This window comes from Aeromicrobium sp. (genome assembly GCF_037719875.1).
GTDB lineage: Bacteria > Actinomycetota > Actinomycetes > Propionibacteriales > Nocardioidaceae > Aeromicrobium.
This window is the reverse complement of sequence record NZ_JBBJMJ010000010.1, coordinates 1-112,661: the sequence shown is the minus strand read 5'-3', so window position 1 is coordinate 112,661 and position 112,661 is coordinate 1. Positions and strand designations below refer to the sequence as shown.

Annotated in this window: 102 protein-coding genes and 1 pseudogene; 72 read left to right on the top strand and 31 right to left on the bottom strand. The window is 67.7% G+C overall.

All coding sequences use genetic code 11. From position 1 onward, the window contains the following. The 15 genes and pseudogenes from WKF39_RS11125 to WKF39_RS11055 form a co-directional block, all read left to right on the top strand. Positions 1 to 1,313 (top strand): annotated as a pseudogene (locus tag WKF39_RS11125) (hypothetical protein); the annotation flags it as partial. Beyond that, positions 1,255 to 2,949: a hypothetical protein gene (locus tag WKF39_RS11120; protein WP_340388342.1), complete on the top strand. Its 1,695-nt coding sequence runs from the start codon at positions 1,255 to 1,257 to the stop codon at positions 2,947 to 2,949. The pseudogene WKF39_RS11125 and the gene WKF39_RS11120, both read left to right, overlap by 59 nt. Positions 2,950 to 3,137: 188 nt before the next feature. Next, positions 3,138 to 3,917: an electron transfer flavoprotein subunit beta/FixA family protein gene (locus WKF39_RS11115; protein WP_340388340.1), complete on the top strand. Its 780-nt coding sequence runs from the start codon at positions 3,138 to 3,140 to the stop codon at positions 3,915 to 3,917. A 15-nt stretch (positions 3,918 to 3,932) separates the two neighbouring features. Continuing rightward, positions 3,933 to 4,880, top strand: coding sequence for an electron transfer flavoprotein subunit alpha/FixB family protein (locus WKF39_RS11110; protein ID WP_340388337.1), 948 nt, complete (start codon positions 3,933 to 3,935; stop codon positions 4,878 to 4,880). 267 nt (positions 4,881 to 5,147) lie between these two features. After that, positions 5,148 to 7,856, top strand: a complete 2,709-nt coding sequence (locus WKF39_RS11105) for an ABC transporter substrate-binding protein (RefSeq protein ID WP_340388335.1) — start codon at positions 5,148 to 5,150, stop codon at positions 7,854 to 7,856. Continuing rightward, positions 7,849 to 8,817, top strand: coding sequence for an ABC transporter permease (locus WKF39_RS11100; RefSeq protein ID WP_340388334.1), 969 nt, complete (start codon positions 7,849 to 7,851; stop codon positions 8,815 to 8,817). Before WKF39_RS11105 ends, WKF39_RS11100 begins: the two co-directional genes overlap by 8 nt. Continuing rightward, positions 8,817 to 10,529, top strand: coding sequence for an ABC transporter ATP-binding protein (locus WKF39_RS11095; protein ID WP_340388332.1), 1,713 nt, complete (start codon positions 8,817 to 8,819; stop codon positions 10,527 to 10,529). The genes WKF39_RS11100 and WKF39_RS11095 overlap by 1 nt, the downstream gene beginning before the upstream one ends. An 83-nt stretch (positions 10,530 to 10,612) precedes the next feature. Continuing rightward, positions 10,613 to 11,263, top strand: a complete 651-nt coding sequence (locus WKF39_RS11090; RefSeq protein ID WP_340388330.1) for a hypothetical protein — start codon at positions 10,613 to 10,615, stop codon at positions 11,261 to 11,263. Further along, positions 11,264 to 12,802: a DNA polymerase Y family protein gene (locus WKF39_RS11085; RefSeq protein ID WP_340388328.1), complete on the top strand. Its 1,539-nt coding sequence runs from the start codon at positions 11,264 to 11,266 to the stop codon at positions 12,800 to 12,802. An 88-nt stretch (positions 12,803 to 12,890) separates the two neighbouring features. Next, positions 12,891 to 16,334: an error-prone DNA polymerase gene (locus WKF39_RS11080; RefSeq protein WP_340388326.1), complete on the top strand. Its 3,444-nt coding sequence runs from the start codon at positions 12,891 to 12,893 to the stop codon at positions 16,332 to 16,334. A 139-nt stretch (positions 16,335 to 16,473) separates the two neighbouring features. Beyond that, positions 16,474 to 17,199, top strand: coding sequence for an NUDIX domain-containing protein (locus tag WKF39_RS11075; RefSeq protein ID WP_340388324.1), 726 nt, complete (start codon positions 16,474 to 16,476; stop codon positions 17,197 to 17,199). Then, positions 17,196 to 18,467 (top strand): quinolinate synthase NadA, encoded by a 1,272-nt coding sequence (gene nadA, locus WKF39_RS11070; protein WP_340388322.1) that lies wholly within the window; start codon positions 17,196 to 17,198, stop codon positions 18,465 to 18,467. The genes WKF39_RS11075 and nadA overlap by 4 nt, the downstream gene beginning before the upstream one ends. 12 nt (positions 18,468 to 18,479) lie before the next feature. Then, entirely contained in the window at positions 18,480 to 20,030 is a 1,551-nt protein-coding gene (gene nadB / locus WKF39_RS11065; protein ID WP_340388320.1) for an L-aspartate oxidase, read from the top strand. Next, positions 20,023 to 20,865: a carboxylating nicotinate-nucleotide diphosphorylase gene (gene nadC / locus WKF39_RS11060; RefSeq protein ID WP_340388319.1), complete on the top strand. Its 843-nt coding sequence runs from the start codon at positions 20,023 to 20,025 to the stop codon at positions 20,863 to 20,865. The genes nadB and nadC overlap by 8 nt, the downstream gene beginning before the upstream one ends. Positions 20,866 to 20,872: 7 nt before the next feature. Further along, positions 20,873 to 22,009 (top strand): cysteine desulfurase family protein, encoded by a 1,137-nt coding sequence (locus tag WKF39_RS11055; protein ID WP_340388317.1) that lies wholly within the window; start codon positions 20,873 to 20,875, stop codon positions 22,007 to 22,009. Between the two features lie 85 nt (positions 22,010 to 22,094). On the opposite strand, the gene WKF39_RS11050 is transcribed toward WKF39_RS11055, so the two are convergent. The 3 genes from WKF39_RS11050 to WKF39_RS11040 all read right to left on the bottom strand — a co-directional run bounded on the left by WKF39_RS11050 (position 22,095) and on the right by WKF39_RS11040 (position 25,516). After that, entirely contained in the window at positions 22,095 to 22,586 is a 492-nt protein-coding gene (locus tag WKF39_RS11050) for a DUF3995 domain-containing protein (RefSeq protein WP_340388315.1), read from the bottom strand. Continuing rightward, a complete protein-coding gene (locus WKF39_RS11045; RefSeq protein WP_340388313.1) occupies positions 22,570 to 23,889 on the bottom strand; it encodes an aspartate aminotransferase family protein in 1,320 nt (439 codons plus the stop codon). The genes WKF39_RS11050 and WKF39_RS11045 overlap by 17 nt, the downstream gene beginning before the upstream one ends. 106 nt (positions 23,890 to 23,995) lie before the next feature. Beyond that, complete coding sequence (locus WKF39_RS11040) at positions 23,996 to 25,516, bottom strand: CoA-acylating methylmalonate-semialdehyde dehydrogenase (protein WP_340388312.1); 1,521 nt, start codon at positions 25,514 to 25,516, stop codon at positions 23,996 to 23,998. Positions 25,517 to 25,611: 95 nt separating this feature from the next. Here WKF39_RS11040 and WKF39_RS11035 point away from each other — a divergent pair, with 95 nt between their 5' ends. The 10 genes from WKF39_RS11035 (at position 25,612) to WKF39_RS10990 (ending at position 37,370) form a co-directional block, all read left to right on the top strand. Further along, positions 25,612 to 27,210 (top strand): PucR family transcriptional regulator ligand-binding domain-containing protein, encoded by a 1,599-nt coding sequence (locus tag WKF39_RS11035; RefSeq protein WP_340388310.1) that lies wholly within the window; start codon positions 25,612 to 25,614, stop codon positions 27,208 to 27,210. Positions 27,211 to 27,302: 92 nt separating this feature from the next. Beyond that, a complete protein-coding gene (locus WKF39_RS11030) occupies positions 27,303 to 28,151 on the top strand; it encodes a nitrilase-related carbon-nitrogen hydrolase (RefSeq protein WP_340388308.1) in 849 nt (282 codons plus the stop codon). Positions 28,152 to 28,160: 9 nt separating this feature from the next. After that, the gene (hydA, locus tag WKF39_RS11025) at positions 28,161 to 29,582 is read left to right on the top strand and encodes a dihydropyrimidinase (RefSeq protein WP_340388306.1); all 1,422 of its coding nucleotides are present in this window, start codon (positions 28,161 to 28,163) and stop codon (positions 29,580 to 29,582) included. A gap of 13 nt (positions 29,583 to 29,595) precedes the next feature. Beyond that, positions 29,596 to 30,630, top strand: a complete 1,035-nt coding sequence (locus WKF39_RS11020; protein WP_340388304.1) for a TIGR03842 family LLM class F420-dependent oxidoreductase — start codon at positions 29,596 to 29,598, stop codon at positions 30,628 to 30,630. 56 nt (positions 30,631 to 30,686) lie between these two features. After that, a complete protein-coding gene (locus tag WKF39_RS11015; RefSeq protein WP_340388302.1) occupies positions 30,687 to 31,892 on the top strand; it encodes a cysteine desulfurase family protein in 1,206 nt (401 codons plus the stop codon). Positions 31,893 to 31,914: 22 nt separating this feature from the next. Then, on the top strand, positions 31,915 to 33,003 hold the full coding sequence (mnmA, locus tag WKF39_RS11010; protein WP_340388300.1) for a tRNA 2-thiouridine(34) synthase MnmA: 1,089 nt from the start codon (positions 31,915 to 31,917) through the stop codon (positions 33,001 to 33,003). A 94-nt stretch (positions 33,004 to 33,097) separates the two neighbouring features. Beyond that, the gene (locus WKF39_RS11005; protein ID WP_340388298.1) at positions 33,098 to 34,066 is read left to right on the top strand and encodes a methionine synthase; all 969 of its coding nucleotides are present in this window, start codon (positions 33,098 to 33,100) and stop codon (positions 34,064 to 34,066) included. Positions 34,067 to 34,075: 9 nt separating this feature from the next. Beyond that, entirely contained in the window at positions 34,076 to 36,178 is a 2,103-nt protein-coding gene (gene ligA, locus WKF39_RS11000) for an NAD-dependent DNA ligase LigA (RefSeq protein WP_340388296.1), read from the top strand. A 4-nt stretch (positions 36,179 to 36,182) separates the two neighbouring features. Next, positions 36,183 to 36,431 (top strand): DUF1272 domain-containing protein, encoded by a 249-nt coding sequence (locus tag WKF39_RS10995; RefSeq protein WP_340388294.1) that lies wholly within the window; start codon positions 36,183 to 36,185, stop codon positions 36,429 to 36,431. Between the two features lie 108 nt (positions 36,432 to 36,539). After that, complete coding sequence (locus tag WKF39_RS10990) at positions 36,540 to 37,370, top strand: pseudouridine synthase (protein WP_340388348.1); 831 nt, start codon at positions 36,540 to 36,542, stop codon at positions 37,368 to 37,370. Between the two features lie 15 nt (positions 37,371 to 37,385). Here the strand turns inward: WKF39_RS10990 and WKF39_RS10985 are convergent, their stop codons facing one another. Further along, entirely contained in the window at positions 37,386 to 37,733 is a 348-nt protein-coding gene (locus WKF39_RS10985; RefSeq protein WP_340388292.1) for a YrdB family protein, read from the bottom strand. 9 nt (positions 37,734 to 37,742) lie between these two features. After that, positions 37,743 to 38,579 carry an alpha/beta fold hydrolase gene (locus tag WKF39_RS10980; protein ID WP_340388290.1) on the bottom strand — a complete coding sequence of 279 codons (837 nt, stop codon included), beginning with the start codon at positions 38,577 to 38,579 and terminating at the stop codon, positions 37,743 to 37,745. Positions 38,580 to 38,717: 138 nt separating this feature from the next. On the opposite strand from WKF39_RS10980, the gene gatC reads away from it, so the two are divergent. The 4 genes from gatC to WKF39_RS10960 all read left to right on the top strand — a co-directional run bounded on the left by gatC (position 38,718) and on the right by WKF39_RS10960 (position 42,457). Continuing rightward, entirely contained in the window at positions 38,718 to 39,026 is a 309-nt protein-coding gene (gene gatC / locus WKF39_RS10975) for an Asp-tRNA(Asn)/Glu-tRNA(Gln) amidotransferase subunit GatC (RefSeq protein ID WP_340388288.1), read from the top strand. A gap of 76 nt (positions 39,027 to 39,102) precedes the next feature. Continuing rightward, the gene (gatA, locus tag WKF39_RS10970) at positions 39,103 to 40,620 is read left to right on the top strand and encodes an Asp-tRNA(Asn)/Glu-tRNA(Gln) amidotransferase subunit GatA (protein WP_340388286.1); all 1,518 of its coding nucleotides are present in this window, start codon (positions 39,103 to 39,105) and stop codon (positions 40,618 to 40,620) included. Then, positions 40,617 to 42,116, top strand: a complete 1,500-nt coding sequence (gene gatB, locus WKF39_RS10965; protein WP_340388284.1) for an Asp-tRNA(Asn)/Glu-tRNA(Gln) amidotransferase subunit GatB — start codon at positions 40,617 to 40,619, stop codon at positions 42,114 to 42,116. The genes gatA and gatB overlap by 4 nt, the downstream gene beginning before the upstream one ends. A gap of 2 nt (positions 42,117 to 42,118) precedes the next feature. Then, a complete protein-coding gene (locus tag WKF39_RS10960) occupies positions 42,119 to 42,457 on the top strand; it encodes an MmcQ/YjbR family DNA-binding protein (RefSeq protein WP_340388282.1) in 339 nt (112 codons plus the stop codon). Between the two features lies 1 nt (position 42,458). On the opposite strand, the gene WKF39_RS10955 is transcribed toward WKF39_RS10960, so the two are convergent. Beyond that, positions 42,459 to 43,343, bottom strand: a complete 885-nt coding sequence (locus WKF39_RS10955) for an alpha/beta hydrolase (protein WP_340388280.1) — start codon at positions 43,341 to 43,343, stop codon at positions 42,459 to 42,461. 159 nt (positions 43,344 to 43,502) lie between these two features. Beyond that, the gene (locus WKF39_RS10950; protein WP_340388279.1) at positions 43,503 to 44,333 is read right to left on the bottom strand and encodes a hypothetical protein; all 831 of its coding nucleotides are present in this window, start codon (positions 44,331 to 44,333) and stop codon (positions 43,503 to 43,505) included. A 90-nt stretch (positions 44,334 to 44,423) separates the two neighbouring features. Between WKF39_RS10950 and WKF39_RS10945 the strand changes: the two genes are divergently transcribed. The 7 genes from WKF39_RS10945 (at position 44,424) to ilvC (ending at position 52,806) form a co-directional block, all read left to right on the top strand. Then, entirely contained in the window at positions 44,424 to 45,068 is a 645-nt protein-coding gene (locus WKF39_RS10945; protein WP_340388277.1) for a SatD family protein, read from the top strand. Beyond that, positions 45,065 to 45,766, top strand: coding sequence for a hypothetical protein (locus tag WKF39_RS10940; RefSeq protein ID WP_340388275.1), 702 nt, complete (start codon positions 45,065 to 45,067; stop codon positions 45,764 to 45,766). Before WKF39_RS10945 ends, WKF39_RS10940 begins: the two co-directional genes overlap by 4 nt. 95 nt (positions 45,767 to 45,861) lie before the next feature. Then, positions 45,862 to 47,547, top strand: coding sequence for a dihydroxy-acid dehydratase (gene ilvD / locus WKF39_RS10935; protein ID WP_340388274.1), 1,686 nt, complete (start codon positions 45,862 to 45,864; stop codon positions 47,545 to 47,547). Between the two features lie 4 nt (positions 47,548 to 47,551). Then, on the top strand, positions 47,552 to 48,982 hold the full coding sequence (locus tag WKF39_RS10930) for an SDR family NAD(P)-dependent oxidoreductase (RefSeq protein ID WP_340388272.1): 1,431 nt from the start codon (positions 47,552 to 47,554) through the stop codon (positions 48,980 to 48,982). A 139-nt stretch (positions 48,983 to 49,121) separates the two neighbouring features. Continuing rightward, positions 49,122 to 50,996: an acetolactate synthase large subunit gene (locus tag WKF39_RS10925; RefSeq protein WP_340388346.1), complete on the top strand. Its 1,875-nt coding sequence runs from the start codon at positions 49,122 to 49,124 to the stop codon at positions 50,994 to 50,996. Between the two features lie 228 nt (positions 50,997 to 51,224). Further along, a complete protein-coding gene (ilvN, locus tag WKF39_RS10920; protein WP_340388270.1) occupies positions 51,225 to 51,755 on the top strand; it encodes an acetolactate synthase small subunit in 531 nt (176 codons plus the stop codon). A gap of 22 nt (positions 51,756 to 51,777) precedes the next feature. Beyond that, a complete protein-coding gene (gene ilvC, locus WKF39_RS10915; protein WP_340388268.1) occupies positions 51,778 to 52,806 on the top strand; it encodes a ketol-acid reductoisomerase in 1,029 nt (342 codons plus the stop codon). 88 nt (positions 52,807 to 52,894) lie between these two features. Here the strand turns inward: ilvC and WKF39_RS10910 are convergent, their stop codons facing one another. Continuing rightward, positions 52,895 to 54,343, bottom strand: coding sequence for a PLP-dependent aminotransferase family protein (locus WKF39_RS10910; RefSeq protein ID WP_340388266.1), 1,449 nt, complete (start codon positions 54,341 to 54,343; stop codon positions 52,895 to 52,897). A 60-nt stretch (positions 54,344 to 54,403) separates the two neighbouring features. On the opposite strand from WKF39_RS10910, the gene WKF39_RS10905 reads away from it, so the two are divergent. Together WKF39_RS10905 and WKF39_RS10900 are read left to right on the top strand one after the other, a co-directional pair. After that, positions 54,404 to 54,553 (top strand): hypothetical protein, encoded by a 150-nt coding sequence (locus WKF39_RS10905; protein WP_340388264.1) that lies wholly within the window; start codon positions 54,404 to 54,406, stop codon positions 54,551 to 54,553. Then, on the top strand, positions 54,526 to 55,251 hold the full coding sequence (locus WKF39_RS10900) for a hypothetical protein (protein WP_340388262.1): 726 nt from the start codon (positions 54,526 to 54,528) through the stop codon (positions 55,249 to 55,251). Before WKF39_RS10905 ends, WKF39_RS10900 begins: the two co-directional genes overlap by 28 nt. Here WKF39_RS10900 and WKF39_RS10895 read toward each other — a convergent pair. Further along, positions 55,155 to 57,425, bottom strand: coding sequence for an EAL domain-containing protein (locus WKF39_RS10895; protein ID WP_340388260.1), 2,271 nt, complete (start codon positions 57,423 to 57,425; stop codon positions 55,155 to 55,157). The genes WKF39_RS10900 and WKF39_RS10895 overlap by 97 nt on opposite strands. A gap of 105 nt (positions 57,426 to 57,530) precedes the next feature. Next, on the bottom strand, positions 57,531 to 58,094 hold the full coding sequence (locus tag WKF39_RS10890; protein ID WP_340388258.1) for a class I SAM-dependent methyltransferase: 564 nt from the start codon (positions 58,092 to 58,094) through the stop codon (positions 57,531 to 57,533). Between the two features lie 491 nt (positions 58,095 to 58,585). Here WKF39_RS10890 and WKF39_RS10885 point away from each other — a divergent pair, with 491 nt between their 5' ends. From WKF39_RS10885 to WKF39_RS10875, 3 genes are all read left to right on the top strand, one after another. After that, positions 58,586 to 59,647 carry a 3-isopropylmalate dehydrogenase gene (locus tag WKF39_RS10885; protein ID WP_340388257.1) on the top strand — a complete coding sequence of 354 codons (1,062 nt, stop codon included), beginning with the start codon at positions 58,586 to 58,588 and terminating at the stop codon, positions 59,645 to 59,647. A gap of 40 nt (positions 59,648 to 59,687) precedes the next feature. Further along, entirely contained in the window at positions 59,688 to 60,794 is a 1,107-nt protein-coding gene (locus WKF39_RS10880; RefSeq protein ID WP_340388255.1) for a branched-chain amino acid aminotransferase, read from the top strand. A gap of 211 nt (positions 60,795 to 61,005) precedes the next feature. Then, positions 61,006 to 62,412 carry an aspartate ammonia-lyase gene (locus tag WKF39_RS10875; protein WP_340388253.1) on the top strand — a complete coding sequence of 469 codons (1,407 nt, stop codon included), beginning with the start codon at positions 61,006 to 61,008 and terminating at the stop codon, positions 62,410 to 62,412. Between the two features lie 56 nt (positions 62,413 to 62,468). On the opposite strand, the gene WKF39_RS10870 is transcribed toward WKF39_RS10875, so the two are convergent. Further along, positions 62,469 to 63,164 carry a hypothetical protein gene (locus WKF39_RS10870; protein WP_340388251.1) on the bottom strand — a complete coding sequence of 232 codons (696 nt, stop codon included), beginning with the start codon at positions 63,162 to 63,164 and terminating at the stop codon, positions 62,469 to 62,471. A gap of 194 nt (positions 63,165 to 63,358) precedes the next feature. On the opposite strand from WKF39_RS10870, the gene cimA reads away from it, so the two are divergent. After that, entirely contained in the window at positions 63,359 to 64,945 is a 1,587-nt protein-coding gene (gene cimA, locus WKF39_RS10865; protein WP_340388249.1) for a citramalate synthase, read from the top strand. Positions 64,946 to 64,996: 51 nt separating this feature from the next. Continuing rightward, positions 64,997 to 65,749, top strand: coding sequence for a hypothetical protein (locus WKF39_RS10860; RefSeq protein ID WP_340388247.1), 753 nt, complete (start codon positions 64,997 to 64,999; stop codon positions 65,747 to 65,749). An 18-nt stretch (positions 65,750 to 65,767) separates the two neighbouring features. Here the strand turns inward: WKF39_RS10860 and WKF39_RS10855 are convergent, their stop codons facing one another. From WKF39_RS10855 to WKF39_RS10835, 5 genes are read right to left on the bottom strand one after another with little or no spacing between them, the layout of a single operon-like run. Then, positions 65,768 to 66,202 carry a GNAT family N-acetyltransferase gene (locus WKF39_RS10855; RefSeq protein ID WP_340388245.1) on the bottom strand — a complete coding sequence of 145 codons (435 nt, stop codon included), beginning with the start codon at positions 66,200 to 66,202 and terminating at the stop codon, positions 65,768 to 65,770. Further along, positions 66,199 to 66,591, bottom strand: coding sequence for a Fur family transcriptional regulator (locus WKF39_RS10850; RefSeq protein ID WP_340388243.1), 393 nt, complete (start codon positions 66,589 to 66,591; stop codon positions 66,199 to 66,201). The genes WKF39_RS10855 and WKF39_RS10850 overlap by 4 nt, the downstream gene beginning before the upstream one ends. 9 nt (positions 66,592 to 66,600) lie before the next feature. Further along, entirely contained in the window at positions 66,601 to 67,449 is an 849-nt protein-coding gene (locus WKF39_RS10845) for a metal ABC transporter permease (RefSeq protein ID WP_340388241.1), read from the bottom strand. Further along, positions 67,433 to 68,182, bottom strand: a complete 750-nt coding sequence (locus tag WKF39_RS10840; RefSeq protein WP_340388239.1) for a metal ABC transporter ATP-binding protein — start codon at positions 68,180 to 68,182, stop codon at positions 67,433 to 67,435. The genes WKF39_RS10845 and WKF39_RS10840 overlap by 17 nt, the downstream gene beginning before the upstream one ends. 26 nt (positions 68,183 to 68,208) lie before the next feature. Next, positions 68,209 to 69,132: a metal ABC transporter substrate-binding protein gene (locus tag WKF39_RS10835; RefSeq protein ID WP_340388237.1), complete on the bottom strand. Its 924-nt coding sequence runs from the start codon at positions 69,130 to 69,132 to the stop codon at positions 68,209 to 68,211. Positions 69,133 to 69,277: 145 nt separating this feature from the next. Between WKF39_RS10835 and ugpC the strand changes: the two genes are divergently transcribed. Beyond that, the gene (ugpC, locus tag WKF39_RS10830) at positions 69,278 to 70,351 is read left to right on the top strand and encodes a sn-glycerol-3-phosphate ABC transporter ATP-binding protein UgpC (protein ID WP_340388235.1); all 1,074 of its coding nucleotides are present in this window, start codon (positions 69,278 to 69,280) and stop codon (positions 70,349 to 70,351) included. Positions 70,352 to 70,439: 88 nt separating this feature from the next. Here the strand turns inward: ugpC and nagB are convergent, their stop codons facing one another. From nagB to WKF39_RS10795, 7 genes are all read right to left on the bottom strand, one after another. After that, positions 70,440 to 71,210: a glucosamine-6-phosphate deaminase gene (nagB, locus tag WKF39_RS10825; RefSeq protein ID WP_340388233.1), complete on the bottom strand. Its 771-nt coding sequence runs from the start codon at positions 71,208 to 71,210 to the stop codon at positions 70,440 to 70,442. Next, entirely contained in the window at positions 71,198 to 72,130 is a 933-nt protein-coding gene (locus WKF39_RS10820) for an ROK family protein (RefSeq protein ID WP_340388231.1), read from the bottom strand. The genes nagB and WKF39_RS10820 overlap by 13 nt, the downstream gene beginning before the upstream one ends. Beyond that, a complete protein-coding gene (locus tag WKF39_RS10815) occupies positions 72,127 to 73,554 on the bottom strand; it encodes a glycoside hydrolase family 3 N-terminal domain-containing protein (protein ID WP_340388229.1) in 1,428 nt (475 codons plus the stop codon). Before WKF39_RS10815 ends, WKF39_RS10820 begins: the two co-directional genes overlap by 4 nt. Before the next feature lie 29 nt (positions 73,555 to 73,583). After that, the gene (locus WKF39_RS10810) at positions 73,584 to 74,402 is read right to left on the bottom strand and encodes a carbohydrate ABC transporter permease (protein WP_340388228.1); all 819 of its coding nucleotides are present in this window, start codon (positions 74,400 to 74,402) and stop codon (positions 73,584 to 73,586) included. Next, entirely contained in the window at positions 74,399 to 75,301 is a 903-nt protein-coding gene (locus tag WKF39_RS10805) for a sugar ABC transporter permease (protein WP_340388226.1), read from the bottom strand. The genes WKF39_RS10810 and WKF39_RS10805 overlap by 4 nt, the downstream gene beginning before the upstream one ends. A 91-nt stretch (positions 75,302 to 75,392) precedes the next feature. Next, positions 75,393 to 76,643 (bottom strand): extracellular solute-binding protein, encoded by a 1,251-nt coding sequence (locus tag WKF39_RS10800; RefSeq protein ID WP_340388224.1) that lies wholly within the window; start codon positions 76,641 to 76,643, stop codon positions 75,393 to 75,395. A gap of 71 nt (positions 76,644 to 76,714) precedes the next feature. Further along, a complete protein-coding gene (locus WKF39_RS10795; protein WP_340388222.1) occupies positions 76,715 to 77,833 on the bottom strand; it encodes an ROK family transcriptional regulator in 1,119 nt (372 codons plus the stop codon). A 161-nt stretch (positions 77,834 to 77,994) separates the two neighbouring features. Here WKF39_RS10795 and WKF39_RS10790 point away from each other — a divergent pair, with 161 nt between their 5' ends. The 3 genes from WKF39_RS10790 (at position 77,995) to dusB (ending at position 81,220) form a co-directional block, all read left to right on the top strand. After that, the gene (locus WKF39_RS10790) at positions 77,995 to 79,395 is read left to right on the top strand and encodes a glycine--tRNA ligase (protein WP_340388220.1); all 1,401 of its coding nucleotides are present in this window, start codon (positions 77,995 to 77,997) and stop codon (positions 79,393 to 79,395) included. A 25-nt stretch (positions 79,396 to 79,420) separates the two neighbouring features. Then, positions 79,421 to 80,008, top strand: a complete 588-nt coding sequence (locus WKF39_RS10785) for a hypothetical protein (protein WP_340388218.1) — start codon at positions 79,421 to 79,423, stop codon at positions 80,006 to 80,008. A 69-nt stretch (positions 80,009 to 80,077) separates the two neighbouring features. Further along, a complete protein-coding gene (gene dusB / locus WKF39_RS10780; RefSeq protein WP_340388216.1) occupies positions 80,078 to 81,220 on the top strand; it encodes a tRNA dihydrouridine synthase DusB in 1,143 nt (380 codons plus the stop codon). 21 nt (positions 81,221 to 81,241) lie between these two features. On the opposite strand, the gene WKF39_RS10775 is transcribed toward dusB, so the two are convergent. The 4 genes from WKF39_RS10775 to WKF39_RS10760 all read right to left on the bottom strand — a co-directional run bounded on the left by WKF39_RS10775 (position 81,242) and on the right by WKF39_RS10760 (position 85,161). Next, on the bottom strand, positions 81,242 to 82,558 hold the full coding sequence (locus WKF39_RS10775) for a PH domain-containing protein (RefSeq protein ID WP_340388214.1): 1,317 nt from the start codon (positions 82,556 to 82,558) through the stop codon (positions 81,242 to 81,244). Then, positions 82,542 to 83,033: a PH domain-containing protein gene (locus WKF39_RS10770; protein ID WP_340388212.1), complete on the bottom strand. Its 492-nt coding sequence runs from the start codon at positions 83,031 to 83,033 to the stop codon at positions 82,542 to 82,544. Before WKF39_RS10770 ends, WKF39_RS10775 begins: the two co-directional genes overlap by 17 nt. A 63-nt stretch (positions 83,034 to 83,096) precedes the next feature. Continuing rightward, positions 83,097 to 84,401, bottom strand: a complete 1,305-nt coding sequence (locus tag WKF39_RS10765) for a PTS transporter subunit EIIC (RefSeq protein ID WP_340388210.1) — start codon at positions 84,399 to 84,401, stop codon at positions 83,097 to 83,099. A 34-nt stretch (positions 84,402 to 84,435) separates the two neighbouring features. Further along, positions 84,436 to 85,161, bottom strand: a complete 726-nt coding sequence (locus WKF39_RS10760) for a GntR family transcriptional regulator (RefSeq protein ID WP_340388208.1) — start codon at positions 85,159 to 85,161, stop codon at positions 84,436 to 84,438. 114 nt (positions 85,162 to 85,275) lie between these two features. Here WKF39_RS10760 and nagA point away from each other — a divergent pair, with 114 nt between their 5' ends. From nagA to WKF39_RS10695, 13 genes are all read left to right on the top strand, one after another. Next, entirely contained in the window at positions 85,276 to 86,481 is a 1,206-nt protein-coding gene (gene nagA / locus WKF39_RS10755; RefSeq protein WP_340388206.1) for an N-acetylglucosamine-6-phosphate deacetylase, read from the top strand. A 12-nt stretch (positions 86,482 to 86,493) separates the two neighbouring features. Beyond that, on the top strand, positions 86,494 to 86,724 hold the full coding sequence (locus WKF39_RS10750) for a glucose PTS transporter subunit EIIB (protein ID WP_340388204.1): 231 nt from the start codon (positions 86,494 to 86,496) through the stop codon (positions 86,722 to 86,724). Continuing rightward, a complete protein-coding gene (locus WKF39_RS10745; protein ID WP_340388202.1) occupies positions 86,721 to 87,173 on the top strand; it encodes a PTS glucose transporter subunit IIA in 453 nt (150 codons plus the stop codon). Before WKF39_RS10750 ends, WKF39_RS10745 begins: the two co-directional genes overlap by 4 nt. A 115-nt stretch (positions 87,174 to 87,288) precedes the next feature. Beyond that, the gene (locus WKF39_RS10740; RefSeq protein WP_340388200.1) at positions 87,289 to 87,489 is read left to right on the top strand and encodes a hypothetical protein; all 201 of its coding nucleotides are present in this window, start codon (positions 87,289 to 87,291) and stop codon (positions 87,487 to 87,489) included. Between the two features lie 53 nt (positions 87,490 to 87,542). Next, on the top strand, positions 87,543 to 91,088 hold the full coding sequence (gene smc, locus WKF39_RS10735) for a chromosome segregation protein SMC (protein WP_340388198.1): 3,546 nt from the start codon (positions 87,543 to 87,545) through the stop codon (positions 91,086 to 91,088). Between the two features lie 3 nt (positions 91,089 to 91,091). Then, positions 91,092 to 91,568 carry a thioesterase family protein gene (locus WKF39_RS10730; RefSeq protein ID WP_340388196.1) on the top strand — a complete coding sequence of 159 codons (477 nt, stop codon included), beginning with the start codon at positions 91,092 to 91,094 and terminating at the stop codon, positions 91,566 to 91,568. A 36-nt stretch (positions 91,569 to 91,604) separates the two neighbouring features. Next, positions 91,605 to 92,753: a signal recognition particle-docking protein FtsY gene (gene ftsY / locus WKF39_RS10725; protein ID WP_340388194.1), complete on the top strand. Its 1,149-nt coding sequence runs from the start codon at positions 91,605 to 91,607 to the stop codon at positions 92,751 to 92,753. 158 nt (positions 92,754 to 92,911) lie between these two features. Beyond that, entirely contained in the window at positions 92,912 to 94,159 is a 1,248-nt protein-coding gene (locus WKF39_RS10720; protein WP_340388192.1) for an ammonium transporter, read from the top strand. Positions 94,160 to 94,161: 2 nt separating this feature from the next. Next, positions 94,162 to 94,500 carry a P-II family nitrogen regulator gene (locus tag WKF39_RS10715; protein WP_340388190.1) on the top strand — a complete coding sequence of 113 codons (339 nt, stop codon included), beginning with the start codon at positions 94,162 to 94,164 and terminating at the stop codon, positions 94,498 to 94,500. Positions 94,501 to 94,662: 162 nt separating this feature from the next. Then, positions 94,663 to 95,919: an ammonium transporter gene (locus tag WKF39_RS10710; protein WP_340388188.1), complete on the top strand. Its 1,257-nt coding sequence runs from the start codon at positions 94,663 to 94,665 to the stop codon at positions 95,917 to 95,919. 13 nt (positions 95,920 to 95,932) lie between these two features. Next, complete coding sequence (locus tag WKF39_RS10705; RefSeq protein ID WP_340388186.1) at positions 95,933 to 98,251, top strand: [protein-PII] uridylyltransferase; 2,319 nt, start codon at positions 95,933 to 95,935, stop codon at positions 98,249 to 98,251. 113 nt (positions 98,252 to 98,364) lie between these two features. Continuing rightward, positions 98,365 to 99,909 (top strand): signal recognition particle protein, encoded by a 1,545-nt coding sequence (gene ffh / locus WKF39_RS10700; protein ID WP_340388185.1) that lies wholly within the window; start codon positions 98,365 to 98,367, stop codon positions 99,907 to 99,909. A gap of 45 nt (positions 99,910 to 99,954) precedes the next feature. Then, complete coding sequence (locus WKF39_RS10695; RefSeq protein ID WP_340388183.1) at positions 99,955 to 100,470, top strand: gluconokinase; 516 nt, start codon at positions 99,955 to 99,957, stop codon at positions 100,468 to 100,470. Between the two features lie 58 nt (positions 100,471 to 100,528). On the opposite strand, the gene WKF39_RS10690 is transcribed toward WKF39_RS10695, so the two are convergent. Further along, the gene (locus WKF39_RS10690; RefSeq protein ID WP_340388181.1) at positions 100,529 to 101,392 is read right to left on the bottom strand and encodes an alpha/beta hydrolase; all 864 of its coding nucleotides are present in this window, start codon (positions 101,390 to 101,392) and stop codon (positions 100,529 to 100,531) included. A gap of 443 nt (positions 101,393 to 101,835) precedes the next feature. Here WKF39_RS10690 and rpsP point away from each other — a divergent pair, with 443 nt between their 5' ends. From rpsP to trmD, 4 genes are read left to right on the top strand one after another with little or no spacing between them, the layout of a single operon-like run. Next, entirely contained in the window at positions 101,836 to 102,360 is a 525-nt protein-coding gene (rpsP, locus tag WKF39_RS10685) for a 30S ribosomal protein S16 (protein ID WP_340388178.1), read from the top strand. Between the two features lie 2 nt (positions 102,361 to 102,362). Next, the gene (locus WKF39_RS10680; protein ID WP_340388176.1) at positions 102,363 to 102,614 is read left to right on the top strand and encodes an RNA-binding protein; all 252 of its coding nucleotides are present in this window, start codon (positions 102,363 to 102,365) and stop codon (positions 102,612 to 102,614) included. Positions 102,615 to 102,616: 2 nt separating this feature from the next. Next, the gene (rimM, locus tag WKF39_RS10675) at positions 102,617 to 103,132 is read left to right on the top strand and encodes a ribosome maturation factor RimM (RefSeq protein WP_340388175.1); all 516 of its coding nucleotides are present in this window, start codon (positions 102,617 to 102,619) and stop codon (positions 103,130 to 103,132) included. Position 103,133: 1 nt separating this feature from the next. Beyond that, positions 103,134 to 103,814 (top strand): tRNA (guanosine(37)-N1)-methyltransferase TrmD, encoded by a 681-nt coding sequence (gene trmD, locus WKF39_RS10670; RefSeq protein ID WP_340388173.1) that lies wholly within the window; start codon positions 103,134 to 103,136, stop codon positions 103,812 to 103,814. Here the strand turns inward: trmD and WKF39_RS10665 are convergent. Further along, positions 103,811 to 104,251 carry a nuclear transport factor 2 family protein gene (locus WKF39_RS10665; protein WP_340388171.1) on the bottom strand — a complete coding sequence of 147 codons (441 nt, stop codon included), beginning with the start codon at positions 104,249 to 104,251 and terminating at the stop codon, positions 103,811 to 103,813. The genes trmD and WKF39_RS10665 overlap by 4 nt on opposite strands. Positions 104,252 to 104,464: 213 nt before the next feature. Here WKF39_RS10665 and rplS point away from each other — a divergent pair, with 213 nt between their 5' ends. From rplS to WKF39_RS10650, 3 genes are read left to right on the top strand one after another with little or no spacing between them, the layout of a single operon-like run. Continuing rightward, entirely contained in the window at positions 104,465 to 104,815 is a 351-nt protein-coding gene (gene rplS, locus WKF39_RS10660) for a 50S ribosomal protein L19 (protein WP_340388169.1), read from the top strand. Between the two features lie 52 nt (positions 104,816 to 104,867). Beyond that, positions 104,868 to 105,515 (top strand): ribonuclease HII, encoded by a 648-nt coding sequence (locus WKF39_RS10655; protein WP_340388168.1) that lies wholly within the window; start codon positions 104,868 to 104,870, stop codon positions 105,513 to 105,515. A 21-nt stretch (positions 105,516 to 105,536) separates the two neighbouring features. Beyond that, positions 105,537 to 105,848 carry a DUF2469 domain-containing protein gene (locus WKF39_RS10650; protein WP_340388166.1) on the top strand — a complete coding sequence of 104 codons (312 nt, stop codon included), beginning with the start codon at positions 105,537 to 105,539 and terminating at the stop codon, positions 105,846 to 105,848. 91 nt (positions 105,849 to 105,939) lie between these two features. Here the strand turns inward: WKF39_RS10650 and WKF39_RS10645 are convergent, their stop codons facing one another. Next, positions 105,940 to 106,773: a hypothetical protein gene (locus tag WKF39_RS10645; protein ID WP_340388164.1), complete on the bottom strand. Its 834-nt coding sequence runs from the start codon at positions 106,771 to 106,773 to the stop codon at positions 105,940 to 105,942. 521 nt (positions 106,774 to 107,294) lie between these two features. Here WKF39_RS10645 and WKF39_RS10640 point away from each other — a divergent pair. Genes WKF39_RS10640 through WKF39_RS10625 form a run of 4 tightly spaced genes read left to right on the top strand, consistent with a single transcriptional unit; the run spans position 107,295 to position 111,333 of the window. Then, entirely contained in the window at positions 107,295 to 107,657 is a 363-nt protein-coding gene (locus WKF39_RS10640) for a YraN family protein (protein WP_340388162.1), read from the top strand. Further along, the gene (locus tag WKF39_RS10635; protein WP_340388160.1) at positions 107,657 to 109,237 is read left to right on the top strand and encodes a YifB family Mg chelatase-like AAA ATPase; all 1,581 of its coding nucleotides are present in this window, start codon (positions 107,657 to 107,659) and stop codon (positions 109,235 to 109,237) included. Before WKF39_RS10640 ends, WKF39_RS10635 begins: the two co-directional genes overlap by 1 nt. Next, a complete protein-coding gene (locus tag WKF39_RS10630; RefSeq protein WP_340388158.1) occupies positions 109,234 to 110,373 on the top strand; it encodes a DNA-processing protein DprA in 1,140 nt (379 codons plus the stop codon). Before WKF39_RS10635 ends, WKF39_RS10630 begins: the two co-directional genes overlap by 4 nt. 27 nt (positions 110,374 to 110,400) lie before the next feature. Continuing rightward, positions 110,401 to 111,333 (top strand): tyrosine recombinase XerC, encoded by a 933-nt coding sequence (locus WKF39_RS10625; RefSeq protein ID WP_340388156.1) that lies wholly within the window; start codon positions 110,401 to 110,403, stop codon positions 111,331 to 111,333. Positions 111,334 to 111,343: 10 nt separating this feature from the next. On the opposite strand, the gene WKF39_RS10620 is transcribed toward WKF39_RS10625, so the two are convergent. Continuing rightward, entirely contained in the window at positions 111,344 to 112,231 is an 888-nt protein-coding gene (locus tag WKF39_RS10620; protein ID WP_340388154.1) for a M23 family metallopeptidase, read from the bottom strand. Positions 112,232 to 112,531: 300 nt separating this feature from the next. Between WKF39_RS10620 and WKF39_RS10615 the strand changes: the two genes are divergently transcribed. Next, on the top strand, positions 112,532 to 112,661 hold a 130-nt coding region (locus tag WKF39_RS10615), incomplete at its 3' end, for a 30S ribosomal protein S2 (RefSeq protein ID WP_340388344.1).

Here is a 112,661-nt window from a genome sequence, read left to right as displayed (position 1 = left end):
CTGATCGTGAGGCTGCGTTGGCGCAGCTCGCCAAGGAGCGTGAGGAGGCTGATGCACGGCTTCTTGATGTGAAGGCTGAGGCTGAGCGCATCGTTGCCGATGCTGACAGGACGTCCGCGAGTCATGTCGCCGCTGCTCGTGCGGAGGCGGACAGGGTCGCTGAGCAGGCTGCCGCTGATCGTGAGGCTGCGTTGGCGCAGCTCGCCAAGGAGCGTGAGGAGGCTGATGCGCGGCTTCTTGATGTGAAGGCTGAGGCCGAACGCACCGTCCGTGAGGCAGAGACCACCGCCGGCAGCCATGTGGCTGCCGCGAAGGCTGAGGCCGAGAAGTATGCACAGGAGACCGCGGCAGAGCGTGTCGCGATTGCCGTACGCGTGGCCGATGCCGAGCGCACTGCCGAGGACAAGCTCGTCGCGGCGAGGGTCGAGGCTGATCGACTCGCTGCAGAAGCGGCCGAGCGTCACGCGGAGGCAGCTGCCGAGCTCGCCCGCGAGCGCGACGAGGCCAAGGCCAGGGTCGAGCGAGCCAACCAGGAAGCCGACAAGTTGGCCAAGGAGGCAGAGGCCGAGCGCGCCGAGGCAGCAGCCAAGCTGGTCGAGGCCGAAAGCATGGCAGCGGAGAAGATCCGGGTCGCCCAGGCCGAAGCCGAGCGCGTCGCAGCAGAAGCCACCGAAGCTGCACGACTTGCAGGTGAGGCACGTGAGGAGGCCGAGCGCAAGCTCGCCTCCGATGTCGAGGCCGCGCGGCTCGATGCCGAGCGCAAGGTCGCCGAGGCTGAGAAGGACGCCGCCGAGCGGGTCGCTCAGGCCCAGGCCGAGGCCCGCCGGGTTGCGGACAAGTCCGAGACGGATGCTCGCGAGCGTGTCGCCGCGGCACAGGCCGAAGCGGAGCGTGTCACTGTCCAGTCCAAGCGCGATGCGCAGGAGCGGCTCAGCCAAGCCGTCGCCGCAGCGCGCGCCGCTGCGGAGGAAAAGCTGCAGGAGGCCGAGCGTACGGCCCTGGAGTGGGTCGCCGCGGCCGAGGCCGAAGCCGAGCGGGTCGCACAGGAACACATCGTGATGGCCAATCACTCGTCTGTATCGACCCCCCTGACGACGCCTGAACCCTTGGTCGATGAATATGTCGACGAGGCGCCAGACGACGACGAGGCGCCGGCCGACGCGACACCAGCCGACAAGGCGCCGAGCGAACCGGCACCAGCCGACAAGGCGCCAGACATCGAAGAAGCCAAGGATGCATCGCCCGAGGAGGTGAATGACGACTCTGGGGCAGCCGCCCCCACAATCAAAAAAAGAGTCGTCCGCCGCACGTAGCGTCCTGACCGCGGGTTCGATCGTCGCTGATCTCGATCAGTCCAGCCACGATGACGACGAGACGACCCCAGATCACACGGATTCCGAGGCAGTCGAGGCTCCTGAGGGAGTCCCGGTAGTCGAGTCGGAGCCCGATCACCGGGCCGCCAAGGCCGATGCCAAGGCGGCGGTGCGACGCGAGCGCGACGAGGCCAAGGCCGCGAAGGGTCAGCAGCGCGCTGATGCCAGGCAGGCCTCTCGGCTCGAGCAGCAGTCCGCCCGTCAGGCCAAGCTGGATGCCAAGAAGCAGGCCCGCGAGGAGCGGGCTGCGAACAAGGCTGCCGCCAAGTCACCGGTGCCCGAGCCGAAAAAGACCGAGACGCCGGCCGGACCCAGCAAGACGGCAGGCATTGCGGCCATGGCGACACCTGCCGCCGTTGCCGAACCTCGGACCGAGCCCGACGCGGCTCCCAAGGTCCAGCCGTCAACCGGGCTGGGCGAGCGGTTGGACGCCGAGCGGGAAAAGCTTGCCGCTGAGCGGGAGAAGTCGGACGCTGAGAAGCGTGACCGTCTCGCCAAGGAACAGGCCAAGGCCGCTGCGGCTGAGGCCAAGGCCACGGCTCGTCGTGAGCGTGGGGCTGCCAAGGCGGCGGCGCGTCAGGAGCGCTCTGATGCCAAACAGGCGTCTCGTCTTGCGCGTAAGGACGCGGCCAAGGGCCGGGTCGAGGCCAAGCACGTGGCCCGTGGTCAGCGCGATGAGGCCAAGGTTCGGGCCGCGACTGGCCGGGTCCAGAAGCGGGCCGATGCTGCTGCGGCCAAGGACGCCGCACGGGTCGACACACGTACACCTGAGCCGCCGGTACTCGAAGAGCCGGCGGTTCCCGAAGAGCCGGCGACAGCTGAGGTCGTCGGGCAGGTCGCGTCGGAGCAACCAGTCGAGACTCCTGTCGTCGAGGAGGCCAAGCCCGAGCCCGAGCCCGAGGTGGCCAAGCCCGAGCCCGAGGTGGCCGAGCCCGAGCCCGAGCGACGCGAGCACGATGCGAAGCACGAGAAGGAGGGCGCCAGGGCTGCCGCTAGGGAGGCCAAGCAAGCGGCCCGCAGCGAGCGCCGCGATTCAAAGCAGGCTTCGCGGCAGGAGCAGGTCGACGCCAAGAAGGTCGCCCGCAAGGAGCGCGAGGACGTCAAGTCCGAAGCGCGCACCGCCAAGGCTGCCGACAAGGAGGGCAAGAAGCGCGACCGCATCGTCGAGCCCCCGCGTGGCCCCAAGGTTTCTCTTCTCGAGCGACGCCGGCACAAGGCTGGAGAAGCCGACGAGGGTGGATCGCCGGATGCCTCCACCTCAGGTTCGACCGGCAGGGGGCGCAGACTGGTCGCCGTCGCTGCGGTCGTGCTCGGGGTGCTCGGACTCGTCTGCTCGCTCGTCCTGGCCCTGGGCGCGTTCCTCGCAGCCCTCGGGACCGGCCAGAGCAGCGGGACGTACGAGGTGGTGTCGAGCGTGTGCGATGTCCTCGTCGGCCCACTGCGCGACGTCTTCACCTTCGGGGGCCAGAACGGCGACGTCAAGGAAGCCGTCGTGGCCTGGGGCATGGGGTCCATGGCGTATGTGATCCTCGGGCTGGCCGCCCAGTTCGTCTTGCGTTCACGGATCGAGGACTAGCCGCGGAGGTGTGACCTAGCCCATGCCCTCGATGTGTCGCCCGCGTTGCTACCTCTAGGTAACATTCAGATGACGAAGGGCCGCCCTGTTTCGGCGCCGCATGGCGTGGAATGGTGGCTCTCGCACAGTCCAGAGACTGCCGTGACGGCCGCTTGGTCGTCGCGCCCCAGATTCACAGGAGGGTCCTCGTGACCAAAATCGTTGTCGCTGTGAAGTACGTACCGGATGCCACCGCAGACCGGAACTTCAGCGCCGATAACACCGTCGATCGCGTCGGTGTGGATGGGCTGCTGTCCGAGCTCGATGAGTATGCCGTGGAGCAGGCGCTGCAGGTCGTCGAGGCCGGCGAAGGGGAGGTGACGGTCCTGACCGTCGGCCCCGAGCAGGCCTCCGACGCGGTGCGCAAGGCCCTGCAGATGGGTGCGCACGCCGGTGTCCACGTGCAGGACGACGCGATCCACGGTTCGGACGCCTTCGCGACGTCGCTGGTGCTCGCGAAGGCGATCGAGAAGCTCGACTACGACCTGGTGTTCTTCGGCATGGCCTCGACCGACGGCGGTCTGGGTGTTGTCCCGACCCTGGTCGCGGAGCGCCTCGGCCTCCCGGCGGTCACGTATGCCTCGGAGGTCACGGTCGACGGTGACACGGTCAAGATCCGCCGCGACGGCGATGTCGCGACTCAGGAGATCGAGGCGACGGGCAAGCTCGTCGTGAGCGTCACGGACCAGACCGGCGAGGCGCGTTACCCGTCGTTCAAGGGCATCATGGCCGCCAAGAAGAAGGACGTCCAGGCGTGGGCGCTGTCGGACCTGGGCATCGAGGCCGGCGCCGTCGGTCTGGACAACGCCTGGACCAAGGTCGAGTCGTTCGAGCCCCGTCCGCCGCGGACCGCCGGTGAGATCGTCACGGATGAGGGAGACGGCGGCGTCAAGCTGGTCGAGTTCCTCACCTCCAAGAAGTTCGTCTGAGAAGGGCACTGACACATGACTGAAGTACTCGTTCTTATCGATGCCCCTGATGGCAAGGTCACCAAGCCTTCCCTCGAGCTGCTCACGATCGCCCGCCGCATCGGTGAGCCGTCCGCAGTGGTCTTCGGCTCCGCAGACAACGCGGTCCTCGCTGAGTACGGCGCAGAGAAGATCTACACCTACGAAGACGCTGCTTATGAGGAGTTCCTGGTCGGTCCCAAGGCCGAGGCGCTCGCGCAGCTCGTCGCCGACAAGTCCCCGGCGGCGGTCCTCGCGGGCGCCAGCACCGAGGGCAAGGAGATCAGTGCCCGGGTCGCGCTCAAGACCGAGTCGGGCTGGATCAGCGACGCGGTCGACGTTCAGGCCGACGGTGACACCATCACCACGACGCAGTCGGTCTTCGCCGGCAACTTCACGGTCAAGTCCTCGATCACCAAGGGCGCTCCCGTCATCACGGTCAAGCCCAACTCGACGACCCCCGAGGCCACATCCGGCGCGGGTGCGGTCGAGGCCGTCACGGCCGACATCTCCGATGCTGCCAAGACCGCCAAGATCACCTCGACCAAGGTCAAGGAAGCCTCGGGTCGTCCCGAGCTGACCGAGGCCGCGATCGTCGTGTCGGGTGGACGTGGCACGGGGGGCGACTTCACCGAGGTCGAGGCCTTTGCCGACTCGCTCGGCGCTGCTGTCGGCGCGAGCCGTGCGGCAGTCGACTCCGGCTGGTACCCGCACTCGTTCCAGGTCGGGCAGACCGGCAAGACGGTCTCGCCGCAGCTCTATGTCGCCAACGGCATCTCCGGTGCGATCCAGCACCGCGCGGGCATGCAGACGTCCAAGACGATCGTCGCGGTCAACAAGGACGACGAGGCACCGATCTTCGAGCTCGTCGACTTCGGCGTCGTGGGTGACCTCAAGGCCGTTCTGCCTGCGGCAACCGAAGAGATCAAGAAGCGCAAGGGCTGAGCACCACCAGCTCCCGCGACGGCCGGTCCCCTGTGGGGGCCGGCTGTCGTATTTTCTGCTGCTATCCCGGATGCTGGGACGGGTCACTGACCCGCGCGGACCACGAGGCATGACCCGCCCGGGCCATTGACTTCCCGTGCCTGTACCCGTCCGACCGTTTGGTAACACTTTGATTAAGCAGCGCTCGAACGCTGTTCGGTGAGCCTGATCGGGTGATAGTCATAGGGGGCGCGCGCCAGCGCGCACACCAAACATCAGGAGGAATCCATGCGACTCTCTCGGCGTACCCGTCTTGCGGGTGTGGCGTTGATCGCGGCCGGCAGCCTTACCCTGGCAGCCTGCGGTGGCGGCAGCGACGACAAGAGCGGCGACGGCGATTCCGCTATCACCGTCTATGGCACCAATCCCCAGAACCCGCTGATCCCGACTGCGACCAATGAGGTTGGCGGCGGCGACCCGATTGACAACATGTTCTCCGGCCTGGTGGCCTACAACACTGATGGCTCGGTCACCAATGACGTCGCCGAGAGCATCGAAGGCAACGCCGACAGCACCGTCTGGACCGTCAAGATCAAGGGCGATCAGAAGTTCACCGACGGCTCGGCCGTGAAGGCGGAGTCCTTCGTGAAGGCGTGGAACTACGGCTCCAACCCGGCCAACAAGCAGCTGAACAACTACTTCTTCTACCCGATCGAGGGCACGGACGAGGTCGGCAACACGACCAAGGGCGCCGACACGGTGTCGGGCCTCAAGGTCGTCGACGACACGACCTTCACGATCACGCTGAAGGAGGCTGAGTCGGACTTCCCGTTGCGACTTGGCTACTCGGCCTACTTCCCGGTCCCCGACTCCGCATACGGCGAGGACGGCAAGATCACCAAGGAGTACGGCAACAAGCCGATCGGCAACGGCCCCTACATGCTCACCGACAGCGGCTGGGAGAAGAACAAGCAGATCTCCTTGGAGCCCAACCCGGACTATGACGGCCCGCACAAGCCGAAGAACGGTGGCCTGGTCTTCAAGTTCTACAACTCGGTCGATGCCGCCTACACCGACGTGCAGTCGGGCAACCTCGACGTCCTTGACCAGGTGCCGCCGAGCGCGCTCACCACATTCGAGACCGACGACGCGGTCACGGCCTACAACGAGCCGGGCTCGAACTTCTCGTCCTTCACGATCCCGGAGCGCCTCAAGCACTTCAAGGGTGAGGAAGGCGCGCTGCGACGCGCCGCCATCTCCATGGCGACCGACCGCAAGGAGATCACCGAGAAGGTCTTCAACGGCGCTCGGACGCCGGCCCGCGACTTCACGTCGCCGGTGCTGGACGGCTGGACCGAGGACGTCGCCGGCAACGAGGTCCTGGAGTTCAACCCCGAAGAGGCCAAGAAGCTGTGGGCCGAAGCGAACAAGATCGACAAGTGGGACGGCACTTTCACGCTGGCCTACAACAACGACGGCGCCGGCAACAAGGAGTTCTCCGAGGCGATGGCCAACCAGATCAAGAACACCCTGGACATCGACACAGCCCCGAAGACGTACCCGACGTTCGATGAGCTCCGCACGGTCGTCACCGACCGGAGCATCAAGACGCCGTTCCGTACCGGTTGGCAGGCGGACTACCCGTCGATGCTCAACTACCTCGGACCGATCTACGCCACCGGCGCCGGATCAAATGACGGCGATTACAGCAACAAGGAGTTCGACAAGCTGATTGCGGATGCGTCGGCCACCAAGGGTGACGATCGCTACAAGCTCATCAGCGAGGCCCAGACGATCCTGCTCAAGGATCTGCCGGCCATCCCGCTGTGGTACCAGAACGCCACGGCAGTGACCACGAAGGATCTCAAGGATTACGTGTTCAACTGGAAGCAGACGCGGGCATACACGCCCGGCCCTAGTTTGCCCGCCCGCCACCTGGGGCGGGGGGGGACGCCCCCCCCGGGGGGGCCCCCGCGCGCCGCGCCTGATCTCAGTGCACTATGGCCCTTAGACCAAGTGGCCGTTGCATCAGTTCCATTCTTCTCTTCCTACACCCAGGAGGCTCTTGTGTGGTGGTATGTCGCCAAGCGGCTGCTCCAGGCCATCCCAGTCTTTCTCGGGGCCACGCTGATCATCTTCGTGCTGACGAAGTTGCGCCCGGGTGACCCCATCCTCGGCCTGACCGGCAACAAGCCGGTCTCGGACGAAGTTCGACAGGCCCTGCGCGACCAGTTCCACCTGAACGACTTCATCGGCCTCCAGTGGCTGTACTTCCTCAAGGACGTCGTGACCTTCAACCCTGACTTCGTGGGGCTCGACGGTCAGCCGGTCTTTGAGAAGATCAAGAATGCCCTGCCTGTGACAGGCCTTCTCGCTCTGATGGCTTTGACGATGGACGCCGTCATCGGCATTGTGGTCGGCACGATCGCCGGGCTGCGCCGCAATGGCTGGTTCGATTCGGTGACGCTGGTCATGTCGCTGGTCCTGTTGTCGGTCCCGATCTTCGTGGTCGGCTTCGTGCTGCAATTCCTCTTCGGCGTCAAGTGGGGCCTGTTTCCTGCGACTGTGCCCGTCGACTGGGGCCCCGCCGACCTGCTCCTTCCGGCCTTTGTGCTCGCGATCGCCAACATTGCGACCACGACTCGGTTGACCCGCACCTCGGTGGCCAACAACATGAGCGCCGACCATGTGCGTACCGCCCGGGCCAAGGGCTTGTCGGAGGGACTTGCCATCCGTAACCACGTGTTGCGCAACTCGCTGGTGCCGGTGGTGACCTACATCGGCATCAACCTCGGCTCGCTGATGGCCGGCGCGATCATCACCGAGGGCATCTTCAACGTCCAAGGCATCGGCAACCTCGCCTTCTCGGCGGTCAATCGCGGTGACACCCCTTTGACCGTGTCCGTCGTCGCGGTCATGGTCATGCTCTACGTGTTCATGAGCTTGATCGTCGACCTCTTGTATGTCGTTCTTGACCCGAGGATCCGCTATGTCTGAGCCGCTTCCGGGGCAGCAGCGCTTTGTCGCCCCCCTCGATGAGACCCCGTTGCGCGCCATCGACGCCGTCGATGTCGATGCCGTGCCGGAGAGCCAGTGGAGGGAGGCCTGGAAGCGGCTGCGCAAGTCTCCGCTGTTCTGGCTGTCCGCGGTGATCATCGTCGTTCTGGCTGTCATGGTCGCCTTCCCGACCTTGTTCACCAGCGCCGACCCCACCCAGGCATCGCTTGGCAACCAATTCGGCCCGCCGAGCGAGGGGCACCCGTTCGGCTACAACTTCCAGGGCGCCGACATCTGGGCACGCACCGTCTACGGTGCACGGGCGTCCGTGGCCGTGGGCCTGCTCGCGACCCTCGTCACCGTGCTGATCGGCACGGTCACCGGTGCAGTCGCAGGCTTCTACGGCGGCCCGATCGACACAATCCTGTCCCGACTCAGTGACATCTTCTTCTCGATCCCGGTGCTGCTGGGAAGCATCGTGATCATCTCGGTCATCAACAACATCGCGCCGAAGCGTGGGTTCTGGTTTTCGGTGCTCGTGGTGGTGCTGGCGCTCGCCATCTTCGCGTGGCCACAGATCACTCGCCAGATGCGCGGCGCGGTGCTCGAGGTCAAGAACCTCGAGTTCGTCGACGCAGCCACCGCGATCGGTGCGTCCAAGTTCACCAACCTCCGTCGTCACATCGTCCCCAACTCCTTGTCGCCGGTCATCGTTTCGGCCACGATCATGCTCGGCGTGTTCATCGTCTCGGAGTCGGCCCTGTCGTTCCTGGGGATCGGCCTGCCGCAGACCATCGTCTCGTGGGGCAACGACCTCTCCGACGCGCAGACGTTGGTGCGTTCAGGTCAGCACCTGGTCGTCATGTGGGTTCCGGCCACGGCCTTGGCCGTCACGGTGCTCGGCTTCGTCCTGCTGGGTGAGGCCGTCCGTGAAGCTCTCGACCCGAAGGCGAAGAAGTAATGACCGAGACCCCCCTGCTCGAGATCAAGGATCTGCGCGTCGGGTTCCGTACCGACAAGAAGAAGATCCTGACAGCGGTGGACGGTGCGAACCTCAGCATCTATCCCGGCCAGACCATCGCGATCGTCGGGGAATCCGGCTCGGGCAAGTCGACCCTGGCCCACTCGGTCATCGACCTGCTGCCCGGCAGCGGTCACGTCATGGGCGGCAGCATCCTGTTCGAGGGTGCCGAGATCAGCGCCGCCGGCAAGAAGTCGATCCTGGCGTTGCGTGGATCGTCCATCGGCCTGGTGCCGCAGGACCCGATGTCCAACCTCAACCCCCTGTGGAAGGTCGGCCGCCAGATCAAGGAGGCGCTGATCGCCAACGGGGTCGCCTCTGGCGACGAGGCGGACAAGCGGGTCGTCGAGCTCCTGGAGGAGGCCGGCCTGCCAGATGCGGAGCGCCGCGCCCGGCAGTATCCCCATGAGTTCTCCGGTGGCATGCGTCAGCGCGCACTGATCGCGATGGGCCTTGCAGCCCGCCCCAAGCTCCTGATCGCCGACGAGCCGACGTCTGCGCTCGATGTCACGGTCCAGAAGCAGATCCTCGACCACCTCGACCAGCTCACCGACACCCTCGGCATCGCCGTCATGCTGATCACCCACGATCTCGGGCTCGCGGCCGAGCGGGCCGACCACCTCGTCGTGATGTATCGCGGCAAGGTCGTCGAGTCCGGACCCGCTCGCGAGATCCTGCAGGATCCCCAGCACCCCTACACCAAACGGCTCGTCGCGAAGGCGCCTTCGCTGGCATCTCAGCGGTTGTCATCTGTGCAGGCGCGCACCGAGGTGCGTGAGCAGGCCGTCCAAACCGCGGCGGAGATCGCCCAGGAGATTTCGCAAAGTGCGAGCGAGTTCGGCGAGGGCCACGAAGACATCATCGTCGTGGAGAACCTCACCAAGATGTTCACGCTCCGTGGCGCCAAGCCGTGGCAGAAGGTGGACTTCGCCGCTGTCGAGGATGTCTCGTTCCGGCTGCGTCGCGGCACCACGATGGCGATCGTGGGCGAGTCGGGCTCGGGCAAGTCGACCGTGGCCCGCATGGTCCTCGACCTGTTACCGCCCACCTCGGGCGACGTGGTGTTCGACGGCAAGAACCTGCGCGAGCTGAAGACCAAGGCCGAGCGTCTGCGGCTCCGCCGGCAGATGCAGCCGGTGTTCCAGAATCCGTACGCCTCGCTGGACCCGCTGTACTCGATCTACAAGTCGATCGAGGAGCCGCTTCGGACGCACGAGATCGGAAGCGGCAAGGAGCGCGAGAAGCGAGTGCGCGACCTGCTCGACAAGGTCGCACTGCCCACGACTGTCATGTCGCGCTATCCCGGCGAGCTGTCGGGTGGCCAGCGCCAGCGCGTCGCGATCGCCCGGGCCCTGGCCCTCGACCCTGAGGTCGTCATCTGTGATGAGGCGGTGTCGGCGCTCGACGTGCTGGTGCAGGCGCAGATCCTCGAGCTGCTCAATGACCTGCAGGCCGAACTCGGCCTGAGCTATCTGTTCATCACCCACGACCTCGCGGTCGTGCGACAGATCGCCGACGACGTCCTGGTCATGCAGGACGGCCGGGTCGTGGAGGCCGCAGCGGTGTCCGAGGTGTTCGACAACCCGCAGAAGGACTACACCCGCAAGCTGCTGGACGCGATTCCCGGCGGGTCGATCGAGCTGGGTTCCTGACGCATCGGCAACGCTTCCGCAGGGTGACGAAGTAGTCCTCTCGGCGGATTGACTCCTTCGAACACATGTTCGAAGATGGGTCAATGACCGTTGCCGCTGCCCCGACCTTGAGCGAGCTGCGCGCACGCGTCGACCAGATGCAGGGCCGCCCGGCCGCACAGCCCGTCGCGACGCATCCGGCTTTCGCCGGTCTCCTGCAATTGCAGACTGGATCGAGCTATGGCGTCGACTCGGCGAGCCTCGCGATGGCACTCATGGCAGGCCCTTCGGCAGATGGGGCCTGGTGTGGTGTGGTGGGTTCTCCGGAGCTCGGGCTGGAGGCTGCAGCCGCAGCAGGCGTCGACCTGCGGCGCACGATCCTGGTGCCCGATCCGGGCGAGGCCTGGCTCGAGGTCATGGCCGCTCTGATCGACGTACTGGGTGTCGTGGTTCTGGCTGCACCTGCCAAGGTCTCCGACAAGGACGTCAGCCGAATCAGTGCCCGACTGCGGCAGCGTGGCGGGATCCTCATCGCCTATGGCGACTGGCCGCGGTGCGAGGCCCGACTGACGATGCGCGATGCCGAGTGGGTCGGGGTGGGGCGTGGACACGGCCACCTGCAGGCGCGCCGGGTGACGGTCGAGGTCCGGCGGGGCACGGCGCCACCCCGCACGGGCCGGTTGTGGCTGCCCGATGCCACCCAGGTCATCCGTCGGAGCGACGAGGAGCCCACGCGGCTGCGGAGCGTGAGCTAGATGGGTCGCACCATGGTGCTCTGGGCGCCGGACTGGCCCATCATCGCGATCGAGATGTCCGCCTCGACCCCGGCCGCGGTGCTCGACAAGGGTCAGGTGCTGGCCTGCTCCCAGGCGGCCCGGGCCGAGGGCGTACGCCGTGGCATGCGCCGGCGCGATGCCCAGTCGCGGTGCCCAGGGCTGGTCCTGCACGACTACAACGCCGATGCTGATGCGCGCGCCTTCGAGACCGTGCTGACCGCGATCGAGGAGCTCAGCCCGGGGGTGGCGCCGCTGCGCCCGGGTCTGTGCGCGATCAACGTCCCGTCCCGGTTCTACGGTGGCGAGGCCGAGGCAGCCGCGATCATCGCCGAGCGGCTCGTACGCCTCGGGGTGTGGGACGTACGGGCTGGCATCGCGGATGGACTCTTTGCCGCCGAGCAGGCCGCTCGGCGTGCGCTGGCCCAGGACAGTCTCGTCATCTCGGCGGGTGGTTCGGCCCAGTTCCTGCGGGATCTGCCGATAGATGCCCTCGACGATGCCCTGGGGGCACCTCCCGCGAGCGCAGCTGGGGGACTGGTCGGGCTCCTGCGTCGCATGGGACTGCTGACGTTGGGTGACTTCGCGAGCCTGCCACCGGCCGATGTGCATACCCGCTTCGGCTCCCACGGCGAGCTGCTCCATCGGATGGCCCGTGGTCTCAACCCCCAGCCGATCAGCCGGCGACGGGTGCCTCCGGAGTTCGAGGCGACCCTCGTGCTGGAGCCGCCTCTCGACCTGGTCGAGCCCATCGCGTTCAGCCTGCGCAGGACTGCCGAGGCATTCGTGACCGATCTGGCCGGCCACGGACTCGTCTGCACGACGGTCCTGATCGAGGTCGACACGGACGGCTCGCTCGCGACATCACGGCGCTGGATGCACCCGCGCTGGTTCGGTGCCACGGACCTGATCGACCGGGTGCGCTGGCAGCTGCAGGCCGAGGGGGCGATCCGGGCGCCGGTCGACGCCGTACGCCTGATCCCCGAGGTCACCGAGCCACTCGGCGACCACGCTGACAGTCTCTTCGGAGGTGGTCCGGATGAGCGGGTCGAGCGCGGGGTCGCACGGGTGCAGAGCATCGTGGGTCACGAGTCGGTCATGTCGGTCTCGGTCCAGGGTGGGCGGGGACCGGGGGAGCGGCGGTTGCTCGCGCCGTGGGGTGAGCGTCCCGTTGCCTCCCGCCCGTCCGGACTGCCGTGGCCGGGCAGCCTCCCGCCGCCTGCTCCGGCGACGGTCTACACCGAGCCCCAGCAGGCGATGGTCGTCGGTGAGACGGGACAGGCGATCGGGGTCACCGGTCGGGGCATGGTCACAGGTGAGCCGGCCCGGTTCCGGGCGGCGGTGGGACAGGACTGGCAGCCCGTGGCCTCGTGGGCCGGTCCGTGGCCGATCGACGACCAGTGGTGGGACGAGGTGGCCGCCCGCCGCATCGCCCGCTTCCAGGTCGTCGGCGTCGACGGCAGTGCCTATCTGATGATCGTCGAGGGTGGCCACTGGTGGATCGAAGCCAAATATGACTAACCTCCCCGCTGGGAGTGACGCTTTTGAGGCGACACGCCCGCGAGAACCACAAAAGCGTCACTGCCAGCGGGGACTGGGGTGAGCTGACGTGGGGTGGAACAACCCGGATGTCTCATGGCGTGAGCTCGAGCGCCGGCTCTCGGGGCGACCCGAGCCCGACGGTGGCGATGCGCCGGGATGGTCACGCAAGCGTGCCAAGACCGAGGCCAAGGAGATCAGCCTCCCCGATGGCCCGGTGGTGCCCTATGCCGAGCTGCACTGCCACAGCAACTTCAGCTTCCTCGACGGGGCGAGTGGGCCCGACGCGCTGGTCGAGGAGGCGATCGGCCTGGGCCTGCACGGCCTGGCACTGACCGATCACGACGGCTTCTATGGGGCGCCGCGCTTCGCCGAGGAGGCGATCAAGTATGACCGGGTCGGCCTCAAGACGATCTTCGGTGCCGAGCTCTCCCTCGGCCTCAGCCGGCCGCAGAACGGCATCGCCGATCCTGAGGGCAGCCACCTGCTGGTCCTGGCCCGCGGCGTCGAGGGCTATCACCGGCTGGCTGCGGCCATGACCGAAGCCCACTTCCGAGGGGATGAAAAGGGGCGGCCCGTCCACGACCTCGAGGAGCTCGCCGAGCGCGGGCGCGATCACTGGCTGATCCTCACAGGGTGCCGCAAGGGTCACGTGCGCCAGGCGCTCAGTCGTCAGGGGCTCACCGCCAGCGGTCGTGAAGTGGCCTCAATCGCCCTGGACCGACTCACAGCGCTGTTCGGCCAGGACGGTGTCGTCGTCGAGCTGATCGATCACGGTTTCCCTGACGACAGTGCAACCAATGACGCGCTGTCCGAGCTGGCCGCGACGCACGGGCTGCCGACCATCGCGACCAACAACGTGCACTTCGCCAGGCCCGCCAATCGGCAGCTCGCGGCCGCGATGTCGGCCGTACGCGCCCGCAGGAGCCTCGCCGACATGGACGGCTGGCTGCCAGCCACCGGAGCGGCGCACCTGCGGTCCGGAGCAGAGATGCACCGGCTCTTCGGTCGCTACCCGGGCGCGATCGAGCGTACGGTCGGGATTGCCGACGAGCTGGCCTTCGACCTGCGTGCCGCGACCCCCAGGCTGCCGCGCCGCGGGATCCCCGAAGGCCACACCGCGATGAGTCACCTGCGAGAGCTGGCGGACCAAGGCATTCGCGAACGCTATGCGCACAACCCCGTCGAGGCACGCGAGCGCATCGATCGCGAGCTCAAGGTCATCGAGGAGAAGGACTTCCCCGGCTACTTCCTGATCGTCCATGACATCGTCCACGAGGCCAAACGCCGCAAGATCTTGTGCCAGGGCCGAGGATCCTCGGCCAACTCTGCGCTCTGCTACGCCTTGGGCATCACGGCCGTCGACTCGATCTTCTTTGACCTGCCGTTCGAGCGGTTCCTCGCCACGACCCGTGAGGAGGAGCCCGACATCGACGTCGACTTCGACTCCGACCGGCGCGAAGAGGTCATCCAGTGGGTCTATGACACCTACGGCCGGCACAACGCTGCACAGGTCGCCAACATCATCACCTATCGGCCACGCTCGGCCATACGTGATGCGGCCAAGGCCCTCGGCTACTCCACAGGCCAGCAGGACGCCTGGTCCAAGCAGATCGATGCGTGGGGCTCGATCCCGACCGATGACGTCTCGGACGCGCCCGCACAGGTCGTGTCGCTGGCGCAACAGCTGCTTGCTGGGCCACGGCACCTCGGCATCCACTCCGGCGGCATGATCCTCACCGATCGGCCGATCGGTGAGGTCTGCCCCATCGAGCGTGGGCGCATGGACAATCGCACGGTCCTGCAATGGGACAAGGACGGGTGCGAGTGGATGGGACTGGTCAAGTTCGATCTGCTCGGCCTCGGCATGCTGGGGGCGCTCGACCACACGATGCGGATCGTCACCGAGCACCTGGGGGAGGAGTGGGACCTCGCTTCGATACCCAAGGAGGAGGCTGCGGTCTTCGACATGCTGTGCCGGGCCGACTCGATCGGGGTCTTCCAGGTCGAGAGCCGGGCGCAGATCGGCACGCTCCCACGGCTGCAGCCCCGGTCCTACTACGACCTCGCGATCGAGATCGCGCTGATCCGCCCGGGCCCGATCCAGGGCGGGGCCGTGCACCCCTACATCCGGCGGGCCACGGGCCGGGAGCCGGTGACCTATCCGCACCCCATCCTCGAGAAGGTCCTCAAGCGGACGCTCGGTGTGCCGTTGTTCCAGGAGCAGCTCATGCAGATGGCAGTCGCGATCGGTGACTGCACCGGTGACGAGGCCGATCTGCTGCGTCGTGCGATGGGGTCCAAGCGTGGCATCGAGCGCATCGAGTCGCTGAAGGACAAGCTCTATGCCGGCATGGCGGGCCATGGGCTCAGTGAGGAGGAGTCCGACGCGATCTATCTGAAGATCCAGTCGTTCGCCAACTTCGGCTTCGCCGAGAGCCACGCGCTGAGCTTTGCGCTGCTGGTCTATGCCAGCTCGTGGCTCAAGCTGCACTATCCCGCGGCCTTCCTGGCGGCGTTGCTGCGCAACCAGCCGATGGGTTTCTACTCTCCCCAGTCGCTCGTGGCCGATGCCCGCCACCACGGCGTGAAGACCTTGCGGCCGGACATCATGCTCTCGCGGGCCCAGGCTGATCTCGAAGTTGGGGGTCCCCCCACGAGCGCAGCGAGTAGGGGGATCGACTCCGCCGTGGTGACCGGCCTCGACAGCTGCCTGGAGCGGGACCAGCCGGCGGTCGGACGCTTCGTCCGCGGCACGCCGGACCCGACCCCCGAGCACCGTCGCGACATGGGATTCGCCGTACGCCTGGGGCTCGATGAGGTGCAGGGTCTCGGCCTGGAGGCGGCCCAGCGCCTCGTTGCAGAGCGCGACCGGCAACCGTTCACCGACATGGCCGACGTGTCCCGCCGAACTGAGCTGACCGTAGCGCAGATGGAGTCGCTGGCGACCGCGGGAGCATTCGACGGGTTCGGGCTGTCGCGCAGGCAGGCCCTGTGGAACGCGGGTTATGCCCAGAGCCAGGACCAGCTCGAGGGCACGGCTGTCGAGGCGCCACCGCCCATGCTGCCGGGCATGAGTGAGGTCGAGGAGACGATGGCCGACCTCTTCGCGACCCGCATATCGCCGGCGAAGCATCCAGTTGAGTTCCTCCGCCCGCTCCTGACGTCGGAGGGCATCTACTCCGTTGCCGGACTGGCCGGGGCCGAGCCGGGTCGTCGGGTCAAGGTGGCCGGCCTGATCACACATCGGCAACGCCCGGCCACGGCCGATGGGGTGACCTTCCTCAACATCGAGGACGAGACCGGGATGCTCAACGTCGTGTGCTCACAGGCGTTGTGGAAGCGCTATCGCCGGGTCGGCCGCAACTCCGCGGGCATGGTCATCCGCGGCATCCTCGAACGCTACGACGGGGTCATCAATCTCGTCGCCGACAAGCTCGAGCGTCTCGAGAGCGTCTATCCCGAGGCAGCCGAGGCGATCCCCGTACGCCACCAGGGCCGCGACTTCCGCTGATGACCCGTCACCGGACAGGAACTGACCCCTCAGCGGACGAGAACTGACCCGTCAGCGGGGTGGGTTAGGGTTGACGTGACTTTAAGGGGTCGCTAGAGTGGCCTTAGAGTCACAGTCACCTTAAGTCAGGATGATCGCCATGACGGTTGCGACGTCGATAGACCAGCGGGTCTCCCTCGCGGTCTCCACCGTGATCTTCGCGCTTCGCCCGCACCCCGACACCAAGCTCGTGACGCTGTGGCTTCCGCTCGTGCGCCGTATCCGTGAGCCCCACCAGGGGCAGTGGGCCCTGCCGGGTGGCCCCCTGGAAAGTGATGAGGACCTCGCGAGCTCCGCCTCCCACACCCTGCAACGCACCACGGGTCTCGAGCCGGGCTATCTCGAGCAGCTGTATGCCTTCGGCAACCTCGACCGCTCACACGTGGAGCACATCGAGTCCCTCGACCCCACACTGAACGACCGGGTCGTCTCGATCGTCTACTGGGCGCTGGTGCAGCCCGATGAGGTCGCCCGCGCCGTCGACGGTGAGAACGTCGAGTGGTTCGTAGCCGATGAGCTGCCTCCGCTGGCCTTCGACCACACCGAGATCGTCGACTACGCCCTGACCCGGCTGCGTGCCAAGATCACCTACACGCCGATCGCCCACGCATTCCTGCCCCCGGAGTTCACGCTCGCCGAGCTGCGAGCCGTACACGAGGCCGTGCTGCGGACCAATCTCGATCCGGCCAACTTTCGCCGCCAGGCGCTGGCCAGCAAGACCCTCGTCCCGACCGGCACCTGCTTGCAGGGCACGAGCCACCGACCACCGGCACTGTTCCGCTTCGAGGCGGACCCGCCGACCACCACCCCCGAGGAGCGCAGATGACCTCCATCAACACGGCGTCCATCAACGACAGGATCGTCGCCGAGCCCGCCGCGAGCTGTGATGTGGAGCTGGCCAAAGGGCCGTGGGAGTTCGACACCTTCCCCGGATACGGTCCGGGCGCCTCCGAGGACGACGTGATACCCGAGCCGGTCATACGCCCGGGGCAGCTCCCGGCCGAGTACCAACGCATGAGCGACGAGGAGCTGCACGCGCGCATCCGGGCCGCCAAGGAAACCCTCGGCAGCCGCCTGGTGATCCTCGGCCACTTCTACCAGCGCGACGAGGTCATCCAGTACGCCGATTTCGTCGGTGACTCCTTCCAGCTCGCCAATGCCGCGTTGACCAAGCCCGATGCCGAGACGATCGTGTTCTGCGGCGTGCACTTCATGGCTGAGACCGCCGACATCCTGGCTCGCCCCGAGCAGCACGTGATCCTGCCCAACCTCGCCGCCGGCTGCTCGATGGCCGACATGGCCGACGAGGACTCGGTCGAGGCGTGCTGGGAGGAGCTCATGGCTGTCTATGGCGCCGACTCGAGCGCCGACGGCAAGCAGGCCGTGATCCCGGTGACCTACATGAACTCATCGGCCGCCCTCAAGGCATTCTGCGGCAAGCACGGAGGCATCGTCTGCACGTCGTCCAATGCCGCGACCGTCCTGGAGTGGGCCTTCGAGCGGGGCCAGCGGGTGCTGTTCTTCCCCGATCAACACCTGGGGCGCAACACCGCCAAGGCGATGGGCATCCCGCTCGAGCAGATGCCCATGTGGAACCCGCGCAAGCCGTTGGGCGGGAGTACCGAGGCCGAGCTCATGGACGCGAAGGTCATCTTGTGGCACGGCTTCTGCTCGGTGCACAAGCGCTTCAGCGTGGCGCAGATCGACAAGGCACGCGCCGACTTCCCCGGGGTCAAGATCATCGTGCACCCCGAGAGCCCGATGCCCGTGGTCGACGCCGCCGATGCGGCCGGATCCACCGATGCGATCCGCAAGTACGTCATCGCGTCAGAGCCCGGCGACGTGATCGCGATCGGCACCGAGGTCAACATGGTCAACCGGCTCGCGGCGGAGTTCCCCGACCGGACGATCTTCTGCCTCGATCCGGTCGTGTGCCCGTGCTCCACGATGTACCGCATCCACCCCGGCTACCTCGCCTGGACGCTCGACGGTCTGGTGGCCGGTGAGCTCCGCAACGAGATCATCGTCCCCGATGATGTCGCCACCGACGCCAAGGTCGCCCTCGAGCGCATGCTCGCGGCGCTCCCGAAGTAAGGAACTCCGCAGATGACGGGCAGAGGGATCACCAGCATCATCGTCGTCGGCAGCGGTGTGGCCGGTATGACGGCCGCGCTCGAGGCCGTCGATGCCTACGACGTCACGCTCATCACCAAGGCCGAGCTCGCCCAGAGCAACACGCGCTATGCGCAGGGCGGTGTCGCGGTCGTGATCGATGCGATGAGCGACCCGGGTGCGCCACGACTCGGCGACACGGTCGAGTCACACGTCGCCGACACGCTCGTGGCCGGGGCCGGCCTCAGCGACCCCGACACGGTCGGCATCCTGTGTGCTGAGGGCCCGGCCGCGATCGACGAGCTCATCGAGCGGGGAGTGCCGTTCGACCGGCACGACGGACAGCTGTCCCACGGGCTCGAGGCCGCTCATGCCTATGCGCGCATCCTGCACGCGGGCGGTGACGCGACCGGGGCCGGCATCGCGTACGCCCTGATCGATCGCATCCGCGAGAGCCCGGTCAAGGTGCTGGAGCGGACGACCGTCGTGGATCTGGTGGTCGATGCCGGTCGTTGCGTCGGGGTCAAGCTGCTCGACGGGACGACGCTGGAGGCGGACGTCGTGATCCTCGCGACCGGGGGAGCCGGGCAGCTCTTCCCCTATACGACCAACCCTGCGATCGCCACGGCCGACGGGCTCGGCATGGCCCTGCGAGCGGGCGTCGTCGCCGCAGACCTGGAGTTCTACCAGTTCCACCCGACATCGCTCGACGCTCCGGGCAACTTCTTGGTCTCCGAGGCCGTGCGCGGTGAGGGTGCGACCCTGATCGACGCGGATGGCAAGCGGTTCATGTTGGAGGTTCACCCGGATGCCGAGCTTGCGCCCCGTGACGTCGTGGCGCGCGGCATCGCCGCCCAGATGAAGGCAAAGAATCATGGTCCAGTTCGTCTTGACGCCACTCATCTAGGCCCCGAGTTCCTCGCCAAGCGATTCCCCAACATCGATGCGGCTTGCCGTGCGCAGGGATTCGACTGGGGCCAGGTGCCGATCCCGGTGACCCCGGCGGCGCACTACTACATGGGTGGCGTCCGGACCGATGTATGGGGGCGCACCTCGATGCCGGGCCTCTACAGCGTCGGCGAGGCGGCCTGCAACGGCCTCCATGGCGCCAACAGACTCGCCTCCAACTCATTGCTCGAGGGCGCCGTCTATGGCACCCGGGTCATCGAGGGCCTGGCCCACCCGGCACCGACCGGTGCGGCAGGCGCCGACTGGCCGGCGCCGCTGAGGCTCGACCTGGCCGACAACCCCGACGGCGACGACGTCAACCGCAGCGACCTCCAGCAGCTCATGTGGGATGCCGCGGGGCTGTCGCGCAACGCCACAGATCTCGAGCGGGCCGCGAGCCGGCTCGCGGAGTGGAGGGCGCCGTCGGTGATCGATGCCAAGTCCGCAGAGGACGCCAACCTGCTCGTGGTCGCCCGCGCCGTCGTCGCATGCGCGCTCGCACGGCAGGAGTCCCGTGGCGGCCACCACCGCACCGACTTCCCGACGAGTGATCCGGCACTTGCCACCCACTCGTCGATCGCGCTGCAGCATGCTTGAGCGTCGACAGATCCAGCGAGTCGTCGATCTGGCGCTCGATGAGGATGCCCCGTTCGGCGATTTGACCTCGCAGACGCTGGTGCCTGCGACGGCGGTTGCCCGCGCCGATCTCGTCGCGCGCGAGCCCGGCGTCTTCGCCGGTGCCGAGGTGTTCCAGATCGCCATGACCAGACTCGATCCGCTGGTCGAGGTGACACTCTTGGCAGCCGATGGTGATCGGTTCGACCGGGGTGCCGTGCTCGCCCATGTCGAGGGCCCGGCGCGCTCGGTGCTGCAGGCCGAGCGGGTCGCGCTCAACCTGGTGCAGCGGATGACCGGCATCGCAACCATGACCGCGACCTATGTCGCTGCGGTCGCCGGCACCGAGGCGCGGGTCGTGGACACCCGCAAGACGACGCCGGGGCTGCGTGCCCTGGAGCGTCACGCCGTACGGTGCGGGGGCGGGCACAACCACCGCTACTCCCTCTCTGACGCCGTGATGGCCAAGGACAACCATCTGGCCGTGATCCCCGATGTGACGGCCGCGCTGCGCCAGGCCCGCATCGATCTCCCGCACACGACGCACATCGAGGTCGAGGTCGATCGGGTCGAGCAGCTCGACGCAGTGCTCGACTCGGGCGCGGCTGGCACGATCATGCTCGACAACTTCAGTCTCGACGAGCTGCGGGCCGGGGTGGCCAAGATCGGCGACCGCGCCGTGGTCGAGGCCAGTGGAGGCATCACGCTCGATACGATCGCCGAGGTCGCCCGGACGGGGGTCGACGTGATTTCCGTCGGCGCGCTGACTCACAGCGTCCGCGCGCTCGACCTCGGCCTAGACATCTCCGTGACATGAGGCGTCCATGATCTATCTCGACGAAGCCGCCACCACGCCGCTCAAGCGGGAGGTGTTGGAAGCCATGTGGCCCTACTTCGGTGCCGACTTCGGCAATCCGTCGAGCCACCACGAGGTCGGTGAGTCCGCCAGTCGCGGGCTCGAGCAGGCCCGGACTGACGTGGCGCAGGCACTCGGTGCGCGCTCCTCGGAGATCACGTTCACCTCGGGCGGCACGGAGTCCGTCAACGCGGCGGTCAAGGGCATCGCCCTGGCCACCCCGCGGGGCAGGCATGTCATCGTCTCCTCGATCGAGCATCCGGCAGTGCTCGAGTCGGCGGAGTTCCTCGGCCGCCTCGGCTTCGACATCACGATCCTCGAGGTCGACCGTGAGGGATTGGTCTCACCGGCATCGTTGACTGCCGCGCTGCGCGACGACACGACTCTGGTGAGCATTCAGTACGCCAACAACGAGGTCGGCACGGTCCAGCAGATCCAGACGCTGTCCAGGCTCGCCGCCGACAAGGGCGTCCCGTTCCACACCGACGCGGTGCAGGCGGCCGGGTGGCTCGAGCTGGATGTCACGCGGCTCGGAGTGCAGGCCATGAGCATCTCGGGCCACAAGATCGGTGCCCCCAAGGGCATCGGCATCCTCTACGTCCGGCGGGGCACCCGGCTCGAGCCGTTGATCCACGGGGGTGGGCAGGAGTCGGGTCGTCGCTCCGGCACCGAGAACGTCGCAGCTGCCGTCGGCATGGCGACAGCGCTCCGGCTGGCGAGTGGACCCAACGACGATGTGGTCGCGAAGCGCGAGACCTTCATCGACCGGGTCCTGGGAGACGTGCCCGGATCAATGCTCACAGGGGACCGCGATCACCGGCTTCCGGGCAGTGCATCCTTCGTCTTTCCCGGGACGAACGGTGAGACGATCCTGCTCGAGCTCGAGGCCCGGGGGATCGTGTGCTCCAGTGGCTCGGCCTGCGCGGCCGGCAGCGATGATCCCTCCCACGTGCTGACGGCGATGGGCATCGACGCAGAGGTCGCGCAGACAGCTGTCCGCTTCACGTTCGGACGCGCGACCACGGATGCGGATCTCGACGCGGCAGCTGGCGAGCTGGTCAAGGCCGTCGCGAGCGTGGGTGGGCGGGGGCCGGTGCAGGGCTGACAGGATGTGTCGCCGGGTTCGACGACCACAGGAGCGCCAGGGCCAGCGTGACGTTCAGCCGTGGCCGCCATGCGTCGATCTCGATCTACTCCCCGTGCGAGACGCCGCCTCGCTGAGGTCGGCCGGACCGGCTGAGCCACATCGCCGCCAGGGTGCAGAGCCCCCACAGCAGGAACCACGGGTCCCAGAACAAGGCGTGCCACTTCAGCGCGTACAGGTCCGCTTCGGCCGGGGCACTGACCACATCGCTGACGACGAGCACCCCCACGAACGTGAACATGCCGCCGTATGCCGTCAGGACGGCGCCCGCGGTCCACGCCAGGATGCGTTCGATCCTGCCGCCGCGCAGGACGGCGAGCCAGGTGAGCGCCACCGCGGTCACCTTGACCGCGACGACCACGAGCAGCAGCAGGCGTAGGCCGGGGCTGCCCGCGCGACCCCACTCCTCGATCTGACCGCCGACCGTCCCCAGCAGCCAGGTCCCTCCCAGAGCCCACCATAGGCTGACCGCCGCGTGCGCGAGCCCGAGAACCGTGGTGGCCAGGAGCCAGGGACGCGGCTCAGGCGATGACGGCATCGCCTATGGCCAGGGCTTCGTCGATGATCGCCAGACCGCGTCGGGCGTCGTCGTCGCTGATGACGCACGGCGGCACGACGTGCATGCGGTTGTAATTGGTGAACGGCAGGAGCCCGGCCTTCTTGCAGGCCGCGCTGATGTCGTTCATCGCGGGGCTGCTGCCGCCGTAGGGGGCCAGCGGCTCGCGGGTCTGGGGATCGGCGACCAGCTCGATCGCCCAGAAGGCGCCGAGTCCGCGCACTTCGCCGACGCAGGGGTGACGCTCGGCGAGCGCGGCCAGTCCCGGTCCGAAGACCTCGGCGCCCAGTCGTGCGGCGTTCTCGACGATGCCTTCGTCGGCCATCGCGTTGATCGTCGCGACCGCTGCAGCGGCAGCGAGCGGGTGGCCCGAATAGGTCAAGCCACCTGGATAGGCCCGGTGGGCGAAGGTCTCGACGATCGGGTCGCTGATGATGACCCCGCCCAAGGGCACGTAGCCGGAATTGACCCCCTTGGCGAAGGTGATGAGGTCCGGGACGAGGCCGAAGTGATCGAGCGCGAACCACGCCCCGGTGCGACCGAAGCCGCACATGACCTCGTCGGCGATCAGCATGATGCCGTGCTCATCGCACAGGGCGCGCACGCCCGCGAGGTAGCCCGGCGGGGGGATCATGATGCCGGCCGTTCCGGGCACCGTCTCGAGGATGATCGCGGCGATCGTCGCGGGGCCCTCGTTCTCGATGACCCGGCGCAGGTGCGTCAGGGCGCGCTCGCACTCCTCGGCCTCGGTCACCGCGTGGAACTCCGAGCGATAGAGGAACGGGCCGAAGAAGTGCACCGTGCCGCTGGTCGCCGTGTCATTGGCCCAGCGGCGCGGGTCGCCGGTCACGTTGATCGCGGTCTGCGTACCACCGTGGTAGGACCGATAGGTCGACAGCACCTTGGCCCGCCCGGTGTGGAGGCGGGCCATCCGGATGGCATGCTCGTTGGCGTCGGCGCCGCCGTTGGTGAAGAAGACCTTGTCGAGCCCGTCAGGCGCGCGCTCGGCGATGAGCCGGGCCGCCTCTGAGCGTTGATCATTGGCGTGGGGCGGGCCGATCGTGCACAGCCGCGCCGCCTGCTCCTGGATCGCCGCGACGACCTTGGGGTGCTGATGCCCGATGTTGGTGTAGACGAGCTGACTGGTGAAGTCCAGGAAGCGGGTCCCGTCCTCGTCCCAGACCTCACAGTCCTTGGCCCCGGCGATCACCATGGGCGAGATCTCGGCCTGCGCGGACCAGGAGTGGAAGACGTGTGCGCGGTCGAGGTCGTACGTCCGGCTCATGCGATCACCTTTGGCTGTCTGCTCACGTGGTTTCGACTAGTTGGCCGCTTCGCGGCGCTTCGGCCCGCCCTTGCCGGACGCTCGGCCGCAGGCGGCCTCGGCCCGGCTAGTCGTGGGTGGGAAAGGCAAGCTCCAGGCCGCCGGAGGGTGACACCGCCGGATCGGCCCACCTGCTGGTGACCACCTTGCCACGGGTGAAGAAGTGGACGCCTTCGACACCGTGTGCGTGGGTGTCACCGAACAGGGAGTTCTTCCAGCCGCCGAACGAGTAGTAGGCCATCGGCACCGGCACCGGCACGTTGACCCCGATCATGCCGACCTCGACGTCAAGCTCGAACTTGCGGGCCACGCCGCCGTCCTTGGTGAAGATCGCGACCCCATTGCCATACGGGTTGGCGTTGATCAGGTCGACGCCGTCGTCGTAGGAGTCGACCCGCACGACACTCAGGACCGGGCCGAAGATCTCCTCGGTGTAGACGCTCATGTCGGGGGTGACGTGGTCGAACAGGGTCGGCCCGAGCCAGAACCCGTCATCAGCGCCGTCGAACGGCGACTCGCGGCCATCGATGACGAGCGTGGCACCGGCGTCGGCACCGGCCTCGACGAACGAGGCGACGCGGTCGCGGTGGGCGAGGGTCACCAGTGGCCCCATGTCCGTGCCGCGGGTGCCGTCGCCGATCCGCAGGGTCTTGGTGCGCGAGGCGATCTTGTCGACCAGCTCGTCGGCGACCGGGCCGACCGCGACGACGACGCTGATCGCCATGCAGCGCTCGCCGGCGGAGCCATATCCGGCGTTGACCGCGGCGTCGGCGGTGAGGTCCAGATCGGCGTCGGGCAGGACCAGCATGTGGTTCTTGGCTCCGCCAAGAGCCTGGACACGCTTGCCGGCCTGGCTGCTGCGCTCGTAGACGTAGCGGGCGATCGGGGTCGATCCGACGAAGCTGATCGACTTGACGTCGGGGGAGTCCAGGAGGGCGTCGACCGCGACCTTGTCACCCTGCAGCACGTTGAAGACGCCGTCGGGCAGTCCGGCCTCCTTCCACACCTCGGCGGTCCAGAGCGCGGCGGACGGGTCCTTCTCGCTGGGCTTGACGACGACGGTGTTGCCGGCTGCGATCGCGATCGGATAGAACCACATCGGCACCATGGCCGGGAAGTTGAAGGGGCTGATGATGCCGACCACTCCGAGCGGCTGGCGCTTGGAGTGCAGGTCGATGCCGGTCGAGACTCCCTCGGAGTACGAGCCCTTGAGCAGGTGGGGCATGCCGCAGGCGAACTCCACGACTTCGAGTCCCCGGGTGACCTCACCGAGGGCGTCATCGAGCACCTTGCCGTGCTCGGCCGTGATGATCGCCGCGAGTTCTTCCTTGCGCTCGTTGACGAGCTCACGGAACCGGAAGACGATCTTGGTGCGGGCCGACAACGAGGTGCGTGCCCAGCTCCGGGTCGCCGCCTGCGCGGCGGCGATGACGCGGGCGGCATCAGCTTCGTCGGCGAAGGCGACCTGCGCGGTGACCTCGCCGGTGGCCGGATTGGTCACGTCGCCGAAGCGACCCGACGAGCCGATGTGGATGCTGTTGTCGAGCCAGTGCCCGATGACCTGCTTCTCGCTCTGCGTTTCGCTCATGTCCCAAATACTGCGCCCTCGACAGGCCAGCCGCAATGGACGTTGTGTCGCCAGATTGCCCTAACGGCTTACACATTGTCGCCTAGACTTGTGTCATGATTCCGACGATCGCCTCGATCCTGGCCGGACCAGCGGTGCAGACGGGCGAGCCCGAGGTGCTGAGCGGAGCGGGACGACTGGGCCGCCCCGTGAGATGGGTCCACGTGAGCGAGGTTCGGGAGGTCGGGGACCTCCTGGAGGGTGATGAGCTGCTGCTGTCGACGGGCCTGGCGATGAGTGGCCCCGTCGAGGACGCCCTGGCGTACGTCTCGGGGCTCGTCGCCGCCGGCGCAGCGGGGCTGATCATCGAGCTCGGTGAGCGTTTCCCAGCAGTGCCGCCCGAGGTCCTGGCGTATGTCCGGGCGGTGGACTTCCCGTTCGTCGTGCTCCACCGGCAGGCACGGTTCGTGCTGATCACCGAGGAGGTGCACCGCGGCATCGTCGCCGACCGCTTCGACTTCGTGCGCTTCGCCCAGGACGTGCACGAGACGTTCACCGCGCTGAGCCTGGCTGGGGCCGGCATCGAGAAGCTCCTACAAGCGGGAGCCGAGATGGCCGGTTCGTCGATGGTTCTGGAGGACCTCAACCGGCGGGTCGTGGCGTTCCACCCGATCGGGCGTCCGGCCGAAGGGTTGCTCGCCGATTGGGAGCGGCGTTCGCGGCTGTGCCAGCGGCGTGCAGACACCGGCCTCGCCGGTATCGAGGGATGGCTCACCACGATCGTCGGCACGCACGGCCACGAATGGGGGCGGCTGGTCGTGCCCAACCCGGCCGCGGATCAGCAGCGGCTCGGCATGCTCGTGGAGCGGGTCGCCCAGGCCGTCGAGCTCTCCCGCATGATCGAACGCGATCAGCTGTCGGTGCAGCTCCAAGCGCAGGGCGGCCTGCTCACCGAGCTGATGGAGGGCCGGTTGGTTGACGAACCGGTTGCCGTGGCCCGGGCAAGGGCTCTCGGCCTGCGTTCGGGAGATCACTATGTCGCGGCGGTCGTCCAGGCCGACACCGGAGCCGATGACGCGGCGGTCTCGCACGGGGCACAACGTCGCCTGACCGAACGTGTCTCCCGAGCCCTGCGTGTCTCCCGCCAGTCGGCGATCGTGGGCATACTGGGCGATGACCAGGTCATGTTGCTGCTCTCGGTTCCGGTCGGGTCGACCGACGACGCCACGTTGACCGCATTCGCCGACGCCATGCGACTCGACCCCGGCCAGGTCGCCGTGACGATCGGAGCCGGACCGGCCGAAGCCGACCTGCTCCCCGCCAGCGGCTCGCTGCGGACCGCACAGCACGTGGCGAGGGTCGCTCACGAGGTGCTGGGGCCCGGCCCGGCCTATCACCGCCAGGCCGACATCCGGTTGCACGGGCTCATCGCTCAGCTGCACGGTGATCCGCGGGTCCAGGCCTTCGCGGAGGCCGAGCTCGGCCCCCTCCTGGCCCACGAGGCGCGGCACGGAGGAGGTCTCCTGGAGCTGCTGCGCCAGTTCCTCGCCGCGGGCGGCAACAAGTCCCGTCTGGCGAGGGCCTCCCATCGCAGTCGTCCGGCGCTCTACGCCAAGCTCGCACAGATCGAGCAGGTGCTCGGCGTGAGCCTCGACGACCCTGATTCGCAGCTCTCCCTCGGCGTCGCGATGTTGGCCCAGGACCACGCTCGTTGATGCCGGGAATCTCTGGACGGGGTGCCGCGACCTGCTTAGAGTGAGCGCCTGACGACGGTCCGCGATCCGGACCTCGAGCGACGGGAGCGTACGTGACGGTCATCAAGGCGGCGATCACGCAGACGACGTGGACGGGCGACAAGGATTCGATGCTCGACAAGCACGAGCAGTTCGCGCGTGACGCGCAGGCCCAGGGCGCGCAGGTCATCTGCTTCCAGGAGCTGTTCTACGGGCCCTATTTCGGCATCACGGAGGACAAGAAGTACTACGCCTACGCCGAGCCGGCCGACGGTCCGATCGTGCAGCGCTTCGCGGCGCTCGCCAAGGAGCTGTCGATCGTCATGGTCCTGCCGATCTATGAGGAGGACATGCCGGGCGTCTACTACAACACCGCTGTCGTCGTGGATGCCGACGGCACGATCCTCGGGTCATACCGCAAGCACCACATCCCCCATCTCGAGAAGTTCTGGGAGAAGTTCTACTTCCGCCCGGGCAACCTCGGCTACCCGGTCTTCTGGACCGCGGTCGGGCCGATCGGCGTCTACATCTGCTACGACCGGCACTTCCCCGAGGGCTGGCGCGAGCTCGGCCTCAACGGTGCTCAGATCGTCTTCAATCCCAATGCGACCAAACCGGGCCTGTCGAACCGGCTCTGGGAGATCGAGCAGCCTGCTGCTGCCGGTGCCAACGGCTACTTCGTGGCCGCGCCCAACCGGGTCGGCACCGAGGACAACGAGTACGGCGACCTCGCCGTGACGTTCTACGGAAACAGCCAGTTCGTCGATCCTCGGGGCAACGTCATCGGCGGGTATGCGAGCGGTGACGCCGAGGAGCTGGTCGTCCGGGACCTCGACATGGACATGATCCGGCAGGTGCGCGACGACTGGCAGTTCTATCGCGATCGCCGCCCCGAGTCATACACATCGATCCCCAAGCCGTAGGAGAGTTCTGTGACGACGACACTCATCACCGGCGGAACGGTCGTCACGGCCACGGGCCGGTCGGCCGCTGATGTGCTGGTCGACGGTGAGGTCATCGTGGCGGTGCTCGCACCGGGATCGACCCTGTTGGGCAGCGATCTGGCGGCCTCGGTCGATGCCGTGATCGATGCGACCGGCAAGTACGTCATCCCGGGCGGCATCGACGCGCACACCCACATGGAGCTGCCGTTCGGCGGCACCGCGGCCTCCGACACCTTCGAGACCGGCACCCGGGCGGCAGCGTGGGGCGGCACCACGATGATCATCGACTTCGCGGTGCAGACATACGGCCAACGCGTCATGGACGGCCTCGCGACTTGGCACGAAAAGGCGCGGGGCAACTGCGCGATCGACTACGGCTTCCACCAGATCATCGGCGATGTCGATCCGGACTCGCTCAAGGCGATGGACGGCCTGATCGGCGAGGGCATCACGAGCTTCAAGCTCTTCATGGCCTACCCCGGGGTGTTCTACTCCGACGACGCCCAGATCCTCAGGGCGATGCAGAAGTCCGCTGAGACCGGCCTGATGACGATGATGCACGCCGAGAACGGGCCGGCGATCGACGTCCTGGTCGAGCAGCTGCTGGCGCAGGGCAAGACCGATCCCTACTTCCACGGCGTCGCGCGGGCCTGGCAGATGGAGGAGGAGGCGACGCACCGCGCGATCATGCTCGCCAACCTCACCGGCGCCCCGCTCTATGTCGTCCATGTCAGCGCCAAGCAGGCCGTCGAACAGCTCGCCGCGGCCCGCGACGCCGGCCAGAACGTGTTCGGTGAGACCTGCCCGCAGTACCTCTACCTCTCGCTCGAGGAGCAGCTCGGGGCGGCGGGTTTCGAGGGCGCCAAGTGGGTCTGCTCGACGCCGTTGCGGTCGAGGGCCGAGGGGCACCAGGACCACATGTGGCAGAGCCTGCGGACCAACGACATCCAGATGGTGTCCACCGACCACTGCCCGTTCTGCATGAAGGACCAAAAGGAGCTGGGATTGGGCGACTTCTCCAAGATCCCGAACGGCATCGGATCGGTCGAGCACCGCATGGACCTGATGTACCAAGGCGTCGTGAGTGGGCAGATCACGCTGGAGCGCTGGGTCGAGATCACCTCGACGACGCCGGCACGGATGTTTGGGTTGTATGGCAAGAAGGGGGTCATCGCGCCGGGCGCCGACGCCGACATCGTGGTCTACGACCCCGACGGCCACACCTCGATCGGCGTCGACAAGACCCATCACATGAACATGGACCACTCCGCATGGGAGGGGTTCGAGATCGACGGACACGTCGACACCGTGATGTCCCGCGGCACGATCGTCGTGGACAACGACGCTTACGTCGGAACCAAGGGGCACGGCCGGTTCGTCAAGCGGGATCTCTCGCAGTACCTCATCTAGCAAAAGGCTGACCATGGATTTCGGCGTCGTCCTCCAGACCAACCCGCCCGCGTGGCGCACGGTGCAGCTCGCCGCGCTCGCGGAGGCGCACGGCTTCGACCATGTCTGGACGTTCGACAGCCACCTGCTGTGGCAGGAGCCCTACGTCATCTACAGCGCGATCCTCGCCGAGACGCACCGCATCATGGTCGGCCCGATGGTGACCAATCCCGCGACCCGCGACTGGACCGTGACGGCATCGGTGTTCGCGACCCTCAACGAGATGTATGGCAACCGCACGGTGTGCGGCATCGGCCGCGGCGACTCGGCGGTGCGCGTCACGAATGGCAAGCCGTCGACGCTCAAGGAGCTGCGCGAGGCGACACATGTGATCCGTGAGCTCGGCAACGGTCGTGCGGTCGACTACAAGGGGTCGACCCTGCGGTTCCCGTGGACGCGGCACACCTCGCTCGAGGTGTGGATCGCGGCCTACGGGCCGATGGCGCTCAAGGCCGCCGGCGAGGTCGGCGACGGCTTCATCCTGCAGCTCGCCGACGTCGACATCGCCGCCTGGATGATCCAGACCGTCAGGGATGCGGCATCGGATGCCGGCCGCGACCCCGATGAGCTGTCGTTCTGCGTCGCCGCACCGATGTATGTCGGCGAGGACTGGGCGCACATGCGCGATCAGTGTCGATGGTTCGGCGGGATGGTCGGCAATCACGTCGCCGACATCGTCGCGAAGTACGGCGCCCCCACGGACTCCGGGACCGCGAATGCCGTGCCGCAGGCGCTGACCGACTACATCTCGGGGCGTCAGGGCTATGACTACAACGAGCACGGTCGCGCGGGCAACACGCATGCCGACTTCGTGCCGGATGAGATCGTCGACCGCTTCTGCATCCTCGGCTCACCCGAGGACCACGTTGCCAAGCTCAGGGCGCTCGAGGAGATCGGCGTGACGCAGTTCGCGGGCTATCTCCAGCATGATCACAAGGAGGAGACGTTGCGGGTGTATGGCGAGACGATCATCCCGCAGATCCGCGAGCACGTGACCGCCAAGGCCTGACCCGCGCGCACACGGGCCCGGCATGACGTGCGTCACGGGGCTAGGCTTGTTGAGCGATGAACAACCCCGAGCACCTGGCCTATCTCGATCATGCGGCGACCACGCCGATGATCCCCGAGGCGATCGCGGTCATGACCGAGCAGCTGGGCATCACGGGCAACGCCTCGTCACTGCACGACTCCGGCCGAGCCGCCCGTCGTACGGTCGAGAGTGCTCGCGAGCTGATCGCCGAACGATTCGGGGCGCGCCCCAGCGAGGTCGTGTTCTGCTCCGGCGGCACCGAGGCCAACAACCTCGCGATCAAGGGGCTCTATTGGTCGCGCCTGTCCCAGGATCCGGCGCGCAACCGGGTGATCTTCAGCTCGATCGAGCATCACGCGCTGCTCGATCCGGTGACGTGGCTCGCCAAGCACGAGGGTGCCGACATCGACATGACCCCGGTCGATCAGGCCGGCCGCATCCTCGTCGATGAGCTGCGGGCGAGCGTCGAGCGCAATCCCTCCGACATCTCGGCCATCACCACGATGTGGGCCAACAACGAGATGGGCACGGTCCAGCCGATCGCCGATGTCGTGCAGATCGCCCGCGAGCACGGCATCCCGGTCCACAGCGACGCCGTGCAGGCCGCCGGATATCTCCCGCTCGACTTCACCGGCAGCCAGCTCGACGCCATGACGATCACGGCACACAAGCTGGGCGGCCCGGTCGGCGTCGGCGCGCTCGTGATCCGCCGCGAGCTTGAGGCCACGCCGCTGCTGCACGGTGGCGGGCAAGAGCGTGACCTGCGGTCCGGCACGCTCAGCGTGCCTCTGATCGCGGCCTTCGCCACGGCCGTCGACGTCACCGTGAGTCGGCAGAGCGACACGGTAGAGCGCATCGAGGCCCTGAGGCACCGGCTCGTGAAGGGCATCGTGCGGGCCGTCCCCGACGCGATCATCAACGGCGACCCCGAGCCCGGCGCCGACCACCGCCTGCCCAACATCGCCCACGTGACGTTCCCCGGTTGTGAGGGCGATGCGATGTTGATGCTGCTGGACGCCCAGGGCATCGAGTGCTCGACGGGATCGGCCTGCGCAGCCGGCGTGCCCCAGCCCAGTCACGTGCTGCTCGCAATGGGCTATGACGACGTCGCGGCACGGGGCTCGCTCCGCTTCAGCCTCGGCCACACCTCGACCGAGGCTGATGTGGACCGGCTCATCGCAGCTCTGCCGGCAGTGCACCAACGGGCCCAGCGAGCCAACCTCGTCCGGAGCTCGTCATGAGGGCTCCGCGCCGGAGGAGCCGATGAGGGTCATTGCCGCGATGTCCGGCGGGGTCGACTCCGCTGTGGCCGCAGCGCGCGCCGTCGACGCGGGCCACGACGTCACCGGGGTGCATCTCGCGCTCAGCCGCAACCCGCGGTCATACCGTTCCGGTGCCAGGGGCTGCTGCTCCATCGAGGATGCCGGCGACGCCCGAAGGGCCGCCGACCAGCTCGGCATACCGTTCTATGTGTGGGACATGAGCGAGGAGTTCGCCGACCACGTCGTCGACGACTTCATCGCCGAATATGCCGCGGGCCGGACGCCCAATCCGTGCTTGCGCTGCAACGAGAAGATCAAGTTCGCCGCGGTGCTGGACCGGTCGCTCGCGCTGGGCTTCGACGCCGTCGCGACGGGACACTACGCGCAGCTCGAGACCGCCGCGGACGGCACGATCGAGATGCACCGCGCGATCGACATGGGCAAGGACCAGTCCTACGTCCTGGGCGTGCTGACCCAGGAGCAGCTCGCACATTCGCTGTTCCCGCTGGGCGACACGACCAAGGACGTCGTCCGGGCCGAGGCCGCGCGCCGGGGCATCCAGGTCGCGCAGAAGCCCGACAGCCACGACATCTGCTTCATCCCCGACGGAGACAACGCGGGCTGGCTCGGCGAGAAGCTGGGACCCAAGCCGGGGACCATCGTCGACGAGGACGGCGCGGTGCTGCGCGACCACGACGGCGCCTATGCGTTCACGATCGGTCAGCGCCGTGGGCTACGACTCGGCATCCCGGCCGACGACGGCAAGCCGCGTTTCGTGCTCGACATCGAGCCGGTCAGCGGCACCGTCACGGTGGGTTCGCGGGAGTCGCTGCTCGTCGACTCGCTGGCGTGCATCAAGCCGCTGTGGTGCGGCTCGACGCCGACCGACGCGCTCGACTGCACGGTCCAGCTGCGCGCTCATGGCGACGAGCACCGCGCCACGGTGCATGTCGACGGCGCGGACGTACGCGTCGACCTGCACGACCCGGCGAGCGGCATCGCGCCGGGCCAGGCCTGCGTGATCTATCACGGCACCCGAGTCGTCGGCTCGGCCACGATCAGCCATACCGCCCGCGTGGCGGTGAGTTAGCGACCCATCGTCCGGATGGGCGGTGTCCCAGCGACCTTTCCAGATGCCCGATACGTCGCTGACTCACCACCCTCGCAGATCAGACAGGAATCCCATGGCTTTCGCCACTGGCATCGGCTCCATGCCGGGCACCGACTTCGCCGAGTCATTGCGCATCGTCATGGGGGAGGTCGGCGACCTCGTGCATGTCCCCGAGCTGCCGGACCGCGGCGTGCATGCCGGGATGATCGGCAGAACCCTGGCCGTTCTCGACGGTCTCGGCGCGGACCTGCAGCCCGACGGATGGCGGATCGGCGTCGGGGAGGGTGCCGACCTCCGGCGCGCGCGTTCGCTGCTGGCGCAGGACCTCGATGTCGCCGAGGAGATCGCCGGTATGCACGATGGCCTGCTCAAGCTCCAGGTCACCGGACCGTTGACCCTTGCCGCGAGCGTCGAGCGACCGCGCGGGGACAAGATGCTCGCCGACCACGGAGCGCGGCGTGAGATCGCTGAATCGCTGGCTGAAGGGCTCCGCGCGCACATCGCCGTCGCCCGCCGCCGGTTCCCGCACGCCCAGGTCCTCGTACAGGTCGACGAGCCGTCGATCGTCCCGGTGCTGACCGGCGGGATCGCCACCGCGAGTGGATTCTCCCGTCACCGCAGCGTCCACCCGCCCGAGGCGGATGCCCTGTTGCGTGCGGTTGTCGAGGCGATCACCGAGGCCGGAGCGCGACCCGCGGTGCACTCGTGCGCGCCCGACGTGCCGGTCGAGCTGCTCGTCGGCGCTGGCTTCACCGCGATCACGTTCGATCTCTCGCTGGCTCGTCCTGATGACGTGTGGGCAGAGTCGTTCGAGCAGGGCACCGATCTGTGGTTCGGCGTCGTGCCGTCAACCGACACATCCGGCGTCTCCGACAAGGTCCTGGCGGACCGCATCGAGGCCTTCTTCGGCCACTTCGGCTTCGGCGAGGAGACGTATGCCGAACGGCTGGTCGTGACGCCGACCTGCGGGCTGGCGGGCGCGTCACCGACATGGGCGCAGAAGGCCCTCTCCACAGCGCAGAGTGTCGCCGCCCGGCGATAAAGTCGACCCATGGTGACGGACGACGACCTCAGGCAGCGACACAAGGAGCTGTCCGAGACGATCGAGGAACATCGGCAGCGCTACCACCGGGACGATGCTCCGACGATCTCCGACGGCGAGTACGACCAGCTGATCCGCGAGCTCGAGGGCTTGGAGGACCAGCTCCCCGAGCTCCGCACCCCCGACTCGCCGACCCAGCAGGTCGGCGGCATGATCTCGTCGACCTTCGAGGCATACGAGCACCGCGAGCGCCTCATGAGCCTCGACAACGCCTTCTCGATCGAGGAGCTCGAGGGCTGGCACGCCCGCATCCTCCGCGAGGGCGTCGACAACGCCGAGTTCCTCTGCGAGCTCAAGGTCGACGGTCTCGCGATCTCGTTGACCTACGAGGACGGCGTGCTGACCCGGGGTGTCACGCGTGGCGACGGGCGGGTCGGCGAGGACGTCACCGCAAATGTCCGCACGATCGGCGTGATCCCGCACCGGCTCAAGCCCTCGGAGATCTATCCGGTCCCGGCCTACGTCGAGGTCCGCGGCGAGGTGTTCTTCCCGACCCAGGCGTTCGAGGAGTTCAACAAGGCGTGGGCCGACTCGGGCAAGACACCGTTCTCCAACCCGCGCAACGCGGCAGCTGGCACGCTGCGCATGAAGGACTCGTCGGTGACCGCGAGCCGGCCGTTGTCGATGGTCTGCCACGGTCTCGGCTACCGCGAGGGATTCACCCCCGAGCGGCAGAGCGAGGCCTACGATGCGCTCAAGGCCTGGGGACTGCCGACGAGCGACCGCGCCAAGGTCCTGCCGGACCTCAAGGCCGTCGAGGAGTTCATCGATCACTACGGCGAGCACCGCCACGACGTGGTCCACGAGATCGACGGCGTCGTGGTCAAGGTCGACCAGGTCGCGCTGCAACGCCGCCTGGGATCGACCTCACGCGCGCCCCGGTGGGCCATCGCGTGGAAATACCCGCCCGAAGAGGTCAACACCCGGCTCCTCGACATCACGGTCAACGTCGGCCGCACGGGACGGGTCACGCCGTTCGGGGTCATGGAACCCATCCGGGTCGCGGGTTCGACGGTCCAGATGGCGACGTTGCACAACCAGCACGAGGTCAAGCGCAAGGGCGTCCTGATCGGCGACATGGTCGTCCTCCGCAAGGCCGGTGACGTCATTCCCGAGATCGTGGGACCGGTCGTCGCGCTGCGTGACGGCACCGAGCGTGAGTTCGTCATGCCGACCGAGTGCCCGTCGTGCGGGACCCCCCTGGCGCCGAGCCGCGAGGGCGACAAGGACATCCGCTGCCCCAACACCCGTTCCTGCCCCTCGCAACTACGCGAGCGATTGACGCATGTCGGCGGCCGAGGCGCGTTCGACATCGAGGTGTTCGGCTGGGAGGGAGCGACGGCGCTGCTCGAGGCCAAGGTGCTCGTCGACGAAGGCGGGTTGTTCTCGCTGACCGCGGAGCAGCTGCACCAGGTGCGGCTCTACACCCGCGCTGCCAAGAAGAAGGAGATCGAGGACGGTGCCGGCGAGCGGGTCCTCAGCGCCAACGGGATCGCGCTGCTCGACAACCTCGAGAAGGCCAAGGCCCAGCCGCTGTGGCGAGTTCTCGTCGCGCTGTCGATCCGCCATGTCGGTCCCACGGCTGCTCGGGCCCTTGCCACGCACTTCGCGTCGATGGAAGCGGTCCAGGGAGCCTCGGTCGAGACCTTGTCGGGCGTGGACGGTGTCGGTCCGACAATCGCGGACGCCGTGATCGAGTGGTTCGCGGTCGACTGGCACGAGGGCATCGTCACGCAGTGGCGCGACGCGGGCGTACGCATGCAGGACGAGCGTGACGAGTCGATCGTCCGCACGCTCGAGGGCCTCACGATCGTGGTGACCGGCTCGCTCGAACGGTTCACACGCGACTCGGTCAAGGAGGCGATCATTGCCCACGGTGGCAAGGCCTCAGGCTCGGTCTCCAAGAAGACCGACTACGTCGTGGTGGGTGACAACGCCGGGACCAAGGCCGACAAGGCCGGGGAGCTGGGTCGACCGATTCTCGATGAGGAGGGTTTCGAAAGGCTGCTGGCCGACGGCCCGGCAGCCCGGTCCGACGACGAGGAGTCCTGACGGCATGCTCGAGATTCGTCCCAATTGCGAGTGCTGCGACCGCGACCTCGACTCTGCGTCCACCGACGTCATGATCTGTACCTACGAGTGCACGTGGTGCCGCGACTGCGCCGACGAGGTCCTGCGTGGGGTCTGCCCCAACTGCGGCGGGGGTCTGGAGCGCCGCCCAGTTCGCCCCGCCGGCAAGCTTCTGCAGGACCCGGCATCGACTGTCCGCGTCTTCAACCCCGATTGCCTCGGCACTCGGACGTAGCATCGATGAGTGCCCCCACGTTCGCCGTTGCCCCCGCGCCACGGCCTTGGAGCTGCGTGGCTGCGCACTCCGGATCGTGATCGGCCACGGCCCGATCCGTGGCCCACGATGGGCGACTGGCTCCGGCACCGCGTGCCCGAACGGGTCGATGTCGCCCAGATGCTGGCGAACGACCGGTTCGTCTACGGCGACGGGCTGGCGGTGGCGGACACGCATCCTTACGCGCCCCACACGTTCGTGTGGTTCCACCGGGACCTGGCCGACGAGGTCGAGGTGCCCGGTGACATCCACATCGTGCATCGTGACGACCGGCTCGTCGTGGTCGACAAGCCCGCGTTCCTCTCTTCGATCCCGCGCGGTCGGCACGTGCGGGAGAGTGTCGTGGTGCGCCTGCGGCACGAGCTGGGGCTTCCCGAGCTGTCTCCTCTGCACCGCCTCGACCGGGTCACGTCCGGCCTGCTGATGCTGGCGACCGAGCGGCGATGGCGCGGTGGCTACCAGACGCTGTTCCAGGACAACGAGGTGCGCAAGACCTACCGCGCGCTGGCGCCGCTGCACCCGGACCTGGACCTCCCGGTGACCGTCCGCAACCACCTGGTCAAGCGCCGCGGCGCGTGGCAGGCGGAAGTGGTGCCGGATGCGCCCGTCAACGCCGAGACCCTCGTCGAGCTCGAGTCCCGGGCCGGCGATCTGGGCGTCTATCGCCTCACGCCACGGACCGGCCGCACCCACCAGCTGCGTGTCCACCTCGACGCGCTCGGCATCCCGATCGTCGATGACCCGCTCTATCCCACGGTGCAGGACATCGCACTCGATGACTTCGGCCGACCGCTGCAGCTGCTCGCCGACGAGCTGGCCTTCACCGACCCGTTCGACGGTATGGAGCGCCGCTTCGCGAGTGTCCGTGAGCTGCCGCTGACCGGTCCTGGTCCGGCCTGACTGGAGTCGGTGGACTCAGGCGTCCCGGCGAACGATGCCGCCGAACACCGCGATCGCGATGAGCGCGAAACCGATGCCCCACCACACGAGCCCGCCGGCCGCGGCATACAGCGCGACGGTCGAGAACATCATGACCTGCACCACGAACCGGGTCGGGTTGTCGAGGCGTCGCATCGACGTCGGCGCCATCCACTGGAACCAGATCCCGATCGCGACGAATGCCAAGAATGCGCCGAGGGCCCAGCCCTGCCACCCGCCGACAAGACCATGGCCGGCGAAGAGCAGCAGGACGAGCATCGCGAGCTCGCACATGAAGGCCAGTGCGTCGAGGATCCCGACGTCCTCGGGCTTGGTGGGTGGCACGGGACGAGACTAGACGCCGATGCGTCGTGAGATGACCTCGGCCAGCTCGGCCGGTCGCTCGTCGGGGATCCAGTGACTCGCGCCCTCGAAGACCTCGAGCTCGTAGGGTCCGGTGACGAACTGGGGCGTCAGCTCTGCGCCGCGGCGCACGAGGGCGGCGTCACCATCGCTCCAGACGTAGGTCGTGGGGACGGAGACCAAGCGGTTGAACCCGCCCGGCGCGAGGAACATCGAGCGGTAGTAGCCGAGCCCACCCTTGAGGGCGCCGTCCGCGATGATCTCGGTCCGGAACGCCTCGATCATCGGACTCGTCATGCCGGCACCACGCAGCAGCTTTTCCCCGGTGCCGTCCTGGCGGCTCAACAGCCACTCGGGAAGGAATGGGATCTGGAACAGCAGCATGTAGTACGACTTCAGGATCTGTGAGCTACTCAGCATCGACTTGAGGAAGGCGCCTGGATGCGCCACTGAAACCGCGGTCAGTGAGCGGATCGACTCGGGATGGTTGGCGGCCGTGCCCCACGCGACGGCTGCCCCCCAGTCGTGCCCGACGAGATGGACCGGCGTGCCGATCTCGTCGATCAGAGCCTTGACGTCCGAGACCAGCTCGGTGATCTTGTAGCCGAACCGCGACGACGGCCTGGCCCCGGGGGAGTAGCCCCGTTGGTCGAGCGCGTACGTCCGGAGCCCCTTGGCGTGCAGGTGCTCCGACACCGAGCTCCACGACGAGGCGCGCTGCGGGAAGCCGTGCAGGAGCACGACCGGCGTGCCGTCGACCGGGCCGCTGTCGATGACGTCGAAGGTGTAGGGGCCGTTGCGGAACTGCGTGATGCGCTGGGCAGACATGTCAGCATCCTCGCAGAGAACGCCATTATCTGGCACGGTGTGGCGCCCGGTCTTGCGGCAGGGTCGCGGTCACTAGGATGGATCAGCACCCACACCCGCAAGACCAACCCGCAAGACCAACCATCGCAAGGAAGTTGCATGTCTGAGCCCGTCAAGGGTATTTCCCGCGACGACGTCGTCCATCTGGCCGGCCTCGCGCGCATCGACCTCAGCGAGGCAGAGCTCGACCACCTCGCGTCAGAGCTGCCCCTCATCCTCGAGCACGTCGCGAGCGTCCAGCAGGCCGCCGGCGACGACGTGCCCGCGATGAGCCACCCGGTGCCGGTCGACAACGTGTTCCGTGAGGACGTCGTCCGTCCGAGCCTGACCCCCGAGGAGGCACTTGCTGCCGCCCCGGCCTCGGACCAGCAGCGCTTCCTGGTTCCCAAGATCCTGGGGGAGTCATGAGCGAGCGCCAGCGAGTGAAGCGTGGGGTTGTCATGACGAGTGCTCCTTACCGTTGCTTCTTCGAGGAGGTCTCGTCATGACCGAGCGCCAGCTGACCCGGCTCTCCGCCGATGAGATGGCCCGCGGGCTCGCCGCCAAAGAGTTCACTTCGGTCGAGGTGACCCAGGCAAGCCTCGACCGCATCGCGTCGGTCGACGGTGACATCCACGCCTTCCTGCACGTCGACCCCGAAGGCGCGCTCGCCACGGCAGCCGACGTCGACGACCGGCGCAGCAACGGTGAGCAGCTGGCCCATCTCGCCGGAGTGCCGATCGCGGTCAAGGACGTCCTCGCGACCAAGGGCATGGTCACGACGTGTGGCTCGAAGATCCTCGACGGCTGGATTCCGCCATACGACGCGACGGTCACTGCCAAGATCAAGGCCGCCGGTCTGCCGATCCTCGGCAAGACCAACATGGACGAGTTCGCGATGGGCTCCTCGACGGAGCACTCGGCCTATGGGCCGACGCGCAACCCGTGGGACCGTACCCGCATCCCCGGTGGCTCCGGCGGCGGCTCGGCCGCGGCCGTCGCCGCCTTCGAGGCGCCGCTGGCGATCGGCACCGACACCGGCGGCTCGATCCGTCAGCCCGGCGCGCTGACCGGGACGGTCGGGGTCAAGCCGACCTACGGCGGAGTCAGCCGTTACGGTCTCGTCGCGATGGCCAGCAGCCTCGACCAGGCCGGGCCGGTCACCCGTACGGTCCTTGACGCGGCACTTCTGCACGTGCTGATGGGCGGCCATGACCCCATGGACTCGACCAGCATCCCCGCGGCGGTTCCCGGTGTTGTCGCGGCGGCCCGCCGCGCCGACGTCAAGGGACTGCGCATCGGCGTCGTCACCGAGCTCGGCGGCGAGGGGTTCCAGCCCGGCGTCCGCGCACGCTTCGACGAGGCCGTCGAGCTGCTCACCGGCGCCGGCGCCGAGGTCGTGGAGGTCTCGATCCCGAGCCTCGAGCACGCCCTGGCTGCCTACTACCTCATCTTGCCGAGCGAGGCGAGCAGCAACCTCGCCAAGTTCGACGCGATGCGCTACGGCGTGCGCGTCGCGCCCGCCGGTGTCGACGACCCGAGCGCCGAGCAGGTCATGGCGTCGAGTCGAGACGCGGGCTTCGGTGATGAGGTCAAGCGCCGCATCATCCTCGGCACATACGCCCTCTCGAGCGGCTACTACGACGCCTACTACGGCTCGGCCCAGAAGGTCCGTACGCTTCTCGCACGCGACTTCGCGGCCGCCTTCGAGGGTGTCGATGTGCTGGTCTCGCCGACCTCTCCGACCACGGCCTACCCGCTCGGCGACAAGCTCGACGACCCGCTCGCGATGTATCTCGGCGACGTCGCCACGATTCCTGCCAACCTGGTCGGCATCCCCGGGCTCTCGCTGCCCGTCGGGCTCGCCGACGAGGACGGCCTCCCCGTCGGGCTGCAGTTCCTGGCTCCGCAGCAGGCCGATGACCGGCTCTACAACGCCGCCGCCGCCTTGGAGCGGCTGCTCGAGGACAAATGGGGTGCTCCGATGATCGCCCGGGCGCCTGAGCTGGAGGCGGCACGATGAGCGAGACTGAGACGCTGGTCCCGTTCGAGGAGGCGCTGACGCGCTACGACCCCGTGATGGGGCTCGAGATCCACATCGAGCTCAACACCGCGACCAAGATGTTCTGCGCCTGCCCCACAGAGTTCGGTGCCGAGCCCAACACGCAGGTGTGTCCCGTGTGCCTGGCGTTGCCCGGTGCGCTGCCCGTCGTCAATGCCAAGGCCGTCGAGTCGGCGATCCGCATGGGTCTCGCGCTCAACTGCGATATCGCCGAGTGGTGCAGGTTCGCCCGCAAGAACTACTTCTACCCGGACATGCCGAAGAACTTCCAGACCTCGCAGTATGACGAGCCCATTGCGCACGACGGCTTCGTCGAGGTCGAGGTCGACGGCGAGACCTACCGCATCGAGATCGAGCGCGCCCACATGGAGGAAGACACGGGCAAGGCGCTGCATGTTGGCGGTGCCACCGGACGCATCCACGGCGCGGACTTCTCGCTGGTCGACTACAACCGCGCGGGCATCCCGCTGATCGAGATCGTGACCCGCACGATCGAGGTGCCACCGGACAAGGCGCCCGCGGTCGCTCGTGCGTACGTGGCGTATGTCCGTGACCTGATCGGCGGCCTCGGTGTCTCCGACGTACGCATGGACCAGGGATCGCTGCGGGCCGACGTCAACCTCTCGCTCAAGCCCAAGGGGTCGACTGTGCTGGGCACCCGCTCGGAGACCAAGAACGTCAACTCGTTCCGGTCGGTCGAGCGGGCCGTACGCTTCGAGATCTCCCGCCACGCTGGCATCCTCGATGCCGGCGGCAAGGTCGTGCAGGAGACGCGGCACTTCCAGGAGGACACCGGTACGACGCTGCCGGGTCGGGAGAAGTCCGACGCCGATGACTACCGCTACTTCCCGGAGCCCGACCTCGCTCCCGTCTCGCCATCGCGCGAGTGGGTTGAGGAGCTGCGCCTGACGTTGCCGGAACCCCCGGCGGTGCGGCGTGCGCGGCTACAGGCCGACTGGGGATTCTCCGATCTCGACATGCGCGACACGATCGGTGCGGGCGCCCTCGACCTGATCGTCGAGACGGTTGAGGCCGGCACGACGCCGCAGGCTGCCAAGAAGTGGTGGCTCGGCGAGATGGCGCGCCGTGCCAACGAGACGGGCGAGGATCTCGACTCACTCGGCATCACCCCCGCACAGGTCGCCGAGATCCAGGCGCTGATCGATGCCGGGCGGATCAACGACAAGCTCGCGCGGTCGGTGTTCGATGGCGTCATCGCCGGCGAGGGCACGGCCGAGGAGGTCGTCGTCGGCCGGGGGCTTGAGGTTGTCTCTGACGATGGAGCCCTGGGCGCTGCCGTCGATCGCGCCATCGCCGGCGATCCGGACGCTGCCCAGAAGGTCCGCGACGGCAACCTCGGTGTCGCCGGTGCCCTGATCGGCGCCGTCATGAAGGAGATGCGTGGCCAGGCCGACGCGGGCCGGGTCCGCGAGCTGATCCTCGAGAAGCTCAGCTGATCGTGGACCCCGGCGGGCTGCTCGAGCGGGTGCGGTCGATCGCGCTGGCGCTGCCGGATGCCACCGAGCGGGTGAGCCACGGCTCGTCGGCCTGGTTCATCGGCCCTTCTCCGCAGTTCGCATCGTTTCTCGATCACCATCATGGCGTCGACTGGGTCGCGATCTGGGCCGCCTGCCCTGCCGGTGCGCGTGAGCCGCTGGTCGATGCCGATCCAGAGACATACTTCGTCCCGCCCTATGTCGGTGGGCGGGGCTGGATCGGTATGCGGCTCGACGAGCACACCGACTGGGATGCCGTCGCCGACCTGCTCGCCGATGCGTGGGAAACCGTGAAGAAGTAGCTCAGCCGATTCTGGCGATCAGGTGCTTGAGCTCGTCGAGGACGATGTCGGGGAATTCGATCGGGATGAAGTGCGTCGACTCGAGCTCGCGGAAACGCGATCCCTTGACTCGCTGTGACGCCGACAACATGTCGCGGGAGCCGGTCAGCATGTCCCACTTGCCAGCGATGAACGTCACCGGGATGTCGATGTTCGACAAGGAGACACGGCCGTGCTCGGAGACTCCGAGGGCGAGCTTGGCGTACCAAGCCGGATGGGTCGTGCAGAACTCCTGCATCAGCGTCCGCAGCTCGGAGGTGTTGGCCGCCGGGTTGATCAGCCGGGTCAGTCGCAACATGTTGGCGGTCGCATTGGTCCACGGGATACGCCGGGTCAGCGGGGCAAGCGCGTGCCCCGAGATCGAGGCGGAACGCGCGAGGCCGACCATGAGCTGCTTGGAGACCAGGGGCGGCAGTCGCAGGGGAGCGAGCATCGTCGCGAACGTGTTGCCGGGGACCCCGGCCACCGCGAGGATCCCGTCGACCCGTTCAGGATGCCGGGTGGCGAGCTCGAATGCGATCGTGACCCCGGCCGACCAGCTGGCGACGACGGCCGACTCGATGCCCGCGTGGTCCATCACGGCGATGGCATCCTCGATGAACGCCTCGAGATCGACCCGGTCGTCGGCGGGCCGCTCGGAACCGCCGACTCCCCGGTGGTTCCACGACACGACCCGCACGCCGCAGTCGGGATTCAGCAAGGCGGGCCAGGCGTGGGGATTGGTGCCCAGGCCGTTGGACAGGAACACGGTCGGTCCCTCGGCGTCGTTGGTCCACGCCCGCAGCCGGGTGCCATCCGCGCTCTCCACGTCGTAGTAGCGGACGAAGGCTGCGGTGGGTGGCTTCACAAGCGCTGATTGTCCCTGCCGTGCCGCTGCCGTGCAATTTCGGAGCCTTGGATGGTCCGGAATGGCGGCTGCTCGGCGGTGACCTAGCGACCTTTCGGCAGCTCGGAAAGGTCGCTGGTCCACCGCTCCCGCACCGCTGCAGTCCCGCTGACTTCGAGTTCAGCTCCGAGCCAGCACCGCATCGACGAAGCGCCGCTCGCCACCGTCCGACTGGGGCAGGAACACGCTCGGCTCCGTCAGCTTGAGCTCGATCACGAGAGGGGAGCCGTCCGCCGCCGTCACGAGGTCGACCCGCGCATAGAGGAACGTCGACCCGGTGATGCCCTCGGCGACCCTCATGGTGTGGTCCGCGATCTCACGCTGCGCCGCACTCGGCACCCTCGGCGTGATCGACTCGCGACTGTCGCGGTCCTGCCGAACGCCCTCGCCGCGCTCCAGCAGCGGGCCCTTGCGGATCGCGTGGGAGAGCTCGCCACCGAAGTAGAGCATCGCGGTCTCGCCCTCGTCGTCCACCGAGGAGATGTAGGGCTGGGTCATCGAGGTGCGGCCTGCCCCGATGAGCGATGCGCTGTGCGCGTAGACCTCCTCGGCAGTCGCCCACCGTGCGGTGTCCCGTGATCCGGCTGAGATCGTCGGCTTGACGACCCATTCGGCGTGCTCGCCGAGGTCATCGCCCTCGCCGACGTTCCACCGTGTCTCGATGATCGGGAGTCCGGCCGCCTCGAGCTGGCGGAGATAGACCTTGTCGGTGTTCCACGCCAGGACCTCATGGGGGTTGTGGATCCGGGGGACCGATGCCGCCCAGGCGAGGAACTCGGCGCGGCGCTCGATGTAGTCCCAGCACGATCGGATCACGACGGCTTCGTACGAGCTCCAGTCGACGGCCGGATCATCCCAGACCACGACCTCCGCCTCAGCGCCTCGGTCTTGTGCCGCGGCGAGGAGCAGCGGCAGATCGGCGTCGAGATCGCGGGCATACGTACTGGTCACGAAGGCTAGGGTCACGGCACCACGATAGGCACATCAGCCAGAGCAGCGTATGGCTTATATTTGTTCTAGTTCAGTGATAGTCTTATATTTATGACAGGCCAACAATCCGGTGTCGCCGTGATCATGGATCTGGTGGGCTCACGCCGTCAGCCCGATCGAGCTGACGCCCAGCGTCAGCTGGAGGCCGCACTGATCGAGGTCAACGCTGCCATCCCCGCGATGCAGCCCGTTGCGCCCACCATCGGGGATGAGTCCCAGGGCGCCTATGCCGATCTCGGCTCAGCGCTTCGCGCGACGTTGCTGCTGCGACTGTGCCTGCCTGCCCCGCTGGACTGTCGCTTCGGGCTCGGTGGCGGCACGTGGGAAATCGTCGGACGAAGCGAATACGGTCCGATGCAGGACGGGCCGGCCTGGTGGGCGGCGCGGGAGGCGATCGTCGAGGCCAAGAGTCGCGAGGTGCGCCGGCACAAGTCGTTGCGCAGCTGGTATGCCGTGGCAGATGGCGATGCCGGCGTGCATCCTCCCGTCGGACTCACCAACAGCCTCCTGATGTGCCGTGATGAGATCGTGAGCGGCATGAGTGACCGCACCCGGCGACTCGCGCTGGGGCTGCTGAGAGGTAGGACCCAGGTGGAGCTGGCACAAATCGAGGGCATCTCGCAGTCGGCGGTGTCGCAGAATCTGCAGCGCGGGGGCGCCTTCGCCCTGCTCGGCAGCACCGAGGTGCTCCGATGATCCTGCTTGCGCTGATGCTCCTGTCGTTGGGTGTCGCCGATCTCGCCCGGCCCCAGGATCAACCGGCCGATCGGCTCGCCGTGCTGCGCGCGGTCGGCGCCGGCGCCGCCGTCCAGGCGCTCGGCGCCTGGGGAGCGGGCCTCGACTGGCGGTGGGTTCTGCTGGGCATCGCCGTCCTGGTGGGCTGGGTCCTGACGACCCCGGTCGGCGCGCTCGCCGCCAAGGTCCACCCGTGGCCGATCGTCACCCTCGGCGCCCTGGCGCTCGGCATGCTCGCCGCCAGTGCCCACCTGCCGCGACCCGAGGGGTGGCTCACCGAGTGGTACGCCTCGCTCGCGCTCGGGTCGCTCAACGGTGTCGCTTTCGAGCGATTTGCCCTTGCCGCCGGGTGCATCGTCTTCCTGGTTGACTCTGCCAACATCATCGTGCGCATGGTCCTGGCCGGCACCGACCCCGGAGTCATGGCCAGCGAGCAGACGCTCAAGGGTGGCCGGGTGCTGGGACCCATCGAACGGGTCTTCATCTTCGCGATGGCGCTCTCGGGTCAGTACGCCGCGCTGACGGCCGTGGTGGCGGCCAAGGGCATCTTGCGGTTCCCCGAGATCTCCCGGGATGTTGCGGGGCGAAAGGCTGAGTACGTCTTGGTGGGCAGCTTCGTCAGCTGGTCGCTGGCGCTGATCTTCGTCCCGCTGCTGTAGCGCAGGGCTGATATCGGGCGCAATCAAGCCAGGGGCTGATATCGGTTGACCGTCCCTGCCTAGGTCGGTCCGGGGACGAGCCGTAATCTTGGACCATGCCCCCCGAGAACGAGATCGACATCAAGCCCCGCAGCCGCACCGTCACCGATGGCCTCGCGGCCACCGCGTCGCGAGGCATGCTGCGCGCCGTCGGCATGGGTGACGACGACTGGGCCAAGCCGCAGATCGGCGTCGCGTCCAGCTGGAACGAGATCACGCCGTGCAACCTCTCGCTCGACCGACTGGCCAAGGCGGTCAAGGTCGGCGTGCACGCCGGTGGTGGCTATCCACTGGAGTTCGGGACGATCTCGGTCTCCGATGGCATCTCGATGGGCCACGAGGGCATGCACTTCTCGCTGGTGAGCCGCGAGGTCATCGCCGACTCGGTCGAGACCGTCATGATGGCCGAGCGGCTCGACGGATCGGTCCTGCTGGCCGGCTGCGACAAGAGCCTTCCGGGCATGCTGATGGCAGCGGCGCGCCTCGACCTGTCGAGCGTGTTCCTCTATGCCGGCTCGATCATGCCAGGCAGCGTCGACGGCAAGGACGTCACGATCATCGACGCGTTCGAAGCCGTCGGTGCCTGCATCAAGGGCCTCATCTCCCGCGAGCAGGTCGACAAGATCGAGCGGGCGATCTGCCCGGGCGAAGGCGCCTGCGGAGGCATGTACACCGCCAACACGATGGCCGCCGCTGCCGAGGCCCTCGGCATGAGCCTGCCCGGCTCATCCGCCCCGCCCGCGATCGACAGCCGGCGCGACGCCTTCGCCGAGGAGTCCGGCAAGGCCGTCGTGGAGCTGCTTCGGCACGGCATCACCGCGCGCCAGATCCTCACCAAGCCGGCTTTCGAGAACGCCATCGCGGTGGTCATGGCGCTCGGCGGTTCGACCAACGCGGTGCTGCACCTGCTCGCGATAGCCCGTGAGGCCGAGGTCGATCTGACGCTCGACGACTTCAACCGGGTCGGGGACAAGGTCCCGCACCTCGGGGACCTGAAGCCGTTCGGCCGCTACGTCATGAACGACGTCGACCGGGTCGGTGGCATCTCGATCATCATGAAGACCCTGCTCGATGCGGGACTCATGGACGGTGACTGCCTGACGGTGACCGGCAAGACCATGGCCGAGAACCTCGCCCACATCGACATCCCGGTCGACGGAGACGTCATCCGTACCCTCGACAGGCCGATCCACAAGACCGGCGGCCTGACGATCCTGCGCGGTTCGCTGGCCCCCGAAGGCGCGGTCGTCAAGAGCGCGGGATTCGATTCGGACGTCTTCCGTGGCACCGCGCGGGTCTTCGACGGTGAGCGCAAGGCCATGGCCGCCCTCGAGGACGGCTCGATCGTGGCCAACGATGTCGTCGTGATCCGCTACGAGGGTCCCAAGGGCGGGCCGGGCATGCGTGAGATGTTGGCGATCACGGGGGCGATCAAGGGTGCCGGGCTCGGCAAGGATGTCCTGCTGCTGACCGACGGCCGGTTCTCCGGAGGTACGACCGGATTGTGTGTCGGCCATGTCGCACCCGAAGCGGTCGACGGAGGGCCGATCGCGTTCGTCCGTGACGGCGACCCGATCGTGCTGGACATGGCCAACCGCACCCTCGAGCTCGAGGTCGACGCCGACGAGCTCGAGGCCCGCAAGGTCGGCTGGGAGCCGTTGCCGCCGAAGTACACCAAGGGCGTGCTCGCGAAGTACGCCAAGCTCGTCAGCTCGGCGGCTGACGGCGCCGTCTGCGGCTGACCGCGTGACCGAATCGATCGATCCCGATGAGCTGGCCGTGGCACTCAGGGTGCTGGCTGCCGCCGAGCGGCTGGGCGAGGATGACCCCGACTACGTCGCGCTGCGCCGCGCCTGCGGCACGTTCTACAAGAACGTCAAGAAGCATCGGCGGCTCGACAAGCGGGCCCAGGTCGCGGCCGCCGACCGTGCGGTCGTGGCGACCACCGCCACCGGGTCACCGACGCGGATCGACGACGAGACCGAAGGCATCCCGCTCGTCTCGAATGCTGCCGGGGCCTCCGCGGGCACGTTGTTGGTCGCCCGGCCCTGCTACATCTGCAAGCAGAAATACACCGTCGTCGACGCCTTCTATCACCAGCTCTGCCCCGAGTGCGCGTCACTCAACCGGTCGAGACGCGACGCGCGGACCGATCTCACCGGCAAGCGAGCGTTGCTGACAGGTGGCCGCGCCAAGATCGGGATGTACATCGCCCTGCGGCTGCTGCGCGACGGCGCCCACACGACGATCACGACCCGTTTCCCGCATGATGCCGTGCGCCGCTTCACCGCGATGCCGGACAGCGCGGACTGGATCGATCGACTGCGCATCGTCGGGATCGACCTGCGCGATCCGGCCCAGGTCGTCGGGCTGGCGGACTCCGTCGCGGAGCAGGGACCACTCGACATCCTGATCAACAACGCCGCCCAGACCGTTCGACGTACGCCCGGGGCATACGCTCCGCTGGCCGAGGCCGAGTCGGCTCCGTTGCCGGACGGTCCTCTGCCGGAGCTGCTGACCTTCGGACACACCAGCGACGCCCACCCCGCCGCGTTGGTCGGCTCCGTGGATGCCCATCCGGTCCTCGCCGGCGACGCGCACACGGCCGAGGAGCTGACCTCGCTTGCACTGACTGCGGGATCGGCTGACCTGGACCGAATCGACGCGGGTGGCCTGGTCCCTGACACGGTCGACATCAACAGCTGGACCCAGCGCGTTCACGAGGTCGACGCGCTCGAGCTGCTCGAGGTCCAGCTGTGCAACACGACGGCTCCGTTCATCCTTGTGAGCCGGCTCCGCCCCTCGATGGCGGGAGCCGATGCGAGGCGCACCTACGTCGTCAACGTGTCGGCGATGGAGGGACAGTTCAGCCGCCGCTACAAGGGCCCGGGCCATCCGCACACCAACATGGCGAAGGCCGCGCTCAACATGCTGACCCGGACGAGTGCGGGGGAGATGCTGGAGCAGGACGGCATCTTGATGACTGCGGTCGACACCGGCTGGATCACCGACGAGCGTCCACACCCGACCAAGGTGCGGCTCGCGGAGGAGGGGTTCAAGGCCCCGCTTGACCTCATCGACGGGGCTGCGAGGGTCTACGACCCGATCGTGCGGGGCGAGGCCGGTGAGGACATCCATGGCGTGTTCCTCAAGGACTTCGAGGCCTCACCGTGGTGACGATCCCGGCGAATGTCGATACATCTCGTTCCACATGCTGGTACGTATCGTCTCAACACTTGACCACCCCCGCTCCGAGAGCGAGACTGTTGGCGTGCATGCAGAGATTCTCGTAGTACGCGACTGACGCGATGGCCTGATCCGGCCCCGCGTCTCCCTCGATTGCCTCCGGGCCGAGGGATTTTTTTATGCGAACAGCCGGGTCGCTCCGCGACATACGATTGACCGAAAACAGAAGGACGACATCATGACCGAGCAGCTCACGGGGGCCCAGAGCCTCGTGCGGGCGCTGGAGCACGCCGAGGTGGACACGATCTTCGGCATTCCGGGCGGCGCGATCCTGCCCGCGTACGACCCCCTCTTCGACTCCGAGAAGATCCGTCACATCTTGGTGCGCCATGAGCAGGGAGCAGGGCACGCCGCTCAGGGCTACGCGATGGTCACCGGCAAGGTCGGCGTCTGCATGGCGACATCCGGCCCCGGTGCGACCAACCTGGTGACCGCGATCGCCGACGCCCACATGGACTCGGTGCCGATGGTGGCGATCACGGGTCAGGTGCCCAGCGGCGCCATCGGCTCCGACTCGTTCCAGGAGGCGGACATCCGCGGCATCACGATGCCGATCACCAAGCACAGCTTCCTCGTGACCAATGCCGACGACATCCCGACGGTCATCGCCGAGGCGTTCCACATCGCCGGGACGGGCCGCCCCGGACCGGTGCTCGTCGACATCGCCAAGGACGCGCTGCAGGCGCAGACGACGTTCACGTGGCCGACCGACCTGGCGCTCCCGGGCTATCGTCCGACGACCCGCCCCCACGGCAAGCAGGTCCGCGAGGCCGCTCGGCTCATCGCCGCGGCGGAGCGTCCCGTGCTGTATGTCGGCGGCGGCGTCATCAAGGCGGAGGCCGCGGCGGAGCTCAAGGTGCTCGCCGAGATGACCCAGATCCCGGTCGTGACGACGTTGATGGCGCGTGGAGCGTTCCCCGACTCCCATGAGCTGCACCTCGGGATGCCGGGCATGCACGGGACCGTCGCCGCCGTCGCTGCGTTGCAGAAAAGCGATCTGCTCATCTCGTTGGGTGCGCGGTTCGACGATCGGGTGACGGGGCAGCTCAAGTCGTTCGCACCCCTCGCCAAGGTCATCCACGCCGACATCGACCCGGCCGAGATCTCCAAGAACCGCACGGCCGATGTCCCGATCGTCGGTGACTGCCGTGAGGTCATCGCAGACCTGATCTCGACCCTGCAGAAGCAGGCCGCCGAGGACGGGGTCGAGGGCGACTACACCGCGTGGAGGACCCAGATGCTCGGCATCAAGGAGCGGTATCCGGTCGGCTATGACAAGCCCGAGACGGGACTGGCCCCGCAGACCGTGATCGAACGGATCAGCGCGATCGCCGGTCCCGAAGCGACCTACACCGCTGGCGTTGGTCAGCATCAGATGTGGGCCGCGCACTACGTCGACTACGAGCGGCCGCGCCAGTGGCTCAACTCCGGCGGGCTGGGGACGATGGGCTATGCCGTCCCTGCCGCGATGGGCGCCCAGGTCGGTCTGCCCGGCACGGTGGTGTGGGCGATCGACGGCGACGGCTGTTTCCAGATGACAAACCAGGAGCTCGCAACCTGCGCGATCGAGGGCATCCCGATCAAGGTCGCGGTCATCAACAACTCGTCGTTGGGCATGGTCCGACAGTGGCAGACCTTGCTCTATGAAGGCCGCTATTCCAACACCGATCTCAACACCGGCCCGGAATCGATTGGCGCCCGACGCATACCGGACTTCGTCAAGCTCGCCGAGGCGTATGGCTGTGTGGGCCTGCGTTGCGAGACCGAGGAGGACCTCGATGCGACGATCGAGAAGGCGATGGCGATCAACGATCGCCCCGTCGTGATCGACTTCGTGGTCGAGCGGGATGCGATGGTGTGGCCGATGGTCCACGCCGGCACGAGCAACGACGCGATCCAGATCGCTCGCGATCTTGCTCCCGAGTGGGACGAGGAGGACCTCTGATGACCACCCCAAGGCTTCAGCACCCAATCCGACCTCGGCCAACCGAGGGCGCACCCACTCATACGGCCACCGCACCCGAGAGGAAGACCCACTGATGTCCCAGCACACTGGTGGCGTGACTCCCCAGCGCATGGAGCAGGTGGCGTTGGCTGAGCACCCAACTCGACCTCGGCCAACCGAGGGCGCGCCCACTCATACGGCCACCGCACCCGAGAGGAAGACCCACTGATGTCCCAGCACACTTTGAGCGTGCTTGTGGAAAACACTCCTGGCGTTCTCGCCAGGGTCTCGAGCCTGTTCATGCGGCGCGGCTTCAACATCGACTCGTTGGCAGTCGGTCCCACCGAGATCCCTGAGATCTCGCGGATGACGATCGTCGTCAACGTCGACGAGCTGCCCCTCGAGCAGGTGACCAAGCAGCTCAACAAGCTCATCAACGTGCTCAAGATCGTGGAGCTCGACTCCCACAGTGCAGTCGAGCGTGAGCTCATGCTGATCAAGGTCAAGACCGATCCTCAGACCAGAGGGCAGGTGCTGGAGACCGTCCAGCTCTTCAGGGCTAAAGTGGTCGACGTTGCCACCGATGCCGTGACGATCGAGGCGACCGGCGACGCGGGCAAGCTCACCGCGATGCTGAACGTTCTCGAACCGTTCGGCATCCGCGAGATCGCCCAGTCGGGACGCGTGGCAATCGGCCGCGGATCCCGTTCCATCACCGACCGCACACTTCGCGCCGTTCCCGGCACGCAAGCAGGCTGAACACTTCAAGGAGTAGTACCCCGTGGCTGAACTCTTTTACGACGACGACGCAGATCTGAGCATCATCCAGGGACGGCACGTGGCTGTCCTCGGTTACGGAAGCCAAGGTCATGCGCACGCCCTCTCGCTTCGCGACTCAGGGGTCGACGTGCGCGTCGGCCTGCTGCCCGGCTCCAAGAGCCGCGCCAAGGCCGAAGCCGAGGGGCTTCGTGTCCTCGATCCCGCCGAAGCGGTCGAAGAGGCCGATCTGATCGTCGTCCTCGCTCCTGACCCGGCCCAGCGCAAGCTCTACGCCGATGCGATCGAGCCCAACCTGGTCGACGGCGATGCGCTGTTCTTCGGGCACGGGTTCAACATCCGCTACGGCTACATCAAGCCGCCTCTGGGCGTCGACGTCGCCCTCGTGGCACCCAAGGGCCCCGGCCACCTCGTGCGCCGTGAGTTCGTCGAGGGCCGTGGTGTGCCCAACATCATCGGTGTCGAGCAGGATGCCACGGGCAAGGCGTGGGACCTCGCGCTGTCCTACTCCAAGGCAATCGGCGGAACTCGCGCCGGTGCCATCAAGACGACCTTCACCGAGGAGACCGAGACCGACCTGTTCGGCGAGCAGGCGGTCCTCTGCGGTGGTGTCTCGCAACTGATCATGTATGGCTTCGAGACCCTGACCGAGGCCGGGTACCAGCCCGAGGTCGCGTACTTCGAGGTCCTCCACGAGCTCAAGCTCATCGTCGACCTGATCTATGAAGGTGGTATCGCCAAGCAGCGCTGGTCGGTCTCCGACACGGCCGAGTACGGCGACTACGTCTCGGGCCCCCGGGTGATCGACCCTTCGGTCAAGACCAACATGGAGGCGGTCCTCAAGGACATCCAGGACGGCACGTTCGCCAAGCGGTTCATCGACGACCAGGATGCCGGGGGACCGGAGTTCCTGGCGCTGCGCAAGACCGGCGCCGAGCACCCCATCGAGGCCGTCGGCAAGCAGCTGCGTGGACTCATGTCGTGGGTCAAGACGTCCGACAACGATTACGTCGAGGGCCAGGCCGGCCGCTAGCACCAGTGGTCCTCCGGCTGAGCCTGACGTTTCGTATGCCGACACGCCCGCGTGTCCGCACACACTCGTCAGGCCCAGCGGGGGAGTTTCAGGCGATGAGCTCGAGGGTGTCGCTGCGGCCGTGGTCCGGCCCGCTCGCGATGTCGCTGACGACGTCGTCGTAGGCGATTCGGAGCCGTCGAACGGCCTCGGACAAGGTCTCGTGGGACTGCGTGTAGGGCAGGCGCAGGTGTCGCTCGCCGACCGATCCCGAGTGGGTGAAGAATCGCGGTCCCGGCGTCAGCAGCAGTCCGTGCCGGCCGGCCGCGGTCGTCAGCCGTGACGACATACGGTCGGGCAGGGTGACCCAGAGGCTGAGCCCGCCCGCGGGGCACGGCGCCTTGATGTCCGGCAGCTCCCGTGCCAGCTCGGCGAGCAGGTGGTCGCGGGCAGCCCGCAGCCGCGCCCGCCCGGCTGCCGCGGTCTGGCCACCTTCGGTGAGCAGCTCGGCGAGCACCAGCTGGTCGAAGGCCGACGAGCCGATGTCGTCCATCATGCGCGCCTGCACGATCGGCATGATCGCGGCCTTGGGTGCCCGGATCCAGCCCACTCGGAGTCCGCCCCAGTAGGACTTGGAGGATGATCCGATCAGGAGCGCCCGCGGATCGTATGTCGCGAAGACCGGCGGCAGATCGACGCCGTCGAGGTTGATCTCACGCAGGGACTCATCGACGACCGGCACGACATCGTGCCGGCGGAGCTCACGTGCCCAGGCAACCCGCTCCTCGTCACTCATCACGGCAGCGGTCGGATTGTGGAAGTCAGGGACGATGTATGCGGCGCGGTGCGGCGAGCCTTCCAAGGCAGATCGCAGGGCCGCCGGATTCCACGGCGTCGTGTCGATCGGCAGCGCTGTCAGTCGACCGCCGGCTGCTGCGAACGACTCATGGGCATGCGGATAGCTCGCCCCCTCGACGATCACCCGCTGTCCCGGCGCGAGCAGCGCGCGAGCCAGCAGTGAGACCGCACCCATCGCCCCGCTCGTCACGATGATCTGGTCGGGATCGGTTGGCAGGCCCCCGTCGGTGTAGTGCTGGGCGAGGATCTCCCGCAGGGTTGGCAGACCGTCAGGTAGATAACCGGTCGTTGTCAGGAGGCCGGGGAGCTTCGTGGCGGCAATCTCGAACGCACGTGCCAAGCCGGGCGGACCGACCGGAGCCGAGTAGGTCAGCGCGATCGTGTCGGCATCGTCCGGTGTGATGATGAGGCTGCTGGCACTCGATGCAGAGATCGGGATGCTGACGACGCTGCCCGAGCCCTGCCGTGACGTGAGCAGGCCCGTGCCGCGCAGCTCGGCATACACCCGAGTCGTGGTGGTCCGGCTGACCCCGAGCGCCGCCGCAAGCTCTCGCTCGCTCGGCAGCCGGGTCCCGTCGGCGACCCGGCCGTCCACGACCAGGAGGCGGATGAGATCGGCGAGCTCGCGATAGGCCGGACCGGTCCCGCGGGACGGTCCGAGGAGATCGGCTAGTCGGCGGGCGGAGATCGCAAGGGTCACAAGGCCACTGTCTCACAATTGGCTATATGTTTAAAGACCAGTTGCGGACACGATGGAGTCATGAACATCTTCGTCGGGCTGATCCTCCTGTTGGGGGTGCTCGCGTCGCTGGCGCGCACCATCGCGCGGGATGGGTCGGACTCGCGGATGCCCCCGCGGAGCCATCCGGAGGAGGTCGGCTCATGGGTCGAGCAGCAGCTCCGGCGATGAACGGCATGTCAGCCAGGCTCGTCCGTCTTCTGACCGGCTTGTTCCTCTACGGATTCACGATGGCGATGATGGTCGAGTCGACCCTGGGCCTGGACCCGTGGGACGTCTTCCACGAGGGCCTCGCCGAGCGACTGCCGCTGAGCTTCGGTCAGGTCGTGATCCTGGTTGGCGCGGTCGTGCTGCTGCTGTGGATCCCGCTGCGCCAGCGACCCGGGATCGGGACAGTGCTCAACGTCATCGTGATCGGTCTGGCGGCTGATTTCGGCATCGCCGTCATCGCGCAGCCCGATGAGCTGTGGCTACGAAGCCTGCTGCTCATCGGGGGAGTTGTGGGCAACGGGTTCGCCGGCGCCCTCTACATCGGCGCCAGGCTTGGTTCGGGTCCCCGTGACGGGCTGTGGCTCGGGCTGGTGAGGCGAACCCGCTACAGCGTGCGCTTCTGGCGCACAGCGATCGAGCTCACGGTGCTCGCCGCCGGATTCCTGCTCGGCGGCACCGTGGGGTTCGGCACGGTGCTGTACGCCCTCACGATCGGGCCGATCGTGCAGTTCTTCCTGCCCCGCGTCGAGGTCGCCGGTCCCGCCGGAGCGGTCGGCGGTCCTCAAGCCTCGTCCGGCACGATCCTCAGCCGGGCTCCCGCAGCCGTGGAGAGCGGCACGGGGCCGACCCCGTCCGCGGGCACGGGGGACGCGGAGTAGATACCGGGGGCGGAGTCGTAGTCCAGGAGGCGCAGCTCGACCAGCTGCTCGGCACGCTCGACTCCGTCGGCCACGACCAGAAGTCCGCAGCTGTGGGCCGCATTGACCAGCAGCGTGAGCAGGTCGTCCGACCCCGGGTCGTCGGAGCTGACGAGATCCTTGTCGACCTTGATGGCATCTGCGGGAAGATGCTGCAGCTGTCCGATCGGAGTCCGTCCGGTGCCGAAGTCGTTGATGCTGATGAACACTCCGGCGTGGCGCAGCGCGCTCAGAGAGAGGACTGCGTTGGGCACGTCCACCAGCACCATCTCGGTGACCCCGATCGTCAGCCGGTGCGGCGGCAGACCTGCCCGCGCCAACACGGTCTTGACGTATGCCACCAGATCCGGGGCGGCGAGCGTCCGGCCGGAGATCGTCACCGCGACCGTGAGGTCCCCGTGCCGGTCCGGATCCGCGGCGGTCAGCTCTGCGAGCTCGGTCGTCGCCTGGTCGAGAACCCACCGGTCGATCCGGCAGACGAGGTCGGACATCTCGGCAATCGGCAGGAAGGTTGCCGGCTCCTGGGGGGTGTGTCCGGGGCGATTCCACCTGAGCCGTGCCTCGTAGCCGTCGATGACATCTGTCTGGACCGCGACGACGGGATGGAAATGGACCTCCAGCTCCCCGGCTTCCAGGCCGGCGCCGAGTGCGGCTTCGAGCGCGGCGCATTCGCCCAGCTCACGCCGCAGACGACTGTCGAACATCTCGATCCGGCCCCGCCCGCCCGACTTGGCCCGCCGGACCGCGACGTTGGCCTCACGCAGCAGCTCGTCAGGATCGATACCGCCATCCATGCTGGTGGAGGCGCCGATGCCGGCCGCGATCGTGACGAGCTGACCTGACACGTGGATGGGCTGGCCGATGACCCACTGGAGCTGCGCCGCCAGTCGCGCGGTGTCCTGGTCGGAGGACACCGAGTCGATCAGGATCGCGAACTGGTCGCCGGCGAGGCGCCCGACCGTGTCGACATCACGAACTGCTGCCCGAAGTCGCTGCGCCACGGTGCGGAGCGCCAAGTCACCCACGCCGTGCCCGTGGCGGTCGTTGACGCCGCCGAAGTCGTCGAGGTCGACCACGAGGAGGCCAACCGATGTGCCCTCTCGCTGACCGCGCCGGAGCGCCGCGCCGATCAGCTGCCGCATGTAGGAGCTGTTGACCGTCCCGGTGAGGGAGTCGTGGGATGCCTCGTGGAACAGGTCAGACTCGAGCCGATCCCGCTGACGCACGGTGGTGCGGATCTCCTCGATGTTGTAGGCCATCCGCCACACGACCAGGAGGGACAGCGCGCTGGCGCCCAGGACCACGGTCCAGGTATGGACGTGGTGTCCCCGGATCTCCTGCACGATCACCAGCAACGGGGCGATCAGGGTGGCGCCGACGAGCGCCGAGAGGCGGCGGGCCGTGAACGGTGTGGTCCTGAGCGGGCTGGGTGTGGAGAGTTGCGCCATCGTGGGGTGAAGAGCGGTAACGCCGAACAGGACGTACGAGCCCAGCCAGAGCAGATCCAGCACGCCCGTGTAGTCGGTGGTCGGCTGCGTGGCGAAGATCGTGTCGGCGATGAACAGCGGAATCATCGCGCCGACCAGAAGGCGGAACGCCGTGGAGCGGCCCCCGGGGACGGCAACCAGACGGATGACCAAGGCCAGCAGCAGGATGTCTGCCAGGGGATAGGCCGCCGCCAGCGTCCGCTGGAGCACCGTCGCCGCCGTGTCGTCGAGGATGGGGTCTGCGACGAACACCCAGGACAACAGGCCGAATCCGATCGTGACGATGGCGCTGTCGATGAGACCCGCGAGGTCTCGGCCGGGACCTCGTCGCCTGCGGATCAGGATGGTGATGCCGGCGCCGATCAGCGGATACGCGGCGAGGTACGCCACGTCCGAGACGTAGGGCGACAAAGACATCGCGTCGGCGGTCTCATAGAGGATGTCGCCGGTCGCCGATGCGGCCTGGCCTGCGGCAATGAGGTACCACGGTGTTGCACTGACCGGCTTGTTGATGCGAACGCCGAGGAGAATCGCCATGACGCAGGACAGGCCGACCACGGTGTACAGCAGCGTGTGGGGCAGGCCGTCGGGCAGGACGAAATAGCCTGCTGTCGCCACCGCCCCGGCAGCCAGATAACGCCAATACATGAGTCCAAGTCTGCCGCATATTTCAGAAGGCTCACACATCTTGGGGTGTGACGACTTCGAGACCGCCTGACCCAAAAGTGGGCAGGGGCCGTGGACGTATCCCGGCTAGCGGCGGGTGGCGATGATCAATGAGGCGTCGACGTCGATCAGCATCTCCACGGCGGCGAATCGGCCGTCGGTGAGCCACTGCTCGCGCACGGTGTCGACGCGCCCCTCGACGATGGGGGGCCAGAACGCGGACGGGACGAAGTCGTCGAGGACTGCGATGCCCCCCGGCTCGAGCAGGTCGGCGATGACGTCGATGCTCTCCATCACTTCGCGGACATCGACGAACAGCAGCGAGAACGGGGCATATTGCTCGAGGGTCGACCAGTCGCCGGCGATCACGTCGACGTTGTCGGTGGTCGCGAAGATCTTCTGCACGTCGCCGGCGAGGGCCGGGTCGAGCTCGGCACTGACGACGCGCGCGTCCTTGGGGGCACCGCTGGAGAGCCACGCCGAACCCACTCCGCATCCGGTGCCCAGCTCGGCCAACGTGCCCGTGCGGGACGCAGCCAGTGAGGCCAGGAGGCGGCCCGTCTCGTTGCGGATCGACGTGATGAATCCGCGCTGACGAGAGAGGTCGAGAGTGCTCGAGACGAGCTCGGGGACTTCAGCGGGTGCACTCACCCGGCCAGTCTGTCACGAGCCGAGGGCTGCTCCATGCCGCGCCCGAACACGACACATCGTGAGACAGGCGGCGAAATCACCGCGGTTGGGCACCCCCCGGGCGTATGGTGTCCAGACCATGCGGAAGCAGCTCGTAGTAATCGCTTGCCGCGGCAGGGCCTCTTAGGGCTACACCCTGCCGCGGAGTTTCGGCGTTGGCCCGCCGTTTCGCCGCAGGGTTGTCGATCATGATCTGATCGCACGCTTTCGTACTCTCCTCGGATGATCTCCGGACATGTGTCTGGCGAAACGGCGGACGACCGTCGGACCCGCCACCGTCCACCACCGAAGGAGAAGTCATGGAACCCCAGCTGATGGAGTGGGGCCCCGCGCACCTGCGCGATGAGGCGTCCGCACCCGAGTTCGAGCTCGTCGACCGCCCCGACGACAACTGACCGCATACTGAGACGCAGGTTTCACATCCTGAGACGTCGACCCGTAGAATGAGACTCATGACCCGCTCCTTCTCCCTTGCCGTGGTGCCTGGTGACGGCATCGGACCCGAAGTGACCGCTCAGGCGCTCAAGGTCCTCAACTTGGTCGCCGCCGACCACGACGCCGCTTTTGCCAGCACCGAGTACGACCTCGGGGCCAAGCGATGGCACGCCACGGGTGAGACCTTGCCCGACTCGGTGCTGGGGGAGATCCGTGGCCACGACGCGATCCTGCTCGGCGCCGTGGGCGATCCGAGTGTCCCGTCCGGGGTGCTCGAGCGCGGCCTGCTGCTCAAGCTCCGATTCGCCCTGGACCACTACGTCAACCTCCGCCCCTCCAGGCTGTTCCCGGGCGTGGCCACGCCGTTGGCCGAGCCCGGCGAGATCGACTTCGTCGTCGTGCGCGAAGGCACCGAGGGCCCATACGTCGGCAACGGCGGTGCGATCCGGGTGGGCACGCCGCACGAGCTCGCGACCGAGGTGAGCATCAACACCGCCTACGGGGTCGAGCGGGTCGTCCGTGACGCCTTCGCCCGCGCCCAGGCGCGCCCTCGCAAGAAGCTGACCCTGGTCCACAAGAACAACGTCCTGGTCCACGCTGGCCACCTCTGGACACGCACGGTCGACGCCGTGGCCACTGAGTTCCCTGACGTCGCGGTCGACTATCTGCACGTCGACGCCGCGACGATCTTCCTCGTCACGGACCCGGCCCGCTTCGACGTCATCGTGACCGACAACCTGTTCGGCGACATCCTCACGGATCTGGCTGCGGCCATCACTGGCGGCATCGGTCTCGCCGCCAGCGGAAACGTCAACCCCGACCGAACCGCGCCCAGCATGTTCGAGCCCGTGCACGGTTCGGCACCCGACATCGCGGGCCAGGGCAAGGCCGACCCCACGGCGGCGATCCTGTCAGGCGCGCTGCTGCTCGAGCACCTCGGCCTGACCGAGGCCTCGACCCGGATCAGCTCCGCCGTCGAGGACGACATCGCCGTGCGCGGCACCTCTCCCCGCAGCACCGAGGAGGTGGGAGAGGCCATCGCTTCACGTGTGGCCGAGGGCGTAGCGGTCGGTTCCTGACCGCTTACCTTTGACCTGAGAAAGTACTAACGTGATTACTATGACTTCCAAGCAATTCGCGTGCAGCTTCGAGCAGAATCCTGCCGCGAGGACCGCCGAGCAGCGCGACGCCATCTTGGCGGATCCCGGTTTCGGCAACCACTTCACCGATCACATGTTCCTGGCTGAGTGGACGCCCGACACCGGATGGGCCGACGCGAGAGTCGTTCCCTATGGACCGCTCATGCTCGACCCGGCGACTGCCGTGCTGCACTACGCGCAGGAGATCTTCGAGGGCCTCAAGGCATACGTCCACGAGGACGGCTCGGTCTGGCTGTTCCGCCCCGAGGCCAACGCCGCGCGGATGCAGCGCTCTGCGCGCCGGCTCGCCCTCCCCGAGCTCCCGGTCGAGTGGTTCCTCGGCTCGGTCGACGCTGTGATCCAGGCCGATCGTGCCTGGGTCCCGGCCGGTGGGGAGAAGAGCCTCTATCTGCGTCCGTTCATGTTCGCCTCAGAGGTGTTCTTGGGGGTTCGCCCGAGTCAGCACGTGACCTTCTCGGTCATCGCCTCGCCGGCAGGTGCCTATTTTGCCGGCGGCGTCGAGGCGGTCTCGATCTGGCTGTCAACGGAGTATTCGCGCGCCGGAGCGGGCGGCACCGGCGCGGCGAAGTGTGGCGGCAACTACGCCGCCAGCCTGCTCCCGCAGCAGGAGGCCACCGAGCACGGATGCGCCCAGGTGGCGTTCCTGGACTCCACCGAACACACGTGGGTCGAAGAGCTGGGCGGCATGAACCTCTACTTCGTCCAGTCCGACGGCTCGATCGTCACACCCGAGCTGTCGGGCTCGATCCTCGAAGGTGTCACCCGCGACTCGATCATGGCGATAGCCCGCGATCTCGGCCACGAGGTCGTCGAGCGCCGGGTGAGCATCGATGAGTGGCGCTCCGGGACCCAGGACGGCACGATCACCGAGGTGTTCGCGTGCGGCACAGCCGCCGTCGTGACCCCCATCGCCTCGCTCAAGTGGGCGGGCGGCGAGGCCGTCAGCGGCGATGGTGAGACTGGCAAGGTCACGACCGACATACGCTCCGCACTGGTCGACATCCAGTATGGTCGGGCGGCCGACCGGCATGACTGGATGCGGCGCGTGGGGCGCGTGGCTCGCTAGCGCTCGCCACTCCAGCGACTGCGTCGCTGCCGTGCTTCGCACGGGCGCCTCCTCGCTCCGCTCGGCCTTGGTTGCTCTTGGGAGCGGGGATCGCAGCGGGTCGCGCGCTGTACTGGCCGGTACAGTCATGTCGCCTGCACCTGAGCGCCGGAGTGCTCTAAGGTCGGCCTGTGGGGCCCAATGACGTGCCCCGCGACCTGGAGGATTTCTGATGACCATTGCCACGCGCTCCGAGCACGATCTGATCGGCGACCGTGATGTCCCACTCGATGCCTACTGGGGTGTGCACACGCTCCGCGCCCTCGAGAACTTCCCCATCACCGGCATCCCCATCGGAACGAGTCCATTCCTCGTCGAGGCGCTGGCTGCGGTCAAGGAGGCCGCCGCTTCGGCCAATCATGATCTCGGTTTGCTCGATGACGAGCGCTTCCATGCCATCCGTGCTGCCTGCGAGGAGATCCGGGCCGGTGAGCTGCGCGACGAGTTCGTCGTCGATGTCATGCAGGGAGGTGCCGGCACCTCCACGAACATGAATGCCAACGAGGTCATCGCCAACCGGGCGCTCGAGCTGATGGGGCACAAGAAGGGCGACTACCACGTCGTCCATCCCAATGAGCACGTCAACTTGTGCCAATCGACCAACGACGTCTATCCGACCGCGGTCAAGATCGCGATCATCCTCGCGACGCACTCGCTCCTCGACGCGATGCAGGTGCTCGAGACCTCCTTCGCGGCCAAGGCCGACGAGTTCCACGACGTGCTCAAGATGGGTCGCACGCAGTTGCAGGACGCCGTGCCGATGACCCTGGGGCAGGAGTTTCGGACATACTCGCTGATGATCGGCGAGGACCGCAGCCGGTTGTCCGAGGCGGTCCTCCTGCTCCACGAGATCAATCTCGGCGCGACGGCGATCGGCACGCAGCTCAACGCCCCGGCCGGCTACGTGCCCGCGGCCTGTGAGCACCTGTCGCGGCTCACCGGGTTGCCGCTGGAGGTCGCGGTCGACCTGATCGAGGCGACGCAGGACTGTGGTGCGTTCGTACAGCTCTCGGGCACCCTCAAACGCGTCGCGGTCAAGCTGTCCAAGATCTGCAACGACCTGCGCCTGCTGTCATCGGGGCCCAGAGCCGGGTTCAACGAGATCAACCTGCCTGCTGTCCAGGCCGGCTCGAGCATCATGCCGGGCAAGGTCAATCCGGTGATCCCCGAGGTCGTCAACCAGGTCGCGTTCCAGGTCATCGGGCACGACATGACGGTCACGATGGCGGCCGAGGGAGGCCAGCTGCAGCTCAATGCGTTCGAGCCTGTCATCTGCTATTCGTTGTCGGCCGGCATATCCCGGTTGCGCGAGGCGATCCTCGTCCTGGCCACGCGCTGCGTCGACGGCATCACGGCGAATGTCGAGCTGCTCCGTAGCGAGGTCGAGAACTCGATCGGCCTCGTGACGGCGCTCAATCCGTACATCGGCTACGCCGCCGCGACCGACGTCGCGCAGGAAGCGCTGGCGACTGGCCGTGGTGTTGCCGAGATCGTCCTCGAGCGTGGCCTGCTGCCGCCCGACAAGCTCGAGGCCATCCTGCGCCCGGAGACACTCGCCAACCTGGCCCCCAGGGCGTAGGCCCGAGGGCGGCTAGCCGCTGGTCCTCGCCGCCCGTCAGCCAGATGGCCCAGGGGTCAGGGGGCGAAGAGGGACGCGGCGGGGTCGCCGTCGAGGGTGACGATGAGCAGGTTGGGGGCTGCGTCGTATGCCACGTCGACCTCGATCAGCCGGTCCCGCGGCGTGGATGCGGCCTCGGCATCGCCGAGCCCGTACGCGATGTCGCGAAGCGTCACGGTGGCGCGCCCGACCGGGTCTTTGGCGGGCCACTCGGCAAGAAGGCGGTGCACGAACCCGGCGAGGACCGCGCTGAACATCGGGTGTGCGGACTCATCGACTCCCGCGACGACGATCTCGGGCAATCCGAACGAGGCCAGACCGACCGTGCTGAGGCGCCCGGCGGACAGCTCGCCGTAGCTGACGGTGTACCACTGGGTGGCGTGCGCGAGCGAGACCTCGTCGGAGCGTTGCTCGACGATGCGCGGGACGCTCAGGTCGATCACGACCCCATCCTGCTCCTCAGCGAGGAGCAAGGCATCGATCCGGGCATCACGTGTCACGAACGCGACGTTCTCGAGCGGAGCCTGGCGCAGGATCAGCCGTTGGTGCGGGCGTGACCGCAATCGACGCAGCGCGAACTCGGAGGATCCGTAGTGCTGCAGCAGCTCGGGGGAAGGGGGCGGGATCAGGTCCTCGGCGTCGAGCGGCTGCGCGGTCATGACGGCATACATGACGCTCGGCTCCACGTCGAGTGGGACGGGTCTGGCGGTCATAGGTCGATCAGTCTAGACTGAGCCGCATGCAGAGCATCTCGATCATTATCGACAAGCGCGCCGGGCACTGACCAAACTCCCCGACGCGCTGCCTCCCATGACATGGGGGGCATTTTTTGTGTCAGGACAGTTGTTGCCCGACCGGGATGCCGACCAGGACGAAGGACAGACCAGTGGATGCAGGACACCAGAGCGTGAGTGACTTTCATGTCTACGACACGACGATGCGCGACGGCGCCCAGCAAGAGGGGCTGAACCTCTCGGTGCAGGACAAGATGCACATCGCCCGACACCTGGACGATCTCGGCGTCGGCTACATCGAGGGCGGCTGGCCCGGCTCCAATCCCAAGGACACCGAATTCTTCGCGCTGGCGGCCAAGGAGCTCGACCTCGAGCACGCGACCCTCGCCGCATTCGGCGCCACTCGGCGAGCCGGGGTCAAAGCATCAGAGGATCCGCTGATCCAGGCCCTGCGCGACTCAGGTGCCTCCGTCGTGACGCTCGTCGCCAAGAGCCACGACCGGCACGTCACCGAAGCGCTGCGGACGACGCTCGAAGAAAACCTCGCGATGGTTCGTGACACCGTGAGCTACCTCCGCCAGGAGGGGCAGCGGGTGTTCGTCGATCTCGAGCACTTCTTCGACGGCTACCGAGCCAACCGGGACTACGCGCTCGAGGTCGTACGCGCCGCGGGTGACGCGGGCGCCGAGGTCGTCGTGCTGTGCGACACCAACGGTGGGATGCTCCCGCACTGGGTGACCGAGATCGTCACCGATGTCGCCCGGACCGGCGTACGCCTCGGCATCCACGCCCACAACGACACCGGATGCGCGGTCGCGAACTCGATGGCCGCGGTCCGGGCCGGTGTGACGCACCTCCAGGGCTGCATCAACGGCTACGGCGAGCGCACGGGCAACGCCGACCTGATCACCTGTGTCGCCAACCTCGAGCTCAAGCTGGGCACTCCCGCACTGCCCGAGGGCAGGCTCGCGGACGCATCGCGGATCTCCCACGCGATCGCCGAGATCACCAACTACCCGCCGTCCGCGCGGCAGCCCTACACGGGGGTCTCGGCGTTCGCCCACAAGGCCGGGCTGCATGCCAGTGCGATCCGGGTGGACCCCAATCTCTATCAACACATCGACCCGGCCCTGGTCGGCAACGACATGCGGCTCCTGGTCTCCGAGATGGCCGGCCGGGCAACGATCGAGCTCAAGGGCAAGGAGCTGGGCTTCGACCTGGCACATGACCCGGAGCGCCTCGCGCGGGTCACGGACCGGGTCAAGGCGATGGAGCAGACCGGCTACACGTTCGAGGCCGCCGATGCGTCGTTCGAGCTGTTGCTGGCCGAGGAGATGGATGGGCAGCGCCCGTCCTACGTCGACGTCGAGTCGTGGCGCGTCCTGGCGGAGTCGGCGCGCGGCGATGATGCTGTCGCCGAGGCCACGGTCAAGCTCACCGCCGGGGGAGTACGACTGGCCGTGATCGGGGAGGGCAACGGTCCGGTCAACGCACTCGATCACGCCTTGCGGCAGGCGATCGAGCAGGTCTATCCCGACGTCGCTCGATTCCATCTGATCGACTTCCGCGTGCGCATCCTCGACCAGGGTCACGGCACCGATGCCATCACCCGGGTCCTGATCGAGACCTCGGACGGCAAGGACTCCTGGGTCACGGTCGGTGTCGGAGCCAACATCATCGAGGCCTCGTGGGAGGCGCTCGTGGACGCGCTGACGTATGGCCTGCGCCGCCACGGCATCGCTCCGCACATCAACGGTTGACCATTTCGGTTTGACCCGGCCCTGTGCCACTGCGACGGTATGAGGGTGAATGTGCGGGCCCGAAGGGTCGTGATCGCGCTTCCGGTGATCCTCACATTGCTGATCGCATTGGTCATCGGCGGCCTCATCACGCTCCAGAATCAGCGGCAGTCGCAGCAGGTCGGCGAGGCCGACGCCGTGGCTCAGGACTATCTGGCCGATGTCGAGACGTTCCGCTCCGGGGTCGTCGATCGGATCTCGAGGAGCAAGCAGACGGACCCCGGTGCGCTCAGGCGGATCGTCGACAAGGCCATCGCGCGACCTCCCAAGCTCGCGGACGCGCCGGCATACGGGCGCCAGAACTCCTCGACATACGCGGAGGCGGCACAGACCCAGGCGACAGTCCTCGGGTCGTTCAAGCGGCTGAGCTCGACCCTCCGTCGAGCAGACACCGCGCTGGGCTTCATCGTGGCTGCGCGCAAGGTGCTCACACTCCGGGCCACGGACTACCTCGGCTTCGGCCTCATCACCAGCAGCTCGCCGGTCCGCTCTGAGCTGATCCCCGCGTTCGTGGAGGCCCGTGACGAGTTCGCCCGGGTTCCGGTGCCCAAGGGCAAGGAGGAGCTGGCTGCGATGGTGCTCGACGCCGCCCAGTACGTCATCGACCAGGCCACGGTCCTGGCGCAACGGGTCGAGAGTCGCCAGAGCTTCGCGTTCAGCTATCAGGAGCAGTTCCAGAGGGCCGCGGATGCCGTGAGCGACTTTGGAACACAGGTCAAGGGCGACATCGCCGAGGCGATCAATGCTGTCACCGCAGACTCATGAGCTGATGACGCCCCAGGATCAGCGACCAGCCGTCCGCGACATGGGTGTGTGCACGATGCCGGCCTCGAGGTAGTCGTCCCCGGAGCGGACATAGCCGAACGACTCGTACCATCGCTCGAGGTATGCCTGGGCGTTGAGCTGCAGGTCGCCGTCGCCCCAGAGCCGGTTGATCTCGGCCATGAGACGCCCTGAGAGTCCCTTGCCGCGCTGGTCCTTGCGCGTGCACACCCGACCGACGTGGCGGGTGCCGTCGCTGCCGACGTAGACCCGGAGATAGCTCGTCGGCCCCTCGGTGTCCTCGAGCCACAGGTGTGTCGTCGTCGCCAGCAGATCGCGGCCGTCGACCTCCTCCTCGTCGACCTGTTGCTCGACCGCAAAGACCGCGTCGCGGATCTTCCAGATGTCGTAGACGTCCTGCGCCGTCAGCTGGTCGCCGGCCAACGTACGAATCATCGTGGCGCGCAGGTGTTGCAGGTGCCGAAGATCTCCAGGGTGTGGGCGACGTCCTGGAAGCCGTTCTCCTCGGCGATCTTGTCGGCCCATCGCTCGACCGTGGGACCCTCGACCTCGACGGTACGTCCGCAGGACCGGCACACCAGGTGGTGGTGATGACCGGCGCTGCACTGTCGGTAGAGGACCTCGCCCTCGTCGTTGCGCAGGGCGTCGACCTCGGCGGCATCGGTCAACCCCTGCAGGCTGCGGTAGACCGTGGACAGCCCCACGGACTCGCCGCGCTGCTTGAGGATGTCGTGGATCTCCTGTGCGCTGGCGAACCCGTCGAGATCCGCGAGGATCGCGACGACGGCGCGGCGCTGGCGGGTGTTGCGGGGGGCTTCGACCATGGGTCCTCCTCAGAGCGAATCTACTGGACGGCGTCGAGACCGGGTTCGGGTGAGGACGGCGCCGATGAGCGACGCGACCGCGAACACCGCGAGGGCCAAGATGACGATCGTCGGTCCGGGTGCCGTGTCGATCTCGTAGCTCCCGAACAGGCCGCCGACGGCCGCAAACAGGCCGATGCCCATGGCAGCCAGGTGGGTCGTGCGGAAGCTGCGGGTCAGCTGCTGGGAGGCCGCGACGGGCACGACCATCAGCGCGGACACCAGGAGTAGACCGACCGTCTGCATCGCGACCGTGATCGTGACGGCCGCGAGCACGGCGATCAGGATGCTGTAGGCCCGGACGGGGACGCCGCTGACCTTGGCGTGCTCCTCGTCCTGGCAGACCGCGAACAGCTGGGGGGAGAGGCCGAGCGAGACGACGACCACGACTAGTCCGAGGACACCGACGAGGACGAGGTCACCGGTGCCGACCGTCGTGATGGCGCCGAACAGGAAGGCGTTAAGCGAGGCGGCGCTCTCGCCGGCGAGGTTGGTCAGCAGGACACCGCCGGCGATACCCCCATAGAACAGCATCGCGAGGGCCACGTCTGCGCTCGTCCGGCCGTACATCCGCAGCAGCTCGATCAGGACGGCACCCAGTGCCGCGACCACGATCGCGGTGAGCGTGGGGGCGATGTTGGCGAGGAGGCCCAGTGCGACGCCGGTCAGCGCGACGTGCCCGAGCCCGTCGCCCAGCAGTGCGAGGCGTCGCTGCACCAGGAACGTGCCGACGGCCGGGGCCGCCAGCCCCGTGAAGATCGCGGCCGCCAAGGCGTACCGCATGAATTCGAACTGCAGGGCCTCAAACAACCTGGTCACGCCCCACCGGGTTGCCGCTGAATCCGTCTGACTTCTCCGGCCGGCTGCTGTGGTGGTGCACGTGGACGTGCTCGGCGTCGCGGATCGCCACGACGTCGCCGTCGTACGTCACCTCACCGCGTTCGAGGACGACGGCGCGGTCGATGAGCGGGCGCAACGGGCCGAGCTCGTGCGCGACGAGGAGCACGGAAGTTCCCTCGCCGACGAGGGTCGCCAGCAGGTCGGCCAGCGTCTCCTGGTTGTCGTGGTCGACGCCGGCGATGGGCTCGTCCATGATCAGCAGCTCGGCCTCGGTAGCCAGGGCGCGCGCTATGAGGGCGCGCTGTTGCTGCCCGCCGGACATCTCGCTGACGGACGAGCGGGCCCGGTCCGACAGGCCGACCTTGGCGATCGCGGCGTCCACCGCGGCGATGTCGGCCTTGGTGCGCCATCCGGCGACCCGGCGCCGGGCCAGGCGTCCGCTCATGACGATCTCCTGCATCGTCGCGGGGACACCCGCGACGGCACGGGAGCGTTGTGGGACGTAGCCGAGACGCGAACGGTCCTTGAACTGGCGGAGCGGTGTGCCGAACAGCTCGACGGTGCCGGCGCTCGTCGGGACGAGGCCGATCGCGGCGCGAACGAGCGTGGACTTGCCTGAGCCGTTGGCGCCGAGCAGGGTCACGAACTCACCGGCCGACACGTCGAGGTCGACCTGCCGCAAGACAGGTCGACCGTCGAGAGCCACGGTCATGCCGCGGACTTTAAGGGGGTGCTCCGTCATGAACAGCTGTTGGCCTTCTCCAGGGTCGTGAGGTTCTTCTCCATGAGCGTCAGGTAGTTCTCGCTCGAGGTGTCGTTGGAGAGTCCTTCAATGGGGTCGAGCGTAGCGGTCATCGCCCCGGCCTCCTTCGCGATGGTGTCGGCGATCGCGGGGCTCACGAGCTCTTCGGTGAAGATCGTCGTGATGCCTTCCTTGCGGACGAGCTGCGTGATGTCACCGAGCTGTGCCGGGGAGGGCTCGTTGGTCGGGTCGATGCCTGCGATTGGCACCTGCGTCAGGTCGTACCTCTTCGCCATGTATTGGAACGCGGCGTGGCTCGTGACGATGGTCCGGCGCTCGCAGGTCTTCAGGCCAGCGGCGAACGACGTGTCGAGAGTCTCGAGCTGGGCAACGAGCCTGTCGGTGTTGGCCCGGTACGTCGACGAGTGCTCGGGGTCGACCTTCGACAGCTTCGCCGACAGGTCCTCGGCCATGAGCACCATGTTGGTCGGGTCGAGCCACGTGTGCGGGTCTTCGTCGCCCTCCTCGCCCTCGTGCCCGCCTTCCTCCTGCGCGCCGGCCTGCGCAGGCAGCGCGTTGAGCACGGTGTCGGCGTCAACGGTGCTGTCCTTCGGCCGGTCGGCCTGGTCGACGGCCTCGTCCACGGCCGCCTGGAAGTGCTTCTCGTAGACCACCAGGTCAGCCTCCTGCACCGCGGCGACCTGTTTGGGCTTGAGCTCGAGGTCGTGCGGCTCGGCGCCGGGGGACGTGAGGTTGTCGACGTCGACGAAGGAGCCCCCGACCTGCTCGGCGACGTACGCGAAGGGGTAGAACGACGCGACCACGCGGGGCTTGTCGTTGTCCTTCGCGGCGGTGCTGCCACACGCGGCAAGGAGGGCGACGAGCGGTAGGACGGCGAGCAGGGCCGGGAACTTCTTCATGACAATGATTCTCAAGTAATTGGGAATCATTGTCAACTCGAGTCCACCGCTACAGCGTGATGTGGATCACGCTACGATGACGGGGCACGTCCACCCATCACTCGGATCGTCCGGCACGTACCTGCCGGTGAAGGGAAATATCTGCATGTCATCTGTCACGTTCGACAAAGCCACTCGAGTCTTCTCGGGTCAGGACCGCCCAGCGGTCAATCAGCTCGACCTCCACGTGGAGGACGGTGAGTTCCTCGTCCTGGTCGGCCCGTCCGGCTGCGGCAAGTCCACCTCCCTGCGGATGCTCGCCGGCCTCGAGGAGGTCGACGGGGGTCGCCTCCTGATCGGCGACGAGGATGTCACCGATCTGCCGCCCAAGGCACGCGACATCGCGATGGTGTTCCAGAACTATGCGCTCTACCCGCACATGACGGTCGCCGAGAACATGGGCTTCGCCCTCAAGATCGCTGGTGCGAGCAAGTCCGACATCAACGAGCGGGTCTCTGAGGCTGCCGCGATGCTCGACATCGTCGACTACCTGGAACGCAAGCCCAAGGCCCTGTCCGGCGGGCAGCGCCAACGGGTCGCCATGGGCCGAGCGATCGTACGCTCGCCGCGGGTGTTCCTGATGGACGAACCCCTGTCGAACCTGGACGCCAAGCTGCGGGTGCAGACCCGCACCCAGATCGCGCAGCTGCAGCGCAGACTCGGCACGACCACGGTCTATGTCACGCATGACCAGATCGAGGCCATGACGATGGGTGATCGGGTCGCGGTCCTCAAGGACGGCGTGCTTCAGCAGTGCGCCGCTCCCCGCGAGATGTATGACCGGCCGGCCAATTTGTTCGTCGCCGGATTCATGGGGTCGCCGAGCATGAACCTGATGGAGCTGCCGGTGACGGACGGGGGAGTGCGCTTCGGTGACCTCGTGGTGCCCGTGTCCCGCGACACCCTTGCCGACGCCGATGCGACCGTGACCCTCGGGATCCGCCCGGAGAACCTCGAGGTTGCCGAGACCGGGCTTCGGCTTGAGGTCGACGTCGTGGAGGAGCTCGGCGCGGACGCCTACGTCTACGGCCGGGCAGATGTGTGTGGCACCGAGCAGACGATCGTCGCGCGGGTGGACTGGCGCAATCCGCCGGCCAAGGGCGAGGCGGTCAACCTCGCGCCGGTTGATCCGGCTGGGGTTCACGTGTTCGCGACCGAGTCGGGCCGACGGCTGAGCTGATTGCCCGGAGCAGGATTTGCCCGGACCAGGAGCGCAGTGTGACCGACCCGGGGTGGATGCGGTCACACTGCGCTGACTGGGGTCCTGCTCAGAACTGCTGCCACTCGGGCTTGCTGCTCCACGTTTCACGGTAGTAGTCCGAGAGTTGCAGCATCGTTGCGGCGGCCTCGTCGACCACGACGGTTGCGCGGGGATGCATCTGGAGGACCGAAGCGGGACAGAACGCGCTGACCGGTCCCTCTGCGGCCGCCGCGACGGCCCGGGCCTTTGTCTCACCCGTGGCGATCAGCACCAGGTGTCCGGCTTCGAGGATCGTGCCCAGCCCCTGCGTGACGACGTGGTGCGGCACGTCGTCGACGGAGTCGAAGAACCGGGCATTGTCCTCGCGGGTCTGGCGGGTCAGCGTCTTCACGCGAGTGCGGGACGCGAGCGACGAGCCGGGCTCGTTGAAACCGAGGTGCCCGTCCGTCCCGATGCCGAGCAGCTGGACGTCGACACCGCCCGATTCGGCGATGGCCGCCTCGTATCGGGCGGCCATCTCAGGGATGTTCGTGGCTTCACCGTCGGGTCCGTCCACGCGATCGAGGTCGACATGATCGGTCAGCTCCCGGCGGATGACCGAGTCGTACGACTCGTGGTGCGCGCGTGGCAGGCCGACATATTCGTCGAGCAGGAATGCGCGGCAGCCGGACAGGCTCAGGGACTCCTCGCGGTGACGTCGGATCAGCTCCTGATAGGCCGGCAGTGGCGAGGATCCCGTTGCGAGGCCGAGCACCGCCCCTGCCCGCACGTGTTGCCCGACGATGTCGGCGACCAGGATGCCGGCGGCGGCCCGGTCCTCGACGATCACGACCTCCACGGTCCGACCCCCTCATCTGCGGCACCCAGCAGCGCGGCACCCAGCGCCCCCGCCGGATGCCCGGCTGGCAACCACCGTACGCGCTCGGAGATGCCGGCGAGCCGGCCGAGTGAGGTGCTCTCGTCCTTGCCGAGCTGGGCGAGGATCGCCTCGCGGAGGGCCGGCGTCGCCGACACGACCCCGCCCGTCACCAGGACACACGACACGTCGAGGCCGTACGCCAACAGGCTGATCGCCTGGGCGATGCCGGAGATGAGCTCGTCGCGGATCCGCGCGGCATCCGGATCGCCGGTGTCCGCCGCGTCGAACAGCTCGGCAGCCGTGCCGGGCCACTGGCGCCGAACCCCGCTGCCCGAGGCGTAGAGCTCGAGGCAGCCGCGCCGCCCGCAGGGGCAGATGGGACCCGTCGGATCGTGGACGAGGTGGCCGATCTCACCGGCCATCCCGCGCGAGCCGTGGCGCAGGCGACCGTTCAGCAGCAGACCGGCGGCGAGACCCGTCCCCACGTTGAGCAGGGCGAGGTCATCGACACCCGAGCCCTGCTCCCGGAGCCACTGCAATCCACCGAGGGTCGCGGCCTTGACGTCGTTCTCGACCGTCACCGTCACCCCGCCTGTGCGTGCCGACAGGGCAGCTGCGAGGTCGAGGGGATCACCGTCGAGGCCGAGGTTGACTGCGTGGGTCACCGCACCGGCATGGACGATGCCCGGGACCCCCAGTCCGATGCTGATGATCTCGGCATCCGGGGGCAGCCGGACCAGCAGTGCCTCGACCATCTCCGCGGTACCGTCGACGACGCCCTCGGCGCCCTTGCGGGTCGGGTGGGTCAGCTCCGCGATGAGAGTGTTGGGCTCGTCTGCGGCGACGCCGATCCCGTGGATCGTCGTGCCACCGATGTCGAGCCCCAGCCGAGTCTTCATCGGTCTCCTCGCATCGCTGCGGCGAGTGCGTCGGTCAACACCGCTGCCGATCCGTAGGTGCGGACCACTCGATCGTGTGCCGTGAGTGCGGGGTCGGGCCAGCCGAGCTCGATCAGGGTCGTGAGGGGGTTGGTGCTGAGCTGACGCTCGATCCACGCCCAGACCTCCGGCACTGCAGTCGCGCGACGCACCACGACGGCGACCTCACCCGGGTGGACGGGGGTGCTCGACACGTCAGCGGCGATCAGGTCGACAGTGCCACCGCCGAGGTCGAGCACGCCCCACGCTGTGTCGCCGACCGCGAGGTTCGTGCCGGTGTCGATCCGGATGACCTTCGCGGGCCCGTCGAACCGCGGAGCGGCGGCCACCAGCCCGGCCGCGGCTCGCACCGAAGCCAGGCGGGCATCGGCGATCACGCCCGAACCGCCGGGCCGAGGACTGAGCGCACTCCAGGTGTCCCGCAAGGCGGCGACGCTCGTGGCGGCCTCGGTCAGGCGGTCCAACGACAGATCACCGGACCCGACTGCACGGCATACGGCGTCGACCACCTCGTGGATGGCGTGGGGCTCTGCGGACTCCTCCGGACCGAGGCACAGCAGGTCGGCCCCGGCCGCGAGCGACATGACCGCGGCGCCACCGACCCCGTGGATCGCGCTCGCGCCGGCCATGTCGAGGGCGTCCGTCACGATCACCCCGTCGAACCCGAGCTCATCCCGCAGCAGCCCGGTCAGGACGGGATGACTCAGGGTTGCGGGCTGCTGGTCGTCGAACGCATCCAGCAGCACGTGCGAGGTCATGACGGTCGCGGCTGCGACGGCGAACGGCACCAGCTCCCGGGCTCGGAGCACATCCGTGGTGACGGTGACCCGGGGGAGGCCGAGGTGCGAGTCCGTGCTGGTGTCGCCGTGACCAGGGAAGTGCTTGACCGAAGCCGCGATCCCCTGCGAGGCCAGTCCGGCGACGAAGGCCGCTGTGTGCCTCGCGACGAGGGCGGGATCGGCGCCGAAGCTCCGGGTCCCGATCACGGGATTGTGCGGATTGCTGTTGATGTCGGCGCTGGGCGCGAGGTCCAGCCAGACGCCAGCCTGCGCCAGCTCGGCGCCGATCCCGGCGGCGACCGCGTGGGTCAGCTCGATGTCGTCGCAGACCCCGAGGGCGGCGTTGCCGAGGTAGGGGCTGCCGGTTCGGGAGTGGAGGCGGGTCACGTCCCCACCCTCCTCGTCGAGGGCCAGCACAGCGGTCGGATCGACCGCCCGCACGCGCCGAGCGAGTCCGGCGATGTCGCCAGAAGGCGGGATGTTGTTGCCATAAAGGCAGATGCCCGCGAGGCCGTCGGCATACGCCGGGGCGAGCCAGGCCGGCACCACGGGCCCGGAGAACGCGCCGAGGATGACCGCGTGCGCAAGCCGTCGGAGCTCGGTCATGCCGTCATCATTCGTTCGCTGGCGCTCGGTCATCCCTTCACCGCCCCGGACACCATGCCGGAAGTCATCCGGTTCTGCACGATCATGAACAAGATGATGACCGGCGTTGCCACCATCGTGGCCCCGGCCATCACGGCTGGCCAGTCGACGGCCTCGTTGGAGACATCGGTCAGGCCCTTGAGCCACAGGGGCAACGTACGGTTGGACGGGTCCATGACGACGACGGCGAGGGTGTACTCGTTCCACGCCTGGAGGAAGCCATAGACGCCGCTCGCGACGAGACCCGGCGCCAGCAGCGGGAACGTGATCGTGAAGAACGCGCGTGTGCGGCTGCACCCGTCGGTCATCGCTGCTTCCTCGAGGTCGATCGGGATGCCGTCGACGAAACCGCGCAGCATCCACACCGTGAAGGGCAGGATCAAGGCGGTGTAGAGCAGACCGAGGCCGACGACGCTGTTCAGCAGGCCCCACTCGCTGAGCATGTTGTACTGGGAGATGAACAGCGCCTCCGGTGGGATCATCTGCACCGCCAGGACCGTGAAGATGAACGACTTCCGCCCGCGAAACCGGAACCGCGAGATCGCGACGGCGGCCACGAACCCGCACAGCGCCGCGGCAACGATCGCCAGCAGGGTCACGGTCAGGCTGAGCTTGAGCGAGTCGACGAACGACTCGTCGAAGACCCGGCTGAACCCCGCGGCACTGAAGTCCGGGAGGAAGGACGGGTCTGGCGAGCGCAGCGCCTCGACCGGTTGGAACGCGCTGTTGACGATCCAGTAGACCGGGAAGGCCCAGATGATGGCCAGCACGACGGCGATCGCGCCCCATGCGCGTGCTCGGGTGTTCACCGGGACTCCTCCTTGAGCAGGGACCGCACGTAGCGGAAGGTCAGCACGAGCGTCAGGGCCAGGACGAACATGGCCATCGCCGACGCGGCGCCGTAGTCGTTCTGGCCGATGCCGAGCGAGTAGATGTAGGTGCCCAGCAGGTGGGTCTCGCTCGGGGTCCCGCCGGCGTTCTGCAGGAAGTTGATCTGGGCGAACACCCGCAGGTCCCAGACGATCTGCAGCAGCGCCACGATGGTCAGGATGGGCCGGATCGTGGGATAGATGATGTGACGGAAGCGTTGGATTGCCGTCGCCCCGTCGAGGTGGCTTGCCTCGAGGGTCTCCTCGGAGACCTGGCTCAGCGCTGCGTATGCCGTGAAGGCGACGAACGGCACGCTCATCCAGATCACGATGACGCCTGCGACGAAGAAGAACGAGAGCGGCTCGATGAGCCAGTTGTGGTCGTCGAAGTCGGACAGCCCGACTTTGGTCAGGAGCCAGTTGACCAGGCCGTACCGGGTGTCGAACAACCACTGCCACGCGGTCATCGCAGCGATGACCGGCATGGCCCACGCCAGCAGCATGCTGATCTGGAGGGTCAGCCGCGGCACGGTCGACACTGCCTTCATCAGCACCGCGAACGCGGTGCCGAGCACCATCGTGATCGAGGCGCAGACAGCGCAAAAGGCCAGCGAGCGAGAGATGACGGCCCACATCGTGCGGTCCGTCACGAGCTCGCGGTAGTTGTCGAGGCCGATGAATGGCGCCGGCTGTCCGAACTGCTGAGCACGACCGAACTCCTGGAATGACAGGATCAGCTGCCGGCCCAGCGGATAGGCCATGCCGACGACGAGCACCAGGATGGTCGGGACCAGCAGGCCGTAGGTGCCGGCCCGGTGTGTCAAGCGGGTGCTGCTCATGGTCTCCCTCCCTCCGATTGTCAGCCCAGCACCGTGAGCCTGGGGTTCCCGCGCTTGGTCGGCACAGGGAGCCCCAGGCTCACGGGTGGGGCTACTTGTTGAGTGCGTCGTTCAGCTTGGCGTCAGTTGCCTTGGCCGTCGCCTCGACGTCCTCGCCGCTGGCGATCTTGCCGAAGAACTCCTCCATCAGGCTGGCGCTCTCGACCGAGGCCCACTCCGGAGACGCGGGGGTCAGCTTGGAGCTGCCCGCCGCGGCGATCGCCGACTTGGCGAACTCGTCATCGCCCATCAACGAGGTGAACTCGTCGTTGGCCGGGCCGAGGCCGTTCTTGGCGAGCTGCTGCTGGTATTCATCGCTGTAGATCAGCTTGAGCAGCTTGAACGACAGATCCTGGTTCTTCGACTTCGCCGAGATGCCGAGGTTCGATCCGCCGGCGAACACGGGGGCCGCGCCGCCGTCGACACCCGGGAGCGCGAAGCCGCCGAGGTCCTTGGCCAGCTTCTCCTCGACACTGAAGCGCGCCCAGCTCGGCGCCATGAACATCGCTGCCTCACCATTGTTGAAAGCCGTCCACGGCTCAGCGTCCTTGCCGTCCTTGGGGGCCGTGGTGGCCTTCTCGAACAGACCCTGCAGCTCGGTCAGGCCCTTGATGCTCTCGGGGGAGGACAGCGTGCCGACCCAGTTGTCGCCGTCCTGCTTGGCGATGTCGCCGCCGTTGGCGAAGATCCAGCTGATGCCGTTGCGCCAGTCCTGACCCGGGAGCCAGAATCCGGAGTACTTCGAGCCGCCATCTGCCTTGAGCTGTGCGGCCGCCTTGGCGAAATCGTCCAGCGTCGTCGGGACTGCGATGCCGGCATCCTTGAACGCCTTCTTGCTGTAGAAGATGTAGCGCGATCCCCAGTAGTAGGGGACGGCCGAAACCTTGCCGTCGAACGTACCGGCCTCGACGAAGCTCTTGGGCCCGATGTCGTCACCGAGCTGGTCGAGCTTGTCGGTGAGATCTGTGAACGCCCCGACACTCGTGAATGTCGCGGCCTGGGTGTTGCCCACCTCGACGACGTCAGGTGTCTTGTCGCTCTGCAGTGCGGTGTTCAGGCGCGGGATCAGGTCGCCCCAGTCGATGTGCTGGACCTTGAGGGTCTTGCCCTCGTTCTGGGCGGCGAACTCCTTGACGAGCCAGTCCTCCACCTTCTTGGGGGTGTCCTCCTTGCCGGCGAGCCACAGGGTGAGGGTGTCGGAACCACCCTCGGCATCGTTGTCGCTGCTGCCACCGCAGGCAGCGAGTGCGGTCAGGGCGAGGGCGGATGCCGCCGCCACCGCCGCGATCTTGGTGAGCTTCATGGATTTCCTCTTCTCGGATGGTGCGTGGGTCAGTCAGGCAGATGTGCGTTGGTCAAGGCTGTGGCGGCAGGTCAGACCACCCCTAGCTCTCGGTAACGCACCAGCGCTGCCGCGCCTGTGAGCACGAGCTCGTCGCTCAGTGGGGCCAGGCGAACCTGGACGCGTTGGGCGACGAAAGGAAGGGTCTGTCGAGCGAGTGCGTTGCGCACGGAGTCCAGGAGCGCGCCTTCGAGGAGCTCGGCCGGACCGTAGAGAACGACATCGGCAATGCCGAGCGTCGTCACGACCGGCGTGAGCACGGAGCCGAGCTTGGACCCGACGTCGGCGCGGGCGGCGTCGGTCTCGAGGAGGCGGAGCGCCGGTGCGGCGAGGAAGGTCTCGAGGCAACCGCGGTTGCCGCAGTTGCACTGGCGGCCTTCGGGATCGACCACGACATGGCCGATCTCGCCGGAGGACTGCAGGGGACCGGCGAGAGCCCGGCCGTCGATCAGCACACCACCGCCGACACCTTGGCCGATCGTCACCAGCAGGAGTCCGCCGTCGTCCCCAGACCCGAATGCACTCTCGGCGACCGCAGCCACATTCGCGTCATTGCCGGCATGAACCGGCAGGTCGATCGCGGCGGCGAGCTCGCCCGCGAGGTCGAAGTCCTCCCACCCGAGGTTGGGGGCGAGCACCACGGTCCCGGACGCATCGACGATGCCGGGAGTCCCGATGCCGACGCCGAGGATGCGTCGCGGCGTGGCGTCACGCAGGCGACTCGCGAGATCCGAGATCACGGAGAAGTCGTCACCACGGCGGAACGCCACCTGCTCGCGCACGAGGATGCGACCGACGAGGTCCACGACACCCCCGGCGAGCTGTCCGTCTGCGGACAGGTCGAGGGCGATCGTGACCGGGGCCGTGGGAGAGATGCCGACTAGGGTCGCGGGCTTGCCCATGTGGGTGCCCGGCCGCGTGCCCAGCTCGTCGAGGAAACCCTCGGCGATCAGCTCGGCGACCAGATCGGAGATCGTGACCCTCGTCAAGGCGGTCTCCCGAGCGAGATCGGCGCGGCTCCGCGCACCGCCGTCGACGAGCTGCTGGAGGATCAGCGCACGGTGGTGGCGGCGGGTGTCCGAGGGACGTACCTTGCCCACGGGACGACGACCGGCCGTGCTGCGGGAGGGAGCCTCTTTGATCTGGGTCACATAGTTAATAAAGCGTACTAACAAAGTCTGGGTCAAGGGTTTCGGCCGAAAAATGCCTCCACGTTCGGTTCAGTGCCCGGTTCGGAGCGTGAGCGACCCAACGACTAAAGTGGGGGACTGCTCGGGCAGACCCGCCGACATCCAGCCGGATTGGAACACCCATGGCATCGACCGTCGACAACGTCATCAGTCTCAGCAAGCGCCGAGGCTTCGTCTACCAGTGTGGCGAGATCTACGGCGGGACGAAGTCCGCCTGGGATTACGGCCCGCTCGGAGTCGAGCTGAAGGACAACATCAAGCGCCAGTGGTGGCGCTCGATGGTCCAGGGCCGCGACGACGTCGTCGGCCTCGACTCGTCGGTCATCCTCCCGACGTCGGTGTGGAGCGCCTCGGGCCACCTGGCCGCCTTCGTCGATCCCTTGATCGAGTGCCTCAGCTGTCACCACCGGTTCAGGCAGGACCACCTCCAGGAGGAGTACGCGGAGAAGAAGGCCAAGAAGGATGGGCAGAGTGTCGATCCCGACACCGTCGCGATGGACCTGATCGCGTGCTCGCACTGCGGCACGCGTGGGCAGTGGACCGAGCCTCGGATGTTCAACGGGCTGCTGAAGACCTATCTCGGTCCGGTCGAGTCCGCCGAGGGGCTCCACTACCTCCGGCCGGAGACCGCGCAGGGCATCTTCGTCAACTTCGGCCAGGTCATGACGACAGCGCGCAAGAAGCCGCCGTTCGGGATCGGTCAGATCGGCAAGAGCTTCCGCAACGAGATCACGCCGGGCAACTTCATCTTCCGCACCCGCGAGTTCGAGCAGATGGAGATGGAGTTCTTCGTCAAGCCGGGCACGGACGAACAGTGGCACGAGACCTGGATCAAGGAGCGCTTCGACTGGTACGTCGGACTGGGCATCGATCCGGACAACCTGCGTCTCTACGAGCACGCGCAGGAGAAGCTGTCGCACTACTCCAAGCGCACCGTCGACATCGAGTACCGGTTCGAGTTCGCCGGCTCGACGTGGGGTGAGCTCGAGGGCATCGCCAACCGTACGGACTTCGACCTGAAGACACACAGCGAGCACTCCGGCAAGGATCTGACCTACTTCGACCAGCCCAACAACGAGCGCTGGACGCCCTACGTCATCGAGCCTGCCGCCGGTGTCAACCGGTCGATGATGGCCTTCCTGATCGATGCGTACGTCGAGGAGGAGGTGCCAAACGCCAAGGGCGGCACCGACACACGAACCGTCCTCAAGCTCGACCCGCGCCTGGCCCCGGTCAAGGCCGCGGTGCTGCCGCTGTCGCGCAACGAGAGCCTCTCGCCCAAGGCAAGGGCACTGGCCGCAGAGCTGCGGGGGTTCTGGAACGTCGAGTTCGACGATGCGCAGGCCATCGGCAAGCGCTATCGCCGCCAGGACGAGATCGGCACGCCCTTCTGCATCACGGTCGACTTCGAGACCCTCGACGACCACGCCGTCACGATCCGCGAACGCGACTCGATGACGCAGGAGCGCATAGCCCTCGACCAGGTGCAGCCGTGGCTCGCGGCGCGTCTGCCGGGTTGCTGATCCGGTCGTGGGTGACAATCGGCGCGTGAAGAGTTCGGGATCGGTCGCGGCTGCTGCCGTGATGGCCCTTGCGCTCGTGGCCGGCTGTGGGTCGTCCGAGCCGGACAAGAAGTCGGACTCCGTGCCAGTGCCCAAGGGCTTCGAGGTGCCTGAGGGAGTGACCCTCACCAAGGGTGGCGCGAAGCTGATGGAGGACTCGTCGGCCAGTGTGGTCTATCAGGTCGCCGACAAGGCGGCCAGCGCCATCACCGTGACGGTCACCTCGGTCCGCAAGGGGTCGATCAAGAAGGACTTCAAGTTCTTCTCCCTCGACGCCGCAACCAAGGCGGCGACCCCGTTCTATGTCGACGTCGCGGTCAAGAACGAGGGCCCGGCAGGGCTCGGCGGTGCGGCACTGCCGATCTTCGCCCACGACTCGAGCAACACGAATCTGCCGGCCAACGACATCGTCGGGTCGTTCAAGCCGTGCCGCAACGCGACGCTCCCCGAGAGCTTCCTCCCCGGCGCCAACGCGAAGCTGTGCCTGGTCTTCCTCGTCCCGAAGGGCAAGGCCCTGCAATCGGTCGATCTCCAGACCGGCTCGACCAAGGACGCCATCACCTGGAGCCCGTAGGGCCTTTCAGCCTCAGTAGACACTGACTCACCGCCCCGGCGGGTGTGGGGTGAATGGGACAATGGGCCCATGTCCACTGCCACGTTGCCGCGCACGCTTCGGCTCGGGAACCTCGAGGTGCCCAATCCGGTCGTGCTCGCCCCGATGGCCGGAGTGACCAATGCGGCATTCCGACAGCTCTGCGCCGAGCAGGGTGCCGGGCTCTATGTCTGCGAGATGATCACGTCGCGCGGAATCGTTGAAGGTGACCGGACGAGCCTGGCGATGTTGACGTTCGCCGCCAACGAGACGTACCGCTCGGTGCAGCTCTACGGCATCGACCCCGAGACGATCGGGCGTGCCGTGGAGATCCTCTGCGCCGATCACGGCGTCGACCACGTCGACCTCAACTTCGGCTGCCCTGTCCCCAAGGTGACCCGCAAGGGCGGGGGAGCGGCGCTGCCGTGGAAGGACACGTTGCTGGGAGAGATCCTCGCTGCCGCGGTCACGGCTGCCGGGCCCTACCGCGTCCCGGTGACGATCAAGACGCGCAAGGGCATCGATGACGATCACCTGACCTTCCTCGACGCGGGCCGGATCGCCCAGGACACGGGGTGTGCTGCGATCGCGCTGCACGGTCGCACGGCCGTCCAGCACTACTCCGGCCGGGCCGACTGGGACGCGATCGCCGAGCTCAAGGCCTCGGTCGACATCCCGGTGCTCGGCAACGGCGACATCTGGGAGGCGGCAGACGCGATCCGTATGGTCGAGCAGACCGGTTGTGACGGTGTCGTCGTCGGCCGCGGTTGCCTGGGTCGCCCCTGGCTGTTCCGTGACCTCGCCGCGGCGTTCGCCGGCAAGCAGGTCGTGGAGCTCCCAGCCCTCGGCGAGGTGGCAGCGGTCATGCGCAGGCACGCCGAGCTGCTCGGTGATCTCATGGGCGAGGACCGGGGCTGCATCGAGTTCCGCAAACACATCGCCTGGTACCTCAAGGGCTTCGCCGCCGGCAAGGACGTACGTAGCAGCCTGGGAATGGTGTCCTCTTATGCGGCCCTCGACGAGCTGCTGGCCCGGCTCGATCCCGATGAGCCCTATCCCGTCGCCGAGCTCGGGACCCCTCGCGGTCGACAGGGGACGCCCAAGAAGGTTTCCGTCCCGGACGGTTGGCTGGATTCGCGCGATGTGGTGTCGCCGATGGATCCGCTGGCCGAGGACGCGACGTCCGGGGGCTGATCTGGAACACGCCGCCGAGCTCTAGGTGCGAGCTGTGCGGGCGCGTTGGAGCTGTGCCAGCGCGATCCTGCGGGCATCCTGCTCGTCGAGGTTGCGGCCATCTGCATCGACCGGACCCTGCGGGGTGTGCACCTCGATCGTCGCGAGGCGGCGCCTTCGCTGCAGCGGTCCCTGCGTCAGCTCGACGGACTGGGTCTTGTGGTGCGGCACGATGTCGGTGGTCCGCTCGACCCAACCCTCGCGGGCCACGAACGTACGCTCATCGGCGCCGACCCATCGATAGCGCCAGCCGATGGGGGCGAAAAGCCGTGAGCGTCGCGGGGCTTGCGTACGGGACACGGACTCGAACGCCGAGCCGGGGATCAGCTCGGCGATGATCGCCGCCGCCAACGGGCCGTCCGCGATCGGCAGCAGGGTGGACGAGGAGTCGGTGTCGGTCTCGCCTGCGCTGGCTGCATAGCCGGCGATGTCGACCTCGAGCCGTTGCCAGCCGAAGCGTCGCCACACATAGGGCTCCTTGACGGCGATGCCTTGCACCCGAGCGAATGGGATCGTCTGAGACGTGCGCGACAGCAGACCGCGCTCGATCCGCAGGCCACCTTCGCCGCGGGAAAGCGTGAAGTCCCACTGCTGCAGCACGCGCTTGCCGACGATCTGCACGAGCCACGATCCCAGCGGGACGATGCCACCGAGCAGGACGATGACCTGCCCGAACCAGATCGCGCCGACCAACAGCCCGAGGGAGCCGAGCGCGGCGAATGCGAAGTCGAGCGACAGGACCGTGCCGATGATGACCCGCTTCGGGGGGACGACCGCGATGACGGTGCGGCGCTCCGGGGCGTGCGAATCTGCCTGCTGGTCACCGTCGGACCGTGCCAGCAGCACCCGGCGCAGCTCGCCGGCGCCGGCGAGGGGGAGGAAGTGCAGAGCCGTCCGGGAGTCCTTGCCACCGGCCATCTCGATCCGCAGCTCGGCGAGGCCGAAGAGACGGGCGATGAGCGGCTCGGCGATGTCGACCGACTGGATGCGTTCGTAGGGGATCCGTCGCGATGACTTCGTGATGACACCGCTGTTGATGCGCAGCTCGGCGCCATCGATGACATATCGCGTGAAGAGCCAGCTGAGGAAACCGACTCCCATGCCGAGCACCAGGCCGCCGCCCAAGGCGATGAGCAGGCTGAGCAGCGGGCTGAGGTCACCCCACCCGTCGCCGGAGAACACCGAGCTCACCAGACCGACGGAGGCGGCAGCGGCCCATCGAGCACCTTGGACGACTGCGGTCAGGGGATGGGTGCGCTGACCCACGACCTCGGACGATGAGTCAGAGTCCGGCGCCATGGGCCTCTCCGAGCTCGGTCAGCCGGTTGCGCAGCCGGGTTGCCTCGGCCGCGGGCAGTCCCGGTATGTCGGCCGCGGTCTCGGCGCTCGCGGTGTGCAGCGTCACGGTCGCGACGCCGAAGGCCCGGTCGAGCGGGCCGGCCTCCACATCCACGAACTGCATGCGGCCGTAGGGGATCGCGACGAGTCGCTTGAACATCACCCCACTCGTCACCAGCAGGTCGTCGTCGTTCTCGGCATATCCCCAGCTTCGCTGGTTGCGTCCGGCCCAGAACCAGCCCCACCCGGCAAGCGCGAGCGCCAGCACCACGGCAATCGCGCCGATCCACCGCAGGTCGGAGAGCAGGATCAGGAGCGCCACTCCGGCGATGAGAATCACCGATGTCGGCACGAGGATCAGGATGCGGCGGACCGTGGCGAGCTGGGGTGACACCCGCTGCCAGGTGCCGACCGGCGGGTTGAAGAGTTCGTCCACATCGGTGACCCTACGCCGGGGCGCCCGCCCCTCACCCGTGAGGCGGGCGCTCGACCTCGCGGCTCAGCTCGGCGGCGTCGGCGGTGTCTGTGGTGTCGGCGTCTTCGACGCGGTCACCGGCTGCTCATCCGTCGGTTGGTCGATCAGGAACCCGGCGTCATCGTCACCGTCGTCCTCGCGGCCAGGCGTACGCAGGTTCCACTTACGGATCACGAACCGGAAGAGGAAGTAGTAGATCAGCGCATAGCCGAGGCCGATGACGATCAACAGCTCTGGCCTGGTGGCGATGTTCCAGTTGAGCACGAAGTCGAACAGGCCGGCTGAGAAGCCGAAACCATCCCTGATGTCCAGGGCATTGACGAGCGCGATCGAGGTGCCGGTCAAGAGGGCATGGATCACGTAGAGCGGGAATGCGACGAACATGAACGAGAACTCGAGCGGCTCGGTCACGCCGGTCAGGAAGCTCGTGAGCGCCGCGCCGAACATGATGCCTCCGACGGCCTTCTTCTGCGCGGGCTTGGCCTCCTGCCAGATCGCGAGCGCGGCCGCGGGAAGGGCGAACATCATGATCGGGAAGAAGCCGGTCATGAACGCACCGGCGGTCGGGTCGCCATTCAGGAATCGGGCGATGTCGCCATTCACGACGCCGCTCGCGCCCTCGTACGAACCGAACAGGAACCACGGACCGGAGTTGAGTATGTGATGCAGGCCCAGCGGGATCAGCAGCCGATTGAGCGTGCCGTAGACGAATCCGCCGATGACGTCGTTGTCGGCGATCCAGTCAGAGACGTTGGTCAGGCCGCTGTTGAAGGCCGGATAGACCAGGGTCATCAGCACCGCGATGATGATCGCGGCGAATGCGGTGATCATCGGCACGAAGCGCCGACCCCCGAAGAACGCCAGATAGTCCGGCAGCTTGATGCGGTAGTAGCGCTGCCACAGGAACGCCGCGGTCAGACCGATCACGATCCCACCGAGCACGCCGTAGCCCTTGGCCACGGCGCTCTCGTTGTCGGCATCGATCGTCATGACCATCGGGACGACGGCCTGGTAGACGCCGTTGAACACGAGGTAGCCGACGATGGCGGCCAGGGCCGTCGAACCGTCGGACTTCTTGGCCATGCCAATCGCCACGCCGAGGGCGAAGAGCAGCGCCAGGTTGTCGAAGATCGCCCCGCCGGCAGCGCCGAGGACGGCGGCGACCCGGTCCCAGCCGAGTCCGTCGGCGCCCAGCAGATCGGGTTGCCCGAGGCGTAGCAGCAGGGCTGCCACAGGCAGCGAGGCGATCGGCAGCATCAGGCTGCGGCCGAACTTCTGGACGGAGGCGAGACCGGGAAGGCCTCGTCGTCCTGCGGTTGTCGTGGTCATCTCGATTTCCCCTCGGTGGTGGTGATTCTCGGACTCAACGGATGGACGGACCTCGCTGGAGGCTCATGGACAACTGATAGCGATCACCGCGATAGCGGCTGATGGTCTGTTCGACCGGCCGGACGTTTGACGACGAGACGCGGTCGAAGACCAACAACGGTGCGGTCTCGGCCACCGCGAGCACGTCGGCGTAGGCCGGTCCGGCCGGCTCGGCCCACGTGGTCTGCTGGGCATCGGTGATCACGACCCCATACGTCGACTCGAGGGTCGCGTAGAGCGAGGCGGTGAGGTCCTCGTCGCCGAGTCCGGGGAACAGTGCCTCGGGATACCAGCTGACCTCATGCGCCATGGGCTCTTCGTCGGCTAGTCGGAGGCGCTCGATCTCCCAGAGCAGGTCGCCCGGCGCGATGTCGAGGGCCAGGGCTGTCGCTTCGCCGGACTCCACGAGTGCGCTCGACAGCACGACCGTGCTCGGCCGGTGACCGCGGCGCCGCATGTCCTGGGTGAACGACGCCAGGTGCAGGTTGCTCTCGACCCGCGGGCGGGTCACGACGGTCCCGCGGCCGGGCACCGTGGTGAGCCTGCCCTCGTGGACCAGTCTGCTGATGGCCGCGCGGACCGTGGCCCGACTGACGTCGTAGCGGGTCGTCAGGTCGCGCTCCGATGGGATCATCGCGCCGGGCCGGAGCTCTTCATCGATCGTCCGCAGGAGTGCCGCACGCAGCTGTACGTGCTTGGGGAGGAGGCTGTCGTTCAGCATCGGAAGCTCCTCTCGACGGGCGTACGAACCGCTGGTACGATCCGGTACGTACCAGTGAGGATGGCCGGAAAACAACCGGCATGTCAACCCCTAGCCGCCGGATCGAGGTCACCGATGGGCGCCATCGTGGTGAGTGCGCAGCGTCTCGTCGGGTTGCCGGACGACGAGTCCGGTGCGGGCTGGATCGCGATCGCCGACGGGCGCATCGAAGCGGCGGGCCGCGGTGAGCCGTTGCGCCCGCCCGATGTCGTGCTCGGTCGAGGGATTCTCGCGCCGGGCTTGGTCGATGCCCAGATCAACGGCGCATTCTCGGTCGACTTCGCCGACTCTGACGCCGGCGACGTGCGACGCGTCGCCGAGCGGATGCTGTCGACCGGTGTCACCTCGATGGTGCCGACGTTCATCACGGCGACGCTCGACCAGCTGGTCGAGCAGGTGAGCCGCTACGACGCGGCCCGCCACTCGAGCAACCTGACCGGTTCGGCGACCCGACTCCTGCCCGCCCACATCGAGGGGCCGTTCCTGTCGCCGCGGAGACGGGGCGCGCACCGCGAGGCGCTGCTGGTCGACCCCACCCCGGACCGGGTCGCGCCACTGATCGGGCTCGCACACGCCATCTCGTACGTGACCCTGGCGCCGGAGCGCGACGGAGCCCTGCGCGCGATCGCGGACCTGGTCGCCGCGGGGGTGAGGGTCGCGGTGGGGCACAGCGATGCCACAGACGAGCAGGTCCGCGCCGCAGCCGATGCAGGGGCCACGATGGTCACCCACCTGTTCAATGCGCAGAGCCCGTTCCATCACCGCACGCCGGGCGTCGTCGGAGCCGCGCTGACGGATCGGCGGCTGACCGTGGGACTGATCGTCGACGGGCACCATGTCGAGCCCACGGCGGTGCGGCTCGCGTTCAGCGCGGCCCACGGCCGGGTCATGCTCGTGACGGACGCGGTCGCTGCGCTCGGCATGCCGTCCGGCACCTATGTCCTGGGCGGCGACCAGCTGCAGGTGAGAGCGGGCCACCCACCGTTGCGTGCCGACGGCACGATCGCCGGCGCTGATGAGCCACTCGACGCCAACATCGGCCACGCTGTCGAGTTCGGGATCGACCTGGTCGATGCGATCCGCGCGGCGACTCGTACGCCTGCAGACGCGCTCGGCTGCCATGACATCGGCCGGGTCGAGGTGGGAGCGCGGGCCGATCTGGTCCTGCTCGGAGAGGATCTGCGCGCCCGCGCCACCTGGCTCGGCGGCGGGAGAGTCTGGTCCGCCGATGGCACGATGCACCAAGGACCCAGCGCCACCGTGGCGTCCGGTCACGCCTAGAGGAGAATTCCCATGGTTACAGCTGAGCAGATCGTCGCCGGGCTGGGCGGTCGGGACAACATCATCGAGATCGAGCCCTGCATCACCCGTCTGCGCACCGAGGTCGAGGACGCGTCGCTGGTCGATCAGGCTGCGCTCAAGGCCGCCGGCGCATTCGGCGTCATCGTCGCGGGCAACGTCGTGCAGGTCGTGGTCGGTCCAGTCGCGGACACGTTGGCCAGTGACATCGAGGACCTCGAATGAGTGAGCCCTCCGCCGTGCTGGCCCCGGTGGCGGGGACGGTCTTGGCCCTGTCGGACGTGCCCGATCCGGTGTTCGCGCAGCAGATCGTCGGTTCGGGCATCGCGATTGATCCAGATCGATCCGAGCAGACGGTCGTCGCGCCGGCGGACGGCCGACTGCTCAAGCTCCATCCGCACGCATTCGTCCTGCTGACGGCGGCGGGCAAGGGGCTGCTCGTTCATCTGGGCATCGACACGGTCCAGCTCGACGGCGCAGGGTTCGAGCTGCTGGTCGCCGAGGGGGACGAGGTCACGACCGGGACTCCCATCGTGCGCTGGGATCCGTCCGCGATCGAGGCCGGCGGCCGGTCGCCGATCGTGCCGATCGTCGTGATGGATTCGGCGCCGGACAGCGTTGGCGGGGCGGCGAGCGGGAGCGTCCGTGTGGGGGACGAGATCTTCACGGTCTGAGCTCCCGGCATTCGAGGCAAGAAGTTGACCACAGGCAGACCTCGGTGGGAGACTGAGAGACGCAGGTCAGCCTCACCTGCCCCTTCCCCTCAGTTCCACTCCGCGGAGATTCTTCATGGCCAAAGCACTCATCGGCTACATCGGGGGTCCGCCCACCGAGCAGCTGCGCGAAACCGCCTCGCTCCACCGCCGGATCGCCGACCTCGAGGACGAGATCCTGCGCCTCAAGGTCGAGAACGACGGACTGCTCCGGACCATCCGTGAGCGGGTCGACCATGTCACTGCCGGCGACTTGATGCAGCCTGCGGCTCACTAGAGTCCCGGCGGTCTAGGGTGGCTCCAACCGGCCAACTGTCGTAGGAGTCAGAGTTGTACCTCAAGAGCCTCACCTTGCGTGGGTTCAAGTCGTTCGCCTCCTCGACGACCCTCCAGCTCGAGCCCGGCATCACGTGCGTCGTCGGGCCCAACGGCTCCGGCAAGTCCAATGTCGTCGACGCCCTGTCGTGGGTCATGGGCGAGCAGGGTGCCAAGTCGCTGCGCGGCGGCAAGATGGAGGACGTCATCTTCGCCGGGACGTCGGGTCGGCCGCCCCTGGGTCGCGCCGAGGTCGTCCTCACGATCGACAACTCTGACGGCGCACTCCCGATTGAGTACACCGAGGTCACGATCTCGCGAACGATGTTCCGCAACGGTGGGTCGGAGTACGCCATCAACGGCAACACGTGCCGGCTGCTCGACGTGCAGGAGCTCTTGAGCGACTCCGGCATCGGCCGGGAGATGCACGTCATCGTGGGCCAGGGCCAGCTCGACAGCGTGCTCCGGGCGACCCCCGAGGAGCGCCGCGGCTTCATCGAGGAGGCTGCGGGAGTCCTCAAGCACCGCAAGCGCAAGGAAAAGGCGCTCCGCAAGCTCGATGCGACGCAAGGCAACCTGACCCGGCTGGGCGACGTCCTGACCGAGCTGCGGCGCCAGCTCAAGCCCCTCGGCCGGCAGGCCGAGGTGGCTCGACGGGCGGCGGTGATCCAGGCCGAGGTGCGTGACGCCCGTGCCCGCATCCTGGCCGACGACATCGTCCGGGCTCGCTCGGTCATCGCCGAGGAGCTTGCCGACGAGACCGCTCTGAACGACCGCCGTCAGGCGGTCGAGCAGTCCATCGCGGCCGCCCGCGAGCAGGAGACCGAGCTCGAGGACCAGCTGCGCGAGGACTCCCCGCGACTGTCTGCCGCGCAGGAGACCTGGTACAGCCTCTCGGGACTTCGGGAGCGCATCCGGGGCACTGCCGGTCTCGCCAACGAGCGCGTACGCCTGGCAGCCGTCGAAGCGGATGACCGCCGGGTCGGGCGCGAGCCCGAGGAGCTGGAGGCCGATGCCCGTCGCGCGCAGGAGCAGCTCGAGCAGCTCAGCGCCGGGGTGACCGAGTCGACCCAGTCACTCGAGACCGTGATCGACGAGCGCAACGAGGCCGAGACCGCCTACACCGCCGAGGAGCGGCGGGTCGCGGGCCTGCTCCGTGCCGCCGCCGACCAGCGCGAAGGGCTCGCGCGGCTCCACGGTCAGGTCAACGCGCTCAAGAGTCGGGCGACTGCGGCCGGCGAGGAGATCGGTCGGCTGTCTGCCGCTCGCGCGGAAGCCGAGTCGCGGGCTGTCGAGGCCCAGCACGAGTTCACCAGCCTGGAGAACCAGATCGCGGGGCTCAACGCCGGGGAGTCCGGCCTCGACGAGGAGCTCGAAGGTGCCGAGGACGGGCTCGCCGAGGTCACCGAACGGCTCGCATCGCTGGGCACCCAGTCCCAGGAAGCCGAGCGCCAGCAGGCTGCGCTCGCCGCGCGCAAGGAAGCCCTCGAGCTGGGTCTGGCACGCAAGGACGGCGCGGGAGCCCTCCTCGCCGCGAATGATGAGCTCAGCGGACTCCTCGGCTCGGTCGCGGCGCTGGTGACGGTGCGCGCCGGCTTCGAGACCGCCATCGCCTCCGCTCTCGGCTCGGCCGCCGACGCCGTTGCGGTGGACCACCTCGACACGGCGGTCTCCGCGATGGAGAAGCTCAAGTCCGAGGACCTCGGCCGGGCCGGCATGCTGCTGGGAGGCGGGGAGGTCGACGACTCGACCTGGCCCGGGCTGCCCGACTTCGCCACCTATGCGATCGACGTCGTCGACGGACCGGCGCCCCTGCAGGGCGCGCTTCGCCGGTTGCTGTTCAAGGTCGCCGTTGTCGACGACCTCGAGCAGTCGCAGGAGCTGGTTCGGCATGCTCCCGACGTGACGGCCGTGACGCGGGATGGAGATGTCCTGGGAGCGCACTTCGCGGCCGGCGGATCGACGTCCAAGCAGAGTCTGATCGAGGTCAAGGCCGCGATCGCCCAGGCCGATGAGGATCTCGGCCGCGCGGTCCACACGCTCGAACGCCTGCGATTCGAGCAGGAAGCCGCCGGAGCCATCCGTGCAACGGCCCAGGAACGGGTCGACGCGGCGCTCGGTCGTCTGCACGAGTCGGATGCCACGATGGCCGCGGTTGCCGAGAATCTCGGCCACCTCGGTGCGACCTCCCGGGCGGCCAAGGGCGAGGCCGAACGGCTGGCTGCCGCGATCGCCAGGGCCGAGGAGTCGCAGGCCGGTGACCTGTCAGGTCTGGCCGAGCTGGAGGACCGGCTGGCGCAGGCGGAGTCCGCGCCTGAGGAGGAGCCCGACACGACTCTGCTCGAGCAGCTTGCCGACCGGGCGTCGACGCTGCGCCGTGCCGAGACCGACGCACGGCTCGCCCTCCGCACCAATGAGGAGCGCACCCGGGCCCTGGCGGGTCAGGTCACGGCACTGTTCGAGGCCGCTGAGGCCGAGCGCGAGGCGCGCATCAAGGCCAAGGCGCGTCGCGAGCAGCAGCTGCGTGAGGCCGAGACCGCCAAGGCCGTCATCCTCGCCAGTGAGCGGGTCCTGACGTCCCTCGAACACTCCGTCGTGCGGGCGTCGGCCCTGCGAGCGGAGATCGAGGCGTCCCGCACGGGCCGCGAGGAGACGCTGCGAAGCGTACGCGTCCAGCTCCGTGAGCAGATCTCCGAGCTCGACGGGCTGACCGACTCCGTCCACAAGGACCAGATGGCCAGGGCCGAGATGCGCCTTCGCCTCGAGGGACTCGAGGGACGAGCCCTCGAGGAGCTCGGCCTCGAGGTCGAGACGCTGGTGGCCGACTACGGTCCCGACCAGCTCGTACCACCCATCGTGGAGGACTCGGATGGCGAGCCCGGCGAGCCCATCGCGTTCGACCGCGAGACCCAGAGCAAGCGACTGCGCAGCGCCGAGCGCGCGCTGGCGATGCTCGGCAAGGTCAACCCGCTCGCGCTCGAGGAGTTCACCGCGCTCGAGGAGCGTCATCAGTTCCTGTCCGAGCAGCTCGACGATCTCCGCAAGACCCGACAGGACCTCCTCGAGATCGTCGATGAGGTCGATGCCAAGGTCGAGCAGGTCTTCACCGAGGCCTGGTATGACGTCGAGCGGGAGTTCGAGGACGTCTTCTCCCGACTGTTCCCCGGCGGTGACGGTGCGTTGATCCTCACTGATCCGCAGAACATGCTGACCACCGGCATCGACGTCGAGGCCCGCCCCCCGGGCAAGAAGGTCAAGCGACTGTCGTTGTTGTCCGGCGGCGAGCGCTCGCTTGTCGCGGTGGCATTCCTCGTCGCATTGTTCAAGGCGCGGCCCAGCCCGTTCTACATCCTCGACGAGGTCGAGGCGGCCCTCGACGACACCAACCTCGGCCGGTTGCTCGAGATCTACGAGGAGCTTCGAGCCAACTCCCAGCTGATTGTCATCACCCACCAGAAGCGCACGATGGAGGTGGCCGACGCGCTCTACGGCGTCTCGATGCGTGGCGACGGGGTCTCGGCGGTCATCAGTCAGCGCCTCCGCGAAGAAGAGTCGGCCTAGGGCATGTCTCCCCATTCGATGGCCGGCTCGCCCGGTGGTGTGAGCGAGTCGTCGCTCCCGTCGAACCGAGCTGATTTCGCCGAGCTCCGCACCATCACGACGCGGTGGGAGGACGAGGACGTCTACGGCCACGTCAACAATGTCGTCTATTACTCGTTCTTCGACACCGCGGTCAACGGCTTCCTGATCGAGGCGACCGGATCGGACATCCGCCGGCTCGACGCGGTGGGCCTCGTGGCCGAGACACAGTGCGAGTTCCTCCGTGAGCTGGGATTTCCCGGTGACGTGCAGGCCGGCCTGGCGATCACCAGGCTGGGGTCGTCGAGCATCGTCTATCGCATCGGGCTGTTCCAGGGCGACAGCGACGAACCGGCCGCGATCGGCCGATTCGTGCATGTCTACGTCGACGCTGCGACCCGGGCGGTGACGCCGATCCCCGATGCGATTCGCGCGGCCGTCACACCCCTCGTCGTGCCCTGACGTCGCGGCGAACCGGTTCTGCATAGGATCGCGGGTGTGACCCTGACTGTGCTGCTCCTGATCATCATCGCCGTTGTCGTCGTGCTGGGCACGGGCATCGGGCTCGTGATCGGCCGCGGCCGCAAGACGCTGCCTCCGCCGGCCGACCTGGACCGCCTGACCGAAGAGGTCATCGAGCATCCTGAGCATCCGGATCCGCACCTCGAGGACGAGGCGTCGCCGGCGCCGGAACCGGCCACCTCGGTCGACACGATCGAGCGCCCTGAGGCACCGCAGGGCCGGCTCGTACGTCTGCGCGCCCGACTCGCGAGGTCTCAGGGATCGCTCGGCAAGGGCCTGCTCTCGGTTCTCAGCCGATCCACGCTCGACGACGACGCGTGGGAGGAGCTCGAAGACACGCTCCTCGCCGCTGACGTCGGCGTCACGGCGACCGACGAGCTCGTGGCCAACCTCAAGACCCGGGTCCGGGTCGAGGGAATTGACGACCCGGAGCGGGCCAAGGCGGCACTGCGCGACGAGCTCGTGGGACTGATCGGACCGTCTCTGGACCGCACGCTGAACTCCACCGGGACCGGCGGCCTGCCCGGAGTCGTCCTGGTGGTGGGCGTCAACGGCACCGGCAAGACCACCACGGTCGGCCGGCTCGCCCGTGTGCTCGTCGCGGAGGACAAGAGCGTCGTGCTCGGCGCAGCCGACACGTTCCGAGCGGCGGCCGCCGACCAGCTCCAGACCTGGGGCGAGCGCGTCGGCGTGCAGACCGTACGCGGACCTGAGGGCGGAGACCCCGCCAGCGTCGGTTTCGAGACCGTCCAGCGTGGCATCGCCGAGGGGACCGACGTCGTCCTGGTGGACACGGCCGGCCGGCTGCACACGAAGTCCGGGCTGATGGACGAGCTCGGCAAGGTCAAGCGAGTCATCGAGAAGCAGGCGCCGGTCACAGAGGTCCTGCTGGTCATCGATGCGACCACAGGCCAGAACGGCCTGACCCAGGCTCGCGTGTTCGGTGAGGTCGTGGACGTCACCGGGATCGTGCTGACCAAGCTCGACGGCACGGCCAAGGGCGGCATCGTGATCGCGGTGCAGCGCGAGCTGGGTGTGCCCGTCAAATTCATCGGTCTCGGCGAGGGCGCGGACGATCTCGCGCCCTTCGACGCCGAGGAGTTCGTCGACGCGCTGCTCGCCTAGCGGTGGCCCGCGAGGCGTAACACGCTGTTTACACGGCTGCTGCATTCGTGACGCGGATGCAACATTGCCGCGCGCATACCGAAATCCCCCGACACCAGTGTGTGTCGCAACAGGCCGTACCTCGTCTTGTTGCGACACACACTTCTTTCGGAGGTTTCATGGATACCGGCGATACCGCATGGATTCTGGCCAGCTCGGCCCTGGTCCTGCTCATGACGCCAGGACTGGCGTTCTTCTATGGCGGCATGGTCCGCTCCAAGACCGTGCTCAACATGATGATGATGAGCTTCATCGCCCTGGCCATCGTGCCGGTGCTGTGGGTCCTCTACGGCTACTCGATCGCATTCAGCCCCGAGGGCAACGGCTGGCTCGGCGGCTTCGAGCGCCTCGGGCTGGACAACATCGGACTCGAGACCGCCTACGGAACGCTTCCTGAGTATGTCTTCGTCGCCTTCCAGCTGATGTTCGCGATCGTCACGGTCGCCCTCATCAGTGGCGCGATCGCCGATCGTGCGAAGTTCGGCGCCTGGTCGCTGTTCGTCGTCATCTGGGTCTCGGTCGTCTACTTCCCGGTCGCGCACTGGGTCTTCGACTTCGGTGAGAATGGTGGCTGGATCGCGACCGAGCTCGAGGCCCTCGACTTCGCTGGAGGCACCGCGGTGCACATCAACGCCGGTGCCGCCGGTCTGGCCCTTGCGCTGGTCCTCGGCAAGCGGGTCGGCTGGAAGCGCGACCCCATGCGCCCGCACAATCTGCCCTTCGTCCTGCTCGGGGCCGGCCTCCTGTGGTTCGGCTGGATCGGTTTCAACGCCGGCTCGGCAGTCGGTGCCAATGGTCTGGCGGGTCTCGCGCTCGTCAACACGACGGTTGCCACAGGCGCGGCCATCCTCGGTTGGCTCCTGGTCGAGTCGATCCGTGACAAGAAGGCCACCAGCCTCGGCGGCGCCTCCGGAGCCGTTGCCGGTCTCGTCGCGATCACCCCTGCAGCCGGCGCGTTGACGCCGGTCGGCTCGATCGGGCTCGGCGTCATCGCCGGCGCCCTGTGTGCTCTCGCAGTTGGACTGAAGTACAAGTTCGGCTATGACGACTCCCTCGATGTCGTCGGCGTCCACCTCGTCGGCGGTCTCGTCGGCACGCTGCTGATCGGCTTCCTCGCCGCCGGCGACGTGGGACTTTTCTACGGTGGCAACCTCGAGCAGCTCGGCAAGCAGGCAGTCGCCGCGTTCGCAGTTCTGGCCTACTCGTTCGTCCTCACGTACATCATCGGTAAGTTGATCGACGTGACGATCGGGTTCCGCATCAGCGAAGAGGATGAGGTCCTCGGAATCGACCAGGTCGAGCACCTGGAGACTGCGTACGACGAAGCCGGAATCATCGGCGGGTCCGCCCTCAAGACGGGAGTCTGAGCATGAAGCTCGTAACCGCGGTCATCAAGCCGCACAAATGGGAAGAGGTCCGGGAGGCTCTCGCCGCGGCCGGAGTTGCCGGCATGACGGTGACCGAGGCCAGTGGCTACGGCCAGCAGAAGGGACACACCGAGGTCTATCGCGGTGCTGAGTACGACGTCTCGCTGGTTCCCAAGATCCGCCTCGAGGTCGTCGTCGATGACGCCGACGTCGAGAGCGTGGTCAGCACGATCACCGCGTCGGCTCAGACCGGCAAGATCGGTGACGGCAAGGTCTGGGTCATCCCGGTCGACTCGGTCGTGCGGGTTCGCACGGGCGAGACCGACGAGGCTGCACTCTAGGCATACCCGACAACACCGATGATGGCGCAGCACCCGATGTGGTGCTGCGCCATCATCGCGTTGCGATAGTGTCCGGCAGCGACGTGGGATCCGATCGCTGCCGGCGCAGCGACGGCCCGCCCGGACCCGGAGGCTTGGATGGATTCAGGGGATACTGCGTGGATGCTCGCGTCGTCAGCGCTGGTGATGCTGATGGTGCCGGGCCTGGCGTTCTTCTACGGCGGCATGGTGCGTGCCAAGAGCGTGCTCAACATGATGATGATGAGCTTCCTGGCACTCGCGATCGTGCCGGTCGTCTGGTTCCTCTGGGGCTACAGCCTGACCTTCGGCGACGATGTGGGTGGAGGACTGATCGGTGGGTTCGACCTGTTGGGCCTCCGCGGCATCTCGCAGAGCTCGCTCACCGGGACGATCCCGACCTATGTGTTCGTGATCTTCCAGATGCTGTTCGGCATCGTCACGGTCGCGCTCATCAGCGGCGCCGTGGCCGACCGGGTGAAGTTCGTGGCGTGGGTGGTCTTCGTGCCGGTCTGGATGACGGCGGTCTACTTCCCGGTCGCCCACTGGGTGTTCGCCTTCGACACCGACGGGGCTGAGGGAGGCTGGATCGCCAACCGGCTCGGCGCGCTCGACCTGGCCGGTGGGTTGGCTGTCGAGATCACCGCTGGCGGGGCGGCGCTTGCCCTCGCCCTGGTGGTCGGCAGACGAGTCGGCTGGCGCAAGGAGCCGATGCGGCCGCACAACCTGCCGTCGGTGCTGCTCGGGGCCGGCCTCCTGTGGTTCGGCTGGTACGGATTCAACGCCGGTTCCGCGCTGGCTGCCGGCAATCTTGCGGGCCTGGCGCTGATCAACACGACGGGCGCCGGTGCCGCGGCGATGCTGGGCTGGCTCGCGGTCGAGGTCGTGCGGGACAAGAAGGGCACGAGCTTCGGCGCCGCCTCGGGCGCGATCGCCGGACTCGTCGCCGTCACCCCCTCATGTGGCACGATCTCGCCCCTGGGGTCGATCCTGCTGGGTCTGGTGGCCGGGTCCGTGTGTGCGTACGCGATCGGGCTGAAGTACCGCTTCGGCTTCGACGACTCGCTCGACGTGGTCGGGGTGCACCTCGTCGGCGGCCTGGTCGGCACGATCCTGATCGGGCTCCTCGCGACCCGCACCAATGTCGAGGCGCTCGGCTTCGGCAGTCCGGGGCTGTTCTACGGCGGTGGTCTCGACCAGCTCGGTCGTCAGGTCGTGGCGGCGGTCGTCGTGCTTGCCTACTCGTTCACCGTGACCTACGTGATCGGCACGGCGATCGACCGGACGATCGGGTTCCGGGTCTCCGAGGAGGACGAGATGACCGGCATCGACCAGGTCGAGCACCTCGAGACGGCATACGATCACACGGGATCGTCGCCCGGCGGCCCGCACCTCGGTTAGGAGCCGGACCATCGTGACGCAGCGGGCTGCTGGACCGGTGTCAGGCCACCCGGTCCGCGACCACCGGCACCTGGCCCACCGACGCGGTGAGCGCGCGCTCGCGGCCGATCGCCGGCTCCGCCAGCTGTTCTCCGCCGCTGTCCCGGCCGATGGCGGTGATCCGCGCGAAGGTCCGGGCCTGGCTCTCGTGGCGGTCGGCGGCTACGGCCGATCCGAGCTCTCACCGTTCAGCGACCTCGACGTGGTCCTGCTGCACGATCCGTCGATCGAGGAGTCAGTGGTTCGCGAGGTCGCGGAGGCGATCTGGTATCCGCTGTGGAACGACGGTGTCGCGCTCGACCACTCGGTGCGCGACACCGTGCAGATGCGGGAGGCCGCGGCAACCGACCACCGCGCCGCGATGGGCATGCTCGACGCACGTACCGTCGCGGGTGACGCGAGCCTGGTCCTCACGCTGCGCTCACAGGTCCTCGCGGACTGGCGGCGTGACGCCCGAACGCGGGTCGAGGAGGTTCGGGAGGCGCGCAACGCACGCATCGAGCGGGCGGGGTGGCTCGCCCACGCGGCAGTGCCGGACCTCAAGGAGTCCGGCGGCGGGCTTCGGGACAGCGTCATCCTCCGCGCGCTCGTCGCGACGTGGTTGATCGACGTACCTCATGGTGAGTCGGAGTCGCTGCGCTCGGAGCTCCTGGACGTACGCGATGCCCTCCACGAAACCGTTGGCAGACGGGTCGAGCGGCTCGACGCCGAGGTCATACCTGACGTGGCGCAGCTCCTCGGCATGGGCGCCGAGGAGCTGGATCTGCACACCCGCCAGCTCGGCCGCCGCATCGCGCACCTGGCCACGCTGTCGTGGCGCAAGGTCGACGACGCGTTGGCTCCGCCGCGCAAGCGGACCATCACGGCGACCGGTCCCGCCGTGGTGCAGCTGGCCGAGGGCGTCGGCGTGCTCGACCAAGAGGTCATCGTGACCGGCAAGGCCGATCCTGCGACCGATCCAGAGGTAGCTCTGCGCGCCGCGGCCGCCGCCGCGCGCGACCGACTTCCGCTGAGTCCCGGCTCGGCCTCCCGACTGGCGCGGTCGATGGGCGAGCTGCCCGATCCATGGTCACCCTCCTCATCGCGGCTGATGGTCGACCTGCTGACGGCGGGTCCGGGTCTGGTGCCGGTGTGGGACGAGCTCGATTTTGCCGGGGTGGTCGACGTCTTGCTGCCCGAGTGGGCGGCGATTCGGTTGAGGGGGTCCTCGTCGCCGGTGCACCGGTTCACGGTCGACCGACACAGCCTCGAGACGTGCGTCTTCGCCGCGAGGGTCAAGCGTGACGTGGCCCGCCCAGACCTGCTCGCGGTCGCCGCGTTGCTCCACGACATCGGCAAGGGCGTCGATGGTGATCATTCGGAGGTGGGTGAGCCCATGGCGACCCGCATTGCCCAGCGTTGGGGGTTCAGTGCCGACGATGCGGCCGTGGTGGGCAAGCTCGTGCGGTGGCATCTCCTGCTGCCGACGATCGGCACTCGCAGGGACATCGAGGACCCCTCGACGGCTGCCAACGTTGCCGAGATCGTCGAGACCGAGGACTTCCTCGACCTGCTCGCCGCCTTGACCGCTTCCGACGCGCAGGCCACGAGTCCGACCGCCTGGTCGACGTGGCGGCAGGGGCTGACCGAAGGCCTGGTCGAAAAGGTTCGCAAGGTGCTCGACGACTCGGTCAAGACGCCGTCGCCCGAGGACTACGAGGGTTGGCCCGCTGGCGTCCCGATCCCGGACTACGGCGTGATGGGACCGGCCGACTTCAGGCTGACGGTCCAGCCCCACCAAGGGGGCTCGCTGCTGACGATCGTGACCGCCGACCGCCCGGGTGTGGTGGCGCACCTGGCCGGAGGACTCGCCCTCGCGGGGCTGGCCATCAGATCGGCCCGCACGGTGACCCGGGGCGATGCTGCGGTGTCCCTGCTGGAGGTGTCGCGCCCGGACGTCGATGCGGCCCGTCTCACCGAGCGGCTCCGGCCGGCCATGGCTGGCGAGCTCGATCTCGCTGGCCGGCTCGAGCTGACTGCCATCCCCGACGCACCGGATGCGCGCGTACGTCTCCTCGACCGGCTCTCGGAGACGGCGACGCTGCTCGAGGTGCGTGCCCAGGATCGTCGCGGGCTGGTCTGGACCGTGTGCGACCAGATCGCGTCGCTCGGACTCTCGATCCGGTCCGCGCACATGTCGACCTACGGCGAGGAGGTCCGCGACGTGTTCTACGTCGTTGACGGCACGGGCGGCCGCCTCGACGACACCGCGGCAACGACCCTGCGCGACAACCTCGCCGCAGCCCTCACCTAGCCACCTCGTCGGTGTGGTCGCCAGCTCGTCGCCGCAGGCGGGGGAGGGGCGTCACGGCTCTCGGTTAGAGTTGAGCAGACCCTGTTCTTCCAGCCGAGGATGACGACCGACGTATGTTCGACACCCTGCAAGACCGCCTGCAGTCAGCGTTCAAGAATCTGCGCGGCAAGGGTCGACTCTCCGACGCCGACATCGACGCGGTGGCCCGGGAGATCCGCATCGCGCTGCTGGACGCTGACGTCGCCGTCCCGGTGGTCCGCGACTTCATCGCCAACATCAAGGAGCGTGCCCGCGGGGCAGAGGTCAGCCAGGCGCTCAACCCCGCCCAGCAGGTCGTCAAGATCGTCAACGACGAGCTCGTCACGATCCTCGGCGGGGAGACCCGGCGCATCCGCTACGCCAAGAGCCCGCCGACCGTCATCATGCTGGCCGGTCTCCAGGGCGCCGGCAAGACGACGCTGGCCGGCAAGCTCGGGCTGTGGCTCAAGGGCCAGGGCAAGTCGCCGATGCTGGTCGCTGCCGACCTCCAGCGTCCCAATGCCGTCACGCAGCTCCAGGTCGTCGGCGAGCGGGCCGGGGTCACAGTGTTCGCCCCCGAGCCCGGCAACGGTGTCGGTGACCCCGTCCAGGTCGCCAGGGCCGGCCTGGCGGAGGCGCGCCGCACGCTCCACGACGTCGTGATCGTTGACACCGCCGGCCGTCTCGGCATCGACGCCGAGCTCATGCAGCAGGCCGCCGACATCCGCGCTGCGGTCGATCCCGACGAGGTGCTGTTCGTCATCGACGCCATGATCGGTCAGGATGCCGTCGTCACGGCCCAGGCCTTCCTCGAGGGCGTCGACTTCACCGGCGTCGTGCTGACCAAGCTCGACGGCGACGCCCGCGGAGGCGCGGCACTGTCGGTCCGCTCGATCACCGGTCGTCCGATCATGTTCGCATCGACCGGAGAGAAGCTCACCGACTTCGACGCGTTCCACCCCGACCGGATGGCCGGGCGGATCCTCGACATGGGCGACATGCTCACGCTGATCGAGCAGGCCGAAAAGGTCATGGATGCCGAGGAGTCCGCCAAGGCCGCCGACAAGCTGGTCGGCGGCACGTTCACGCTCCACGACTTCCTCGACCAGATGGAAGCCATCTCCAAGATGGGCTCGATGTCCAAGATTGTCGGGATGCTGCCCGGCATGGGCGCGATGAAGGAGCAGCTCGCCAACTTCGATGAGCGTGAGGTCGATCGGATCAAGGCGATCATCCGCTCGATGACGCCGGCCGAGCGCGACAACCCCAAGATGATCGACGGCTCTCGCCGGGCCCGCATATCCAAGGGTTCGGGCACCGAGGTCAAGGACGTCAACCAGCTGGTCGACCGATTCTTCGACGCACGCAAGATGATGCAGCAGATGGCCAAGGGCGGAGGCATGCCCGGCATGCCTGGCATGGCGGGTATGCCCGGACTGCCCGGCGCCGGCAAGCGAGCCGGTGCCAAGCAGAAGCCCCAACAGAAGAAGAAGGGCAAACGCGTGTCGGGCAACCCCGCCAAGCGCGCTGCCGAGGCCGCTGGAGCGCCCAAGAACGATGGCGCCAACGCATTCGGCTTCCCGGCCGGCGGCGGCAAAGACGAGTTCGAGCTGCCCAAAGAGCTCAAGGACCTCCTCTAGCCCCGCGCACGTGCGCCGCCGAGAGCTGGGGCATACGGTCGGAGCATGAAGCCACCCCCACTCGTCGTGGTCATGGGCATCTCGGGTGTTGGCAAGTCCGTCGTCGGCCATGAGCTGGCTGATCGCTTCTCGATCGACTATGCCGACGGCGACGACTTCCATTCCGAGGCCAACATCGCCACGATGTCAGCCGGGACCCCGCTCACCGATGACGACCGATGGCCATGGCTCGACGAGATCGGCACGTGGCTTGCGGTGCATGGTGGTTCCGGAGGCGTCATCAGCTGCTCGGCGCTCAAGCGCGTCTACCGCGATGTGCTCGTCGACGCCGCTCCACGCACCCACTTCCTGCACCTCGTGGGTGACCATGACCTGATCAAGAGCCGGATGGAGCACCGCGACCACTTCATGCCGCCATCGCTGCTGACCTCCCAGGAGCGGACCCTGGAGCCGCTGCAGGACGACGAGAACGGTTGGGCCCTCGACATCACCCCGACTCCCGGCAAGATCGTGGACGGGTTCGTCGTCCGCGCCGGCCTGTCCGAGGAGGACATCGGCTGAATCGATGTCCGACCGGCCGCAGGCGCGGCCGCCATGTGGCGACGGCCGCGCATACGTGTCAGTTGATGCGGTAGTCCGACACCGGGCTCGAGAGCGAGGTTGACGGGCCGGGGGTGATGAACTGCTCATAGCGCGCGTCGTTGTCGACGTAGCGCTTGAGCCAGCTCACGGTGTACTTCGCGATCGTGGTGTTCGGTGAGTTGGGCGCGAAGTGGCTGGCGCCACGCAGCTCGAGGTAGCTCCTACGCTCGGCGGAGGTCAACGAGTTGTAGAACGGGATCGAGTGCGAGCTCACGGGAGCAACGGTGTCGTCCTCGGCGCCGAGGACCAACGTCGCGGCCTCCACCTCGGGCCATGTCTTGTCGGTGTTCCACGCCGTCAGAGGAACGGCAGCCTCGATGGACCGGCGAGTCTTGGCGGCTTCCAGGGCGCCGCCACCGCCCATCGAGTGGCCTACGACGGACTGGCGGGTCGGATCGATCCGTGCTCGGACAGTCGAGTCTGAGATCGTCTGGTCGAGTGCGGCCAGCAGCTGCGTTCCACGGGAAGCGGGCTGGTCGTAGCGCGAGTTCGTGTTGAACGTGATCACCACGAAGCCGAAGGAGGCAAGGCGGGATCCCAGCCACGAGATGGACGATTCGCTCGCGGTGTAGCCGGGCGAGATCGCCACGACGCCGAAGGTGCCCTCGGCGGTCGTCGACGGATAGTGGATCGTGCCCGAGCCGAAGCCGCGAGCCGCCGTCGCAGAGATGGTCTTGGTGCTGACCGAGTACGGGCCACGCGTCGACTCGATGCTGCTGTTGGTGGGAGCTGGCCCCCGCTCGTACGGATTGTCCGCCGCCGCGACCGGCGACGATGTCAACGCGCCGATCGTCAGGGCGGATGCGCCGATGAACGAGGCAAGAATCCTCTTGAGCTTCATGTGCTGTCCTTCCGGTGGGTGAGCCGAAAGTGCCGGGCGAATACGCCTTGCCACACGGATGTGGTGGTCGATATCCCCCGAGATCGCCGGCCGCACAGGTTTATGCACTCATAGTGCATGAATCATGGATTGGCGTCAACGAATGGCTGACGAATGGTTGCCGGTGATCCAGTGACTGGTTGACGACAAGCGTCGTGATGCACCGGTGGCCTGGCGGACGATCGCGGGGCTGCGATCCCTCCCGTTGGCTGCCGGTCGCTGATCTGTGCTGCGCAGGCCGAATTGGAGCGATGGCCGGTGTTCTGGCAGAATGACTCCTTGCGTCCGGTACGCGTGGAGACCCTCTCATCTCTGTGCTGTCCGGCTCACCGATTTCGTCGGCCGTGTCCCCATGCGGCACCGGCAGGTCACCACATTCACACATCTGAGGAGACACCACACTCGTGGCAGTCAAGATTCGCCTGAAGCGTATGGGCAAGATTCGTACGCCGTTCTACCGCATCGTCATCGCCGACTCGCGCACCAAGCGTGACGGACGCGTCATCGAGGAGATCGGCACCTACAACCCCAAGGCCGATCCGTCGATCATCAACGTCGACGGCGAGCGCGCACAGTACTGGCTCGGAGTTGGCGCCCAGCCGACCGAAGCCGTCGCCGCGCTGCTCAAGATCACCGGCGACATCGGTGGCAAGAACACCATGAAGTTCGCCGATGAGAAGCGCAGCAAGGAAGACATCTTCCAGGACGCGCTCAAGGAGCTCCACAGCGAGTCCAAGGCCGACGCGACCACCAAGAAGGCTGCCGCCGCCAAGAAGGCCGCCGCCAAGGCTGATGAGCCCAAGGCCGAAGAGTCGAAGGTCGAAGAGCCCAAGGCTGAGGAGTCGAAGGCTGAAGAGCCCAAGGCTGAGGAGTCGAAGGCTGAAGAGCCCAAGGCTGACGCTGCACCTGCCGACGAGGCCAAGGCCTGATCGTGGCCGCCCCCTTGATCGAGGTCATCGAGCATCTCGTCGCGGGCATCGTCGACAGCCCTGACGATGTCAACGTGCGGGCCAAGCAGACGCGCAACGGCGAGCTGTTCGAGGTGCGGGTCAACCCCGACGACCTCGGCAAGGTCATCGGTCGTCAAGGCCGCACGGCCACCGCAATCCGCAAGGTCGCGGGCGCGATCGCCGGACGTGGCGGCGCGCGCATCGACTTCGTGGACGTCGACCGACGCAGCTGACGATGCAGGTCGTCATCGGCCGCATCGGCCGTGCCCACGGCATCCGTGGCGAGCTGAACGTCGACATCCGAACTGACGAGCCCGACCGGCGTTTCGCCCCGGGCTCGTCAGTCGTCTGTGGCGACCGGGTGCTCACCGTCGCCACCGCGCGACACCACAGCGGACGTCTCGTGGTGTCGTTCAAGGAGGTCCCCGACCGCACCGCGGCCGAGGCGATCCACGGGACGACCCTCGAGGTCGACGTCGACCCGCTCGATGCGCCCCAGGACCCCGACGAGTTCTATGACCACCAGCTGGTCGGGCTCGAGGCGCGTACGGGTGACGTCGTCGTCGGCACCGTTACCGGCGTCGTGCACGGCCTCCACCAGGACACGCTGACCGTCGACATCGAGGGCCGCGAGGTCTTCATCCCGTTCGTCACCGAGATCGTGCCTGTCGTGGACGTCGCGGGCGGTTTCGTCACGATCAACGAGGTCGAAGGTCTGCTGGACCCCGCCATGGCCGAGACAAGCGGCTGACGTGAAGATCGACGTCCTGTCCATCTTCCCGGCCTACCTCGGCGTCTTGGGGCTGTCCCTCACAGGCAAGGCCCAGGAGTCGGGACTGTTGCAGGTCACGACCCACGACCTGCGGGACTTCACGACCGACAGGCATCGCAGCGTTGACGACACGCCCTATGGCGGAGGCGCGGGCATGGTCATGAAGGCGGAGCCGTGGGGCGAGGCGCTCGACGCCCTGGCCTTCGAGGGTTCGCTCGTCGTCGTGCCGACGCCCTCGGGCCAACCCTTCACCCAGCGCGTCGCCGAACGCCTCAGCTCGGAGAAGCATCTGGTGTTCGCCTGCGGACGATATGAGGGCATCGACCAGCGCGTCATCGATCACGCAGCCAGCCGGTGGCGGGTCGAGGAGGTGTCGCTCGGCGACTTCGTGCTCAACGGCGGCGAGGTCGCCGCTCTCGCGATGATCGAGGCGATCGTGCGGCTGGTCCCGGGGTTCATGGGCAACCCCGAGTCGCTCGTCGAGGAGTCGCACGGAGATGACGGCCTGCTTGAATATCCGGTCTACACCAAGCCCGCGAGCTGGCGAGGTCTCGACGTGCCGGAGATCCTGCTGTCCGGCAACCACGCGGCGATCGCGGCGTGGCGACGCGAGCAAGCGCACCAGCGTACGCGGCAAAGACGCCCCGACCTGATGGACTAACCGCTGCGCAGCCCGCCGTCGAGCAGGTTGCGCACCTGACGGTTGCCGCGAGCGGTGTCCATGTACTCCCGGACGCGCCTGATCCGGTCGCCGTCGAGCTCGAAGATCAAGCAATAGTCGTTGACGTAGTCGCTCCCGTCGGCGAGCGTTGCGCTCATGGTCTCCTCGACGACGACTGTCGAGCCTGCGGCGACGATGTTCGTGAAATCGACTTCGACATCCTTCACGAAGAGCCGAGGGAACTCGTTGGCCAGGAATGCGCCGATCTCCTGGGCGCCGATCATGTGATGCGGGACTCCCAACGCCACTGCCGTGGCATTCCGTGGCGGGGCCAGCCACTGCGCGTCGGGGGTGAAGGTGTCGCTGATGCGGTCGACATCTCCGGAAGCGAAGATCCTCCATGCGCGCTTGACCGTACGGATCTGATCAACGTCCATGTCGGCGACCCTAGGATTCGATCTTTCCCGGCACCGGCGGAAATCGGACCATGTCGTCGGCGCCTGCCGATTTCGTCCGGACCACACGGCTGTGGCAATATTGACCCTTGGCGCCGACGGTTCTGCCTCAGGGGAATCGTGATCACCGCCGCAATGACTTTCAATCACCAAGCAATCCGTGGGTGACCTGTGGCACCAGCGAGGAGTAGAACCATGACCAACATCGTCGACCAGGTGGCAAGCGCATCGCTGCGCACCGACCTCCCCGAATTCCGCGCCGGCGACACGCTTGACGTGCACGTCAAGGTCATCGAGGGCAGCCGCTCGCGCATCCAGGTGTTCAAGGGCGTCTGCATCAAGGTGCAGGGCTCGGGCATCGGCCGCACGTTCACGGTCCGTAAGGTCAGCTTTGGTGTCGGCGTGGAGCGTACGTTCCCCCTGCACACCCCGGTCATCGAGAAGATCGAGGTCGCGATCCGCGGCGACGTCCGCCGGGCCAAGCTCTACTACCTGCGCAACCTGCGCGGCAAGGCCGCCAAGATCAAGGAAAAGCGCGACGTCTGAGCGACTGCGCGTCAGTCCGAAGACCATCGCCGGTTGCGGCTAGGCTCATGCCGTGACGCGTCTGGCCAAGGGTTCGACCATCCGGCGGGATGCCGGACTCTACGGTTTTGAGCGAGCGCTGGCCCGGCAGGGCCTGCATCCGGTCGCCGGCGTCGACGAGGCCGGGCGTGGCGCGTGCGCCGGCCCCTTGGTCGCTTCGGCGGTCGTCCTCGAACGCCCCATCGCGGGTCTCGCCGACTCCAAGCTGCTGACGGAGAAGCGTCGCGAGGCGTGCTTCGACCTCATCATGGAGCGTGCGGTCGATGTGTCGGTCGTGGTCATCTCCGCGGCCGACTGCGATCGGATGGGCATGCACGTCGCCAACATCGCGGCACTCAGGCGCGCGTTGGCGCGGCTGTCCGTCCGACCCGGCTATGTGCTCACGGACGGCTTCCCGGTCGACGGGCTGAGCGCTCCCGGACTCGCGATGTGGAAAGGCGACCGGGTCGCGGCGTCGATCGCCGCGGCGTCCGTCATCGCCAAGGTGACGCGTGACCGGATGATGTTGCGCATGCACGAGGACTTCCCGGCATACGATTTCGCGACGCACAAGGGCTACAGCACGCCGGTCCACCAGCGGGCGCTGCAGCTGCACGGCCCCTGCGCGGAGCACCGGCGCAGATATGTCAACGTACGAGCAGCGATGGAAGGCACGGCATGAGCAAGCGATGGGGACGGCCGCATGAGCTCTGAGGATGTCGAGCGGTATGAGTCGGAGATGGAGCTCTCGCTGTATCGCGAGTATCGCGATGTCGTCACGATCTTCAAGTACGTCGTCGAGACCGACCGACGGTTCTACCTGTGCAACCAGGTCGACGTGAAGGTCCGGTCCGAGACCGGTGACGCCTATTTCGAGGTCTCGATGAACGACGCCTGGGTCTGGGACATCTACCGTCCTGCGCGGTTCGCCAAGAACGTCAAGGTCCTGACCTTCAAGGATGTCAACGTCGAGGAGCTCCAGGGTTCGGACTTCAAGGTGCCAGGCACCGACTAAACCCCGCCGCGCACCCCGACACCGGGCCGCGTCGATGTTGGGCGACGATCCGCCTCTGGGACACCGAGGCCCTTGAACCGAACCCTCGCGGTCAGGGGGCGAGGGTCATCCCCCAACGACGTCGAACCACCCAGTTGAACCGAGGGACGTTGAACACGTCGCCGGGGCTGCACTCCTTGTAGCTGGCGATCAAGGTGCGTAACGCGAGCAGGCCGAGACGGCCCTGCTCATTGGCCCGGTAGCGGGCTCCGGCTGCGGTGAAGAGGCGCTCGAAGTCGGCGTCGAGTTCACCCTCCAGGAAGGCGTCGCGAACGCCGCGCCCGGCATGGGCGACGAATCCCACGGGATAGTAGAAGAACGGATCCAGGCGCAAGCTTCCGAGGTCGATGGCCACCGGGGTCAGGTCTCCCAGTATGACGCTGTTCTTCGGCCGTGGGTCGGTGGCGGAGGGAATACGGGGCCAGCGTCGAACAGCCCTGGGGGTCAGCGACTCCTGGAGAAGTGCAGCCAGGTCGTCGGGCGGCGATGCCTGCCCGAGTGCCTCGAGCACTGGTCGCATCAGGGACTGAGATCCGCCCGAACCCTCTGCGTGCGTCAACGATTCGTATCCGGCGATCATGTTCCTGGTGACCTGCAGGCGCGCCCCCAGCGGGAGGTCGAAGAAGTAGCACCCAGCCACGAATTCCTCGCGGAGCGTGGTGCCGTTGTCCAGGACTTCGAAGAGCGGGCTGCGCACGTGCTTGGCGAAGACGCGTCGACGAGCTTCGTACTCGGCGTCGAACACCGGCATGGCGTAGGTGCGGGTGACGTGCCCTTGGGCGGGTGCCATGAGGACCGCGGCCCCGTCGTGCGCGCCGATGACCGCCGTCGCCTGGCCAGACCCTCGACTCCAGAACAGATACGGGGGGACGAGCGGGATCAGCATCCGGCGGGCGTTGATGGCGGGACCTCGTAGCGCTGGTACCCGTCTGACGACCCGGCGGATGAAGGGGTCTTTCAGCTGGGAGGCCCTGAACCTGTGACCCTTCGTGCGGCAGACGTGTCTGGGAAGAGGGCCGGACCACAGGCGCCACACCGCCGGTCCGGACGAGACGTACAGGCCAGGTCGTAGTCCCGGCTCCGCTGCCCTCACGACAGCAAGAGCGCCACGCTGTTCCTCCCGCAGGGCTGCCAGGCGGCTGATCTGGGGAGCCCATCGGGCTCGACGGTTCCACACATCTCGGAGTTGCACGCGGGACCCCACTTTTCGCTAGGACCGCTCCCACCAGCACCCTCTCACCAAGTTCTCAGACATTTCTAAGGCGCGCCCTCCAGCACGGTTGCTTTCTTGGGCAGGGGTGGGGTCTCCGTGCAGCACCTCTCCACAGGCCCACCGGGTTGGCACTCCGTCCACAGGGCGTGCTTCCGTCGCGGACAGTGGATGGCTCCCGCCGGGAGGCTGGCCTGATGACGTATGCACGCAACAAAGCCCTCGGCACCTACGGCGAGCGGATCGCTGCTGACCATCTTGAGTCACTCGGCATGGTCGTGCTGGCCCGCAACTGGACCTGTCGGTTCGGTGAGGTGGACATCGTGGCCCGAGATGGGTCGACGCTGGTCATCTGTGAGGTCAAGACCCGGAGCAGCACGACGTATGGCGGCCCGTTCGAGGCCGTGACGGGCCACAAGGCGAACCGACTGCGCCGACTCGCGATGCACTGGCTCGAGGTGCACGATGTCGAGCCGCCGAGCGTACGCATCGATGTCGTCTCGGTCGTCGTGCCGGCGCGCGGCGCCCCCGTGGTCGAGCGCATCGCGGGAGTCGCGTGATGGCCGCCGCGACGCACTCGGTCACCCTTGACGGGCTGTCCGGACGGCCCATCGAGGTCGAGGTCGACATCTCGGGTGGCCTGCCGGCAACGGTCCTGGTCGGTCTGGCAGACACCATGGTCAACGAGGCGCGCGACCGGTGCCGCTCGGCGGTGTCCAACTCCGGCACGACGTGGCCCGATCAGCGCGTGACGATCAACCTGGCTCCGTCGACCCTGCCCAAGACCGGATCGCACTACGACCTGGCCATCGCGCTCGCGGTCTTCGCCGCCAAGTCCCTCGTCCCGGCGGACCGTCTCATTGGCGCGGTGTTCCTCGGCGAGCTCGCGCTCGACGGTCGGCTGCGGGCCATTCGAGGGGTGCTGCCGGCCACCCTCGCGGCTCTCGAGGCGGGATTTGATCGAGTGTTCGTGCCGGAGGTCAACGTCCCCGAGGCGCAGCTGGTGCGCGGAATCTCGGTCGTTGGTGTCCGCTCGCTGAGGCAGACGGTCGCCCTCCTGACCGGAGGTGAGGAGCCGGACGACCCGCCGGTGCCACCGTTGGATGAGATCCCCGGCATGTCGTGGACCTCGGCTGCTCGCCTCGACCATCTCGATCTCGCCGACATCGCCGGTCAGGAGGACTCTCGTATGGCGCTGGTCGTTGCTGCGGCCGGTGGGCACCACCTGCTGATGACCGGCCCGCCCGGGATCGGCAAGACCATGCTCGCCCAGCGGCTGCCGGGCCTCCTGCCTGACCTGACCCACGAGCAGTCCCTCGCGGTCAGTGCCGTGCACTCGGTGGCCGGAGTCCTGCCGAGCGACGCGCCGCTGCTGCGACGTCCGCCATTCCTCGACCCCCACCACACCGCCAGCGCCGTGTCGATTGTCGGAGGCGGGAGCAAGGTCATCCGGCCCGGGGCGTTGTCCCTGGCACACCACGGTGTGCTGTTCCTCGACGAGGCCCCGGAGTTTGCGTCCAATGTGCTCGAAGCGCTTCGTCAGCCGCTCGAGAGCGGCCACGTCATCGTCTCCCGGGCGGCGTTGACGGCCGCCTATCCGGCCCGGTTCCAGCTTGTGCTGGCCGCCAATCCCTGCCCCTGCGGGCTGAGCTCTGCGGTGAGCGATCAGTGTCGCTGCACACCGCTGATGCGCCGACGCTATTCGGACCGGCTGTCGGGTCCGATCCGGGATCGCATCGACATCCACCGCTCACTGTCGGCACTGTCGCGCCCCGAGCTGGTCAATGCCGTGACTGGCGCCAGATCCACCGTCGAGCTGGCCGCGGAGGTCGCGCAGGCGCAGGATCGGCAGGCACATCGCTTGCGGGCGACGCTGTGGCGGCTCAACAGTGAGGTGCCCGGGGTCGAGCTGCGCAAGCAATGGCCGGTCAGCGACCGGGGCCGGGTGCTGGTCGACCAGCAGCTGCGCACCAACAAGCTCAACCCACGCTCTGCCGATCGGATCCTGCGGCTGTCGTGGACCGTCGCCGACCTGCACGGACACCCGGTGCCAACGGGTGATGACGTGGACACGGCGCTCTCGCTCAGGCGTGGAACGCCGCTGGGCAGCGCCTTGCGCACGATGGTGCAGGCATCGTGACCCGGCAGGACCGGCTCGCGCTGAGTCTCCTGGTCGAGCCGGGAGATCCGCGCCTGCGCGACCTGCTCCTGACGCATGAGCCGAGCGAGATCGTGGCGGCGATCCTGCGCAGGCACCGTCTGCCTGGTGCCGAGATGCCCGAGTCCTGGGTCGAACGCGGTCTCCGGCTGGATCGCGCGGCGGAGGCCGCCGCCGCGCGCGCCAAGGCGGCCGGGCTGCGCTGGGTCACGCCGGGTGACAAGGAATGGCCGGCGGCGCTCTCGGACCTCGACCATGTCGAGCCGCTCCACGGTGCGACCGGCGCACCGGTGGGGCTGTGGCTCCGGGGCGTCGGGCATCTGGGCGACCTCAGCAAGCGGAGCGTCGCGATCGTCGGGGCGCGGGACTGCACGACGTACGGCGCTGAGTGTTCCTCCGACCTGGCCGCGGATTGCGCCGACGCCGGCTGGACCGTCATCAGCGGCGCGGCCTTCGGAGTGGACGGATGCGCTCATCGCGGCGCGTTCCTCATGAACGCGCCGACCATCGCGGTGCTGGCCTGTGGGGCCGACCTCGACTATCCGAAACCGCACGGCGCACTCATCGGGCGGATCGCAGAGGTAGGGGTGGTCGTCAGTGAGCAGTCGCCGGGTGGACGGCCGTTGAAGGGTCGATTCCTCTCACGCAACCGGGTCATCGCTGCGTTGACGCAAGGAACTGTCGTGGTCGAGGCGGCGCTGCGGAGCGGATCGCTCAACACCCTCAACTGGGCCGATCAGCTGGGCCGCACCACGATGGCCCTGCCGGGGCCGGTGACATCGCGCCAGTCCGCTGGCGCCCATGCTGCGATGCGTGCCGGCAAGGCAGTGCTGGTCACGGGCGGGCGAGATGTGCTCGCCGAGCTGGCCGGTCCCGGCGCGGAGGCCGACGAGCAGACCTCCCAGCCGGTCACCGAGTTCGACCGACTCCCGCCGGCGGCACGGACCACGCTCGACGGACTGGACTGGGCCACGGCACGGACCGTCACGCAGATCGCGTCATCAGTTCGCCTGAGCACCCGCGAGGTGCGCGCCGCGCTCGACCTGCTCGATCGGCGAGGGCTGGTGTCCAGGGCGGGAGCCGAGTGGACGTTGTCCCGGCGCGCCGACGTGGGGTGACGCATCGGTCGACGCACACTTGATTCGATGACAGCAGAGTCTGAACGACTGGGGGAGCCCTGGTCGGCGGTCCTCGCCGCCTACGAGCACCACTTGCGGGCCGAGCGTGACCTCTCGGTCCACTCGGTGCGTGCCTACCTCACAGACCTCGAGAGCCTCGCCACGCACGCCGAGCGGCTCGGCATCGTCGACCCGGCGGGACTCTCGCTCCGCACACTCCGCAGCTGGCTCGCCAACCTCCAGACACTGGGCAAGGCCCGGACGACGTTGGCCCGCCGGGCCACCTCTGCTCGGGTGTTCACCGCCTGGTTGGCCCGGACCGGACGGGCGCCAGCCGACGCAGGGGCGCTGCTCGCCAGCCCCAAGGCGCACCGCGAGCTGCCCGTCGCACTCAGTGAGATCGAGGTCAGGGCGTTGCTCGACACCACGGTCCAGTCGCTGGCGGAGGACGGTCCGCGTGGGCTTCGGGACTTGGCGATCCTCGAGGTGCTCTATGCCACTGGCATCCGGGTCGGCGAGCTGGTTGGTCTCGACATCGACGATCTCGATCGCGGTCGGCGCGTCGTCCGGGTGTTCGGCAAGGGCCGAAAGGAACGTTCGGTGCCCTACGGACTGCCGGCCGCGGAAGCGATCGATCTCTGGCTCGATCGCGGGCGGCCATCGATCGCCACCGGGGCCAGTGGGACTGCTGTGTTTCTCGGCACTCGCGGCAGCCGCATCGACCAGCGGGCCGTGCGCCGGGTCGTGCACGAGCGGCTTGCCGGCGTCGACGGCGCCCCTGACATCGGCCCCCACGGTCTCCGCCACACGGCGGCGACCCACCTGCTCGAGGGTGGCGCTGACCTGCGCAGCGTGCAGGAGATCCTCGGCCACGCCTCGCTCGGCACGACGCAGATCTACACCCACGTCAGCAACGAGCGACTGCGAACCGCCTACAAGCTGGCCCACCCCAGGGCCTGAACCAACCCACTCACAAGAATCCCTGCGGGTTCACCGATCTTCCGCCCTTGAGGACCATGAAGTGCAGGTGACATCCGGTCGAGAGCCCGGTCGTGCCGGATCGGCCGATCACCTGGCCCGGACGCACGCGCTCGCCGACCGACACCGACTGGGCGCTGAGGTGGTTGTAGGTGGTTTCGAACCCGGGGCGGTGACGAATGACGACCCGTTTGCCGTAGGCCCCGCGGGATGACCGGCCGACCACACTCCCTCCTGCGGCGGCGTGGACGGGCGTGCCGCAGGGGACCCCGAAGTCGGTGCCGTCGTGCAGCTTGCGCACACCCGTCACCGGGTGGATCCGCATGCCGAAGGGCGACGTGATGGGACCACCCACGGGCCGCCGAAGGGCCCCGCCGACCCCCGCCGGCGGTGGAGGCGGTTTGCCGTCGGGGCTGATGAGCCGATACCTCCCTCCTCCGAGCAGGTCCAGCGGATCGAGGTAGTCGTCGCCGGCCAACCGCCCCAGGTGTAGACACGCACCCGAGCAATGGCTGGGAGAGCCCAGGAGCACCCCGATGACCTGCCCGGGCCGGACCGCGTCGCCGACCTTCGCCCGGGGCCGGACGGGCTGATAGGTCGATCGTTCGCCGCCGTGATCGATCGTGACGACCCCGACGCCGCCGACCTGGCCGGCGAACACCACCTGGCCCGCAGCGACCGCGCGCACCACATCACCGGCCGTGCCGGCGAGATCGACGCCGCGGTGCCCGCGGCCGTAGTCCGTCGCAGGAGGGTCGAACCGCTCGCCGATCGCGTGGTCGTCGAGCGGCCACCTCCACGGGTCGGGCGATGCCGCGCGAGCTGGTGGGGCCGTGATCAGGAGGAGCAACAGCGTGAGCACGAGGATTCGGCGGATCATGGGTCCAGCCAAGGGTGTCGCGACGGCCGGCGCAGCACTCGGCATACGCACGGGGGACAACCCGCGGAGGGGCGAGGCCTGTGGATTTCGTCCGGGGCGGTGAGGTGCCCTAGACTGTGGCCAACCACTTCTCCTGAAGTGGAATTCGCGCGCCTGTTTCCGTATGACGCGAGAGCTGAATACGGATGCGGTCCTGGTCTCCCAGCAGGGAGTGGGCCGCACTCGGCAGGCGCCAGGTCACCGTCAACCGGCGGTGAGTCAACCAGGAATGGCACACGTGTGCCACAAGGAGATACGACCATGGCCGTCGTCACCATGCGCCAGCTGCTCGAGAGCGGCGTTCACTTCGGGCACCAGACCCGTCGTTGGAACCCCAAGATGAAGCGCTTCATCTTCACCGAGCGCAACGGCATCTACATCATCGACCTGC

Bases quoted from the DNA above. Each gene is read 5' to 3' on its own strand.
- nadB (WP_340388320.1), top strand. From the start codon at position 18,480: ATGACGGGCAGAGGGATCACCAGCATCATCGTCGTCGGCAGCGGTGTG.
- WKF39_RS11015 (WP_340388302.1), top strand. From the start codon at position 30,687: ATGAACAACCCCGAGCACCTGGCCTATCTCGATCATGCGGCGACCACG.
- dusB (WP_340388216.1), top strand. From the start codon at position 80,078: ATGTCCACTGCCACGTTGCCGCGCACGCTTCGGCTCGGGAACCTCGAG.
- ilvN (WP_340388270.1), top strand. From the start codon at position 51,225: ATGTCCCAGCACACTTTGAGCGTGCTTGTGGAAAACACTCCTGGCGTT.
- WKF39_RS10840 (WP_340388239.1), bottom strand. From the start codon at position 68,182: ATGACCGTGGCTCTCGACGGTCGACCTGTCTTGCGGCAGGTCGACCTC.
- WKF39_RS10635 (WP_340388160.1), top strand. From the start codon at position 107,657: ATGGCCGCCGCGACGCACTCGGTCACCCTTGACGGGCTGTCCGGACGG.
- WKF39_RS11020 (WP_340388304.1), top strand. From the start codon at position 29,596: ATGGATTTCGGCGTCGTCCTCCAGACCAACCCGCCCGCGTGGCGCACG.
- WKF39_RS10995 (WP_340388294.1), top strand. From the start codon at position 36,183: ATGCTCGAGATTCGTCCCAATTGCGAGTGCTGCGACCGCGACCTCGAC.
- WKF39_RS11100 (WP_340388334.1), top strand. From the start codon at position 7,849: ATGTCTGAGCCGCTTCCGGGGCAGCAGCGCTTTGTCGCCCCCCTCGAT.
- ugpC (WP_340388235.1), top strand. From the start codon at position 69,278: ATGTCATCTGTCACGTTCGACAAAGCCACTCGAGTCTTCTCGGGTCAG.
- WKF39_RS10745 (WP_340388202.1), top strand. From the start codon at position 86,721: ATGAGTGAGCCCTCCGCCGTGCTGGCCCCGGTGGCGGGGACGGTCTTG.
- WKF39_RS10900 (WP_340388262.1), top strand. From the start codon at position 54,526: ATGGGTCGAGCAGCAGCTCCGGCGATGAACGGCATGTCAGCCAGGCTC.
- WKF39_RS10625 (WP_340388156.1), top strand. From the start codon at position 110,401: ATGACAGCAGAGTCTGAACGACTGGGGGAGCCCTGGTCGGCGGTCCTC.
- WKF39_RS10775 (WP_340388214.1), bottom strand. From the start codon at position 82,558: ATGGCGCCGGACTCTGACTCATCGTCCGAGGTCGTGGGTCAGCGCACC.
- WKF39_RS10990 (WP_340388348.1), top strand. From the start codon at position 36,540: ATGGGCGACTGGCTCCGGCACCGCGTGCCCGAACGGGTCGATGTCGCC.
- WKF39_RS10870 (WP_340388251.1), bottom strand. From the start codon at position 63,164: ATGACCGCCAGACCCGTCCCACTCGACGTGGAGCCGAGCGTCATGTAT.
- WKF39_RS10690 (WP_340388181.1), bottom strand. From the start codon at position 101,392: ATGAAGCTCAAGAGGATTCTTGCCTCGTTCATCGGCGCATCCGCCCTG.
- WKF39_RS10620 (WP_340388154.1), bottom strand. From the start codon at position 112,231: ATGATCCGCCGAATCCTCGTGCTCACGCTGTTGCTCCTCCTGATCACG.
- WKF39_RS10750 (WP_340388204.1), top strand. From the start codon at position 86,494: ATGGTTACAGCTGAGCAGATCGTCGCCGGGCTGGGCGGTCGGGACAAC.
- gatB (WP_340388284.1), top strand. From the start codon at position 40,617: ATGAGCGAGACTGAGACGCTGGTCCCGTTCGAGGAGGCGCTGACGCGC.
- WKF39_RS10765 (WP_340388210.1), bottom strand. From the start codon at position 84,401: ATGACCACGACAACCGCAGGACGACGAGGCCTTCCCGGTCTCGCCTCC.
- mnmA (WP_340388300.1), top strand. From the start codon at position 31,915: ATGAGGGTCATTGCCGCGATGTCCGGCGGGGTCGACTCCGCTGTGGCC.
- WKF39_RS10875 (WP_340388253.1), top strand. From the start codon at position 61,006: ATGACCATTGCCACGCGCTCCGAGCACGATCTGATCGGCGACCGTGAT.
- WKF39_RS10665 (WP_340388171.1), bottom strand. From the start codon at position 104,251: ATGGACGTTGATCAGATCCGTACGGTCAAGCGCGCATGGAGGATCTTC.
- WKF39_RS10945 (WP_340388277.1), top strand. From the start codon at position 44,424: ATGACAGGCCAACAATCCGGTGTCGCCGTGATCATGGATCTGGTGGGC.
- WKF39_RS11040 (WP_340388312.1), bottom strand. From the start codon at position 25,516: ATGAGCGAAACGCAGAGCGAGAAGCAGGTCATCGGGCACTGGCTCGAC.
- rimM (WP_340388175.1), top strand. From the start codon at position 102,617: ATGCAGGTCGTCATCGGCCGCATCGGCCGTGCCCACGGCATCCGTGGC.
- rplS (WP_340388169.1), top strand. From the start codon at position 104,465: ATGACCAACATCGTCGACCAGGTGGCAAGCGCATCGCTGCGCACCGAC.
- WKF39_RS10880 (WP_340388255.1), top strand. From the start codon at position 59,688: ATGACTTCCAAGCAATTCGCGTGCAGCTTCGAGCAGAATCCTGCCGCG.
- WKF39_RS11050 (WP_340388315.1), bottom strand. From the start codon at position 22,586: ATGCCGTCATCGCCTGAGCCGCGTCCCTGGCTCCTGGCCACCACGGTT.
- ligA (WP_340388296.1), top strand. From the start codon at position 34,076: ATGGTGACGGACGACGACCTCAGGCAGCGACACAAGGAGCTGTCCGAG.
- WKF39_RS11005 (WP_340388298.1), top strand. From the start codon at position 33,098: ATGGCTTTCGCCACTGGCATCGGCTCCATGCCGGGCACCGACTTCGCC.
- WKF39_RS11095 (WP_340388332.1), top strand. From the start codon at position 8,817: ATGACCGAGACCCCCCTGCTCGAGATCAAGGATCTGCGCGTCGGGTTC.
- gatC (WP_340388288.1), top strand. From the start codon at position 38,718: ATGTCTGAGCCCGTCAAGGGTATTTCCCGCGACGACGTCGTCCATCTG.
- WKF39_RS10905 (WP_340388264.1), top strand. From the start codon at position 54,404: ATGAACATCTTCGTCGGGCTGATCCTCCTGTTGGGGGTGCTCGCGTCG.
- WKF39_RS10650 (WP_340388166.1), top strand. From the start codon at position 105,537: ATGAGCTCTGAGGATGTCGAGCGGTATGAGTCGGAGATGGAGCTCTCG.
- nadC (WP_340388319.1), top strand. From the start codon at position 20,023: ATGCTTGAGCGTCGACAGATCCAGCGAGTCGTCGATCTGGCGCTCGAT.
- WKF39_RS10715 (WP_340388190.1), top strand. From the start codon at position 94,162: ATGAAGCTCGTAACCGCGGTCATCAAGCCGCACAAATGGGAAGAGGTC.
- WKF39_RS10730 (WP_340388196.1), top strand. From the start codon at position 91,092: ATGTCTCCCCATTCGATGGCCGGCTCGCCCGGTGGTGTGAGCGAGTCG.
- WKF39_RS10740 (WP_340388200.1), top strand. From the start codon at position 87,289: ATGGCCAAAGCACTCATCGGCTACATCGGGGGTCCGCCCACCGAGCAG.
- WKF39_RS11110 (WP_340388337.1), top strand. From the start codon at position 3,933: ATGACTGAAGTACTCGTTCTTATCGATGCCCCTGATGGCAAGGTCACC.
- WKF39_RS10800 (WP_340388224.1), bottom strand. From the start codon at position 76,643: ATGAAGCTCACCAAGATCGCGGCGGTGGCGGCGGCATCCGCCCTCGCC.
- WKF39_RS10695 (WP_340388183.1), top strand. From the start codon at position 99,955: ATGAAGCCACCCCCACTCGTCGTGGTCATGGGCATCTCGGGTGTTGGC.
- WKF39_RS10940 (WP_340388275.1), top strand. From the start codon at position 45,065: ATGATCCTGCTTGCGCTGATGCTCCTGTCGTTGGGTGTCGCCGATCTC.
- WKF39_RS10835 (WP_340388237.1), bottom strand. From the start codon at position 69,132: ATGAAGAAGTTCCCGGCCCTGCTCGCCGTCCTACCGCTCGTCGCCCTC.
- WKF39_RS10885 (WP_340388257.1), top strand. From the start codon at position 58,586: ATGACCCGCTCCTTCTCCCTTGCCGTGGTGCCTGGTGACGGCATCGGA.
- WKF39_RS10720 (WP_340388192.1), top strand. From the start codon at position 92,912: ATGGATACCGGCGATACCGCATGGATTCTGGCCAGCTCGGCCCTGGTC.
- WKF39_RS10805 (WP_340388226.1), bottom strand. From the start codon at position 75,301: ATGAGCAGCACCCGCTTGACACACCGGGCCGGCACCTACGGCCTGCTG.
- WKF39_RS10760 (WP_340388208.1), bottom strand. From the start codon at position 85,161: ATGCTGAACGACAGCCTCCTCCCCAAGCACGTACAGCTGCGTGCGGCA.
- WKF39_RS10820 (WP_340388231.1), bottom strand. From the start codon at position 72,130: ATGAAGACTCGGCTGGGGCTCGACATCGGTGGCACGACGATCCACGGG.
- ffh (WP_340388185.1), top strand. From the start codon at position 98,365: ATGTTCGACACCCTGCAAGACCGCCTGCAGTCAGCGTTCAAGAATCTG.
- WKF39_RS11120 (WP_340388342.1), top strand. From the start codon at position 1,255: ATGACGACTCTGGGGCAGCCGCCCCCACAATCAAAAAAAGAGTCGTCC.
- WKF39_RS10640 (WP_340388162.1), top strand. From the start codon at position 107,295: ATGACGTATGCACGCAACAAAGCCCTCGGCACCTACGGCGAGCGGATC.
- WKF39_RS10980 (WP_340388290.1), bottom strand. From the start codon at position 38,579: ATGTCTGCCCAGCGCATCACGCAGTTCCGCAACGGCCCCTACACCTTC.
- nagA (WP_340388206.1), top strand. From the start codon at position 85,276: ATGGGCGCCATCGTGGTGAGTGCGCAGCGTCTCGTCGGGTTGCCGGAC.
- WKF39_RS10790 (WP_340388220.1), top strand. From the start codon at position 77,995: ATGGCATCGACCGTCGACAACGTCATCAGTCTCAGCAAGCGCCGAGGC.
- WKF39_RS11045 (WP_340388313.1), bottom strand. From the start codon at position 23,889: ATGAGCCGGACGTACGACCTCGACCGCGCACACGTCTTCCACTCCTGG.
- WKF39_RS11085 (WP_340388328.1), top strand. From the start codon at position 11,264: ATGGGTCGCACCATGGTGCTCTGGGCGCCGGACTGGCCCATCATCGCG.
- gatA (WP_340388286.1), top strand. From the start codon at position 39,103: ATGACCGAGCGCCAGCTGACCCGGCTCTCCGCCGATGAGATGGCCCGC.
- WKF39_RS10815 (WP_340388229.1), bottom strand. From the start codon at position 73,554: ATGACCGAGCTCCGACGGCTTGCGCACGCGGTCATCCTCGGCGCGTTC.
- WKF39_RS10645 (WP_340388164.1), bottom strand. From the start codon at position 106,773: ATGCTGATCCCGCTCGTCCCCCCGTATCTGTTCTGGAGTCGAGGGTCT.
- WKF39_RS11055 (WP_340388317.1), top strand. From the start codon at position 20,873: ATGATCTATCTCGACGAAGCCGCCACCACGCCGCTCAAGCGGGAGGTG.
- WKF39_RS10710 (WP_340388188.1), top strand. From the start codon at position 94,663: ATGCTCGCGTCGTCAGCGCTGGTGATGCTGATGGTGCCGGGCCTGGCG.
- WKF39_RS11090 (WP_340388330.1), top strand. From the start codon at position 10,613: ATGACCGTTGCCGCTGCCCCGACCTTGAGCGAGCTGCGCGCACGCGTC.
- WKF39_RS11035 (WP_340388310.1), top strand. From the start codon at position 25,612: ATGATTCCGACGATCGCCTCGATCCTGGCCGGACCAGCGGTGCAGACG.
- WKF39_RS10895 (WP_340388260.1), bottom strand. From the start codon at position 57,425: ATGTATTGGCGTTATCTGGCTGCCGGGGCGGTGGCGACAGCAGGCTAT.
- ilvD (WP_340388274.1), top strand. From the start codon at position 45,862: ATGCCCCCCGAGAACGAGATCGACATCAAGCCCCGCAGCCGCACCGTC.
- WKF39_RS10850 (WP_340388243.1), bottom strand. From the start codon at position 66,591: ATGGTCGAAGCCCCCCGCAACACCCGCCAGCGCCGCGCCGTCGTCGCG.
- WKF39_RS11075 (WP_340388324.1), top strand. From the start codon at position 16,474: ATGACGGTTGCGACGTCGATAGACCAGCGGGTCTCCCTCGCGGTCTCC.
- nadA (WP_340388322.1), top strand. From the start codon at position 17,196: ATGACCTCCATCAACACGGCGTCCATCAACGACAGGATCGTCGCCGAG.
- WKF39_RS10855 (WP_340388245.1), bottom strand. From the start codon at position 66,202: ATGATTCGTACGTTGGCCGGCGACCAGCTGACGGCGCAGGACGTCTAC.
- WKF39_RS11105 (WP_340388335.1), top strand. From the start codon at position 5,148: ATGCGACTCTCTCGGCGTACCCGTCTTGCGGGTGTGGCGTTGATCGCG.